Below are 115,343 nucleotides of genomic sequence, written 5' to 3' on the forward strand. Positions count from 1 at the left end.
TTATACACATTTTTTATTGTTAAATTACTTAGTATAATATATTGATTGTAATTATTACTCACATTATTTATATAATCATTTTTTTAGTGGATAATTATAGTAATTTATGTGTTTAAAGTTAGGAAACGTGATGGATATTGGATATCTAGCATTTTACACACAAAATTATCCACAAAGTTATTCTTTGTATTTTATAGGTTATTAACCTCTTGATACATAATATATATACCTAGTTACTGGTTATTTTTAATATAGATATTAAAGTATGAATAAAAAATTATCCACAAATACTAATAAGTTATGAATAAGCTAGTTATTCACTTGGTTTCAGACTCTTCAGTACAAGCAGTTAAGCATGCAGCTCATACTGCTTTGTCACAATTTAGTAAAATTGAGTCAAAATTATATCATTGGCCAATGTTAAGAAATGCAGAATTATTGAATGAGGTTTTGAGAAAAATTAAAATGAAGCCAGGCTTGGTATTATACACTATTTTAGATTATGAACTAAGAAGAAATTTAACTAAATTTTGTTATGATTTGAAAATTCCTTGTATTTCTGTCGTAGGTAGAATTGTAAAAGAAATTTCAGATTTTTTAGGTGTAGAAATAGAAGGAAGTTTAGTTTATGATTATGAATTTGATGAAAGTTATTTTGATAAAATTCATGCTATTGATTATACATTTAGACATGATGATGGTCAGATGACTAGTGAACTAGACGAAGCTGATATTATTCTGGTTGGTCCTTCTAGAACGTCAAAAACACCGACTTCTGTATATTTAGCATATAATGGATTTAAAACGGCAAATATACCTTATATACATGGTTATCCATTTTTAGATATTTTAGGAAATGTAACAAAACAACTTATAATTGGTTTAGTTATTGATCCAGCTAGATTGATTGAAATAAGAGAAACTAGAATGCATTCTTTACAAATAAGTGATAATACTAGCTATACTAATTTTAAAGTAGTCCAGGAAGAATGTATGCAAGTAAAACAAATTTGTGAACAACAAGGATGGTCAGTAATTGATGTTTCAAGAATATCTATAGAAGAAACTGCTTCTGTGATTATGAAACTTTATTATGATCGTAATAAGTCTGTTTTTAAAAAATAGATTATAATATTTTTAAGCAAATTTAAAGCAGTCATTTACAATGGGAGTTTTAATCCATATAATTTGTTAAAATAAATTTTGAATTTGAATAAGTTATATAGATAATATATGATAACTAAATAATTAAGGGACTATGACAAGTAATATAACAGATGATTCTTTTGATAAAGAAGTTTTACAATCTACTGATCCTGTATTAGTTGATTTTTGGGCTGAATGGTGTGGACCATGCAAAATGTTGACCCCTATTCTTGAAGAATTGAGTAAGGAATTGATAGGAAAGGTAAAAATTGTTAAAATGGATATAGAGCAAAATCCTAATATACCTTCAAGTTTAGGTATCCGTGCTATACCTACGATGATTCTATTCAAGGATGGCAAACAACTAGCTACTAAGACTGGATTATTTCCTAAAAATTCTATTGAAGAATGGATTGATTCTTCAATAAAAATGTAAATCATGTTTTTAGCATATGACGTCTAAACTAGTATCTATAGAAATAGTTGATGGTTTTGTCGAAGGAATCAACAATCAACAAAGAGTAGAAAGCTTAAGGCGTTTTCTTATTAAAGGGGGTAATATTTTTCCTTCGTCAATTCCTATCTTAAATAATATAAATTTTTCCTGTAAAACAGGTGAAAAAATTGCATTTATTGGTAGTAATGGTTCAGGAAAAAGTTCTTTGATTAAGGTAATTGCTGGAATTTATCCATTAAAATTTGGAACAGTTAAAGTTCATGGTGATTTTGCCGCTATCATTGAGACTGGCATAGGATTTGAGTTAGAGCAAACTGGCAGAGAAAATATTAAAATGCTTATGCTTTATAATAATATGTTAAGTAGATACAGTAAAGAATTAGAACGAGAGATTATAATTTTTTCTGAACTAGGTAGTAAGATAGATTTACCAGTAAAAAATTATAGTTCTGGTATGTTATCAAGATTAGCTTTCTCTGTATCGGTTTTTCAAGATGCAGATATTCTTTTGTTAGATGAAATTTTTGCTACTGGTGATAGTTATTTTGTTGAAAAATCTACTAATTTTATGAAAAATAAGTTACAAAATATACCAATTCTAATATTAGTAAGTCATCAGGAAAATATTATTAGGGATAATTGTAATAGATGTATCTTATTAAAAGAAGGTAGTATTATCGCGGATGGCAATCCAAGTGAAATATTAGAAATTTATAATAGTGGGAATTACTAATGTTAAAGTATTTTTTTTCCAAAAAATACTGGTTAGCAGTAATATTATTAACCCAAGCTTCTATATCTCGTCAAAATAAAGATTCTTTCTTGGGTTCGTTATGGGGTTTAGTTCAGCCTTTTGTCCATATAATAACTATTTCATTTTTTGTTGGATTTTTACTTAAACAACCAAGAGAAACAATGATTATGAATTTAGTTGGAGCTATACCATTATGGACGTTTATTGTTACTAGTTTAAATATATCATCAAATTCATTAACTAGTCGTAGTGGAATTATAAAAAAGATCATAATTTCTAGAACTATCTTTCCTATATCAGACAGTTTAGCACAAGTTTATAACCTAATTTACTCGTTTGTAGCTATGTATATAGCTTTTATCATTTTATATCCTGAAAGATTTAGTATAAATGTATTATTTGTACCAATTCTTGTCTTACCGTTGGTTATTTCAGTGTGCAGTAGTTCCATTGCCTTTGCATTTTTAACCCCATATATACGAGATGTTCCTCAAATTTTAAATCTAATTTTTAGTGTTGTATATTGGAGTATACCAATAGTGTATCCATATTCTATGGTACCAGAATCAAAAAGGATACTATTTGAAATTAATCCTATTTTTCTTGTTATAAGACCAGTTCAATTCTTAATAACAGAAGGAATACTGCCAGATGCATTCATGATTATCAAGTCTGTTATTGTAGCTGTTATTGTTACCTTCTTTAGTTATATTAGTTATAGGTTTTTTGCTAAAAATGTCATATATTATGTATGATATTTTAATCAAGGATCAGCTATATGACACTTGCTTTTGGATTAAATTTTGCTGATTTAAACAATTTACAAGGTCTAAAAAAATTAGATAATATTTTTTTAAATTTCCTGCGTAGTCATAATTATTCTCTCTATCAAATTATTTTATCATTAAGAGCCAGTCCTGAGCAAGTTGATCAGAAATATTACTCAGATTTTTTATTAGAAATTTCACCTATTTTAGATGATTTTTTGGCTGAATTATTTGCTATAGAGCAAGAAATAGCCAATATAAGACTTAGTCATAAAGAGTTTGATCTAATTTATGAATGTAAGAGAAAATTTGTTCAGCGTATCGCGGTAAAAAAATATCCTTATGAAAAATTACAGGAGATTGATTTTACTAATGTGTCAAATTCTCTAAAAAAACTCCTGGGAATAGAATGTTATCCTTGCGGTCATCCTTGTGGTATGTGCCATCCCTGCGATGTATGTCATCCCTGCGAAAGCAGGGATCCAGATTCCCGCCTACGCGGGAATGACAGGAGAGCAGACGGGAATGACAAAGGAGTGTATGAGGATGACAGAGGAACGGACGAGGATGACAAAAGTGATTTTACGAATAAGTTTGCTCGTCAAGTAATGGAATGGCAATTAGATGCTGAAAAATATGCTTTTGAGTTAGATATAGCAGCAAAATATGCGGCTTTTATGGTTTATAATAACGTTGAAAATCAACTATTTTCCCTACCCCAAAAAATAGATAAAGATAATCTAATAGACCATGACAAGGTAGCTAAGTATAGAAACAATGCAAGAATAGGATTTGATTATTTAGATTCTACGTCCAATCTAGATGTGGTTTTAAATAATACTCATTATTGTATCTATTGTCATAAACAGGAAAAAGACTCCTGTTCTAAAGGTTTATTATCAGCAATATACTCAAATCAGAAGAGTATGCTGTCAAAGTCGGGATGTCCGCTGAAGCAAAAAATCTCTGAGATGAATTATGTAAAATCAAAGGGATTTAATCTAGCTGCCCTTGCTATTATTATCATTGATAATCCAATGGTAGCTGCTACTGGTCACAGAATTTGTAATGATTGTTCCAATGCTTGCATCTATCAAAAGCAACAAGCTGTGGATATTCCTCTTGTTGAATCTAATATCTTAGAGACTACTCTGCTTCTGCCTTATGGGGTAGAAATATATTTAGTACTTACCAATTGGAATCCGCTTAACATTTTTGCTCCTTTACCAAATCTTCCAACTAATTATAAGGTTTTAGTAGTTGGTCAAGGACCAGCTGGCTTTAGTTTAAGTCATTATTTATTACGGGATGGGCATGATGTAATAGCCATAGATGGTTTAAAAATCACCCCATTGCCTTTTGATGTTAACAAATCTATTAAATATTGGTCTGATTATAAAAAAAACTTATCAGAGAGAATACCAGGAGGTTTTGGCGGAGTGGCTGAATATGGTATTACTCCAAGATGGGATAAAAATAATTTGACGATATTACGTCTGATGTTACAAAGAAATAGTCGGTTTAAACTTTTTGGTGGTGTAAGTCTGGATAGCAATATAACTATGGAGCAGGTATACCATTTGGGATTTGATCATGTTGCCTTGTGTACTGGGGCTGGTAAGCCCCAAATCGTTGAGATGAGAAATTTTCTTGCAAAAGGTGTTAGAACAGCTTCCGACTTTCTAATGACCTTGCAATCAGGAGGAGCTTTTTTAGAGCAATCTATCACTAATTTACTTATTAAGATGCCTATTATCATTATTGGTGGTGGATTGACCGCTATTGATGCAGCAACTGAAAGCTTAAATTATTATAAATTACAAGTAGAAAAGTTTCTAAAGAACTATCAGTTATCAGTTGTAAAGAATGGTAAAAAGCACACAGAGCAACATTGGACAAATGAGGATAGATTAATAGCTGAAGAATTTATTTTGCATGCAAAATTATTTAAGCAAGCACAAACTAGACAATCTATCAAGCAAATCCTAGACGAATTAGGCGGAGTAACAATTTGTTATAGGGGTAAATTAAAAGATTCTCCTGCATATAAGTTAAACCCTGAGGAAGTGATGTATGCTCTGGGGGATGGTGTAAAATTTGTTGAGGATATGATACCTTTAGGTATTGATGTTGATCAGTACAACTATACCCAATCGATAGAATTTGATAATTTAGGTGTAAGAAAAAAATTTAAGGCACGAACTGTACTGATGGCAATAGGTATCGATAAAGAGGTAGTAAATAATCATTTAGAAGATAATGTAACATATTTTGGTGATTGTGATCCTTTATACTCTGGAAGTGTGGTTAAAGCCATAGCAAGTAGTAAAGAAGGGTACAAAAATATCGGAGAAAAACTTACCCAAAATAGCCCAATTTTTCCTGGTAGTTATATAGATTTCTTTGCTAAATTAGATTATCTATTAATGAGTCGTATTGAAGAGGTTAATATTCTATCTGACAAGATAGTAGAGCTTGTAATACATTCTCCTCTTGCTGCTAAGAATTTTCAACCAGGGCAATTTTTCCGTTTGCAAAATTATTCTAGTGATATTGCAAAAATTATTGAACCTTTGGCTATTGCTGGAGCTTATGTTGATTCAAAAAATGGGTTAATTCATTTGATAGTTTGGCAAGGTGGTAAATCAAGTAATTTATGTAGATATTTATCGAAAAATGAGCAGGTAGTACTAATGGGGCCTAATGGTAAGCCAACTGAGATATTGAAAGATAGCAATATAGTTCTTATTGGAGGAGGGGTTGGAAATGCTGTTTTATGCTCAATAGCCAAGGCTCTTAAAAATAATAATTGTAAAATTATATATTTTGCTGGTTATAAAAATTTACAAGATAGATTTTATCAAGAAAAAATTGAAGAATCAGCTGATATAGTAGTTTGGTGTTGTGAAGAGGGGATTTTATCAAAAAATCGGTCAAAAGATATTAGTGTTAAGGGTAATTTGCTGTATGCTATAATGGGGTATTGTTCTCTCTGGGAGAATTTGGCTATAGATAGGATAATAGCCACCGGTGTTTCAGAAATGATGCAAGCTATAAGAGATATAAAAGATAATTTTTTTGGTAAAAAACCCCAACTAATAGTAAGCATTAATTCTCCTATGCAGTGCATGATGAAAGGCATTTGTGGGCAATGTATTCAAAAAATTACAGACAAAAATAGATATATTTTTACTTGTGCCTGCCAGGAGCAAGATGCAAAAATAGTCGATTTCACAGGGCTTAAGAGTCGTTTAGAACAAAATTCTCTGCAGGAAAAACTATGATTAATTCCTCCACGGTATATATATTGTAGTTTTTATGCTATGTATAGCTTTAAAACCTAGATAAACTGAAATACGTTCAATGATTATCTGTTGATAGTATGATATTTCTAAGGCGATGCTTGAATTTTCTGCTTGTACGTGTAAAATATTTATTAACTGTCCTTTCTCTTTAGCTTTAACTATTTTTAGAGGAATAGTTTTGCTACTAAATTTTGATCCAACAATCTTACTCCAATTAATCATAATTTCTGCAAGCAATGGGTGCTGCTTGCCAAAAATTCGTCTAATAATTATGTTGATGTCATGTCTGAGTGGTTTCATGGGCAAAATTAATGATTGTAACCATTACTACTAATATAGCAAAAATAATTGATACTAAAGGAAAATATAGAGAACTGATTGATAATATCATAAGTAATATATTGCATATTATAATTCTATACACTACTTCTCTATGACTTTTACCATTTTTCACTGCCTTTTGAAAAAAATGCTTTAAATGAGGTTGCCAAATCTTTTCCTTATTAAGTAGTCTAATTAATATGGTTAGTCCTCCATCGGTCATGTAATATAAGCTAGCAATAGATGAAGCAATAAATAAATGAATACTAGAAGCTGAAATAAGTATTAAACATAAACCTAATAAAAATCCTAAACTTATGCTACCTACGTCTCCTATAAAAATTTTAGCAGGATGCCAGTTAAATATCAAAAAACCTATAGAACATCCCAATATAATGATGTTAAGTACAATTATAAAATTTATATTTATTATTGTATCATACTTTAAATAACAGAGTATCAATATAGTGATAGATAAATGAATAGATTCGGCACCACTAATACCATCTATCCCATCAAGAAAATTGTAAATATTTAAAAAGGTAGTCAAATATATTATAGATAACACAAAATCAATATATAACGGTAATTCATAATGAAATAATAATGCCGGAGATAAAAATAATACAATGCTTATTGTAGAACAAATTATATGAATAATTAGTCTTATAAATACGGGAACGGAGATAAGATCATCTAAAAATGAAATTGTAGAAATGATCAGCAATAAAGGTAAAATTTTAATCGAATTTATTAGTGCTTTTGTTGTAAAATATTCGTAAGAGATAAGACCAATTATTACCACTATTACTATAGCAAGCCCACCTCCTCTTGGTGTAATTTTATTGTGTGCTCTACGTGGATCCGGTATATCCACCATTCCAAAAGAAGGAAGATTGAAAATCAATATCCAAGTAAAAAAGCTTGTTGCTATAAAAGATAACAAAAATAAAAAACTATAATTAATAAAATCACTCATAACAACATATTAGATTTAAAACTGAAATATTCATTAGCTGCAATAATCACGTGGTCATGAACAGATATATTCACATTAGCACAAGTTTCTACTATTTTGTGTGTTAGTTTTATATCAGTATTTGAAGGTTTGCTAACACCACTTGGATGATTATGTACTAATATAATTGCACCAGCTTCATTAAATAAAGCTCTTTTAATTATTTCTCTTGGATATATTGTTGCCTGATCTATGGTGCCTTGGCTTAAAACTTCATCAGCAATCAGGACATTCTTTTTATTTAGAAATAAGATACGAAACTGTTCTGTCTTCATATTACCCATCGTTGCTTTCAGATAATCTATTAGAATACTCCAAGAACTAATGACATTTTGATTTATTACTTTTTGTTTTAGCATTCTGTTAGTTAATTCACGCATAGTAACAAAATTTATGTATAAATTATCATTAGTCCCCTTAATATTAAGTAGTTTTTCTTTATCTGTATTTATTAAATCAGCCAGACTACCAAATCGCGTTAGTAATTCCTTCGCTAATGGTTTTACATCTTTTCTAGGTATTACAGAAAATAATATCATTTCAAGTAATTCATAATCCGCAAGATTCTCTGCAGACATAACAATACGTTGCCTTAGACGTTGTCTATGTCCAATATAATGAGGAGTATCATCTTTCATATTGTTCTATTATAAATCTATTTTATAAGGTGGATATGTCAAGTGTTTTGGTGACAAAGTAAAAATGTCAAAACCATCTTTGGTTACCCCCAAACTATGCTCAAATTGTGCTGATAATGATTTATCACTTGTGGTAACTGTCCAATCGTCTAATTTACTTAGATGGGTAGAGTGATGTCCAGCATTTACCATTGGTTCAATAGTAAAAAACATACCTTCTTCTAATACCAAGCCAGTGCCAGCTTTACCGTAATGTAGAACATCCGGTTTTGTATGGAATATACGCCCTATCCCGTGACCAGTATAATTTCTAACAACTGAATAATTATGCTTTTCAACATAAGTTTGTATAGCATTTCCGATAGTTCCTAAATGTACTCCTGGTTTCACTAGTTCAATTCCTGTCATCATAGCATCATAAGTAACTTGCACTAAGCGTTTTGCTTTAATTCCGACATCACCAACGTAAAACATTCTACTAGTGTCACCGTACCATCCATCAACAATTACAGTAACGTCAATGTTTATGATATCACCATTCTTAAGGAGTTTATCATTTGGGATACCATGGCATACTACATGGTTAACAGAAGTGCAAATTGATTTTGGGAAGCCATTATAGTTTAAAGGTGCAGGGATTGAATTATTGGATACAATAAAGTCATGGCAAAGATCATTTAAATAAATGGTACTTACCCCTGGTTTTACATAATTAGTAATGAAATCTAAGGTTTCTGCAGCAAGTTTACCTGCAATATGCATTTTTTTAAAGTCTTCGGCTGTATGAATGGTTATAGTCATAAAATAATTAACTTTTTTTATTAAAATTATCTGTTGAAAGTAGAAATATATACTAAATTTTCACTTTTTTAAATTATTATTTGAATTTCATTGGATCTTTTTCAACAACCCTGACTTTATAGAAGCTATAAGATAGGGTTATTGTCTCAACATCATTCATTTCTTTATCTTCCTCAAAATCAGAGTCTATAAAAAATGTTACGGGCATTAACATTTTCTCTCTTGCTTTTAATAACTGTTCTTCAAAACAAAAACAATGTATTTTAACAAAATATTTACCGGCTTTATTGGGTGTAACATTATAAACGGAAGTTCCTATTATATCATCGTTGCTTAGATTTTCAGACTCGTAAAAAATTAGTGTATTTTGTCCTGGAATAACTGTAGCCCTTCTTTGTTTAGGAATAAATCGCCAAGGTAAATTACTATCAACATTAGAGTCAAATTCTATAGTTATCACTCTAGTTCCCTTTTTAGGGGAATATATATTAAATTCCTGTCTTACGGTGGTACCGCCATAACCAGTGACTTTACAAAATAAATTATAAATTGGTATCGATGCAAAGCTTAAAAAAACCATACTAAATGCTAAGCTAACTAAGGCTAAGGCAAATTTCCTATTGGAACGTCTATTAGGATCTGTGAACATTTCTCTTTAATGGGCTCCGTCCATTATACCTATTTGGATTAGCTCTATTGTAAAAAATCAAATTTTAACTTTTTACGAAAAGTCTATTTAAAATATCTTAAACTTATGATATTATATACTCGTTTTAATAAAACAACCTATTTTAAGGTATTATATGACTAACAAAATCAGTGTGCCAGTAATTTCTGCAGAATCAGGATTTTATCAATATTTGCAAAAAATTAATAAAGTTCCATCACTCTCACAAGAGGAGGAATTTTTACTTGCCAAAGCCTATCTTGAACAAAACGATCTAGAAGCTGCACATAAGTTAGTAACTAGCCACTTGAAATTAGTAGCAAAAATTGCCATTAGATATAGAAATTATGGACTACCTCTAAATGAGCTTGTATCAGAAGGGAATTTAGGTCTTATGCAGGCAGTAAAGAAATATAATCCTGATTTAGGTTTTCGTTTGTCTACTTATGCTTTGTGGTGGGTTAAAGCTTCAATCCATGAATATGTCTTAAGATCTTGGTCTTTGGTTAAAATGGGTACTACAGCAGCACAAAAAAAATTATTCTTTAGTCTTGGTAAAATTAAGCATAAAATTGCTAACCTATATTCAAGGGCTGTCACAGATCAAGATTTTGTTCAAATTGCTCAAGAACTTGGAGTGACTACCAATGAAGTTAGTGAAATGAATGCTAGATTATCTGGTCCAGACTTATCGCTGAACAATTTGGTAAATGGTGATGATAATAGTAGTAGCGAATTAATTGAATTTTTACCAGAAACTCGTCCAAGTCAAGAGCTAAGATTAATTAGCCAAGAGGATTCTGCTAATAAGCATAACTTGTTAACCCAAGCGATGAAGATCTTAAATGATCGCGAATTACATATTCTTACTGAGCGTAAATTAACAGATTCTCCAAAAACTCTGGATATTCTTAGTATAGAATATAAAATTTCTAAGGAAAGAATTAGGCAGATTGAAAACACCGCATTTGAGAAAGTGAAAAACTTTATACTTCAGCAAATGCCAAAACCTGTTTAAAAGTCTATTTAGATATATCAGTTGTCATTGCGAGGAGACCACGTAGTGGTCGTGGCAACCCATTTTTCTGTCATGCCTGCTTGGCTTAGTGTAATCTTTGCTTGCCTTAACTGTCATCCCTGTGAAAGCAGGGATATAAAGATTCCCGCCTACGTGCATATGCGTCAATTTAAGAAGGTAATAATTGGAAAACCGTCATTGCGAGAAGGCGTTAGCCGACGAAGCAATCCATAAAAGTAACCAAAAATGGATTGCCACGCCACATATTGTAGCTCGCTAATAGACAACTTTTTCTTAAACTGATGCTTATGAGCATTGAGCGACGACGTCCCCAACTTCTCATCAGTTGACTATATAAACATGAAAGAACCATTATCGATATATATACACTGGCCATTCTGTCTATCAAAATGTCCGTATTGTGACTTTAATTCTCATGTTTCAGATAAAGTAGACCATAATGATTGGCTGAAATGTTATGAGTTAGAACTGAATCATTTCAAGGATACTATAGGTCATAAATATATAAAATCTATTTTCTTTGGTGGTGGCACCCCATCTTTAATGAAGCCATTTGTTGTTGAAGGAATCATTAGCAAAATAGCAAATCTAGCAATAATAGATGAGTACACAGAAATTACTTTAGAAACAAATCCTACTTCATTTGAGACCGAGAAATTTAAAGACTTTAGATTAGCTGGAATAAATAGGGTGTCAATTGGCGTTCAGTCTTTAGTGGAAACTGACTTAAAGAGTTTAGGGCGACAACATGATGTGGGGCAAGCAATCAAAACTATTGAGATAGCTCGCCGCATTTTTCCCAGAATATCTTTTGACCTAATTTATGCAAGAAGTAACCAAACTCTAAAAAGTTGGCAAGACGAACTGACCAATGCTATGCAACTTGCCTCAGGTCATATCTCATTATATCAACTATTCATCGAAAAAGGTACGTTATTTTATAAATTGTTTAACGATGGGAATCTGACTATACCAAGCTCAGATCAAGCGGCTGATCAGTATGAGTGGACTAATTTATACTTAAAGTCACAAGGATATTTTAGGTATGAAATATCAAATTATGCTATGTTAGGTCATGAATGTAAGCATAATTTGACATATTGGCAATATAATAATTATTTAGGTATAGGTCCTGGTGCTCATAGTAGAGTTAATATGTACGATAGTGATTTTACATCTAATCTCTATAGTATCATGATGTGGCATAAGCCAGAAAAATGGTTGCAAACTGTTAAGAGCTTGGGCTGTGGCATTCAACATATCAATAAACTTTCTATGCAAGAAATAACCGAAGAAATGTTGATGATGGGACTACGTCTTGAAAATGGTCTAAATATTGACCTTATACAAAAAAGAACAGGTAAGCAATTATTTGACATTTTGGACATACAAAAGGCAATATACTATAAAAAGTTGGATCTACTTCAGTGGAATGAGGGATCAGGCGATAAAGGTCATATTAATCTTACAGATAAAGGTCTAATGTTACACAGCTATATAGTACCAAGGTTGTTTTCACAATAGAACTTATATAAAAAATTATTGACTCAGCATATTTTATATGTTACCATAGTAGAGTGCTTTATGTACATTTTTAGACAAGTCTTTTTTATAAACTTATATAAGAGGTAAATTTTCAATAAGAATTTTTTAAAACTTATAATCTCAGATTTACGGATATGGATTCATCTTGGATGTAGTGATCAAGAAAAATTTCATTCGCAATTAGTTAGTTTTAATATTGAATTAAAATTTACAACTCCACCAAAAGGCACAATTACCGACAAACTTGAAGATACAATTTGTTATCTTGAGCTTGTTCAAAGTATTAAATTTCTTTGCCAAACTAAACAATTTAATCTAATAGAACATTTAACTATAGAAGTTTATCATGTTATTGATAAATCTTTATTGAGATATCGTGATATTGTTCAATCTGTCAGTGTAACAACACGTAAAATGTCACCGCCTATCCAAGATGTTCATGGAGATATTGCTTTTACTTACTGCTCTGCTTTATGTAGTAAAGGAGGGGACAATGATTTACATTAGTCTTGGTTCTAATTTAGGAAATCGTATTAATAACTTAAATATGGCTGTGAATTTATTAACACAAAGTTGTTTACGCAATTCTAAGTCTTCAATTATACTTGAAACCGAAGCGATTTTGCCAGATAATACCCCTCCATCTTGGAATAAACCATTCTTAAACATGATCGTTGCGGGAGAGACGGATTTATCACCCGATGCACTACTTATAACCATGAAATCGATAGAATCTGATATGGGACGATTGGCTATTTATGAAAAATGGGCACCTCGTATTATTGATCTAGATATTTTACTTTGGGATGAACTTGAGATCAATACTCCTCAGCTTACAATACCGCATCCAGAATTAAGTACTCGACCATTTTTACAACATCTTTTAGCCCTCATGGAAGTACAGCCATGGACAAAGATGCCTTTAACAAATTCTTTTTCTAAAAGTTTTGTTCTACATCCTGCAATTGTGGGGATTGTTAACGTTACAAATGATTCCTTTTCAGATGGAGGGCAATTTAACAATCCAGATAAAGCAATTGAGCAAATTCAAGAATTAGCTAGTGATGGTGCTAGTATTATTGAAATTGGGGCTCAATCCACAAGACCAGGTGCTGTAATTCATACACCAGAGGAGGAATATAATAAATTAAAGCCTGTTCTAGATGGGATTACAACATTAATAAATAAAGGAATGCTTAAAGTTAGCATAGATAGTTTTTGGTCATCTACTGTTAAACGGCTTCTTGAAAACTATCAGATTAGTTGGATTAATGATGTCAAAGGTGATTTTGATAATAGAACTTTGAAGAGCATTGCTGAGAAAGGTTGTAAACTATGTTTCATGCATTCATTGAGTATTCCACCTAATCAAGAATTAATTCTATCTTTAGAGCATAGACCTATTAGTTTGATAAAAGAATGGGGAAAGCAATCCATTGAGCGTCTCTTAAATATCGGCTTTTCTCAAGAAAATATTATCATTGATCCAGGTATTGGCTTTGGAAAATCGTCATATCAAAACATAGAGATTTTACGATATGTTCAAGAACTCAGGAGCTTAGATGTTCAAATTATGGTTGGACACTCCAGAAAATCCTATATTCAGGCATTTTCTACAGTTGATGCTAAGAATCGGGATATTGAAACTATTGCTACTTCCCTTGCATTAAAAGATAAGGTAGATTTTTTGCGTGTTCATAATGTAAGGAACCATATGCGATTTTTTACAACCTATCAAAACTTTCATCAATAGGGTGTCATATGAAGATAATAGGTATCATGGCAGCAACGCAACAAGGAGTTATTGGTGATAGAAACTCTTTACCTTGGAGTTATCCGGAAGAACTTGAGCATTTTAGAGCTACAACTAGTGGACATATTATGATTATGGGACGAAAGACTTATAACATAATACCCAAAACTTCGCTAACTATAGTCAATTCAGGAGAATTTGGGGCTAGGAGCGATGGAGCGACGCCTATAAGTAATAGGCGAGCGACGAGTGACGACGTCACCAACTTCTCATCAATTGATTATAATAGAGATATTATTGTTTTTTCTCGTAATCATCATTGTATTTCTAACGATGCAAAGATAGTAAGTTCATTGAATGAGTTTCTAAAATATATTCAATCTTTAAACTTAGTAAAGAAGCTTTTTATGATTGGAGGAGCTGAGATTGCTCATTTATTTTTAGAACATAATCTGATTTCTTATTTTATACTAACAAAAATACACCACTTATATTCTGGTGATACATCCATTGATTTAAGATATTTTAAAGGATGGGATGAAAAAATTTTAAAAGAACACCCTAATTATACTATTTGTAAGCTTACAAATATAAAGGAGATATCATGATATTTTGCACAAACCTTAATACATCTCTTGAGGTATTTCATTTACTTAAACATCCGTTTTATAAGTTATGGAATGAAGGATTGTTGAAACATGAAATATTACAAATCTATGTAAAAGAATACTATCATCATGTTTCTGCTTTTCCTAGATATATAAGTCAAATCCATGCTCTTTGTGATAAGATTCAAGAAAGACAAATTTTGCTAGAGAATTTGATTGATGAGGAGAAAGGTGATGATAATCATCCTGAATTATGGTTACGTTTTGCTGAAGGAATAGGCGTATCAAGGGAGTCAATCCCAAATTTTCCAGAATTAGTTTCAACTTGCAAACTAGTTGAAGGATATTTGGAACTAGTGAGAACAGATTATCCGACAGGATTAGGGGCTTTATATGCCTATGAAAGGCAAACACCAGAAGTTGCTGCTTCTAAGATGGATGGTTTAAAAAAGCATTATGGAATTCAAGATAATAAAACATTGCAATTTTTTTCTGTTCATCAAGAAGCTGATAAATGGCATACAGAACAATTGGTTAGTCTGATAAAGTCTCTTAACAAAAACGATCAGCAGAAAGTTTTTTATGGAGCAAAAGAAGGAGCTAAATTACTATGGTTCTTTCTTGATGGGATGATGAAAATGGTAGAATGTCATGCTTGTTAAAGGTATAAAAACTCATAGGATTGAGGTTAATGATTGTTTGGAACAAATTTTAGATCAATATACCCAAGAGCTTGTAGATGAAGATATTGTTGCTATAACATCCAAGATAATTAGCATCATACAAGGACGTTTAGTTTCAAAGGATAGTATATGTAAGAATTTATTGATTAAGCAAGAAGCAGATTTAGTGTTGGAGACAGACCGTAATCCTTATGATCTTTATTTAACTATCAAGAATGGTATACTTATACCTTCTGCAGGTATAGATGAATCAAACGTACATGGAGTATATGTTTTGTATCCTGAGAATATTCAAAAAACAGTTATTTGGATATGGGAATATTTAAAAAAGAGACATAATCTTAAAAAGATTGGTGTTGTGATTACGGACAGCCATACAACAATCATGAGACTAGGTGTAACAGGTATCGCTCTTGGTTGGTGTGGTTTTATACCCATTTATTCATATATTGATAAACCTGATCTTTACAATAGTCCATTAAGGGTTACACAAGTGAATATTTTAGATGCTTTGGCGACTTCAGCAGTTTTTGTTATGGGTGAAGGTAATGAACAAACTCCTCTTGCTATCATTAAAGATGCACCTAAAATTTACTTTCTTGATAGACCTCCCACAATAGAAGAAGAGAAAAATATCTTGATTCCTATGGATGAAGATTTATATTCTCCGCTACTACGGGCTGCCAAATGGCATATTGTCTAATGGCATGTTATCTCCGACAGTTTCTTAGTAAATTTGCTGCAACTTCGTTGATAATTTCTCCTCCTGTTATTGACAAGCCAATTATTTTTTGATAAAATCGATGTGTTATAATTAGCTATTTGCTTATCTAATATTTTTAACAAGTTCACTACATGATTTACTAGAGTATCAATTATGCAAGATACAAATACTAACGATTTACGTAATATCATAGGTACTATCAGTGCTAAATTGTATGAAAATGACATAGTAGCTGAAATATATTACAGATTAAAAGACCCTTATTCTACTGTAAAGAAGATATTACGAAAGACTATTGCTTTGAAAGAATTAACTGACTAAGGTGGTCCCCTTTGTCTAGACAAAAATTTAGATAAATAGAGATATAATTCACAAAAATTAAATTGTTGTTTTTATACAATATTTTTTTCAAAATATACACATTCTGGATTTTTATAATCCAAAGCTTGATGTATCCTTTGTCTATTATAAAAGTCCATATATTCGTTAATTGCTGTCTTTGCCTCCTTTACTGTTGTTAAAATAATCCGATAAATTTTTTCCTGTTTTAATGATCGCCAAAAACGTTCAATAAAAATATTATCTAAGGCTCGTCCCTTACCATCCATACTAATCAAGATATTATGTAGCTTTAGCATACTAATAAAATTCTCCGAGGTAAATTGTACTCCTTGATCAGTATTAAATATTTTTGGCATACCATATTTTTCTATAGCGTCTTCAAGGGCTGTTACACAAAATTCACTTTCCAAACTAATGGAGATTCGCCAACTTAGAATATAACGACTATACCAGTCAATAATAGCTACTAAATATACGAACCCTTGGCTCAGTCTTATATACGTTATATCTGCACTCCAAACCTGGTTTGGCAATACTATTTCTAATCCTTTTAGTAAATAAGGATATATTTTATGCACTTGATTCCTCTTGCTTAAATTTATTTTAGGATAAACAGCTTCAAGACCCATTATCTTGTAGTAACGTCTAACAGCTTTACGACCTACCGAAAAACCTTGGGCTTGTAAATATTTAGCCATCCGCCGCATACCATAATATGGATGCATAGTATAGGTCTCATCAATTATTGCCATAATCTTGATATCTTGTTCACTAATACCAGTAGGTTGATAGTAATAGGTTGACCTGCTAATATCCAATAACTTACACTGTTGTACAATTGTTAACTTATTATGATTAGGCTCTATCATATTACACCTAACCTTTAATTCCAAACAATGCAGATTTTTTTTTGAGCCAGTCACACTCAACGCTTAACTGACCAATTTGCTCATATAGATTCTTGATTAACCCCTGCTGATTTGGATCAGCACTCTGTGTTTTATTCTTAAAACCTTGTACTAACAACTCAAGACCTTGTTTTTTCCAGTTACTGATCTGTGTTGCATGAACACCATACTTACTGGTTATCTGGGCTATTGTTAGCTCTCCCTTAATTGCTTCTATGACAATTTTGACTTTCTCCTCAGCACTATATTGCCTTACTTGTTTTTTCATCTCTAGCTCTCCTTGTTTGCTAAAGAATTCTATCTCATTTTTCTTATTTTTCTGTCCAAAATATTGGAACCATTATAGTAAATATAGAAGGGAAAAAGGAGTTACTTGGCATTTGGATAGGCAAAAATGAAGGTGCTAAATTTTGGATGCAAGTAGTTACTGAGTTAAAGAATCGAGGAATTGAACAAATTTATGTTGCTTGTGTGGGGTTTAAAGGGCTTTCCAGAAGCTATAAGCAGTGTATTCCCGAGTACTATAGTACAATTATGTATTGTACATATGGTTCGCAATTCAGTAAAGTATGTGTCATATAAAGATTTAAAAGAGGTCACATCAGATCTAAAACAAATTTATACAGCTAATAATGACGAAATGGCACGTTTAAAACTTCAGCAATTTGGTGTAAAATGGGATAAAAAATATCCGGTAATTTCTGATATTTGGCAACGTAATTGGTCTGGGATAATACCGTTTTTTGCCTTTCCTGAAGAGAACAGAAAGGTAATTTATACTACTAACACTATAGAATCTGTAAATCGTCAAATTAGAAAAATTATCAAAAATAAGGGGGTGTTTCCAGATGATAAGTCAATTCAAAAAATAATATTTTTATCCCTACAAAATGCAGCCAAAAAATGGACCATGCCTATTAAAGATTGGTCTTTAGCTTTAAATCAATTTGAAATACTTTGTGGAGATTTTAAATATGATTTATTGGAAAATAAAAAATGAACTTACACAAATTAAATGATTGACTCACTAGACAATAAGAAGGATGATGTTATTGCTGATTCTTGAGAGAGTTTCCTATAGTCAATTGATGGGAAGTTGGTGACGTCGTCACTCAATGCTTGCCTATTACTTATAGGCTTTGCTCCATCGCTCCTGCTACCTAATTCTCCTGAATTGACTATATAATCATACCTATTTTTAGTTAGTAACTGTAAAATTATTATTGACCAAAGCTAATTTTAGCACTTCATCTACAGTTGATACTGATAAAATTTCTAAACTCTTTTTTATATTCGGTGGAATATCTTCTAAGTCTTTAACGTTATCTTGAGGTATTATCACCGTTTGTATACCACCTCGGCTAGCGGCTAATAATTTTTCTTTTAGTCCCCCAATTGGTAATACTGTCCCCCTTAGGGTGATTTCTCCAGTCATTGCTACAGTTCTGTTTACCGGTATTTTGGTCATAAGTGAAACAATAGTGGTAAATATTGCACATCCAGCAGATGGACCATCTTTTGGAATCGCTCCAGCCGGTACGTGCAAATGGATATCAAGATCTTTATAATCTTCATATTTTAATCCAAAACTACTAGCTCTAGAACGAAAACAGCTATAGGCTGCTTGAGCAGATTCTTTCATTACATCCCCAAGTTTACCAGTAGTTTTAATATCTCCTTTGCCATGGAATGACAAGGCTTCAATGGTAAGTAATTCTCCGCCAACTTCTGTATAAGCAAGTCCCGTAGTACTACCTATTTGATCTTCTTTTTCAGCTAGACCAAAATTATATTTCCTAACTCCTAAATATTTTTCAAGATTGGTAGATGATATTGATATGCTTTTTATTTTTTTGTTACTCAAAATTCTTTGCAATACTTTTCTTGTAACAGAGCCAATTTCTCTCTCAAGCGATCTTACTCCTGATTCTTTGGTGTAATATCTAATTAATTCTAAAATTGCTCCATCATCAATAGTGAGTTCATTTTTCTTTATTTCATGCATTTTCAATTGCTTTGGTATTAAGTAGTTTTTGGCAATTTGTAATTTTTCTTCTTCAACATAACCAGAAATATTAATGATCTCCATACGATCAAGTAGAGCTCTGGGCAGATTATAAGAATTAGCTGTTGCAATAAACATTATCTCTGACAGATCATATTCTACTTCTAAATAATGATCAACGAAATTACTGTTTTGTTCAGGGTCTAAGACTTCAAGTAAAGCAGAAGCCGGATCACCTCGAAAATCAGAACCCATTTTATCAATTTCATCTAATAACATAACGGGGTTATTAGTTTTAACTTTTTTTATTAAATTCATAATTTTTCCTGGCATAGAACCAAGATATGTTTTTCGATGTCCCCTAATCTCCGATTCATCTCTAATACCGCCAAGAGCAAATTTAGTATATTTCCTACCTATTGCTTCAGCAATGGATTTGACCAATGAGGTTTTCCCAACTCCTGGTGGACCGATTAAGCATAATATAGGTCCTTTAATTTTTTTAGAACGTTGTAACACTGCTAAATATTCAATAACACGCTCTTTGACTTTCTCAAGACCAAAGTGATCACGATCCAAAATTTCTCTAGTTTTATTTATATCAGTTTTATTATTATCAAATTTCCCCCATGGCATGGCTAATAATGTATCAAGGTAATTACGGACAACTGATGATTCACCTGACATTTGATTCATAAGCTTTAGCTTTTTCAGTTCTGCTTCAGCTTTTTCTTTTGCTTCTTTTGAAAGTTTTAAGGTTTTAATCTTTTTTTCTATATCAGAGAAATCAGATTTATCATGTTCGAGTTCTTTTTGTATAGCTTTCATTTGTTCGTGCAAGTAATAATCACGCTGAGTTTTCTCAATTTGTTTTTTTACTCGCAATTGTAAAGCTTGCTCTGCATCTATTTGAGCCATACTAGATGTTAATGTATCTATTATAGTTTTAATTCGTGATTGAGGTTTGGTCTCCTCTAACAAAGTTTGTTTTATTATTAATGGTACAGTCAAATAAGAAGCTAGTACATTAGTGACATAACTAAAATCTGTTGGATTTTTTGCTATTTCACCAGTTATCGTTTCTATTATTTCTGGATTAATTTTTTTATGAGTCTTAGTATATTTTGTGAATAACTCGATAACATTTGCTGTGGAAACTTTTAAAGATTCTACATCAATTACCTCTTCATCATGTAGTATGCTATATTCAGCTTCAAATATTTCTTTATTAGTGATGTTATGTAGGGTAACCTTATCGATTGCCTCAACTAGAATTTTGGCATTATTCTGTAACCTTACTGTTTGTATAATTTTAGCAATTACTCCTGTAGAATGAAGATCTTGAATATCTGGAGTATCTTGATCTTGTTGTTTTTGTAATACTAATAATATATATCTATTATTATCTATAATTTTAGTATTAAACAAAGCTTTTAGAGACTTTGACCTACCGACAAATACAGGAGCGATCATACCTGGAAATATCACCATGTCTTTTAATGCGAGTAAGGGTAATTTTTCTTTATTTGTCATATTAAAAACCTTAAGAAATTTATATACTAAAGAGGATGGTAGCTATATAATACCGTCTTACTATGATTTCAAGCTACATTTAGTTTTATATATGCCTTCATCGCCTCAATCTTCCAATATCATATCAATAGCAAGCAATAGGGTAAAACAATATCTTCATTTGACCCCAATAGTTCAATCTGAAATTTTAGATAAAATGCTCGGGCATAAAATTTTCTTTAAAATAGACTCGTTACAAAAAACCGGAGCATTCAAGGTTAGAGGGGTATTAAACCACTTATTAGAGTTGCAAGAACAAAATTGTTTACCAAATAAAGTTGTTGCATATAGTACAGGTAATCATGGAATTGGTCTTGCTTGGGTAGCAAAAACCCTTAACCTTAAGGCAAGAATTTATTTACCAGAAAATACCTCTCCAATTAAACAACAAACAGCAAAATATTATGGAGCAGAGGTTATACTAACTAAAACTAGACAGATGGCAGAAGATAAAGCAAAGAGTGACATAGAAAATGATTTTTACTATTTGCATCCTTCCGATAGTGATTCTAGTATAGCTGGGGCTGGTACGATGTGTTATGAAGCATTGCAACAACTAGGATTCAGCCCAGATGCCATTTTTGCTTCTTGTGGAGGTGGGGGGGTGCTTTCTGGATCATATTTAGCGAAAGAATTGCTATCTCCATCCAGCTTGCTGATAGGTTCAGAGCCGCTTAATGCCAACGATGCTTTCTTATCGATTAAGCAAGGTTCGATATATAGGTTTACTGATTCACCAAGTACTGTAGCAGATGGTTTGCGTACTTTAGCAGTTTCACCACGTACATTTAATTATCTAAATAAACTTGATGATTTCTTTCTTGCTGATGAACATTCTATATATTATTGGACCGCTTGGTTGATTCATTTGCTACGAATTGCCTGTGAACCATCATGTGCTTTAAATATGGTTGGAGTAGTAAATTGGTTAAAGAAACAGTCAAAACCTAAGAAAGTTTTAGTGCTTATATCAGGTGGGAACATTGATCCTATTATTTATCAGGAGCTTTGGAAGGGAGAATATCTTGCTAATTTGCCTAAGTCTTAGTACTATAGTTGTAAATTAACTCACCTTACGCATAAACCCCATGACAATTTAAAAATTCTGGAAAAGTACAAAACGTCATTGCGAGCGAACGTACGTGAGCGTGGCAATCCACATATAGATTGCTTCGTCGCCCACTATAGTCAATTGATGAGAAGTTGGTGACGTCGTCGCTATAGTACCCTACAATTTTGAGAAGATGAAGAAGAATGGTTGATTTAGAGTGGTGTGAAGTAGTATAAGGTAGGTATTTTTATAACAAAATGCATAATATAATACTTCAAGAATTGATTTTATATATAGACGGAAATAAATCAAGATTAAAATGTTTGGTTGGTATGGTAATTAGTTTGCTGACGGGCAGCTCAATTTATCAAAAAGGTTTAGCACTTGGTATTTTAGGTGATGCTAAAGCGACGTCAAAAACTCATAGAATTTATCGTTTTTTAAAAGATTTTAATTTTGATTATATGAAGGTTGGCTATTTGCTATTAAGCTTTTTTGCTTCAAAAAATTATGTCGTAGCAATGGATAGGACAAGTTGGAAATTTGGTAAATCCGATATTAATATTTTATTGTCCCAAAATTTGGTTAAAACCTCCGGCTTCAGCCGGAAAAGACTTCAGTCCTTGTTCTAAAATATTTCAATTTACTAATGTTATCATATATATTATTCTCTGAATAGAGAATAATATATATGACTGATTATAGTAAGTCTAGCCACACCGTATTTTACCACCGCTTCCATATCGTTTGGATTACTAAGTATCGATACAAAGTACTCACAGGTAACCTCAGGATTAGAATTAGAGAAATTATTGCTCAGGTAGCAGAATATCTTGGTATCAAAATCATCAATGGAATATTATCTGCCGATCATGTCCATATTATGGCTGAAATTCCACCTCATATATCCATTAGTCAGTTTGTTAAAGCAGCTAAAGGACGTTCATCATATAAAATTCAGCAAGAATTTCCTGAAATTAGAAAAACTTACTGGGGACGCCACTTTTGGGCTAGGGGCTTCTTTAGCTCAACCAGTGGTAATGTCACTGATGATATAATCAATAACTACATTAACAATCATTCAGATGCACATCAGCCTAATAATGTAATGAATATCTCTTTAGAGTAAATCCGTGACTTCTAGTCGCAACTTCAACCTACCAGCTTCAGCTGGTTAGTTATTGAGTTTTAGTAATGGTAATTGGTAAAATATCGGTGCCAATATTCTGGAAGACTTTGTCGCATGGTGGCGGGTGTTCTGCAGAATTTATGAAGGAATTTTTACAGAAATTTATTAATAATTTTGGCGTTGAAAGAATAAAATATTTGCTTGCTGATAGAGAATTTATGAATAAAGAATGGTTAGACTTTCTGATAAATAACCATCTAAAGTTTGTTATTCCATTAAAAATGGATCATAAAATTCGTCTTACAAAAGGTTTAAGAACTTTAACCATTGAAAGAATATTTAGTGATGTTAAAGCCTTAGAGTATAGGGCTTGTAGTGGTATATTATGGAATAGAAAGGTTAATTTTACCGCATATAGAAATGATAAGAGCGAGCTGATGGTTCTGGTGTCTTCAATTGAAATAGAGCAAGATATTTTTGCTTTATATAAATTTCGTTGGAGTGTTGAACGACTATTTTTGCACCTAAAAAGCGGTGGTTTTGATATTGAAAAAAGTCACATTGTAAAATTGGATAGATTTGAAAAATTATTAGTGATAACTGCTATTGCTTCAGCTTTAATAGTCAAAAATGGAATAATACAAAATGCCTTAAATCCCATCCGAATAAAACGGTACAAAACCATTGAAAGACAATTGTTTTCATTATTTACCTATGGCTTTGATCATATCAAAAATGCTTTTTATCAATCTACAACAGCCATAACGCAGCTAATATCCACATTATTAATACCTCCCAAACAAAAACTTTTTTCTATCCTAATACCATCTTTACAAAAATTATAATGGTCCCAATATTTTGGACAGAAAAATAAGAAAAATGAGATAGAATTCTTTAGCAAACAAGGAGAGCTAGAGATGAAAAAACAAGTAAGGCAATATAGTGCTGAGGAGAAAGCCAAAATTGTCATAGAAGCAATTAAGGGAGAGCTAACAATAGCCCAGATAACTAGTAAGTATGGTGTTCATGCAACACAGATAAGTAACTGGAAAAAACAAGGTCTTGAGTTGTTAGTACAAGGTTTTAAGAATAAAACACAGAGTGCTGATCCAAATCAGCAGGGGTTAATCAAGAATCTATATGAGCAAATTGGTCAGTTAAGCGTTGAGTGTGACTGGCTCAAAAAAAAATCTGCATTGTTTGGAATTAAAGGTTAGGTGTAATATGATAGAGCCTAATCATAATAAGTTAACAATTGTACAACAGTGTAAGTTATTGGATATTAGCAGGTCAACCTATTACTATCAACCTACTGGTATTAGTGAACAAGATATCAAGATTATGGCAATAATTGATGAGACCTATACTATGCATCCATATTATGGTATGCGGCGGATGGCTAAATATTTACAAGCCCAAGGTTTTTCGGTAGGTCGTAAAGCTGTTAGACGTTACTACAAGATAATGGGTCTTGAAGCTGTTTATCCTAAAATAAATTTAAGCAAGAGGAATCAAGTGCATAAAATATATCCTTATTTACTAAAAGGATTAGAAATAGTATTGCCAAACCAGGTTTGGAGTGCAGATATAACGTATATAAGACTGAGCCAAGGGTTCGTATATTTAGTAGCTATTATTGACTGGTATAGTCGTTATATTCTAAGTTGGCGAATCTCCATTAGTTTGGAAAGTGAATTTTGTGTAACAGCCCTTGAAGACGCTATAGAAAAATATGGTATGCCAAAAATATTTAATACTGATCAAGGAGTACAATTTACCTCGGAGAATTTTATTAGTATGCTAAAGCTACATAATATCTTGATTAGTATGGATGGTAAGGGACGAGCCTTAGATAATATTTTTATTGAACGTTTTTGGCGATCATTAAAACAGGAAAAAATTTATCGGATTATTTTAACAACAGTAAAGGAGGCAAAGACAGCAATTAACGAATATATGGACTTTTATAATAGACAAAGGATGCATCAAGCTTTGGATTATAAAACTCCAGAATGTGTATATTTTGAAAAAAATATTGTATAAAAACAACAATTTAATTTTTGTGAATTATATCTCTATTTATCTAAATTTTTGTCTAGACAAAGGGGACCACCTTATTAGCTGCGTTATGGCTGTTGTAGATTGATAAAAAGCATTTTTGATATGATCAAAGCCATAGGTAAATAATGAAAACAATTGTCTTTCAATGGTTTTGTACCGTTTTATTCGGATGGGATTTAAGGCATTTTGTATTATTCCATTTTTGACTATTAAAGCTGAAGCAATAGCAGTTATCACTAATAATTTTTCAAATCTATCCAATTTTACAATGTGACTTTTTTCAATATCAAAACCACCGCTTTTTAGGTGCAAAAATAGTCGTTCAACACTCCAACGAAATTTATATAAAGCAAAAATATCTTGCTCTATTTCAATTGAAGACACCAGAACCATCAGCTCGCTCTTATCATTTCTATATGCGGTAAAATTAACCTTTCTATTCCATAATATACCACTACAAGCCCTATACTCTAAGGCTTTAACATCACTAAATATTCTTTCAATGGTTAAAGTTCTTAAACCTTTTGTAAGACGAATTTTATGATCCATTTTTAATGGAATAACAAACTTTAGATGGTTATTTATCAGAAAGTCTAACCATTCTTTATTCATAAATTCTCTATCAGCAAGCAAATATTTTATTCTTTCAACGCCAAAATTATTAATAAATTTCTGTAAAAATTCCTTCATAAATTCTGCAGAACACCCGCCACCATGCGACAAAGTCTTCCAGAATATTGGCACCGATATTTTACCAATTACCATTACTAAAAATAAAATATTAATATCGGATTTACCAAATTTCCAACTTGTCCTATCCATTGCTACGACATAATTTTTTGAAGCAAAAAAGCTTAATAGCAAATAGCCAACCTTCATATAATCAAAATTAAAATCTTTTAAAAAACGATAAATTCTATGAGTTTTTGACGTCGCTTTAGCATCACCTAAAATACCAAGTGCTAAACCTTTTTGATAAATTGAGCTGCCCGTCAGCAAACTAATTACCATACCAACCAAACATTTTAATCTTGATTTATTTCCGTCTATATATAAAATCAATTCTTGAAGTATTATATTATGCATTTTGTTATAAAAATACCTACCTTATACTACTTCACACCACTCTAAATCAACCATTCTTCTTCATCTTCTCAAAATTGTAGGGTACTATAATTACTTATAGGCGTCGCTCCATCGCTCCTAGCCCCAAATTCTCCTGAATTGACTATAAAGTGGCTTCTCGCAATGACGCCAAGCTATTTTCTATATGACTTTTAAATGCCATGCGTAAGCTGAGAATTTAATTTATCGTTCAAGATGCCGATCTGAAGAATGGCTTCTTTGCAAATTTTTCTGATGAACATTATTTTCTTTTTGCAATAAATCTGATGTAGATTTACTTTTTCGTAATTGTTCTATAACTGCAGGAGTTACGATTTCTTCAGCAGATTTCTTGGCAGCACTCATAGATTTGGTTAATGAATTGTTACCTTTAACTTCAGGTTGTTCATAAAAAGGATCATTTGCCCTACCTAAATCTTTTAAAAAGCTTAGCGTGCCTTTTGCCGCTGATATTAGTCTGTTACTACTTTTTTTCTTTTCTTTATTTTCAGTTTCTTGTTCATTAGATTTTCCTTCAAGCTTATTTACTGTTGCATGAAGTATATCTCGTTTTTGCTCATCGGTTAATTTTCTATAATTTTTGTCGAGCCTTATTTCATTTAAAGCTTCTTGATACACATCAAATTTATTTTGTTTTTGCTCATCGGTTAACTTGAAATAATCTTTCTCTCGCATCAACTCAGTTAGAGCAGTAGTTTGAATATGTTGTTTTTGTACAATCTTACGCAACTCTTGTAAATTATGATAATCTGCAACATCACTCTTATGTAGTTCGTTATTAATATTAATTTTAAATGCTGTAACAAGATCAGCTGATTGTTTTTCAGTTAAACCTGAGGTAATCAAAGTAATCGCTGAAGCTGTACCAGATTTAACCGCCGCAGCAATCTTAGCAGGATTACCAGTGCTAGCTGCAATTATATTAGATGCTAAAATCGTTGCGTCCTGAATATTCTCCATAAAAAACTTACTTGTATTAAATGCCAGTTCTGCTTTGGAAGATATGTAGTGATAATGTTTATTTTCTTCACCTGGGGCAGATGTTGGGACGTGTAATTTATTGCCCAATAACCGGGCTAACTTGGGATCCAGTGCTAATAAATATTGTTGTTTACTTATATCTCCTCGATTTTGCATTAATAGGTCATTTTCTTGGGCAAGTTTACGAATCTTTCTTGTTTTAATAGCATCAGCTACCATACCTCCAGCTACTCCAGCTAATGTTATTGCTGCCATGGCTAAGGCTGTAGGGGGGGGTATCCCAGTTAATGCTACTATTGCAAGCGTTGCCGTAATAGTTCGGCTTACAGCACTACCGAGTGCAATTTTGGCTAATTTTGTATTTAACAGCCAATCTATAGCCTTGAAAGCCTTGGTCTTTTTTGTCCACTCCCAAGCAGAAACTATGTAAGAGATAGCTCTTTTTATGTTTGATTCTGTCTTTATTTCTTTATTTTCTTGTTCTAAAGATTTTAGAAATTCATTTGAAATTCTAATCTCATTTGTTTTAATCGACTTTAATTTCTCATTTTGTTCTTGCTCAATTATCGACAAATCATCCTTACTTCTTACCGATTTTGCAGCAGAAGTAGTTTTTAACTTATTGATACGTCCAAGCTCCATATCGTCAAGGCTTTTGATAATTCTTGCTTTTCTTTCTTTTGGTTGAATTATTTGATTATCCACCGAATTACTTAGAGTTTCATCTAGAGGAGATACTTTTAATTCATTCGGCTTCTCTTTAACGCTAGGAGTATCAATAGTAGATTCGTCAATTGTAGCACTATTTGTTTCGGAATCTTTAAGGTTCTCAAACGACGTAGATTCTTTTTCATTATGTATCATATATATCACACTCTAAATATAACATAAAATTAAAGACTGATTCTATAGCTAAATTTCCAATTCACAAACGTCTATAATCAATTGATGAGTTGGTAACGTCTTCACTCGTCTACATATAGGCGTTTCTCCATCGTTCCTATGAGGCAAGTTAGGTTTTTTCGTATCAATTGATAAGGCGTGTAATCCACTAGTTAGCTCATCTGCTAAAAGATTGTTAATCATTTTATGTTGTTCTAGCAAGCTTTTTCCTATAAAAGCTGCTGAAAAAATTTTAACCCTAAAATGGCTCTCAGTAGTTCCACCAGTATGGCTAGCATGTTTGGAACTTTCATCAACTATTTCACAATAATGTGGTTTTAACACATCTAATTTGCTTTTTATTCTATTTATTTTGCTCATAATTTTATAATATAAAACTTTTACTTGTATCATTCTACTAGGATTTTAGTATTTAGTAAATTTATATTATTTGAGTTATGGTGAAATTAGATACGAAAATTAGAAATTTACAGTTTGAGCTTGATAAAGTAGAGCGTGGATATTGCATCTCTTTTAAGCTATTAAATTATGACGAATTAAATGCTATGATGGCAAAAGACATTCACATAATTGACAAACTTAATAAAATTATTTCTGAAATTTGCAATGAATTAATTAGCAATTCTGTCACATCAATTTATAAACACATTGAACATGATCGAATATTATTAGTTCTACCGATATTAGATCCAAATCTAGTTAAAGAAATTGCCCTAAAAGCACATTTATTATCCCAGCTTTATGTTGATGATCTATTACCTACAGTTTATATGAATTGTAGTATTGCTAGCATAGAATTTCCCAAATTTAGCAATAAAGCTGAAGAAATTTATAATTTATTGAACTGGCTAATTTCTTATCCAGGTGACCAAAATTATTATCGTGAGTATGACTCTAAATATTATAATATAGAATACATTAAAGAGTCCAATAAACAGCTTAATCTCTTAAGAAAGTCCCTATTAAACAAAACAATGGTTTTTGCTTATCAGCCAGTTATTGACCGTAAAACAATGAAAGCTCATTACTATGAATGTTTATTAAGGATTCCTGATACAAATAACTATCTATGTTCTATAGGAGCAATAATCCCAGAGGCTGAAAAGAAAGGTTTAATTTTTATAGTAGATCAAGTAGTGCTAGAAATGGCAATCAAAGAATTAGATGCTAACCCAGACTTGATGCTATCAGTTAATATTTCAAATATTGGCACATTAGATTCTCCTTTGCTAGTAATAGCAGAAAAATTATTACAAACATATGATGTTTCAGGAAGATTAATTATCGAAATTACTGAGACTAGCCTTAATCAGCATTATCAACAAATAACGTATTTTATGCACAGATTAAGAAAATACGGTTGCAAATTTGCTTTAGATGATTTCGGCTCTGGGTTTACTTCATTTAAGCAATTACAAAATTTGCCAATAGATATTCTTAAAATTGATGGTAGCTACGTACGTAACATCACCAGCGATCTGCAAAGTCAAGACTTCATTAAAAGATTAATTAACCTCTCTGAGGATTTGGGTATTCAAACTGTAGCAGAATTTGTTGAGAATGGTAAGATTGCCAAATTCTTAATCAATCTAAAAATAGATGCTATGCAAGGCGATTTCTTCTCACCTGCCTCAGTTAATAGAATAAAATAATCAGATATTAGTAAAGCAATTGAATTAGGTGGTAATATATGAGTGAACGTTCACGCATCATTGCGAGGAAGCGTGAGCCGACAAAGCAATCCATAAAAGTGATTAAAAATAGATTGCTTCACGCTACTAAAGTATCTCCTCGCAATCTGATGTATCCCCACGAAATTAAGCACGACAAAGCTCCGTCTTTATAATAGATGCCAGGGGTTCTACCAATGGTTTTATGGCATGCAAATAATTAAATTCAATAATAAATTTCCCAAGGGTAAAATACGAATAAATCTTTTTATCTTTTACTGTGTTAGGTTGGAAAATTCTTTGCATACCTTGGCTATAGCCTACCACACCTATAACCCAATATGTTATAATAACAATGGCAGATAGTAACATTAAAACTCCCCATCTATTCACATCTAAAGTTCGAATATATCTTCCAGCAAGACCAAATTTATGACTTTTTATCACTCGAAACGTCTCCTCTATTTGCATACGTTTGCTATATAACCTCACTATTTCCGCTCCCTTATATTCATCAGAACTTAAGTTAGTTACCAATATCCAAGGTTCTTTTGCAGCTTTGTTATATGAACCATTTGCTGTTTTACTGCTAGTACGATTCCTGCTAACCTTCTGCACTCGACCCTTAGGGACTTTGCAAGTTGTAACCATTTTGCAGGAATATTTATGAGCTTTGGTTAGCAGAATCGTACCACATTCCATCGTTTTTGAACCAATTGATGGCATGAAATTTTCAACTGATATCCAATCCTCATTCTTAGCTAATTTTAAATCTTTTCCTTGTCGTACCCGACACACCCAACTCCACCCTTGTTTTTCTATTTCCTTAAACCATTCAATATGAAAGCCAGCGTCCATAATCACAATAACCCTTTTTCCATCAGGTATTATACTCTTTAATTTATTTAAAAATTCTACCGTTCTGCCCTTTAATTCACCTTCTTCAAACACATCTTGATACAAAGGTAAACTCATCCCTCTTGTACAAAATTGAGCACTTAGCATTTGTACCATGCGATCATCTTTAAGATAACATAAATCAATCACAACACTGTCATCATTAGAATGCTTGATAAACTCAAATATGAAATATGATAAAGCACTATAGAGATTATCAACCTCGTTATATAAATGTTTGTTACCTATACATCTATCAACTTTTTTTATTTTATGTTTTACTTTACTATCACCACTCAAGTTCCTGCCAATTGCACTCAAAGACAAATTCTGACTATATCGCAAGCCTTCTGCAACATCAAGTAACGCATTTAAACGATTATTTGTATAAAAGGACAATGTTCTTTTATTACTTCATTTAATACTGTTTTTACATCCATAACCTACTATCTCCATCATCATTAAATAATGAAGATATTCTATCAATTCTTGCTATTTTGCAACAATTTCGTGGGGATACATCAGCTCGCAATGACGCTTGAATGATTTTTTATACAGCAACCAATGGATAATAAAAAATATTAAACTAGTAATTACCCAAGTAGTATTGCTAATTAGATTAAATATTGTATCTTTTTCTACTTTTTGCATATAATTTGTTTTTTCAAGATTTATCTTTTTGTCTATTTCTATTTTACTTAATAATCTAATCTTTTCCGCTTCCTGTGGATTCTTCGAATCAATAAAGTTTTCGACAGAGTTAAATTTAGCTATATCATGATTATACTTATATTCTGGTAATACTAGACTTGCAATATTTTGCATAACTTGCACCAATGTGAACATAAGAGTTAGGCTAGCAAAAAGACAAATTATCATGCTGTAAAGTTGTAATAAATTTTTAAACATATTGCGTCACAATTATAAAATGATACTATTTTTTAGTTAGCTCAGATAAATGAGTTTTTCTTTAAACGCATCAATCGTTCTCATTAACTCATCTTTTACCGAACCAGTCACTTTTACTAGTTTAATTTACTTAAATGATTAATGCAACAGAATCTATCTACTTTGTTCACAGAGCCTAGCCTTTTGCAAAATCTGCTTTATTTTTTTTGCCTTTAATTCGTGTTTTCTTAATTCTTGTACCTTTTTATTTGCCAATAGATATTCTTAAAATTGATGGTAGCTACGTACGTAACATCACCAGCGATCTGCAAAGTCAAGACTTCATTAAAAGATTAATTAACCTCTCTGAGGATTTGGGTATTCAAACTGTAGCAGAATTTGTTGAGAATGGTAAGATTGCCAAATTCTTAATCAATAGACCTCTTGCATAACACGTTAATTCGGGATAAGGATTAGTAAAAATGCTTTAGCTATAACTAATACAAGATTTTGGATATGTATAAATTGCATTTCTGTGAATTCATACATTAATTGCTCTTCGTAGTGTATATATGTCTGCTATTTTTACTAATCCTTATCCCGAATTAACGTAAGTTGGAAATTTGGTAAATCCGATATTAATATTTTATTTTTAGTAATGGTAATTGGTAAAATATCGGTGCCAATATTCTGGAAGACTTTGTCGCATGGTGGCGGGTGTTCTGCAGAATTTATGAAGGAATTTTTACAGAAATTTATTAATAATTTTGGCGTTGAAAGAATAAAATATTTGCTTGCTGATAGAGAATTTATGAATAAAGAATGGTTAGACTTTCTGATAAATAACCATCTAAAGTTTGTTATTCCATTAAAAATGGATCATAAAATTCGTCTTACAAAAGGTTTAAGAACTTTAACCATTGAAAGAATATTTAGTGATGTTAAAGCCTTAGAGTATAGGGCTTGTAGTGGTATATTATGGAATAGAAAGGTTAATTTTACCGCATATAGAAATGATAAGAGCGAGCTGATGGTTCTGGTGTCTTCAATTGAAATAGAGCAAGATATTTTTGCTTTATATAAATTTCGTTGGAGTGTTGAACGACTATTTTTGCACCTAAAAAGCGGTGGTTTTGATATTGAAAAAAGTCACATTGTAAAATTGGATAGATTTGAAAAATTATTAGTGATAACTGCTATTGCTTCAGCTTTAATAGTCAAAAATGGAATAATACAAAATGCCTTAAATCCCATCCGAATAAAACGGTACAAAACCATTGAAAGACAATTGTTTTCATTATTTACCTATGGCTTTGATCATATCAAAAATGCTTTTTATCAATCTACAACAGCCATAACGCAGCTAATATCCACATTATTAATACCTCCCAAACAAAAACTTTTTTCTATCCTAATACCATCTTTACAAAAATTGTAGGGTACTATGGATTTTTTCTCACCTGCCTTGGTCGATAGAATATTATAATCAGATATAAGGTCTATTGATTTTTTACAATATTTTTCTAATAACACGTCAGTTCGGGATAAGATATAGATGAAATAGTAATAGATAAAAGGATTGTCAAAAAGGAGTGCCTGCAGTATTTATATTTTTAAACAAAAAAACAAACTACAGGCATGAAAAAAGATATCACAGAATTATATAGTTTTATAGATGATTTTTGTAAAATTTATTTGGAGTATGAACAGAGAAAGTTATTACCATCAAATAAGCAAAGAAATCGCTGTTGTAGCATGAGTCTAAGTGAAATGTTAACAATAATAATTATGTTTCATACATCCTATGCTAAGAATTTTAAATTTTTCTATAAAAGTTATATAGAGTGCATGCATAAGGATGATTTTCCCAAAGCCTTGAGTTATAATAGATTTGTTGAATTAATGGCACGATTATTCATACCGCTAAATATGTTGATTCATTTGTTGTTTGGTGAGGAAACAGGTATTTATTTTATTGACTCTACAACGATTAAAGCTTGTCACAATAAAAGGCGTTATAGCAATAAAGTTTTTAAAGGATTAGCCAAACATAGTAAATCCTCTATGGGGTATTTTTATGGTTTTAAATTACATGTAATAATCAATAATAAAGGGGAGTTTATGGCATTAAAAGTGACCAAAGGCAATGTAGATGATAGGGTTCCAGTACCGGAGTTAACAAAAAGATTAACTGGAATTATAGCAGCTGATAAAGGTTATATTAAGCAAAATTTGTTCTTAAATTTATATGAAAGAGGCTTAAAAATGATTCATGGAATTAAGAAGAATATGGAAAATAAATTAATGGATTTGAAAGAAAAAATCTTACTTCGAAAGCGTAACTTAATTGAAACAGTTTTTGATTATCTAAAAAATAAAATGAACCTTGAACATACTAGACATAGATCACCAATAAATGCCTTTGTCCATATATTATCTACTCTTGTTGCTTACTCATTAAAGAAAAATAAACCTTCAACAAAATTTGATTTTAATCTACATGTTCACAATATCCTTATCCCGAATTGACGTAATAACGCTTAGTGTACACTATAATTGTTGTATACTCATCATTAGAGCTTGACCTTTAGTTAAAAACTGATTATGCAAGAGATAAACAATTAATTATTAGATACATGTTTCTATTAGAGTTAAAAAAAATAAATGGGACTCTTGATACTATGCATTTTATCGGCATTGGGGGAATTGGTATGAGTGGCATTGCCGAAATACTACATAATCTCGGATATAAAGTGCAAGGTTCTGACATAGCCGAAAATTATAATACTAAAAGACTAGAGAATAATGGTATTAAGGTTTTCCTTGGTCATCAAGCTCAGAATATTACTGATGTTTCATATGTAGTGGTCTCGTCGGCTATTAATAAAGATAATCCTGAAATTCAGGAAGCTATACGTAAAAAAATACCAATAATTAGGCGAGCTGAAATGCTAGCTGAATTAATGAGGCTAAAATGTTCCATAGCAATTTCTGGTTCGCATGGCAAAACTACGACTACATCACTCGTTGCCTGTTTATTTGAAGCGGCTGGGCTTTGCCCAACGTTAATTAATGGTGGTATTATTAATAATATATCCACCAATGCATATCTTGGGTCTGGGAATTATCTAATAGCTGAAGCTGATGAATCTGATGCAACTTTCATTCACATACCATCAACAATCGCAGTAATAACTAATATCGATCCAGAACATCTAGATTTTTATCAGGATTTTGATAGTTTAATTAAAGCTTTTAAGAGTTTTGTAACTAATTTACCATTTTATGGTTTTGCCGTGGCTTGTATTGATCATCAAATTGTTAGAAAACTAGTAAATGACATATTTGAGCGTAGAATCATAACTTATGGAATAGACTCAAATGATGCCAACATACAAGCCTTTAATTTAAACTCTGATATTGAATCATCAACTTTTGATGTGCGAATTAGTCTACCTAACGTAAATGGGGTAACAACTATCGAGCACATCACCTTACCTACTCCGGGAAGGCATAATATCCTTAATGCTCTTGCGGCTATCGCGATAGCCGTAGAGCTTGATTTTGGTATTAAAATTATTAAAAATGGATTTAATAGCTTTAAAGGGATAAAACGCAGATTCACTAAAGTAGCTGAATATAATAACGCTACGATAATTGATGATTATGCTCACCATCCGGAAGAAGTAAAAGCTACACTTGCTACGGCAAGAAATATTGCTAATAAGCAAAATAGTAAAGTTATAGCAATCTTCCAACCACATAGATACTCAAGGGTTAAATATTTGTTTGATGATTTTATAACTTGCTTTTTTGATGCTGATCGGCTGTATATCACAGATATATATGCTGCCGGTGAACAGCCAATAGATGGTATAACGGGAAGAAATTTAGTAGACAAAATCAAGGATACTAAATCTCATTCGATGGTATCATTTATCGAGAATCACCAGGATATAGCTGGTCTTATTGCCAAGGAAGCTATGCCAAATGATATAATAATTATGATGGGTGCTGGGAGTATTTCTGCTTGGGCAAATAATTTGCATCAGCAATTTACCCAAGAACATCATTGCGAGAAGCCGCTTTAGTGAAAGCGGAGTAATTGTTGTTGTCTAGTTTAGTGAACAATGGATTGCCACGACCACTATGTGGTCTCGCAATGACTTATATGCATCTCAAGCGTCATTGCGAGGAGCCACTTTAGTGGCGACGTGGCAATCCACATTTGTTGCTTCGTCAGTTCACGTCTCCTTGCAATGACGTTATTTCAACAAATCTGTAAAGTAGATATTTTATAATTATGCAAATAGCTGGTGAATATAAAAATAATTACAATTTAAGTCATTTAACTTGGTTTAAAGTTGGTGGACCTGCGGAGATATTTTTTAAACCATTAGATTCCTCAAGCTTAGCAGATTTTGTCGCACAAAACCAACAACAGAAAGCAATAACTGTTTTAGGGGCTGGATCAAATATTATTATTAGAGATGGTGGTATAGAGGGGGTTGTGATAAAACTTGGTCAGAATTTTACTAATATAGAATTAATGCCAGAACACCAATTATCGGCAGGGCAATTATCGGTAGGAAGTAGTTGTCTTAATTTTAATCTTGCTAAATTTTGTCAAATACATTCAATTACTGGTTTTGAGTTTCTAAGCGGTATACCAGGTACTATAGGTGGTGGAGTGGTAATGAACGCCGGTGCCTATAACTCGGAATTTAAAGATATTATCCTAGCAATTGAAGCAATAGACTCTAGAGGTAATGTTATTACCATCCCTAACGAAGAAATAGGTTTTAAATATCGAGGTAATAATTTACCACAAGATTTGATTATAACCAAAGCTATATTTAAGATAACGATGGGGGACAGTAATATGATCCTAGAAAAAATGAATGAAATAAGTAAAAACAGACTAGCAAGCCAACCAATTAAAGAACGTACTGGTGGTAGTACATTTGCTAATCCAGAAAATCATAAAGCATGGCAACTAATCGATAAAGCTGGCATGAGGGGATACAAAATTGGTGGGGCTTCCATCTCACAACTACATTGTAACTTTATGATAAACCATGGCAATGCCTCTGCTGGTGATTTAGAAAATCTTGGTGATCTTGTTAAAAAAAGAGTATTTGAAAATAGTGGGATTGATCTAAAATGGGAAATTAAAAGAATAGGGAAATATGCATAAATATCAAACAAGTTTTATTGCTAATTCTAAGGTTACAATATTGAGTGATAAAGGAAAAAAACATGTGGCGGTAGTAGGTGGCGGTATGTCGGCTGAACGAGAAGTTTCTTTAGTATCATCTTCGGGAGTTAACAAAGCTTTGGTAGATAGTGGATATAAAGTCACTTTTATAGATATGGGAGTAGACATTGCTTCGGTACTTTTACAGATAAAACCTGATATAGTTTATAATTGTTTACATGGTACTTATGGCGAAGATGGTTGTTTGCCTGGGTTACTCAATATCTTGCGAATTCCTTATACTCACAGTGGGGTTCTCGCTTCTTCTTTAGCATTTAGTAAAATACATGCAAAAGCATGGTTTGTTGCTAATGATATTAAGGTAGCCAAGAATATTGTCGTTAATAAATCTGATAACATTAAGGTTGATCCTATGCCAAGACCCTATGTTATAAAACCCCTTACCCAAGGCTCAAGTATAGGCGTTGAAGTAATATTTGCTGAGGATGATTTTAACTTTGCTAATTATAATTTTCCTTATGGTGATCAGGTAATGATTGAAGAATATATTAAGGGGCGAGAAATGCAAGTAGCCGTTTTAAACGGCGAAGCCTTAGGGGTATTGGAAATAAAACTCCTGAAACAGCGTTTTTATGATTATGAGACTAAATACACTGATGGATTTGCCCAGCATTTATGTCCAGCTCCATTACCGCAAAATATATATAATGAGTTACTAGAAGAGTCGGAAAGAATATATCAAACCATGAATTGCAGAGGTGTGGCTAGAGCAGAGTTTATTTTTGATGAAAGTAAGAATGAAATTTTTACTCTAGAAATTAATACTCATCCTGGTATGACTCCCTTATCGATTATACCAGAAATAGCTGCCTTACAGGGGATAAATTTTTGCTCGTTAGTGGAAAGAATCTTAGAAACAGCATGTATTGACACATGAAGAGGAATAAAGCGTCTAATAAGAAGAAAAAAGCCAATATACCTTTACGACGAAAGTTGGCAATGGTGTATATTAGAGCGGTATTTTTTATTAAAATTACCCTAGTAGTTTTGTTGTCTTCATTTTTCTTTACCAGCTATTTTGCTCCTGTAAGACAAGAAATTATCCAAAATATTTATGAATTGACTTCTGATATTAGCTTTAGACTTGAAAATGTTTTAATAGAAGGGCAATATAATACTAAGGAAGAAGATATATTGGCAACTTTAAATGCTGATAAGGGTACGCCTATTCTTTCTTTAGACCTGGGAGCAATAAAGAGTAATTTGCAACGCAATCCTTGGATTAAAAATGTTGTAATTATTGAGAGAAGATTACCTAATACTATTTACATAAGATTAACTGAGAGAGTGCCAATTGCTATCTGGCAATTTAACGAGAAGGTTTTCCTTATTGATGAAGAAGGATATAAAATTACTACTGATATAGGTACTTTCACTAATCTTCCTCATGTTGTAGGATCGGACGCTAATATTTATACTAACAAATTAATTCAAGATTTAGCAAAATACCCTGAACTAGCTAAGAAAATTATCTCTTCGGTACTTTATGGGAAAAGACGATGGAATTTAAATCTAGAGCAAGGTATAACTGTTAAAATGCCAGATTCTGGGTTTGATCGTGCTTTAGATTACCTTGCAGGATTGGATATGAAAAATCTATTATTTAATCAAAATTATAAAACTATAGATTTACGAGATTTGAGTAAGTTTTATATAGAAAAATATTAAGAATTATGAAAGCCAGATTGTCTAACTTTTTAACTCTTGACCTTGGTAGTAGTAAAATAGCTTGTATTGCAGCATATATTGACAAAAGAGAAGATGCAAAAATAGTAAGCCAAGTTCTGCATCACTCAAAAGGTATTAAATCAGGAGTCATATTAGATTTAAAAGATGCGGAAAATAGCATAGTCGGAGCGATTTACGCATTAGAAAAAGATTGCGGTAAAAACATAAAAAAAATAACTATATCACTAACAGGCTATGGCACTAAGTCTTATTATGCAAATAGTAAAATAAAACTTTCTAATCAGCCAATTTCACCACAAGATATCAAAAAACTTATCAAAAAAGCCTTATTGGAATTCAAAATTAAAGACCAAGAAATTATTCATTATTTCCCTATAGAATTTACTCTTGATAATAATAATGCTATTGAAGATCCAATCGGAATGTTTGGCAAAGAATTAGGGTGTGAATTACATATTATCACAGCAAATTTTAATATGCTGATGAATATTACCAATTGTTTTGCAAAATGTCATGTGGAAATAAATAATATTATATTAGCAATTTATGCGTCAGGAATTGCTTGTCTTTCAGAAGATGAAAAAAATCTTGGCTCTATCATAATCGATATGGGGGCAAGAACCACCTCTTTTGGTGTGTTTGTCTCAGGCAAGTTAATATATACAAGCTACATAGATATAGGTAGCTTTCATATTACATCTGATATAGCAAAAGTCTTCTCAGTAAGCCTGAACGTTGCAGAGAAACTTAAGATTCTCTATGGTAATGCCATGCCATCTTCTCTTGATAAAGATAATATTATTAATTTAGAAGATTTTGAAATGGAAATTCCTGATAGTGGTAGACCAACAATTACCTCAAAATATCTTGCATGCGTTATCAGTCCAAGAGTAGAAGAAATATTATTGATGGTTCAAGCCCAGCACGATAGAGTTGTGGCAGGCAATATGATCGCCTACCGCATTGTTATTACTGGTGGAGGAGCGATGCTCCGGGGAGTAAAAGAACTAGCAAGTAAAATTTTTGAGAAACAAGTACGAATTGGTAAACCGGAAATCTTACCAGGTTTTGCTGAAGACTATAATCCCCACATATATTCCACTGCTATAGGTATGGTAAAAACCCAATCTTTAAAAATACAAAAGAATAATTTTGATATTAATGATAATAATGATGCTAGTTGGTTTAAAAAATTTCTAATTTGGCTAAAAGAAAATATCTGAAAATAATCATTACATAATTGTCACTAAACTTGATATTTCCAATAATTTTTTTCACAAAAATACTTTACATATCAAATATATTTCTATATCATATAGAATGTATCTTTTTATAAAAAGAGGCTCGGTATTGACTGTAGCTATTTGTCTCAACGAAAAGGATAACATTCATTAAATTTATAAGGCAAATATTATGACTATACTTACTGAAATTATCGACAATCTGCGTGCAGGAGAAGATATTAAGGAAATAGATTTGTGTAAGAGCGGAATAGACGATAAAAAAGTTAAGTTATTAATGCAAGCCTTAGAGAAGTATAATAACACCGTAACGGAGATAGACTTGGACAGCAACAGAATAACCAATGAGGGTGCTGGGTTGATAGCATGCTTCTTGGAAAAAAACAGTTCTGTAACGTAGCTAACCGGACTAGTGTTAAGAACAAGCTCTTTTGCCGCCACTTAGAATTAAATTGGAAAATCTTTAATCCTTTTTTCATACTCAGATTGGCAATCTCCGAGTGATAATTTTGAATACATCTCCAATGATTGACGACTCTCATGTCCTGAATATGGCTGAATTAATGCGTCATCTACGCCTTTTTTCTTCATCCAAGTAAAAAGAAAATGTCTTAATGTATGAGGAGATATTGAATGCTCAATACCCGCTTCTTTTGTATAGTTCATTAATATTTTTCTAATGCCTCGATCAGAATATGCCATCTTCAAACTTGATTCAAATAAATATTTTGAATCATTTCTTTTCATATTTTCTAGATGAACAGCTAATATTTCCTTAAAACTATCAGGAAACGGAACTATTCTGTCCTTCTTTCCCTTACCTTGCACAACTTTTATCTGACAATTATCTAAATCTATGTCAGATATTTTTATATTTACTAACTCAGAAACTCTCACCCCGGTATAAAGCAATGTTTTAATCATTACTATATGCTTCATATTTCTAGATTTCCATACCGTGTTGTAATATTTATTTATTTCCTCTTCCGTAGGCACATACGGCAACTTCCTTTCCTTACCACTCTTTACTTCTACATCAAGATTTTTTCTTATATGCCTGAATAATTCTCTTAAGTAATTATAATCAGGCTTTTCTTTTTTCAGATGTTTGCAAAAATATTTAGCTTTTTCTCTAACTGGCGTACGTTCTAATATCATAATAAGCAATTAAATAGTTATCCCGATTAACAAGCGTTTATTAAAATCTAACGGAAAAAGACCATAAGGATTTATATGACCTGAGAATAACGGTGTTAATGCTCTATAGTCTTCAGGCATAAACCTGTTCTGCCAATGTGGCTGTGATAATATTTGTTGAATAATCAAGGTATTGATATAAACCATACATACCTGCAACAGATGTAAACATAATACCGATAATTCCTGATCTTCAATATTGTTCGTTGCAATGTGACCTAGTTTACCGTAAAAAATAAAATCCATTACATTATTAAGGCGTTCAACAATATTTAGTCCTTCATTAACTCAATGATAGGTAAGCCACTAGTTTGACTAGTGAGACCATCAAGGCTTGGCCTTTAGATTTAGTATAAAATAAAAAGTTATCATATATAACTTCTTTGGCTTGACGGTCAAAGGAGAAAATATATGACAACATACGAAAGTTTAAATCATTCTAAATGGGATTGCAAATATCATATTGTGTTTATTCCAAAGTGTCGTAAAAAAGAATTGTACGGGAAGGTTAGAAAATATCTTGGGAACGTATTCCATGAGTTAGCTTTTCAACGTGGGAGCAAGATCATAGAGGGGCATATGGTACAAGATCATGTGCATATGCTCATCAAGATTCCTCCTAAATATTCTGTAGCTGAAGTAATAGGCTATATCAAGGGGAAAAGTGCTATAGCCGTTGCTAGGCAGTTTGGTGGACGAAAACGTAATTTTAATGGAGAAAAGTTGTGGGCTAGAGGTTATGCGGTCTCAACTGTAGGATTTGAAGAGAATCAGATCAAACACTACATTAAGAATCAAGAGCAACTTGATAGTTTAGGCTCTGACGAATCAGGAGAATTTTAATTAACAATGGCAGCCCTTTGGGCTGCTCATAACCGTCAAGCCCCTCGCTTTGCGAGGGCGTTCTGACTTCAATACGTAATTCTTCCGAGGATAAATATTTACACAAAAATATGGTTTTATTGGCTTTGCCTAGTTCTACCAGTGCCTTATATACCGGATGAGCGTAATTATTATTACTAAATCTTTTGATTAATACGGATGGTGTAACTATTCCTAGTTTTAGGGCAACCATATGTTTGACAGTCTCATCGTAATTATCTTCTAATAACTCCCAATTTATACTTCCCTTTAGGATCTCTGAAATATTTTTATATTTATTTCTATCTCTAGAATCAACGTAATACAATTTTTGCTTATTGATTGCCTTTAGTCTCGGGCATAAGGAGAAATCTAGTAAATAACTCACGGCAAAACCTATTACACTTTGTCCATGGGTATCGACAAATACACGATTCATGTCCATGTCCGTATCATGGTCAATAATGCCTTTTATCATGCTACCTACCTCTGATGAGGTGCAATCCTTTAACTGCGAGTAAATACATAATGATTTCTTGTCAACATGCCAATAAATCATTACTCCTTTCTTACCATAACGAAAATGCCATTCGCTCATTAGATTTTGATCCCAAGCAAACAGATGAGTTGAGTCACAGGCCACTGTTGTAGTAGCCTCTCCCCAAACATCAGGATTTCGTGTTTTTAAAACGTTATTAACCATTGTACGAATAGCATTTCTAATGTTTGTAGCATTAATATGGCGTTTTTTTACATAACGTAAATCACTATAATTAACATTATCATTAGCAATGCTGATTCTTTTTAATCCGGTGTTGCTACCAATGCCAAATATACATAGTAATAGTCTTCTTTGTAGATCAGAACTATTGATATTGCTGCTTTTACCAACAGTTTCAAGTTCCTTAGTAAAATTGATTCTTAGATCGCACTCTTTTAAAATATCAATTAAGTGTATACTTGACCACTTATTATTGATTTCTTGCTGTAACTTAATAATATTATCAGGTTCATCCTGTGAGTCTAAGGGAGTAAGCTTTATATTGTTACCAACTTTACTTTGTTGGATCTTTACAAACTGATTATTAGGAATATTTGCATTTAATGCATCTAAGCTGTTAGTAAGTGAAGTCTTTAATTTTTCTACGAACTCCTCGAATTTTAGCGGTAACCCAAGTAACTCATAATATGATTCTCGTTTCTCAATAAAGTCCTTCGGTAAGTCCTTATTCGGATCTCTATAACGGTAACTTTTATTAACCCAAATAGCTTTAAAACCAAGAAGTTCTTTAATCTGTTCTAATATGGCTAGTTCATAATTATATTTATTTATTCGCAATTGACCTTTTTCTATTTTAAAGATCATGCTATACCAGTTCTGTGGGATAGCTCTATTGATTGGTGGGATATTAATATAGTAAGCTAAATCTGATTCATTCCAGTATTGGTTGATAAAACGAATTGCCTTTAAGATAGGTTGATAATCAATATGATCTTCAGAAATTTGTAATATTCTTATTATCGCAAGTAGACTACCTCTATTGCCATAAGCATAGGTGGTATGCATTTTTTCTCGCACCTGAGCCTGATACCACTTACTACCACGATGTTGTAGATCTTCAATTACTTCTTCCAGCTTCTCCTGAGGCACTACCGGATAAACTTTGTCCTCAATAATGCTTTTAGGATTTTTTGCATTTAGTATAGCCAACTTTTCTAGAATATCAAACTTTCCGTCAACACGCTTAACTTCCTGAAGAATATGACGGTCTACATGCTTCTCTGCTCCGGCTCGCATCTTTTTAATTAGTTTAATCATGGTATCTATTAAGGCATCCAACAATAGCTCCAGTCTTACACTACAGAATATTGCCATGGTGGCATATTTTATAGTCGGGGCAAAATCTAGAATATTGCTAGGTGCAAAAACCATCACACGTTCATAATATTTTAATAATAATTTTCTGTCTACTGACTCTATTATGCAGTCAGATAATTTGATTTGACCTAGTAAATTGATTTTATTTATGGCACATTGAATATTCTTAATTTTAGCTCCAGAGATATCTTTTTTAAGTTCTGATAATTCTATAATGTTATTATCCTCATCACTATTTTTACTAAGAATGCGATCTATTAAAAGAAGATTTCCTTGACTTAAATTATCAAATATTTTTCTAAAAAATTGTTGTTCAAATTTTTGTTTAGCTAACGAAATGTAATTTTCTAATTGTTTGGTATTAACAATTTCTATTCTATCTTTGATGAAATATGTACGTATTTGTTCAAGTAGCACTGAATCTGAGAAATGACGCGGTATCAAGTCATCTACAAGATAATTCATTATTAATGTAATATCCTTGGCATTTGCTACACGATATCCTAAATACTGTCTGATATCCTGACGATACCTTTCTCCAGTACGTGTATCCCAGTCAAATGTAATAATTTGTGTTGGATCAATATCTAAATGTTTGGCAACCTGTAACAATAATTGCATCGAAACTGTGTTAGCTTTATTAGAGGGAAATTGTATGTATTTTTTGAAATACACTAACATTATTGCAAAAGTTAACTGATTTGATTGACCTTTCTTTTTCTTGCATAAATTTAAATCCTCTAATGATAAATTATATTGCATTTTTATCTGTTCCTAGAAATCACAGTGTCGGTATTGATTTACTCGATTTTATTCATATTACAATTATTTTGCAATATATTTTTTGCTCTAACAATAAAAAAGTGTAAACATTATTTTTTTAGGAACTGTAAGTGGCGGCAAAAGAGCTTGTTCTTAACACTGCTCCTTATTCCATGCCACAACAAAGAAAAACCTCTTATGAGGTGATTATTACAAATTATTAGTTTTTAATTAATAATATTGTAATTATCATTCCAGCTAATTAATTCAAAGCTACAATTTTGAGCTTGAAAAGCAGTTTTTAGGTCTTGCATGTGACGATTTCTAATGTAATAATCTAAAAGGCGGAAGTAGATTTGAGAGTTACTTTTTTATTGATGTCATCTTCTTGTACTACTATTAATTTACTAAAGGTAGCGATATCAATATATTTATTGTGTCGTTCAATTAAAAACTTTCTAGCTTTATACCATAATGAATCAGGATTTAATTGCTTAGCTAGTTCAAGCAAATAAGCATTATTTTCATCTTTAGTATTATTTCCTTGTGTTGCTGATATAGATTGCTTGCATGGTGTAATTTGTAACTCTGTTATGTTATTACCATACACCATTTGTACTTGCTGTAATATTTTAGTTTTAATATGTTCTGATAAGGCAATATCTTTTAACAATTTGAACTGAAATTGATCCCCTAAAACTTTACCAAATGTACAAGAAGTTAACAACTGATAAGCTGTATCAGTATCAAAAGCACCAGAAATTTTACATTTTAACTGAGCCTGGCGGCTAGTATCAGTACTATATTCTATCTTTTGTAAGTACTACTCTTTCGCTTTATTTTCATCACTAGATTTAAACTGGAAATTGCTAGAATTAGCTTGAGTAGTTTCTCGTAGTTCATTGCTTAAAGCTTTAGCCATATAATTCAATAGCACTTTCTTATGACCAAAATGATGATTTGAATATTCCCCAGCTAACTTTAATAACAACATACGTCAATTCGGGATAAGGATATTGTGAACATGTAGATTAAAATCAAATTTTGTTGAAGGTTTATTTTTCTTTAATGAGTAAGCAACAAGAGTAGATAATATATGGACAAAGGCATTTATTGGTGATCTATGTCTAGTATGTTCAAGGTTCATTTTATTTTTTAGATAATCAAAAACTGTTTCAATTAAGTTACGCTTTCGAAGTAAGATTTTTTCTTTCAAATCCATTAATTTATTTTCCATATTCTTCTTAATTCCATGAATCATTTTTAAGCCTCTTTCATATAAATTTAAGAACAAATTTTGCTTAATATAACCTTTATCAGCTGCTATAATTCCAGTTAATCTTTTTGTTAACTCCGGTACTGGAACCCTATCATCTACATTGCCTTTGGTCACTTTTAATGCCATAAACTCCCCTTTATTATTGATTATTACATGTAATTTAAAACCATAAAAATACCCCATAGAGGATTTACTATGTTTGGCTAATCCTTTAAAAACTTTATTGCTATAACGCCTTTTATTGTGACAAGCTTTAATCGTTGTAGAGTCAATAAAATAAATACCTGTTTCCTCACCAAACAACAAATGAATCAACATATTTAGCGGTATGAATAATCGTGCCATTAATTCAACAAATCTATTATAACTCAAGGCTTTGGGAAAATCATCCTTATGCATGCACTCTATATAACTTTTATAGAAAAATTTAAAATTCTTAGCATAGGATGTATGAAACATAATTATTATTGTTAACATTTCACTTAGACTCATGCTACAACAGCGATTTCTTTGCTTATTTGATGGTAATAACTTTCTCTGTTCATACTCCAAATAAATTTTACAAAAATCATCTATAAAACTATATAATTCTGTGATATCTTTTTTCATGCCTGTAGTTTGTTTTTTTGTTTAAAAATATAAATACTGCAGGCACTCCTTTTTGACAATCCTTTTATCTATTACTATTTCATCTATATCTTATCCCGAACTGACGTAACTTATTAATAAAGTCTAAGTTAAATTCTCGATTTGATTTAATCTGCAATAAATCAGCATCTTCTTGAGTTAGAGGATAAAAATCAGCTAATCTTTTTCTTCTGAACCAGCTATTTTTATGGTTTACAACTGGAATGCCTGAACTATTGGAGCAATTTGACTCTACTACTGGCTGACATTTCTGTGAGACTTGCTGAACAACTTTTTGTAATGTCGTACTGAGTGGCAAGGCATCTCTCATAGGGTTTTCAGTAGATGTATTAGTATTATCAACTTGTGCTTCATCTGATAATTCTTGTTCAAATTGTAAAATTTGCTCAATCTTTTGCTGTGGTAATTGCTGGTTATTATCAATTTCATTCGCATCAACTTGATTTTTTTCATTTTGAAAAATTTCAGATTTGGTAGATCTAGATTTATTAGATATATTTTTATTATTATCTATATATATAGAGTGGTCCAAACTTTTTTGGGGTTGAGGCAAAAATTCTTTGGGGTTAGCCCCAAAAGTTTTTTGGGTTGAGTGTAAAATTTTTTCATTTTCAGTAGAAAGTGATTGAGAATGAGGTTGGAAATTTCTTGCCAGTTTAATACAAGGGACATTACGACACTTAATGCCATATTTGACTATGGTTGCTTTACGAAGATCAATAAAGCTAGCTTTCTGCAACTCCAGCAAACATTGTCTAACCCGTTCTTGGCAAACTCCTAGAGATTGTTCAAAGAAGTTATAAGTTTCCTGGAGTTCATCTAAGCTATTATTATGATAGATTTGCAAGCGAAATACGATCAGTGATAGGAGTTGTCTAGCAGTTTTACTTAAAACTTTACCAGTGTTGGAAGAAAGGTCACGCCATTCAGGTGGCACAAAATTACCAACGAAGTTGTAAAATATTACGGAATTACTACTGCTTTTAGTAGCAGATTTAGATAAGTTACAGCATATATGCAGCATATAGATTCCTTCTAAACATCATTATAGAAGGACTTTCAGGACAATTATACTACTATTTTTACAGCATATATACAGCATAAAAATTTTTCATAAAAAAGCAGATTATTGCAATATAATGAAAAAGCTTTGAGGTAGGTGGTGCCGCTAGGAGGGATTGAACCTCCGACCTCATCATTACCAATGATGTGCTCTACCTCTGAGCTATAGCGGCCTAGAAAGAAGTTCTAGGAAGCTGCTGGAGATAATCATTTATATTTATGTGCAGCTATAATCTTTTTTATCAATTCATATCTGATTTTCAGTTGGTTATTGATTCTATACCATAATAACCAACTGAAACTATAGTGGTAGGATTTTCGTTACTGCTAATTTGATTTTTAATGGTTTCCAATTGAGATTCGTCATATTCCTCAACATTTAGCATAGCCAATTTATTTGTGAAATATTCCTCACTTTCTCTTACCACTCTTAACAATTAACTACGATCCTCAACAAGAATTTATCACTTATGATATACAGGTTAGTACTCTTTAATCTCAGTAGACCTCTTGCATAACCTAACCTAATTGGTAATTTTGTTGTCAAAACTCGTCTCCGTTCCTCACGTACATCTCAGTACGCTGCGGTACTCGACTTCGTTTTTCCTAAAAATTCCACAATTATCTTTAGGTTATGCAAGAGGTCTAGTTGTGTGGCTGGGCATTATACAGGATTAGAATTATGCCATCAACACAACATTAACTATTTTATGCCCGCCCTTACTAGAGAATTTTACTTTACCTTTAACCAAGGCAAATAACGTATGATCTCTTCCAAGCCCAACATTTTCACCTGGGTAAATTTTAGTACCCCGTTGTCTAACAATTATATTACCTGATATGACATATTGTCCATCAGATTTTTTAGTACCTAATCTACGACCGGCTGAGTCTCTACCATTCCTGGAACTACCACCAGCTTTTTTAGTTGCCATCTATATATCCTTATAAATCCAGTTATAATTTAGTAATGTCTAATATTTTCAGTTCGGTTAACTCCTGCCTATGACCATTCTTTCGACGATAATTCTGGCGACGTTTTTTCTTAAAGACAATAATCTTATTATCTTTAAAATGGTTAGTAATTTCAGCTGTAACAAGAGCCCCTTGAACTATTGGTGTACCGATAAAAGATGGTTTCGAATCTTCACCAATCATCAACACCTGATCAAGTTGAACTTTTGCCCCTCTATCACCGTCAATTCTTTCTATTTTGATGACACTGTTTTTGCCGACTTTATACTGTTTTCCGCCTGCTTTGACGATTGCGAACATGAGAAATATCCTAAACTAAAATTTAAACAAACTAAGTCCTTAAACAAAACTAAGTCGGCATTATATTACCACCATCTATTTTAGTCAATGGGAAATCGCAAATAAAATCGATAACACCCTAAATTAGATTGTATTAATGTTGTTGTAATAATGTTAATTAATCTTTCTTAAGATTTTAATTATAATTAAATAATTTTCACACCTCTTGTTGACATAGGTTAATCACTATGATACACCAGATGTTGCACAATCAAGCTGATATACTCAAAAATTTGTATTAATTACGTCAAATTCACAGGCGTTATTGTAAAGAAATACTTTAGCCTGAATATTGCATGAAAGAATAGAGACAAAACCCTTGTAATACTATATAATATCAGTGTTAAAAGAAGATTACATAGAGGGTTTTGCCATGACAAATTGTACAGGATTAATTTACCAATCGAAAGTAAAAAATCGTCAAATAGAAATAAATTTCACAGGAGGTAATATTAGTAGCGATGGAGGTGTATTATTGCTAAGAGAAGCAGATAAAAGACTTGGTCTAACTAATGAACTGGCTAAGATTTTTCCTGATAAGCGAGATTCTGATAAAATTACTCATACTATTTTAACAATGCTCAAACAGCGTATTTATGGTATTGCTCTTGGTTATGAAGATTTAAATGATCACGATAATTTAAGAAAATGTCCAGCTTTGCAAACAAGTATAGACACACTGGACGATATGGCTAGTAGCTCTACTTTATGCCGTTTAGAAAATAAAGCAGATCGTGGATTTGCTCTTAAAGCTCATAAGGTGATGATTGACAAGTTTGTCGAATCTCATAAAACCGTGCCGAAACAATTAATACTTGATTTTGATGCCACTGATGATGAAATTTATGGCAATCAAGAGGGGAAGTTTTATCATGGATATTATCGTCATAATTGCTTTCTACCTTTATACGTCAGTTCGGGATAAGATATAGATGAAATAGTAATAGATAAAAGGATTGTCAAAAAGGAGTGCCTGCAGTATTTATATTTTTAAACAAAAAAACAAACTACAGGCATGAAAAAAGATATCACAGAATTATATAGTTTTATAGATGATTTTTGTAAAATTTATTTGGAGTATGAACAGAGAAAGTTATTACCATCAAATAAGCAAAGAAATCGCTGTTGTAGCATGAGTCTAAGTGAAATGTTAACAATAATAATTATGTTTCATACATCCTATGCTAAGAATTTTAAATTTTTCTATAAAAGTTATATAGAGTGCATGCATAAGGATGATTTTCCCAAAGCCTTGAGTTATAATAGATTTGTTGAATTAATGGCACGATTATTCATACCGCTAAATATGTTGATTCATTTGTTGTTTGGTGAGGAAACAGGTATTTATTTTATTGACTCTACAACGATTAAAGCTTGTCACAATAAAAGGCGTTATAGCAATAAAGTTTTTAAAGGATTAGCCAAACATAGTAAATCCTCTATGGGGTATTTTTATGGTTTTAAATTACATGTAATAATCAATAATAAAGGGGAGTTTATGGCATTAAAAGTGACCAAAGGCAATGTAGATGATAGGGTTCCAGTACCGGAGTTAACAAAAAGATTAACTGGAATTATAGCAGCTGATAAAGGTTATATTAAGCAAAATTTGTTCTTAAATTTATATGAAAGAGGCTTAAAAATGATTCATGGAATTAAGAAGAATATGGAAAATAAATTAATGGATTTGAAAGAAAAAATCTTACTTCGAAAGCGTAACTTAATTGAAACAGTTTTTGATTATCTAAAAAATAAAATGAACCTTGAACATACTAGACATAGATCACCAATAAATGCCTTTGTCCATATATTATCTACTCTTGTTGCTTACTCATTAAAGAAAAATAAACCTTCAACAAAATTTGATTTTAATCTACATGTTCACAATATCCTTATCCCGAATTGACGTTATTCCTATTATAGTATTTTTTATGCTATTATTTATCATGGTATGGACCTATTAATTAAATTATTATTTAATTTGGAGCAGCTGAAAACTATTTTTCAGCTGACTCCGTACAAGTAAAGCATATTTCGCTTCACTCGTCCATACCATCATTCCCGCTTCGGTGCGGAATCTATAATACCTCAGGGCATTTTTAGATCCCGCACTGAAGCAGGGATGACAACCATTGTCCTATATTTTATTCAAATCTGCAAAAAAACTTGATTATAGTCAATTCAGGAGAATTTGGGGCTAGGAGCGATGGAGCGACGCCTATAAGTAATAGGCGAGCGACGAGTGACAACGTCCCCAACTTCTCATCAATTGACTATAGGAGTATCATAGGAGGGATTATATCACCTTCGAGTTTAGGCGTAACCAGGAAATTACTTAGCTATAGAAGTTATTTTTGCAAAATTGAAAAATTTAGATTAGTGAGTAGTATATAATATGGTATACTTCAAATAATTTGAATTCTATAGTCAATTCAGGAAATTTTGGGGCTAAGATCGATGACGTCACCAACTTCTTATAGTCAATTGATGAGAAGTTGGTGACGTCGTCGCTCGCCTATTACTTATAGGCGTCGCTCCATCGTTCCTAGCACCAAATTCCCCTGAATTGACTATAGAAGAATATATAATTTCGACGTAATATAACCTGAGTTTGACGTAAGCACCAAACAAAATGCTAAGCATTATGTAATAACATAAACAAACTGTTGGTGGTGAGCTATGGTAAAAATAAAACCTTCTTTCAAACCAGTTTGTTAGAAAGAATATTTGAAAAGTAAGAAGGGAGGGGTTATAAAGTTCTCGAATAATAACAACAAAATTGGAGAATATATTATGATCCCTATTACGGAGATTTTCTGCTTAATTGATGATTTTTGCAAGCATTTTGATACGGAGCAAAATAAATATATATTACCAAATCCTAACCGTAAGCGTAAAGTAGTTTGCAGTATAGGACTCTCAGAGATTATTACTATTATAGTAATGTTTCACTTGAGTCACTACCGTACCTTTAAAGATTTTTATTTATGCTGCCTATGTCAAAGTTATAGAAAGGAATTTCCAAAACTTGTGAGCTATAGTCGTTTTGTTCAGTTAATGCCAATGAGCTTCATGCCCATGGTATTACTGCTAAAAAGCCTATCAGGAAAACAAACTGGTCAATATTATATCGACTCTACTAAACTTCCTGCTTGCCATAATTTAAGAATTAATAGACATAAAGTATTCAAAGACATAGCAAAAAGAGGTAAGACTTCCACTGGGTGGTTCTTTGGTTGTAAGCTACATATTGTCATTAACAGTTGCGGAGAGATTATGAGTTTTTCTTTAACTCCAGGAAATGTTGATGATAGAGCAGTGGTAGAAAATTTAGTAGATAAATTACAAGGCTGGCTTTTTGGTGATCGTGGGTATATCAGTAAAAAACTCACTCAATCCCTTGCTAATCAAGCTTTAGAACTAATAACAAAAATTAAAAGTAATATGAAAGAAAGAATAATAGATCCTATTAAAAAGCGGTTTTTAAATAAAAGGTATATTATTGAAACCATTAACGATCAACTAAAAAACCTTTGTCATATAGACCATACAAGGCACAGATCTGTTATAAATTTTCAAACTAACGTATTAGCTGGACTGCTTGCCTATGTTTTTAAGCCTAATAAAATTTCTGTAGCTTTTGGAAAATTAAACAATCTCAACCTTCCTCTTACATCAAACTGAGGTTAATATAAAACTATAATATGAACATCAATGATAAAACTTACTATAGATGATATTGAAATTGAAGTAGAAGAGGGTACAACCGTATTTCGTGCCTGCAGCAAGCTTGGTATAGAAATCCCCCATTTCTGCTTTCATGAACGTTTGAAAATTGCTGGTAATTGTCGTATGTGCTTGGTAGAGATGGAAAAATCTCCCAAACCTATCGCCTCTTGTGCTACGCCTGTTGCCCCAGGTATGGTGATCCATACTAATACTATTGGCGTTAAAAAGGCTCGTGAAGGGGTAATGGAGTTTCTATTGATCAATCATCCTCTAGATTGTCCTATTTGTGACCAAGGAGGTGAGTGTGATCTACAGGATCAAGCATTTAAATATGGTGGAGCACGTTCTAGATTTTTGGAGAATAAAAGGACAGTCAAAGATAAATATATGGGACCTTTGATTAAAACCCAAATGACTAGATGCATACAATGTACAAGATGTATAAGGTTTGCCACTGATATTGCTGGAATTGAGGAAATAGGAGCTCTTTATAGAGGAGAGCATATGGAAGTTACCTCTTACCTTGAGCGTAGTCTTGCTTCAGAGTTGTCAGGCAATATTATCGATGTTTGTCCAGTTGGAGCATTAAATTCAAAGCCTTATTCTTTTAAAGCCCGTAGTTGGGAACTAAAGAAAACCGAATCAATAGATGTATTTGATGCCCAAGGTTGTAATATCAGGATAGATAGTAGGGGGGAGGAAGTAATGAGGATATTACCTAGGGTTAATGATGACATTAATGATGAGTGGATATCCGATAAAGCACGATTTGCTTATGATGGTTTGAAATATCAAAGGTTAGATTCTCCGTATATCAGACAAAATGGTAAATTAGTTGAAGCCTCTTGGAGTGATGCCATTGCTCTAGTAGCACAAAAATTACAATCGCTTGCCGGTGATCAAATGGCGGCAATCGCTGGAACACTCGCCTGTACCGAATCAATGTTTTTATTAAAAACATTGTTACAGAAGCTAGGATGTAATAATTTTGATAGTAATCAATTTAATTATAAAATAGACCGATCTAGTAGAGGAAACTATCTATTTAACACAACGATTTCTGGACTTAAAAAAGCTGATCTTGCTTTGCTAATTGGTGCAAATATTAGGCAAATAGCACCTGTTCTTAATGCTTGTATTGGCGTGTTGCAAAGAGAAGGTAAGCTAAAAGTAGCTCGAATTGGTAATGTTAGTGACCAAACTTATTCTATCAATGAATTAGGGGCTAGCCCTGAAATAATTAAGGCAATAATATCAGGAGAACATCAATTTTCTAAGGAGTTGGCAGCTGCAAAAAATCCAATAATAATCATTGGTGATGGAGTATATTCTCGGGAGGATGGTTATGCTATTTTGGCACTCATTCATCAGATGGTGGATAAATATAAGATAGTTAGAGAGAATTGGAATGGTTTTAATATATTGCATAATCATGCGTCAATGGTCGGTAGTTTAGATATAGGTTTTAGCCCTAAAAATTCTAGTGCTAAGGGTGGTGGTAATGGGGTTTATGAAATTTTACAAAAGGCAGAAATAGGTGATATCAAATTTGTCTATTTACTAGGTAGTGATGAGATTGATATGAGTAAAATAAAATCATCTTTTGTCGTATATCAAGGGCATCACGGTGATAATGGAGCAAATGCAGCAAATGTCATTTTTCCTGCTAGTAGCTATACAGAGAAAGATGCTATTTACCTAAATTTTGAAGGAAGACCACAATATGCTAGGGCGGCAACTAGTCCAGTAGGACAAGCAAAAGAAGATTGGCTTATTATAAATAACCTAGCCAGTAATTTAGGGCTAAATCTTGGTATGAATAATTTAGTTGAAATAAGAAATAAGTTGGCAGCAGAGTTTCCAGTATTTGCCAATATTTCTGAAATAATGAGTGGTGACTTTATAAAATTTACCTCTACAGATAAATTACTTAACTATTATATAGTTACTAAACCGATAAATTATTACATGACAGATTCAATTAGTAGGGCATCTATTACTATGGCAAAGTGTTTGGAATCAAAACAAGAAAGGGAAAAAGTTGCATGATATCGTTATTTCAACAATATCTATTACCGTTAATTATTGTGGCATTGAAAGTCCTATCTATCACTATTCCTCTTTTGCTGTGTGTAGCATATCTTACCTATGCTGAGCGAAGAGTAATAGGTTTAATGCAGTTAAGAAAAGGTCCAAATGTCGTTGGATATTTTGGTTTGTTGCAACCAATTGCTGATGCAGTTAAACTATTATTTAAAGAAACAATTATACCAAGACAAGCTGATAAAATATTATTCACCTTGGCTCCTATGGTTACCTTTGTGCTTAGTTTAATTGGTTGGGCAGTGATACCTTTTGATAAAAAGTTGGTGTTAGCTGACATTAATGTTGGTGTTTTATATATTATGGCAATCTCATCGTTGGGGGTTTATGGTATAATCATAGCTGGTTGGGCAAGTAATTCGAAATATGCTTTCCTTGGGGCTATTCGCTCGTCAGCTCAGATGATTTCATACGAAGTATCTATAGGGTTGGTGATTGTTACTGTACTTTTAACGACTGGAACTCTTAATCTTTCAGAAATCATAGAAAGGCAACAAGTATTGCCTTGGTGGGTTGATTTGATGTTGTTACCTATGGCAGTAATATTCTTCATATCAGTACTTGTAGAAACTAATAGATTGCCTTTTGATTTATCAGAAGCTGAATCTGAGCTGGTTGCTGGTTATAATGTTGAATATTCTTCGATGGGTTTTGCCTTATTTTTTCTTGGTGAATATGCTAATATGATTTTAGCTAGCGGTATGACCACAACATTTTTCTTAGGTGGTTATTTTCCGCCTTTTGGCATTAAATTCTTGAATTTTATACCAGGCTTTATTTGGTTTATAGTAAAAGTTGGGTTGTTCTTATTTTGTTTCTTATGGATAAGAGCGACATTACCTAGATATCGTTACGACCAGTTAATGCGTTTAGGTTGGAAAGTATTTTTACCTTTTACTTTATTTTGGGTGGTGTTAGTATCAAGTGTTTTAATGTTTACTGGTAATTTACCAAACTACCTAAAATAATTCACCCTGCAATTTTTTAATTGCCCCGGGGTTTATGCGTAAGGTGAGTAAGTAATGAATAGCTTTATTAGTTAATTTATAAATGAATTTTATAGGAGAATTTTATGGGAACATATTTAACCGTTGGCATAGTGCAAAATATTGCAGTCGATAAAAAACGCATAAAGTATCCAGATATAACAGTTGATCATATTACCAGGCGATTAAACGATGAACTAAATCTTGATTATTATAATTATAGTGAAGATAATGACGGATATTACTGGGAAATTAAACCGCAAACTCTTGAAGGAAACCTAGTGGATTTTCTAGATGCTCAATTCCAAATGTACACAAGTAAAAAATATAGCAATATGCAAGAGGTTATTGAAAAATTAACAAAAATCAAGAATGGCGAAGAAATAATAAAATTAGCTGCAGATGAACATTTTGTTAATTTTCAGTTAGTTGAGCAAATAATTGAATATGTAGATATAATCCGTGACAACGGCTTTAGCGAGCAGATCAGCCTATATTACAGTTTAATTTCATATTTTATGGATGGAAAAATCATCATGGAAGGTTACGGTGGGATGTTCAGATATTTTGAGCATAATATACGCTTGCAAAGAGAAAAATATCCTGTAGCAGATTGTATAAAAGTCATGATTACTAGTTAATAATATAGATTTATGTATTAGTCAATTGATGAGAAGTTGGGGACGTTGTCGCTCAATGCTCGCCTATTACTTATTATAGTACCCTACAATTTTGAGAAGATGAAGAAGAATGGTTGATTTAGAGTGGTGTGAAGTAGTATAAGGTAGGTATTTTTATAACAAAATGCATAATATAATACTTCAAGAATTGATTTTATATATAGACGGAAATAAATCAAGATTAAAATGTTTGGTTGGTATGGTAATTAGTTTGCTGACGGGCAGCTCAATTTATCAAAAAGGTTTAGCACTTGGTATTTTAGGTGATGCTAAAGCGACGTCAAAAACTCATAGAATTTATCGTTTTTTACGTCAGTTCGGGATAAGATATAGATGAAATAGTAATAGATAAAAGGATTGTCAAAAAGGAGTGCCTGCAGTATTTATATTTTTAAACAAAAAAACAAACTACAGGCATGAAAAAAGATATCACAGAATTATATAGTTTTATAGATGATTTTTGTAAAATTTATTTGGAGTATGAACAGAGAAAGTTATTACCATCAAATAAGCAAAGAAATCGCTGTTGTAGCATGAGTCTAAGTGAAATGTTAACAATAATAATTATGTTTCATACATCCTATGCTAAGAATTTTAAATTTTTCTATAAAAGTTATATAGAGTGCATGCATAAGGATGATTTTCCCAAAGCCTTGAGTTATAATAGATTTGTTGAATTAATGGCACGATTATTCATACCGCTAAATATGTTGATTCATTTGTTGTTTGGTGAGGAAACAGGTATTTATTTTATTGACTCTACAACGATTAAAGCTTGTCACAATAAAAGGCGTTATAGCAATAAAGTTTTTAAAGGATTAGCCAAACATAGTAAATCCTCTATGGGGTATTTTTATGGTTTTAAATTACATGTAATAATCAATAATAAAGGGGAGTTTATGGCATTAAAAGTGACCAAAGGCAATGTAGATGATAGGGTTCCAGTACCGGAGTTAACAAAAAGATTAACTGGAATTATAGCAGCTGATAAAGGTTATATTAAGCAAAATTTGTTCTTAAATTTATATGAAAGAGGCTTAAAAATGATTCATGGAATTAAGAAGAATATGGAAAATAAATTAATGGATTTGAAAGAAAAAATCTTACTTCGAAAGCGTAACTTAATTGAAACAGTTTTTGATTATCTAAAAAATAAAATGAACCTTGAACATACTAGACATAGATCACCAATAAATGCCTTTGTCCATATATTATCTACTCTTGTTGCTTACTCATTAAAGAAAAATAAACCTTCAACAAAATTTGATTTTAATCTACATGTTCACAATATCCTTATCCCGAATTGACGTGTTTTTTAAAAGATTTTAATTTTGATTATATGAAGGTTGGCTATTTGCTATTAAGCTTTTTTGCTTCAAAAAATTATGTCGTAGCAATGGATAGGACAAGTTGGAAATTTGGTAAATCCGATATTAATATTTTATTTTTAGTAATGGTAATTGGTAAAATATCGGTGCCAATATTCTGGAAGACTTTGTCGCATGGTGGCGGGTGTTCTGCAGAATTTATGAAGGAATTTTTACAGAAATTTATTAATAATTTTGGCGTTGAAAGAATAAAATATTTGCTTGCTGATAGAGAATTTATGAATAAAGAATGGTTAGACTTTCTGATAAATAACCATCTAATACCAAGTGCAATAATTAACGCAGTGGTGTAAAATGGGTTTTTAACTGATAAAGGTACTCAAATGGCTAGGTTAATATTACCACAAGGTTTTCATGGTCATGATTTTATAAAAATGATGAAACATGAGCCGCATGGTCGAAATCGTATACGTTTATTGGCGATGTATCACCTTCAATTAGGCAAATCTTTAAAAGCCATATCTGAAATAGTGAAGTCACACTGGAAAACTGTGCAATCATGGCTCAGAAGATTTAGGAATCATGGTTTTGAAGGATTATTTGAATCACAAAGAAGCGGCGCCCCTAGGAAGATTAACACTATACAAGAGTCTGCTCTTTTTGATAAAATCAATACGCTCAGTGAAAGTAAAACTGGTGGGTATATAACTGGAAAGGAGCTACATATCATGTTACTTGAGGAATATGGTGCTAAATGCGCTTTAAAAACAGTCTACAATACTATGCACCGCCTTGGTTTTAGCTGGATTACTTCTCGTTCAATGCATCCAAAGTCAAATCAAGAGACTCAAAATACATATAAAAAAACTTCCCAGACATGTTAACAAAATTATTACCAAAAAATATCGATAGATGTAAAGTTGATATATGGTCTCAGGATGAAACTCGAGTTGGGCAACAAGGTAGCTTAACTCGTATATGGGCTAAGCGTGGCACTAGACCCCGTAAAGTTCGGCAACAGCAATTCATTTCAACATATATTTATGGAGCTGCTTGCCATGATACAGGAGAAGCTTTTGCATTAATTTTACCATATGCAAACACACAGGCAATGAATAAATTCTTAGAAGAGCTTTCTCGCAGTATTCAAGGCAACCGACATATAGCTTTACTAACGGATAATGCAGGTTGGCACACAGCCAAAAAACTAACTGTGCCAAGCAATATCACTTTGATACCGCTTCCGCCCTATGCACCGGAACTTAATGCAATGGAACAAGTTTGGGAATGGATCAAAAATCATTTCTTGTCTAACCAATGTTATGGTGTATATGAAGATATCGTCACTATGGCTTGTTACGCTTGGAATCAATTTGCTCATAATGTAGATTTAGTAAAATCAATTATGTATAGAGACTGGATAAACACACCGTGTTAATTATTGCAATTGGTATTAAACCTAAGAAAGTTGCGATAGTTGCTTGTATGCGTAAGCTACTTGAAGTTTGCCATAAACTTATTCAACAAAAACGTTGTTTTATTATTTAGATAAATATTTTTTTGAAAATTTAGATAAAAGATAATTGCTATGGGCTATAAGTCTCGTTTAGAATTATACAAACTACTCTCCATGTATGGCTAAAACAGCACATAAGCCCTTATTCCTCAGTAATTCTTTAATTAGATATTCTGCTTTATATTAAATCCTTGAATTTTAAAAGGCTACAGTATAGAATCAGCTGCATGTTTAAATAATTCATTGACGAGGTAAAATATGAATATTTATAGACCATATTTGGAACAATTTGATAGGAACTTCGTCTGGCGTTTGCTGTTTGTTCTTTGCAGCGTTGCTCTGATTATTGCAGCATCAGATGCTTTTGCGAATTCTACTGCCGATCCGGTAGGTACAGTGTTGTGTAATATGATTAAAGTATTTCGTGGAAATACGGCTCGTGGTATAGCAGTTATTGGTATAGTTGTACTAGGAATTCAAACTCTCAGAGGACAATTAAAATGGGAAGTTGCACTGGTTATTGTGACTGGGGTTATAATATTGTTTAAAGCTCCTGACATTATAAATATGGTAGCTGGGTCAACTGATGCAACATGTGGTATCACAGAGATTGCTAAATAGATAAAAAAGCGTTTCCACATTTAAAGGACAATATCGTTGTAGCTAGCGGCTCTCCAACAATCTTATTAGCGGGGAGCCGCTTTTGCTGACCTAAAGCAATACAGGGAAACTTATAGTATTGACATAGCTATAGTTAATTTTCACTTTCTCGCATTTTCTTGTGATATAAAGCACCAAAATCAATCGGATCAATCATCAATGGCCGGAACCCTCCATCCTGCGTTACATCCGAAATAATTTTTCTGGCAAATGGGAAAATCATTGCTGGACAGTGGATTGCTAATATCATCTGGTGTTGATCTTCCGCTATATTAATCAGGTTAAAAACCCCCGCATATTTTAGGTCTACTATAAATAGCTTATGCTTTTCGCTCATTGCTTTAGCTTCTATACTTAATTCTACCTCATAAAAATTTTCTTCAGGTAAATTAGAAATATTAAGGTCTAGGAATAAATCAATTTGTGGATTACGTTCCAAAGATACTAAAGATTTTGGAGCATCTGGATTTTCAAAAGATAAATCCTTTATATATTGAGCATTAATAGCGATATGTGGCATCTCTTGTTGATTAGAGTCTTTCATAACAAATAGTCCTTTTATATTAAAATTTTTAAGTTATCGGCAAGGTAACACCTTGCTGTTTCATATATTTCCCATGACGATCAGCATAAGATCTATTACAAATTTGATCGCCTTTTAAAAATAAAAATTGACACGCTCCCTCATTAGCATAAATTTTTGCCGGCAATGGAGTAGTATTAGAAAATTCTAATGTTACATGTCCTTCCCATTCAGGTTCTAATGGTGTTACGTTAACAATTATACCGCATCTTGCATAGGTTGATTTACCAACACAAATAACTAATACATCTCTTGGAATCTTAAAATATTCAATTGTTCTTGCTAAGGCAAAACTGTTTGGTGGAATAATACAAACATCAACCTCTCTATCTACCAAGCTGCATTCAGTGAAATTTTTGGGATCAACTATTGCCGAATTGATATTAGTAAATATTTTGAATTCCTTTGAGACTCTTGCATCATAACCATAGGACGATAAACCATAAGAAATGATTCTCTCTGAGTTATTTAATTTAACTTGCGTATCAGTAAAAGGTGTAATCATATCATGGTTTACACACATTTTTCTTATCCAATTATCAGACATAATGGTCATATATAATTACACATAATTATGGTTAAATTTCCGAATAAATCTAAATAATATAGTAAAAAATTAGAAGCACTAAGTGTTTTTAGAATATTTTTTTAAAAAAATTCCAGCCATAGTAAATTAGCAAGACCAGTACTCAGACTCAAGATCATTTACATATAGGTTATCATTTCTCTTTAAATGCTCTGAACATAGTGTCAGTAATAGGATCAAGTAGATATCTTAGGAGAGTTCTTGTACCAGTGACAATTTGAACTTCCACCTGCATGCCAGGATGGAGTTCTAACTTTCTAGCTTTTGCAATCTTATTAAATTCCTCCATATCAATCTCAATTATAGCAACGTAAAAAGTTTCTGGAGTTTGTTGTGCTTGAGTTCTGTCTTGGACAGTATCAGGAGATATTCTAACTACTTTACCAGTAAATAGTGGTGTTGTTCTAGATTTAAAAGCACTAAAGCGAATCTTTGCTAACAAACCTTCATGTACTGAATCTATGTTTTTTTGTGGAACTTTTGCCTCTATTATCAAAGTATCATTAGTTGGAGAAATTTCTACAATCGGAGTAGTGTTGTTAGGAATTACTCCGCCTATTGTATGAAAGTGCAATACATTGACAATACCATCAACAGGAGACGTAATAACTGTACGACTCAATGAGTCCTTATAAGCAGTAAACTGCTCTTTTAGATGAGATACTTGCCCTTGAGCATCTTTTAATTCAGTCAGAGTATCCTTTGTATATTTATTCTGTAGGTTAATAATACTAATCTCACACTCTATAATAGTATGTTTAGTAGCTGCAATGTCACTTTCTGTCATAGCTATTTCACTTTTAAAGTTGGCTTCCTTAGCTTCAACTTCCAATAAAGCAGCTTTATTAGAAAAACCTTTATCATGTAATGTATGTATTGCTTTTAAACGATCCCTAATAACTTCTAGACTTTTGACATTGGCAGTCTTTCTAGCTTGCATACCTTCAATTTTTTTATTTAATTGCTCGATCCTTTGATACAAAGCATTTTTCTCACTTTTATACATTTCTTTTTTGGAGTAAAATAAGCTTTCTTGAGTATGTATAACCCTTGCTACTTCAGGTAAATTTATGGCTTCTGTTAATAATTCTGGAAACTCAATTTTGTCTTGATTATCTCTCTCAGCCATTAAGCGACTTTCTGCTGCTAAAGCGTGCCTATATTGGCTTAAAGTAATTTCGTACTGCGATTTAATTTTTGTATCTTCCAACTTTATTAATTTATCACCCGCCTTAACTTTATCGCCTTGTTTAACAAAAATATTAGCTATAATTCCCCCCTCCTGGTGGTTAATTATTTGCTTATTACTATATGTTACCACAACGCCCGATGCCCCAGCCGCACTATCAAGAGGAGCAAAACTTCCCCATATTCCTCCAACTAATACAAAGCAGATTATTATAGCTACTCCAAAAAGAATTGGAGCTCTAGCAGTTTGTACTACATCATTGCGATCAACATCATTATTTTTGGTAACAAAATTAACAAAACGATCAAGATAATATAATGTATTCTGAATTGTCTTAGAAATACCTACTACTATCTTTTGTGATAGAACACCCCCCTTTGTTTTTTTCGAGTGTATCAAATCATTTTGTAGCGATAAGAGCTGTTTAAGTTGCTCTGCTGTAAATGTCGGCTTATTAGTTGGCTTTTCTTCCATAATACTTAAAACTTTATTCGTTAATGTGAATTGCACCGTTTTGTAACAGTTTAACTCGATTTTGCAGCTCTTCTTGAGTACCATAAAGAGCTACGGCTCCATCTTGTAATACCAATATCTTATCTACCACTGATAATACAGAAGGTCTATGAGAGATAACAACTACAGCAATACCCCTAGCTTTTGCTTGCTTTAAAGAATTTGATAAGGCTATTTCACCCGCCTCATCAAGATTAGCATTGGGTTCATCTAAAATAATTAATTTAGGATTACCATAAAATGCTCTAGCAAGACCAACACGTTGTTTTTGTCCCCCAGAGAGATTAGAGCCAGCTGTTCCAATATCCGAATCATAACCATCTGGTAATCTTAAGACCATTTCATGAGCTCCAGCAATTTTAGCTGCCTCAATTACTTTTTCTGGATCAGCATTTTCAGCCATCCTAGCTATATTCTGTTTTATGCTACCACTAAATAATTCTATCCCTTGTGGCAAATATCCTACATGCTTACCAAAATCTTCTCTATTCCAGCGATAAATTTCCCCGCTATCAAGTCTAACAGTTCCTGATGCAGCTTTCCATACCCCAACTAGAACTTTAGCTAAAGTTGACTTACCTGCAGCAGAAGGTCCGATAACTGCTAATATTTCTCCAGGCTGAACGGCAAAAGATACATCTTTTAAAATATATCTTGGTACTGGAGGTTGTGGCATATATGGAGGGACTGGAAATGAATAATAAATATTTTCTACAGTTAAATGTCCTTCGACATTCGGAATTGGCATTGCTTCTTCTCTTGATTTATACGAAGCAAATAACTGATTGATATTTTTATAAGATTTTATGGCACTACTCATACTTTTCCATAACTCAATAGCATTATCGAAAGGAGCTAGAGCCCTGCCAACTATAATAGAACTCATAATCATACCACCAGTAGTCATATCTCTTCCTGAAGTACTAACAACCACATAAGCACCAATACCAGTTACAAGCATTTGCATAATATTACGAATAAATCTGGAAAAATTAGAGATAGCACCATTACGATAACTAGCAATGGATTGTTTCTCCAAAGCAGCAATATTAAATTGATGCCAATTTGCCGTGACATTTTTCATCATCCCCATAGCTTCTACAACTTCTGAATTCCTATTAGCAATATCAGCTTGGGTCATACCCTTTATCGAGAATTCAGTAGCCTCACCAAGAGTTCTATTAGTTGCGGCAGCATTAAAGAAAGCCGTAGATACGATAATAATAGCACCAACTAATGTTAAAATCCCAATATATGGGTGAATTAAGAAAATTACTACTATATAGACAACACTCCAAGGGGCATCAAATAAAGTATTAATACCAGTACTAGTTACAAAAGTTTTTATTGTTTGAAAATCACGAAGTAATTGGCTAGCACCAGTATTAGTACGGGTTGCAGCAGCTGAAATAGAGTGACCAAAAATTACAGAAGCAACTGTTTTGTCCAACCATTCACCAACTTTAATTAAAGTGAATGATCTAGCAATTTGTAATAACCCATAAATAAAATAGATTGTACCAATAATAATGGACAACCACATTAATGTCCATGTGTTACCACTTCCTATAACTCGATCAAGAACTTGTAATGAATAAAGAGGGGTTATCAACATTAATAAGTTAATAACAAACGCGAAACCAAAAATTATCCAAAAAGCAATTTTGCACTTTTCAAGAGCACTATTTAGAGGGTTTGCTACTTGAGTTGCTAATGCACTATTATTTTTCATATTACCATTATTATATCATATTATTTTACTATATAGTTAGTAAAAATTATATTATTTGCAATATTTATTAAACTCAAATTATATATGCAATAAATAATATATACAACTTCTTTATTAAACTTAGGCTCTGTCAAAAAAATTTAGATGACTTATTTCTATCTAACAAATCTTTATCTTGACAATTAAAACAGCCCCATACTTTACCAAATAAAGTAATGTTGAATAGTTAATATATCAATTTTTTTAAAGATTTCAACTATCTCAGTACATAAATTAAAAATTACCTGAAAATCTAGGAGGTTGTTCGAAGGAAATTTGAATATATCCATCTTTAAACGTAAAATTGTCATATATGGACGAGTGAATTTGTCAACAAAGAAAATAAAAAAATAGAGCCACAAAGGAAGCAGTCATACCAATTGCAATAATTAACGCAGTGGTGTAAAATGGGTTTTTAACTGATAAAGGTACTCAAATGGCTAGGTTAATATTACCACAAGGTTTTCATGGTCATGATTTTATAAAAATGATGAAACATGAGCCGCATGGTCGAAATCGTATACGTTTATTGGCGATGTATCACCTTCAATTAGGCAAATCTTTAAAAGCCATATCTGAAATAGTGAAGTCACACTGGAAAACTGTGCAATCATGGCTCAGAAGATTTAGGAATCATGGTTTTGAAGGATTATTTGAATCACAAAGAAGCGGCGCCCCTAGGAAGATTAACACTATACAAGAGTCTGCTCTTTTTGATAAAATCAATACGCTCAGTGAAAGTAAAACTGGTGGGTATATAACTGGAAAGGAGCTACATATCATGTTACTTGAGGAATATGGTGCTAAATGCGCTTTAAAAACAGTCTACAATACTATGCACCGCCTTGGTTTTAGCTGGATTACTTCTCGTTCAATGCATCCAAAGTCAAATCAAGAGACTCAAAATACATATAAAAAAACTTCCCAGACATGTTAACAAAATTATTACCAAAAAATATCGATAGATGTAAAGTTGATATATGGTCTCAGGATGAAACTCGAGTTGGGCAACAAGGTAGCTTAACTCGTATATGGGCTAAGCGTGGCACTAGACCCCGTAAAGTTCGGCAACAGCAATTCATTTCAACATATATTTATGGAGCTGCTTGCCATGATACAGGAGAAGCTTTTGCATTAATTTTACCATATGCAAACACACAGGCAATGAATAAATTCTTAGAAGAGCTTTCTCGCAGTATTCAAGGCAACCGACATATAGCTTTACTAACGGATAATGCAGGTTGGCACACAGCCAAAAAACTAACTGTGCCAAGCAATATCACTTTGATACCGCTTCCGCCCTATGCACCGGAACTTAATGCAATGGAACAAGTTTGGGAATGGATCAAAAATCATTTCTTGTCTAACCAATGTTATGGTGTATATGAAGATATCGTCACTATGGCTTGTTACGCTTGGAATCAATTTGCTCATAATGTAGATTTAGTAAAATCAATTATGTATAGAGACTGGATAAACACACCGTGTTAATTATTGCAATTGGTATTAATTGCTTCTATGACAATTTTGGCTTTCTCCTCAGCACTATATTGCCTTACTTGTTTTTTCATCTCTAGCTCTCCTTGTTTGCTAAAGAATTCTATCTCATTTTTCTTATTTTTCTGTCCAAAATATTGGAACCATTATAATCTCTCCGCAACTGTTAATGACAATATGTAGCTTACAACCAAAGAACCACCCAGTGGAAGTCTTACCTCTTTTTGCTATGTCTTTGAATACTTTATGTCTATTAATTCTTAAATTATGGCAAGCAGGAAGTTTAGTAGAGTCGATATAATATTGACCAGTTTGTTTTCCTGATAGGCTTTTTAGCAGTAATACCATGGGCATGAAGCTCATTGGCATTAACTGAACAAAACGACTATAGCTCACAAGTTTTGGAAATTCCTTTCTATAACTTTGACATAGGCAGCATAAATAAAAATCTTTAAAGGTACGGTAGTGACTCAAGTGAAACATTACTATAATAGTAATAATCTCTGAGAGTCCTATACTGCAAACTACTTTACGCTTACGGTTAGGATTTGGTAATATATATTTATTTTGCTCCGTATCAAAATGCTTGCAAAAATCATCAATTAAGCAGAAAATCTCCGTAAGAGGGATCATAATATATTCTCCAATTTTGTTGTTATTATTCGAGAACTTTATAATCCCTCCCTTCTTACTTTTCAAATATTCTTTCTCCTAACACACTAGTTTGAAAGAAGGTTTTATTTTTACCATAGCTCACCACCAACAGTTTGTTTATGTTATTACATAATGCTTAGCATTTTGTTTGGTGCTTACGTCAAACTCAGGTTAATTATTAGAAATACTAGGAGCATTAAATTCTTGTTGTCTTCATCTTATCCTTACCAACATATATGGGATAGTGTTATGAAAAAATTAGCTATAGAATAAGCTAATATGGTACTGTCCCCGGTACAATAAAAAATGGGGGTAAGGGGGGATTCTATCTTAAATCAGGAAGAATTGCATATCTAGACATAATTTAAGTGAAAATTAACATATCCATTACCACTTATAAGCGATATTGCCATTTTATTTTTATAAATACCACCTTCATGCAATATCCAGGCTAAGGTAAGCAGGGGTGACAACTACACTTCTTTGTCATTCCAGCTTCGGTGCGGAATCTATAATACCTCAGGGCATTTTTAGATACCTACTTTCGCAGGGATGACAACCATTGTCCTATATTTTATTCAAATCTGCAAAAAACTTGATTATTGACTATAACCCGTTCAACAATAATAATTTATTTAGTCTAGACATCTGATGAAACTTAGTCTAATCTCCTTTAATTTAATACTTGATATTATTACTTAAATTAACTTATTATGGATAATCTAAACCAAATATTAGAATCTGCTCAAAGCAGTATAGAGGCAACTCAAACTTTATCAGGATTACAACAAATTAGGGTAGAGTTTCTTGGCAAAAAAAGCTTACTCACTCAAGAAATGAAAAAACTGGGCGATCTTGAACCAAATGATCGCAAAAAGTTAGGTGAGATAGTTAATCTGCTTAAAGAACAGATTAGTAATTTGCTACAATCAAAACAAACTATTTTGGAAGAATTTGAATTAAATAAGCAATTTGCTGAAGAAAAGACAGATTTAACCATTCCAGCTAGACAGCACAAGAAGGGGAGTATTCACCCCATTACCCAAGCTACCGAAGAATTAATTCAAATATTTGCAAAATTTGGGCTAACCATTAAGGATGGTCCAAATATCGAAAATGACTGGTATAATTTTACTGCCCTCAATTTTTATGAAGACCACCCTGCCAGGCAGATGCATGACACTTTCTACCTAAAAGCAAAAGAAGGAGCCGATCCTCTGTTACTACGTACCCACACTTCAACAATACAAATTAGAACCATGCAAAATAATAAACCGCCTTTTAGGTTTATTGCTCCTGGTAGAACTTATAGATCAGATTCCGATATGACGCATACACCAATGTTCCACCAGATTGAAGGTCTAGTACTCGATGAAAATATTAATATGGGGCATTTAAAATACCTTATCACGGAATTTATCAAAGACTTTTTTGAACAAACAAATATTGAAATACGTTTTAGACCAAGTTTTTTCCCATTTACTGAACCATCTGCCGAAGTGGATATTAAGATGCCAGATAGCAATAAATGGCTTGAGGTACTTGGTTGCGGTATGGTTCATCCAAACGTTCTGAAAAATGTTAATATAGATAGTGATCATTATCAAGGGTTTGCTTTTGGGCTAGGTGTTGAACGTTTTGCTATGTTAAAATACGGGATCAAAGATCTTAGACAATTTTTTGAAGGAGATATAAGATGGTTAAAACACTATAATTTCTCTGCTTTTGATATACCAACTCTAGCTGGGGGGTTAACAAGATGAAATTTACTCTATCATGGTTAAAAAAATTCTTAGATACAGATGTTTCTGTTACAGATATTGCCGAGTGCTTGACTATGCTCGGTCTAGAAGTAGAAGAAATCGTAGATAGAAGGGAGGAGCTAAAAGATTTTGAAGTAGCTCACATACTAACTACTAAACCCCATCCTTCGGCGGATAAACTTAAGATATGTCAAGTCCAAACTAATGAAGGAATTTTACAGATAGTTTGCGGAGCAAGTAATGCTAGGGAGAATATTAAAGTAGTATTGGCAAAAATTGGTTGTGAAATTCCAAATGGTAAATTTAAAATTAAAGAATCGGTAATTCGTGGAGAAAAAAGTTGTGGTATGCTATGTTCGGAAGAGGAATTATTACTTGGTACTAATTCAGAAGGTATCATAGAACTGCCGCAAGAGGCTAAAGTAGGCGAGTCACTTATACAATATTATGGGTATAATGATCCTGTCTTTGATATTAATGTTACCCCCAATCGTGGCGATGCTCTTGGCGTCTATGGTATAGCTAGAGATCTTGCTGCTAGTGGTATTGGTACATTTAAAGAACTAGAGATAGCGGAAATTGCCGGAGAATTTAAATCTAGCTTGAGTTTACAAGTAGAAAATAAAGAGGCGTGTCCTTTATTCGGATTTCGAGAAATAAGAAATTTACAAAATAAGCTAAGCCCTGATTGGTTAAAACAATTATTGCAAAATATTGGCGTAAAACCAGTTTCGGCTATAGTAGACGTTACTAACTACATATCATATAGCTTCGGGCAACCAATGCATGCCTATGATAGAAGTAAATTATCAGATAATATCCAAGTTGCAACTCTTAAGGAAAAAACTAAATTTGCAGCTTTAAATGGCAAAGAATATGATTTAGATGCAGGAGATTTGGTAGTTCAAGATGATGGACAAGTACTTGCTCTTGCTGGTATTATAGGAGGAGATAGTAGTAGTTGTGGGCTTGAAACGCAAAATATTCTGCTAGAAGCGGCATGTTTTTCTGCTAAATATATTACTAAAACTGGTAGGCGTCTGCAGATTGATACTGATTCGCGTTATCGTTTTGAACGTAATATTGATCAAAAATTTACCTTAAAAGCCTTAAATATTGCAAGTAAAATGATTTTAGCTATTTGTGGAGGTGAAATTTCTGATATAGTGTATAATGGGGAACTCAACCTTGAGCAAAAATCCCTAAACTTCCCTATCAATTGCCTAGCTAAAATAACCGGTCTAAACCTAAGCAAAACCGAGATTTGTGATATTCTAAAGAAGCTTGGTTTTATTGTAGATATAGTCAATTCAGGAGAATTTGGGGCTAGGAACGATGGAGCGACGCCTATAAGTAATAGGCGAGCGACGAGTGACAACGTCCCCAACTTTTCATCAATTGACTATGTAGGTGATAGTCTCAAACTTACCATACCCTCCTGGCGGCATGACATCACAATTAAAGAAGATATTGTTGAAGAGATTGTTCGTATTTACGGTTATGACAAGTTACAGCCGGTTAAATTACCAGAGATGCAACTAGCAAGGATTGTCCCTAAAGAACAACGAAGAGTTTCTGATATTAAAAGAATTTTAGCTAGTTGCGGGTATGATGAGGTAGTAACAAACTCATTCATGGATAGTGAAATAGCAAAATTATTTGCTCCAATAAAAGAGGAGCTATTTTTGCTAAATCCTATTAATGTTGATAATAATTATATGCGACCTAGCATCATTGCCAAATTACTTAAATTAGTGCAAAAGAATCTAACAAGATCCATTAAAGATATTGCTTTGATGGAATTGGGGCCAATCTTTAACTCTTGCACATCCGATGGCGAATTGATTTTTGCTTCGGCGGTAAGATGTGGACTATATAACGAAAAAGATTGCCATTCTACAGCTCGCCCCGTAGATGTTTTTGACATTAAATCTTACTTAGAAAATGTTTTAAATTATGCAGGTTTACCTATTGATAAGTGCCAATTTGCTCCTGTTGATTTACCTTATTACCATCCGACAAACTCAAACATTATAAAACTTGGTAAGAATGTCATAGCATATTTTGGACAAATTCATCCCTCTATATTAAAATATTTTGATATTGACTGCCAGATATTTGCCTTTGAGATAAATATTGCCAATATACCATTTGCTAAAGCAAAATTTGCTAAAAGAGACGAGTTTATTGTTTCCGACTTCCAACCAACCTTTAGAGACTATGCTTTTGTAGTTGATCTAGAGCAACCGGTTGGCAAGATAATTGCTTATATCAAAAATTCTAATAAAAAAATGATAAAATCAGTTGATCTATTTGATGTTTATTCAGGAGACAAACTACCTTCCGGTAAAAAATCGGTGGCAATTAAAGTGCAATTTCAAGCAGATGATCGGACGTTAAATGAAGCAGACTTAAATTTATTAAATCAGGAAGTTATTGCAACTGCTTACGAGAAATTCCAAGGTAAATTAAGAGAATAAATAAAATTTTTGGTAAAGTAACTTTTTTTAGCCGAATACTTGACTTAGTTGGATTAATAAGGTTATATTGTATAATTGGGTATAAGAGTATAAATTAATTTATGAGCATTGTATGAAAAGTGGTAATGAAGATAATAACGAAGGCTTAGCTGTTGCCAATGAAGCTGTGGATAAGGTGGCTGAAGCTGTAATTGCAGTAAATAATGATTTATCAGCTCTTTCTCCTGCGAAACAAGATTTAGAGCATATAGCTGGAGTTCTAGTTGAGGTGGTGAATATTTTGGAAAAAAGGAACTCACTGCAAAATATAACAGATAACGATATAAAGGGGTTAGAGGAAAAAGCTGAGAGTATTAAAAGTCGTTCATCAATTGGAGCTCAGATAAAGGCATGGTTTGACTCATGGCTTACTCCTCTCATTAACTTTTTAAAATCTCCATTTAGTAAAAAACACCAAGAAAAATTACAGCAAGCAACAGAAGAGTTTGTTAAAGGAGCTGAGGTTATACAAGAACAAGTTGCCAAGGAGCAAGTTGTAGAAAAGCAAATAGCCACAACTATTGCAGCACAAGAAGTCCCGGAACAATCTTCTGTGAGACCAATTCCTAAACCTCGAGCTAAAACAGCCCCGTTAGCAGTACCAGAAGTAACTCACTCTATACAAGATGTTGTGCCAGCACAAGCTGTAGTGAGTAATACTCCAGCTATGCCGCCAACACAGGTAACAACTAGTACTCCAACAGTTATGCCACCACCAGTGCAGGTAACAGTTAATAATGTTCTAGCTGTTCCACCGCCCCCACCGCCACCGCCACCGCCACCACCACCGCCTAATCTTAATACAAAAGTGACACCGGTAGCAAATGTCGATATGGCAAATCATTTGGCAGCCATAAGAGAAGGGATTAAGTTAAAGAGTGCAGCAGATCGACCATTAGAGGAAATAGCTGTAGGTTCAACAAGCAATAGTTTGATGGGTGAATTGGGAAAAAGGCTTGCAGCACGGAGAGGAGCTGGTGAAGTTCAAGGTGGCAAAGAACTACCTAAAGCATGGCTTGCAGACCAAGCTAGATTTGAAGAGGCTAGAAAAGAAGAAGCAGTACGCCAGGCTAAACAAGATGTAATAGATGCTCCAAGAATAGCAGCGGCACTAAAAGCCGAAGCAGAAAAGCAAGCAGCAAGTGCAAAACCTGCTCCTCCTAAAGTTGAGTTTAATGATGTTGGAGTTCCAATACCACCACCTCCTCCCCCTCCCCCACCTATACCTGGACTTCCTGGTATTCAGTCGCCTAAACCAGTAGTAAAATCCCCAACCGTAGAACCAAAGGGACAAGCAAAGCCTATTCAATTTGCTGTTGATAAGGATGACATCATGAAAGCGGGACAAGGGTTAAGGAAAGTTACAATTAAGGAAGATTCTACCCATAAAAAACCAATAGAAACCCCTGTGATAAATTTTAAAACAAACCTTAAACCAAGAGGACCCAGCGGCGGTAGGGGGTAAGTATAGTTAATTGATGAGAAGTTGGGGACGTCGTCGCTCGTCGTTCCTAGCCCCAAATTCTAATTGACTATATAAGTAATGGGTAAGCATTGAGTGACGACATCACCAACTTCTCATCAATTGACTATATAAGGTAGGACTATCTTATTAGGAGCTTTATTACTATAACTAATTCCATAACCTTTTTGGCACCACTCTTTAACCAGATTAAACTTATGATTAAAAATTTTATCTATCTTTGATAATAGTTGATATCTTCCATCATAATATACTGTAGGGTCTATACCTCTAAATTTTGGTTTAATGTTTATTTGCCCTTTGCCAAATTCCACTATTGAAAATGTTCTAACTTTATGAGAATATTCCTTAAATAATTTTCGTAACTTAACATCTTTACTCATTTGAAGCTTTGTTAAAACTTGCTTATCTATACCAAAATGTAATTCATCTTTAGTGATAAGATTTATATCTACAGCACGTTTTAATATCTTAACGAAGCAGTCATATACTACAGCATTCCATTCGCCACCCCAAAATTCCCAAGTAAAATCTAAAGAAAGCATAGCAAATTGTTTAGCAAGCACAGGATCTGTAAAGAACCATGTATTATGTTTAAATTGTAAATTTTCGACCATTTCCTTTGCTTCAATTTCTGAAATTTTTTTAAGAATAACTCCTGTGTGAATATTATATTGTATTCGATCTGCACAAAGTGAAGGCAAGGGGGATTCTAATTCTACGTATTTGGGATTATCAGGGTCTAGTTCACTAATAGAAATGTTATATTTACTGATAATTTTTTCAATATCCATTTTCTTTAGAAACCATAAATGGATAGTATCCTGATAAGAACGTCTGCTGTTTGGTTGATAAAATAAATTATCTCCTAAATGAGAAAAAACAGTATGAGAAACATCATGTAACAAGCCGGCTATTTGTTCAATTTTTGGCACTCCTGCTTTTTGTAATAAAACAAATACTCCTATACTGTGATCATAGCGACTAAAAAATGGCATTAATTCCAAATAAGGGGGTGGACCAGATTGATCAATTTCTTTTATTCTTTGCATAGCTTTGCTTTGTATTAATTCCTCTATTATCGGATCATTAACTATAAAATCACCCCATACTGTATGAAGAACTTGTTCAGCATAGGAAGATAAACAAATAATATAATTTATTATAATAACCTCAGTTTGATGTAAGAGGAAGGTTGAGATTGTTTAATTTTCCAAAAGCTACAGAAATTTTATTAGGCTTAAAAACATAGGCAAGCAGTCCAGATAATACGTTAGTTTGAAAATTCATAACAGATCTATGCCTTGTATGGTCTATATGACAAAGGTTTTTTAGTTGATCGTTAATGGTTTCAATAATATACCTTTTATTTAAAAACCGCTTTTTAATAGGATCTATTATTCTTTCTTTCATATTACTTTTAATTTTTGTTATTAGTTCTAAACCTTGATTAGCAAGGGATTGAGTGAGTTTTTTACTGATATACCCACGATCACCAAAAAGCCAGCCTTATAATTTATCTACTAAATTTTCCACCACTGCTCTATCATCAACATTTCCTGGAGTTAAAGAAAAACTCATAATCTCTCCGCAACTGTTAATGACAATATGTAGCTTACAACCAAAGAACCACCCAGTGGAAGTCTTACCTCTTTTTGCTCATAGCAATTATCTTTTATCTAAATTTTCAAAAAAATATTTATCTAAATAATAAAACAACGTTTTTGTTGAATAAGTTTATGGCAAACTTCAAGTAGCTTACGCATACAAGCAACTATCGCAACTTTCTTAGGTTTAAAATTATTAACAAGCCTATTGTATAAAGTTTTTAAATATTGAAAACCATTTTTGCCAGTTAATACCGCCATGTATAAAGCATCCCGTGGTATTTTTCTGCCTCCCCTAATAAATCTTCGTCCTTGCTTATTACCACTATCACGGGCGTACGGAGCTATCCCCACAATTGCTGACAATTCATTACTACTATAATTTTTATCCCCTAATTCAGGTACAAAACTAATTAGTTTTGTAGCCAAACATTTACCAATACCAGGTACAGTCTCTAATATTTTTACCTTCTCTTTTAACTCTTCTGACTCATCTATTGTTTTGTTTAACTTCTTATCAAGCTCAGCCATTTCATTTTGTAAGAATTTAATGTGTTTTTCTATACTATCTTTATCAATACCATCAATACTATGATGTAGTCTTTTCTTTTCATTGCTAAGCATTAATACTAAATCTTCTCGTCTTTGCTTATATCTCTTCAAATTCTCTGATTCAACTTGATATATATAATTCGCTGAAAGCTGCATCTTATCACCATAATATGCTAATTTAAATGCATCCTTCCTATCAGTTTTACACAAATTTACCGATTTACTAAAAGAATTAAAACTATATGTATTGACCTTATGTATTTGTTGCTTATTATTATACAGCTTTTGACAAATCTCAGCTTCGTATCCTCCAGTGGGTTCACATATTATTAGCTTAATCTCTTGCTCTTTTGCTAATTTAATCACCTCTTCATGACCAGCTGCATCATTGGCAAAACGATGATATTTAGGTTTATCGCTTGTATTATATACACATATATCAAGCCATTGTTTACTTACATCTAGACCTATTATTTTACTCATGATATAATCTCCTTCGTCTTATTGTGCAAGGCTGCTACTTCCAACACCTTCTGCAATTTGTTCAAAGCAAACTTTGTAAGAGGGTACTTATTCTATGCTCGATTATCTCAATCAAGTACCCCTCAAATCACCCTCTTACCATTACTTATATCATAATTTAAAGATATAAGTATCCCACAGATTTTACAGGAGGGTTAAAATAATAAATTGAATAAGTGACTGAGAGTATAGTACCCTACAATTTTGAGAAGATGAAGAAGAATGGTTGATTTAGAGTGGTGTGAAGTAGTATAAGGTAGGTATTTTTATAACAAAATGCATAATATAATACTTCAAGAATTGATTTTATATATAGACGGAAATAAATCAAGATTAAAATGTTTGGTTGGTATGGTAATTAGTTTGCTGACGGGCAGCTCAATTTATCAAAAAGGTTTAGCACTTGGTATTTTAGGTGATGCTAAAGCGACGTCAAAAACTCATAGAATTTATCGTTTTTTAAAAGATTTTAATTTTGATTATATGAAGGTTGGCTATTTGCTATTAAGCTTTTTTGCTTCAAAAAATTATGTCGTAGCAATGGATAGGACAAGTTGGAAATTTGGTAAATCCGATATTAATATTTTATTTTTAGTAATGGTAATTGGTAAAATATCGGTGCCAATATTCTGGAAGACTTTGTCGCATGGTGGCGGGTGTTCTGCAGAATTTATGAAGGAATTTTTACAGAAATTTATTAATAATTTTGGCGTTGAAAGACTCAATAACTAACCAGCTGAAGCTGGTAGGTTGAAGTTGCGACTAGAAGTCACGGATTTACTCTAAAGAGATATTCATTACATTATTAGGCTGATGTGCATCTGAATGATTGTTAATGTAGTTATTGATTATATCATCAGTGACATTACCACTGGTTGAGCTAAAGAAGCCCCTAGCCCAAAAGTGGCGTCCCCAGTAAGTTTTTCTAATTTCAGGAAATTCTTGCTGAATTTTATATGATGAACGTCCTTTAGCTGCTTTAACAAACTGACTAATGGATATATGAGGTGGAATTTCAGCCATAATATGGACATGATCGGCAGATAATATTCCATTGATGATTTTGATACCAAGATATTCTGCTACCTGAGCAATAATTTCTCTAATTCTAATCCTGAGGTTACCTGTGAGTACTTTGTATCGATACTTAGTAATCCAAACGATATGGAAGCGGTGGTAAAATACGGTGTGGCTAGACTTACTATAATCAGTCATATATATTATTCTCTATTCAGAGAATAATATATATGATAACATTAGTAAATTGAAATATTTTAGAACAAGGACTGAAGTCTTTTCCGGCTGAAGCCGGAGGTTTTAACCAAATTTTGGGACAATAAAATATTTGCTTGCTGATAGAGAATTTATGAATAAAGAATGGTTAGACTTTCTGATAAATAACCATCTAAAGTTTGTTATTCCATTAAAAATGGATCATAAAATTCGTCTTACAAAAGGTTTAAGAACTTTAACCATTGAAAGAATATTTAGTGATGTTAAAGCCTTAGAGTATAGGGCTTGTAGTGGTATATTATGGAATAGAAAGGTTAATTTTACCGCATATAGAAATGATAAGAGCGAGCTGATGGTTCTGGTGTCTTCAATTGAAATAGAGCAAGATATTTTTGCTTTATATAAATTTCGTTGGAGTGTTGAACGACTATTTTTGCACCTAAAAAGCGGTGGTTTTGATATTGAAAAAAGTCACATTGTAAAATTGGATAGATTTGAAAAATTATTAGTGATAACTGCTATTGCTTCAGCTTTAATAGTCAAAAATGGAATAATACAAAATGCCTTAAATCCCATCCGAATAAAACGGTACAAAACCATTGAAAGACAATTGTTTTCATTATTTACCTATGGCTTTGATCATATCAAAAATGCTTTTTATCAATCTACAACAGCCATAACGCAGCTAATATCCACATTATTAATACCTCCCAAACAAAAACTTTTTTCTATCCTAATACCATCTTTACAAAAATTGTAGGGTACTTATATCTTTAAATTATGATATAAGTAATGGTAAGAGGGTGATTTGAGGGGTACTTGATTGAGATAATCGAGCATAGAATAAGTACCCTCTTACAAAGTTTGCTTTGAACAAATTGCAGAAGGTGTTGGAAGTAGCAGCCTTGCACAATAAGACGAAGGAGATTATATCATGAGTAAAATAATAGGTCTAGATGTAAGTAAACAATGGCTTGATATATGTGTATATAATACAAGCGATAAACCTAAATATCATCGTTTTGCCAATGATGCAGCTGGTCATGAAGAGGTGATTAAATTAGCAAAAGAGCAAGAGATTAAGCTAATAATATGTGAACCCACTGGAGGATACGAAGCTGAGATTTGTCAAAAGCTGTATAATAATAAGCAACAAATACATAAGGTCAATACATATAGTTTTAATTCTTTTAGTAAATCGGTAAATTTGTGTAAAACTGATAGGAAGGATGCATTTAAATTAGCATATTATAGTGATAAGATGCAGCTTTCAGCGAATTATATATATCAAGTTGAATCAGAGAATTTGAAGAGATATCAGCAAAGACGAGAAGATTTAGTATTAATGCTTAGCAATGAAAAGAAAAGACTACATCATAGTATTGATGGTATTGATAAAGATAGTATAGAAAAACACATTAAATTCTTACAAAATGAAATAGCTGAGCTTGATAAGAAGTTAAACAAAACAATAGATGAGTCAGAAGAGTTAAAAGAGAAGGTAAAAATATTAGAGACTGTACCTGGTATTGGTAAATGTTTGGCTACAAAACTAATTAGTTTTGTACCTGAATTAGGGGATAAAAATTATAGTAGTAATGAATTGTCAGCAATTGTGGGGATAGCTCCGTACGCCCGTGATAGTGGTAATAAGCAAGGACGAAGATTTATTAGGGGAGGCAGAAAAATACCACGGGATGCTTTATACATGGCGGTATTAACTGGCAAAAATGGTTTTCAATATTTAAAAACTTTATACAATAGGCTTGTTAATAATTTTAAACCTAAGAAAGTTGCGATAGTTGCTTGTATGCGTAAGCTACTTGAAGTTTGCCATAAACTTATTCAACAAAAACGTTGTTTTATTATTTAGATAAATATTTTTTTGAAAATTTAGATAAAAGATAATTGCTATGAAAAAACTCACTCAATCCCTTGCTAATCAAGGTTTAGAACTAATAACAAAAATTAAAAGTAATATGAAAGAAAGAATAATAGATCCTATTAAAAAGCGGTTTTTAAATAAAAGGTATATTATTGAAACCATTAACGATCAACTAAAAAACCTTTGTCATATAGACCATACAAGGCATAGATCTGTTATGAATTTTCAAACTAACGTATTATCTGGACTGCTTGCCTATGTTTTTAAGCCTAATAAAATTTCTGTAGCTTTTGGAAAATTAAACAATCTCAACCTTCCTCTTACATCAAACTGAGGTTATAATAGTAATAATCTCTGAGAGTCCTATACTGCAAACTACTTTACGCTTACGGTTAGGATTTGGTAATATATATTTATTTTGCTCCGTATCAAAATGCTTGCAAAAATCATCAATTAAGCAGAAAATCTCCGTAAGAGGGATCATAATATATTCTCCAATTTTGTTGTTATTATTCGAGAACTTTATAATCCCTCCCTTCTTACTTTTCAAATATTCTTTCTCCTAACACACTAGTTTGAAAGAAGGTTTTATTTTTACCATAGCTCACCACCAACAGTTTGTTTATGTTATTACATAATGCTTAGCATTTTGTTTGGTGCTTACGTCAAACTCAGGTTATAATAGCAAAAATTATTCTGTGTATCACAATTTACCTTTTATAATTATAAAAGGAGTCATTATCAAAATAATATCATTACTTGTCAAGATTCTTACCATAAGCATAAACAGCTTCTATGAAAAATTTTGTTGACAAAATTGAGGAAGGTAGTACTATTGCTGTTTTTAATTTAAGATAGCAGAAATTTGAAAGTTGATTTACCACTTTTAAAGTTTTTGTTAAATAATATCAAAGGATAAATTTTATATGAAAGTTGTAAGTTCGTTAAAATCTCTAAAGAAAAGAGATAAAGATTGCCAGGTTGTAAAAAGAAAAGGTAAAATTCTTGTAATAAACAAGAAAATTAAAAGGTTTAAAGCTAAGCAAGGTTAGAGGTTTTATAGTTGCTGATTAAGGTTTTTGGCAATCTAGCTTCACAAAAAATTCTGTATATGGAGATTAAGGTAATTATGAAAAATATTATGGTTTTAATTATGACAATAATGCTATCATCTTGTGGTAGTACGTCAAGTTTACGCAGCACTAAAGAATCAGCTAAATTACCTGATTTTAGTAGATATAACTACGTAATTGTTAAGGATTTTAAGGATGGTAGTAGTAAGTCCTCGGATGATCCGCATATCATATCAGAAGGTAAGAAGTTTGCTGATATTATAGCAAGCTCAATTAAATCTACTAAGCTATTCGATAAAGTTGAACGGAATACTGATTCTACAGATACTGCTATAGTTATTGAGGGAAAAATTACCAAATATAATGAAGGTAATGTTGTTGCTCGTACATTAGTCGGATTCGCTGGAAGATCTTATTTTGATGCAGAAATTAATATAAGGGATAATGAAACAAACCAATTATTAGGTAATATAGATGTTAATAAAAGGAGTTGGGCATTAGCCTGAATATTGCATGAAAGAATAGAGACAAAACCCTTGTAATACTATATAATATCAGTGTTAAAAGAAGATTACATAGAGGGTTTTGCCATGACAAATTGTACAGGATTAATTTACCAATCGAAAGTAAAAAATCGTCAAATAGAAATAAATTTCACAGGAGGTAATATTAGTAGCGATGGAGGTGTATTATTGCTAAGAGAAGCAGATAAAAGACTTGGTCTAACTAATGAACTGGCTAAGATTTTTCCTGATAAGCGAGATTCTGATAAAATTACTCATACTATTTTAACAATGCTCAAACAGCGTATTTATGGTATTGCTCTTGGTTATGAAGATTTAAATGATCACGATAATTTAAGAAAATGTCCAGCTTTGCAAACAAGTATAGACACACTGGACGATATGGCTAGTAGCTCTACTTTATGCCGTTTAGAAAATAAAGCAGATCGTGGATTTGCTCTTAAAGCTCATAAGGTGATGATTGACAAGTTTGTCGAATCTCATAAAACCGTGCCGAAACAATTAATACTTGATTTTGATGCCACTGATGATGAAATTTATGGCAATCAAGAGGGGAAGTTTTATCATGGATATTATCGTCATAATTGCTTTCTACCTTTATATGTTTTTTGTGGAAAAAAGCTGTTAGTAAGCAATCTTCGCAGCTCAAAGCTAGAACAAGCAAAGCATAGCTGGGCAATATTATCTCTATTAGTCAAGCGTTTTTGTCAATCGTGGCCTGAAGTAGAGATTATTTTTCGTGGTGATGGTGGATTTTGTCGTCATCAGATGCTGGATTGGTGTGATGAAAATAATGTAAAATATATAGTCGGAATAGCCCAAAATACTAGACTCAACAAGCTGCTTGAGCCATTGATGCAACAATCTAACGAAGCCTTCACAATTAGCAAAGAGAAGCAACGCTTTTTTAGTGAATTTAAATATAAAGCTGATAGCTGGAGTCGTCATCGTAAGATAGTTGGTAAAGCAGAAGTAACTAGCCTTGGTGAGAATCCAAGATATATAGTAACTAATTTAGCAGGTAAGCCAGAAGATTTATATGATAAAAATTACTGTGCACGTGGAGATATGGAAAATCGTATAAAAGAGCAACAGTTAGAGCTATTTGCCGATCGCACTTCATGCCATAAATGGTGGGCTAATCAACTCAGACTAATTTTGTCAAGCCTTGCCTATACATTAGTAGAATATATACATGATAAGTTTTTACAAGGTACTGAATTAGCTAAAGCCTTGGTAGGAACGGTGCGTTTAAAATTGTTCAAAATTGGAGCAGTAATTATTAGAAATACTAGGAGCATTAAATTCTTGTTGTCTTCATCTTATCCTTACCAACATATATGGGATAGTGTTATGAAAAAATTAGCTATAGAATAAGCTAATATGGTACTGTCCCCGGTACAATAAAAAATGGGGGTAAGGGGGGATTCTATCTTAAATCAGGAAGAATTGCATATCTAGACATAATTTAAGTGAAAATTAACATATCCATGACCACTTATAAGCGATATTGCCATTTTATTTTTATAAATACCACCTTCATGCAATATCCAGGTTAGGCGGAATAATTGCAGGTACGCAAGATGTTAACTCCCATATGAATGATGCTGCTTCTAAAATTGCTAATGAGTGTGCAATTGCTACAAAAAGGAAAAACAAATCTTAGGTTGCTATGCATTACTCTTTAATGTGGAAATTTATAGGAGTTGTTATCACAACTGTCGAAAGTTAGAAGAGGAAGCGGTTTTATAGGTCATCACGGCAGTTTAACAAGTTGTAAAAAAATAACCGGCGTCATTGCGAAGAGGCGTGAGACGACGAAGCAATCCATTTTTGATTGCTTTTATGGATTGCTTCGTCGACCTACAGTTTTACTCAAAATGACGTTAACCATATATGGTTTACGGGTTTCGAGGACAAAAACAACAACAAAATTGCCCTTTAATTTAATTTTAGATGGAGGATCTTATGCAAAATACTAATTTGATAATCGTTGCAGTAGGTCTACTTGTAGTATTTATTATATTCTTTGTTTATAAGAAGAGCAAGAATGCGTCTGTTAGTATGTTTATCAAGGATACTAATAATGCACAAGAGCTTAATGCACCATTTAATAAAGCAGATAATACCAAAAAGCTAACTCTAAAAGAAAAGGTTGAGCTATCGTGGAAGTTCTTATATGAAATTACAGAATCAATTGTTAATAAATTTTCTAAAGAGGATGTAGAATTAGTAAATCATCTTGGTCACACATTGTTAAATAACGGTATGAAGTATGAGCATGTAGTAGACCTTGGTATTAAGCAACAAGTTACATCAAGAGCTGCAAATATTGAACAACAAGCCCATTCTCAGTCTCAGAAATCTTTGGGTAAATAAGCACTAATAACGGTATTTTTGACAGCAAGATTAATTGTGAGCGTTCAGGGAAAAAAAGTTAAAGTACAAGATGTTTATTAGCGAGAAGGCGTAAGCCTAGAAGCAATTTAACCTCACAACCGTCATTGCGAGGAGACCGTAAGGTAGACGAAGCAATCCAAGAATAATAGATTGCCACGACCACTACGTGGTCTCGCAATGACGCTTGGCGATCAGATTTTTTATTCATCATAAGAAAAAACCGTGAACACTCAGATAGTTAAGTCTAACGAACCTAAGAGCAAAATCAAACCGACATAATTGTTATTTTTAAATCTAGTAAGACAGTTTTGTGAGTCTGAAATTTCTAATGTTATTACCTGCCAAATCAGCATCATATAAGCACAAAGGATAGCTATATAGTTAAGGTGATGAGATGCTATAATTTTAGCAATTATGAATAATATTATGAAAATGGTATAATAAACATATAGATGCAGTTTATAGTTTTTCTTTTCTAAAAATAATGGCATTGATTTGAGATTAATCTTTTTATCGTACTCTATGTCCATAAAGCCATAAATAATGTCATAACCAATAGTCCAAAAACAGCAGGCAATATACATAATAACAGCTTCTAGTGATATTTTATCAATTACTGCACTATTACCAATCAAGACTCCATTAAATGTTAGCCCTAGAAATATTTGTGGGAAAAAAGTAATTCTCTTCATTAGTGGATATAAAATGATCATGATGCAGGAGAAAAACCCTAAGTAAATGGCTGTTTTATTTAATGATAATAAAATGGCTAAGGAAATAATTGATAATATAATTAACAAAATCATCGCGTCACTTACTTTCAATGAGCCATTAGCCAAAGGTCTATTTTTTGTTCGTAACACATATTTATCAAAATCTTTGTCAAAAATATCGTTAAGAACGCTACCAGCTCCTCTGGTAACGACACTTCCGATAAAGAATAATAGTAATAATTTTACTAAATTATATATTGTAATATTGGTAAGAAGTACCCCAAAGCATGCTGAGAAAAATACTAATAGATAGCCAGTAGGATTTTGCAGCCTCATTAAACTGAGACTTAGGAAAAATTTATTTGGCATTACTATTAATTATGATATATCTTGGTTTAATTTAATTATAATAGTCTTATTATGACAGAATTTCCAAAAGATTATAGCTTTAGTGAAAGCGAAAGAAAATGGCAAAAATTTTGGCAAGAACAAAAAATTTATCTTTGGGATAAAAATGAAACAAGGGAAAATAGTTTTGTAGTAGATACTCCACCACCAACAGTCTCAGGGCAACTGCATATAGGACATGTTTATAGTTATACCCAGGCTGATTTTATAGTTCGTTTCAAACGGATGTTAGGTAAAAATATTTTTTATCCAATCGGTTTTGATGATAATGGTTTACCTACCGAACGTTTAGTTGAAAAACAAAAGCAGATAAAAGCAGCAAGTATGGCAAGAGAGCAATTTATTGAAATATGTAAAGAAGTTGTTATTTCTGAAGAAGAAAAATTTCGCTCATTATTTAATCAAATGGCTTTATCGGTTGATTGGAATTTGGAATATCAGACAATTAATCCATTATCACAAAAAATATCACAAATGTCATTTTTAGACTTAGTCAATAAAGGGGAAGTTTACCGCAATAATCAACCAATATTGTGGGATCCAGTTGATCAAACGGCTTTAGCACAAGCTGATATCGAAGACCAAGAAAAAACTTCAATGATGAATGATGTAATTTTTCAGACCAGTAAGGGTGAGAGGATTATTATTGCTACTACTAGACCAGAATTGTTAGCAGCTTGCGTTGCGGTATTTTATAACCCAAATGATGATAGATACAAACATTTGCAAGGTCAATTTGCCCTAACACCGCTATTTGATGTTAAAGTACCTATTTTAGCAGATGATTTAGTTCAAATAGATAAAGGAACCGGGCTTGTTATGTGTTGTACTTTTGGTGACGTAACCGATATAACTTGGTGGAGAGTTCATAATTTACCTATAAAAATTATTATAGATAAAAAAGGTATCATAGATTTATCAGACGAATTATCAAATTCATCTTCTTATAATCAGATAAATGGCTTAAAAATAAAAGATGCTAGAAGTAAAATTATAGAAATCTTAAAAGAGAAAAATTTATTAGTTAAACAAGTAGAAATTACTCAGACAGTAAAATGTGCTGAACGTTCAGGGGCTCCACTAGAGATACTTACCATACCGCAATGGTTTGTTCACACGATAAAACATAAAGATGTTTTAATGCAACGAGCGAATGAAATTAACTGGCACCCCAAAAATATGAAAATTAGGCTTGAGAACTGGATAAATGGTCTATCATGGGATTGGTGTATAAGTCGTCAACGCTATTTTGGCGTGCCATTCCCTGTTTGGTATTCTAAACGAGTTGGAGAAGTAGGCAAAGCTATATTTCCAGATATAACACAACTGCCAGTAGACCCAACCAAAGATTTACCAATTGGCTATTCGCGAGAAGAGGTAGAGCCAGATTATGATGTTATGGATACTTGGGCTACTAGTGCAATCTCACCGCAATTAAGTAGTTACGGTATATCTGAAAAGTTTAACGTAGATGCTGAGCGTCACCACAAATTATTTCCAGCTGATTTGCGTCCGCAAGCTCATGAAATTATTAGAACATGGGCTTTTTACACAATACTTAAAGCCCAATTGCATGAAAATACCCTACCTTGGAAAAACATTATGATTAGTGGGTGGTGCCTTGCATTTGATCGTAGCAAAATGTCAAAATCTAAAGGGAATATTATTGTACCACAAAAATTACTTGAGCAATATGGGGCTGATGTAATGCGTTATTGGACTTCTAAATCTAGGCTTGGAGCGGATACTGTTTACTCTGAAGAGGTAATGAAAAATGGGAAGAGACTTGTTAATAAATTATGGAATGCTTGCAAATTTGCGGCTATTCATTTTGACAAATTAGATACATTAGATAAAAATGTCCAAATTCCTGATATAGAAAGCAAAATTTGTCACAAGTTTGACCAATGGTTAATAGTAAAACTAGTTGAGTTAGTAGATAAAGTTGAATCAGATATGCACAATTATGAATATACCGATGCTATGGAGTTAATAGAAAAGTTTTTTTGGTCAGTATTTTGTGATAATTATCTTGAAATCACTAAGACCCGAGCTTATAACATGGATGGCTCAGATAATAGAGGGCAGTATAGTGCTATAATCACTTTATATTATTCGATAAAAATTTTACTCAAATTATTAGCTCCTTTCTTACCGCATATAACAGAAGAAATTTGGCAAATATTATATAGTACAAAATCTATCCATAGTCGAGGTAATTGGTCTCAAATCAAAAATTTCTCTTTCCCGGTAGATCAAATTCAGCCTGATAGGCTTATTAAAGTACTAGATTTGGTTAGAAAAGCTAAAGCAGAAAAGAATTTGTCAGTTAAATCTGATATTAAGGTACTAGAAATTATAGGAGAAAAACTTCCTAATGACTTAACGATAGACCTTAAAAATGTTACATCTTCTCATAAAATAGAATTTGTTGAGGAATTTTCATCAACAAATCAAGTTTTAAAGAATGATGAAGTTGTAGTTAATATAATATACTGACAATAAATCATCGATGAAGAAGGTAATAAAAATAGGTACAAGAAGAAGTACTCTGGCTTTGATTCAGACAGGTTTAGTAATTGACCAAATTAAAATTCATTATCCACAGATAAATTATGAAATAGTTCCAATAGTTACATCTGGCGATTTGATTAAGGATAAAAATTTGTATTATATAGGTGGGAAGGCTTTATTCTTAAAAGAAATAGAAGCTGCTCTTATAAATGAAGAAATTGATTTAGCTGTACATTCCTTTAAAGATGTACCTTGTAAATTACCGTCAGAATTGATGATATGTGCTGTACTTGAGAGAGAAGATGCACGAGATGTATTTGTCTGCTTGAACTATAAATCAATAGAAGAATTGCCTTTTGCCAGCATAGTTGGTACATCCTCAGTACGTAGAAAAATCCTAATACAAAGAAAAAGACCTGATTTACAAATTGTTACTTTTAGAGGAAATGTTGATTCAAGAATAAAAAAATTAATGCAAGGTGATGTTGATGCGACCATTCTCGCTTATAGTGGTTTGAAAAGATTGGGGCTATTTGATGAAAAATATTGCCACTTAATAGATATAAAAGAGATGTTGCCATCTGTAGGGCAGGGAGTTATAGCGGTAGAGATAAGAAAAAATGATAACAAAATGCAGGAGATATGTAATAAAATTAACCATCTTGAAACATGGGAACTAATGAAGGCGGGAAGAGCATTTTTAGAATATTTAGATGCAGATTGTAAAACCCCTATAGCTGCTTATTCAACATATGTATACTCAAATGATTTGAGTATACGTGATAAGGTTATTCATACGGAGTTTATGCTTGCCAATTTTGATGGTAGTAAAATAGTTTTTCATAGCGAAACTTCCGATTCAAAAGATGCTAAAAATTCTGGCATAAAAGCTGCCAAGAATATGATACACTGTTTTGATCTTAAAAACTAATCGGGTTAGCAGCTATAACTCGATAATCAAGTTTTTTTGCAGATTTGAATAAAATATAGGATCATGGTTGTCATCCCTGCTTACCTTAGTGTCACCCCTGCGTAAGCAGGGGCATAGTACCCTACAATTTTTGTAAAGATGGTATTAGGATAGAAAAAAGTTTTTGTTTGGGAGGTATTAATAATGTGGATATTAGCTGCGTTATGGCTGTTGTAGATTGATAAAAAGCATTTTTGATATGATCAAAGCCATAGGTAAATAATGAAAACAATTGTCTTTCAATGGTTTTGTACCGTTTTATTCGGATGGGATTTAAGGCATTTTGTATTATTCCATTTTTGACTATTAAAGCTGAAGCAATAGCAGTTATCACTAATAATTTTTCAAATCTATCCAATTTTACAATGTGACTTTTTTCAATATCAAAACCACCGCTTTTTAGGTGCAAAAATAGTCGTTCAACTAAGGTGGTCCCCTTTGTCTAGACAAAAATTTAGATAAATAGAGATATAATTCACAAAAATTAAATTGTTGTTTTTATACAATATTTTTTTCAAAATATACACATTCTGGAGTTTTATAATCCAAAGCTTGATGCATCCTTTGTCTATTATAAAAGTCCATATATTCGTTAATTGCTGTCTTTGCCTCCTTTACTGTTGTTAAAATAATCCGATAAATTTTTTCCTGTTTTAATGATCGCCAAAAACGTTCAATAAAAATATTATCTAAGGCTCGTCCCTTACCATCCATACTAATCAAGATATTATGTAGCTTTAGCATACTAATAAAATTCTCCGAGGTAAATTGTACTCCTTGATCAGTATTAAATATTTTTGGCATACCATATTTTTCTATAGCGTCTTCAAGGGCTGTTACACAAAATTCACTTTCCAAACTAATGGAGATTCGCCAACTTAGAATATAACGACTATACCAGTCAATAATAGCTACTAAATATACGAACCCTTGGCTCAGTCTTATATACGTTATATCTGCACTCCAAACCTGGTTTGGCAATACTATTTCTAATCCTTTTAGTAAATAAGGATATATTTTATGCACTTGATTCCTCTTGCTTAAATTTATTTTAGGATAAACAGCTTCAAGACCCATTATCTTGTAGTAACGTCTAACAGCTTTACGACCTACCGAAAAACCTTGGGCTTGTAAATATTTAGCCATCCGCCGCATACCATAATATGGATGCATAGTATAGGTCTCATCAATTATTGCCATAATCTTGATATCTTGTTCACTAATACCAGTAGGTTGATAGTAATAGGTTGACCTGCTAATATCCAATAACTTACACTGTTGTACAATTGTTAACTTATTATGATTAGGCTCTATCATATTACACCTAACCTTTAATTCCAAACAATGCAGATTTTTTTTTGAGCCAGTCACACTCAACGCTTAACTGACCAATTTGCTCATATAGATTCTTGATTAACCCCTGCTGATTTGGATCAGCACTCTGTGTTTTATTCTTAAAACCTTGTACTAACAACTATAGTACCCTACAATTTTGAGAAGATGAAGAAGAATGGTTGATTTAGAGTGGTGTGAAGTAGTATAAGGTAGGTATTTTTATAACAAAATGCATAATATAATACTTCAAGAATTGATTTTATATATAGACGGAAATAAATCAAGATTAAAATGTTTGGTTGGTATGGTAATTAGTTTGCTGACGGGCAGCTCAATTTATCAAAAAGGTTTAGCACTTGGTATTTTAGGTGATGCTAAAGCGACGTCAAAAACTCATAGAATTTATCGTTTTTTAAAAGATTTTAATTTTGATTATATGAAGGTTGGCTATTTGCTATTAAGCTTTTTTGCTTCAAAAAATTATGTCGTAGCAATGGATAGGACAAGTTGGAAATTTGGTAAATCCGATATTAATATTTTATTTTTAGTAATGGTAATTGGTAAAATATCGGTGCCAATATTCTGGAAGACTTTGTCGCATGGTGGCGGGTGTTCTGCAGAATTTATGAAGGAATTTTTACAGAAATTTATTAATAATTTTGGCGTTGAAAGAATAAAATATTTGCTTGCTGATAGAGAATTTATGAATAAAGAATGGTTAGACTTTCTGATAAATAACCATCTAAAGTTTGTTATTCCATTAAAAATGGATCATAAAATTCGTCTTACAAAAGGTTTAAGAACTTTAACCATTGAAAGAATATTTAGTGATGTTAAAGCCTTAGAGTATAGGGCTTGTAGTGGTATATTATGGAATAGAAAGGTTAATTTTACCGCATATAGAAATGATAAGAGCGAGCTGATGGTTCTGGTGTCTTCAATTGAAATAGAGCAAGATATTTTTGCTTTATATAAATTTCGTTGGAGTGTTAACGACTATTTTTGCACCTAAAAAGCGGTGGTTTTGATATTGAAAAAAGTCACATTGTAAAATTGGATAGATTTGAAAAATTATTAGTGATAACTGCTATTGCTTCAGCTTTAATAGTCAAAATGGAATAATAGAGCCTTTCTAATTAAGTGTGTAAATTTTTCATAGGGCTTAAATTCTACCTTCAAATTTTATCAAAAAGTGAGCCATAGCTGCGTTCCAGTTCGGAATCGGCATAACCCATTTCTTGGTCATATAATCAATTGCCAAATATAAGGTCTTAAAAACGGCATTATCATTTGGAAAAACCCTTTTATTCTTAGTAACCTTACGTAATTGGCTATTGACAGATTCTATACTATTAGTTGTGTATATTACTTTCCTTATCGCCTCAGGGTATTCTAGAAAAACCATTAAATTTTCCCAATGAACATACCAAGATTTAGCAATTTGTGGATACTGTTTACTCCATTTAGCTTCAAAAGATTCTAAAGCAAGATGTGCTTCTTCCTCTGTGCTAGCAGTATATATAGGCTTTAAATCAGCCGCTAATTCTTTTCGGTCTTTATATGATACATATTTTAAACTATTTCTAATCTGATGTACAATACATAATTGATGTTCGGTTTTCGGAAAAACTGCTTCTATTGCCTCAGACATACCGGTTAAATTATCACTGCAAGCAATAAGCATGTCTTGCATACCTCTGTTCTTCATCTCAGTAAAATTACCAAGCCAAAATTTAGCTCCTTCATTTTCACTGTTCCACAATCCTAAAATATCCTTCCTTCCAGATAAATCAATACCTAATGCTACATATACAGACTTATTGATAATTCGTTTATCTTGACGTACTTTTACTACTAAACAGTCAAAAAATACTATAGCATATACTCGATCCAATGGTCGGCTTTGCCATATCTTGACATCCTCAATTACATCATCAGTAATTTGACTTATCAAACTTTCGCTAACGTCAGCTCCATACAATTCTTGCATTTGAATCTTAATATCAGATAAGCTCATTCCTTTAGCGTATAACGATATTATTTTATCATCAAATCCTTCAATACGTCTTTGACGCTTCGGAATTAATGCAGGTTCAAATGTACTACTTCTATCCCTTGGAACCTCAATCTCTACAACTCCATTATTTGTTACTAGATTCTTTACTTTACTACCATTACGAACATTATTGCTATCAGTATGACAATATTTATCATATCCTAAGTGATTATTCATCTCTGACTGCAATGCCTTCTCTACAAGCCTTTTGGTTAATTGTTTTAATAAACCATCCTCTTTAAATAAAGTTGATATATCTGTATCATTATTTATTAATAAATCTATTGCTTGATTCATTGCTTCATTTTGTTTGTGACGCATTATAATTTCTCCTTTTGTTATATTATATTTTTATATAACCTTTGAAAAATTTACACACTTATTTGTACAGAGCCGAATAATACAAAATGCCTTAAATCCCATCCGAATAAAACGGTACAAAACCATTGAAAGACAATTGTTTTCATTATTTACCTATGGCTTTGATCATATCAAAAATGCTTTTTATCAATCTACAACAGCCATAACGCAGCTAATATCCACATTATTAATACCTCCCAAACAAAAACTTTTTTCTATCCTAATACCATCTTTACAAAAATTGTAGGGTACTATGACTAACAACTCAAGACCTTGTTTTTTCCAGTTACTGATCTGTATTGCATGAACACCATACTTACTGGTTATCTGGGCTATTGTTAGCTCTCCCTTAATTGCTTCTATGACAATTTTGGCTTTCTCCTCAGCACTATATTGCCTTACTTGTTTTTTCATCTCTAGCTCTCCTTGTTTGCTAAAGAATTCTATCTCATTTTTCTTATTTTTCTGTCCAAAATATTGGAACCATTATAATTCTAAGTTGGCGAATCTCCATTAGTTTGGAAAGTGAATTTTGTGTAACAGCCCTTGAAGACGCTATAGAAAAATATGGTATGCCAAAAATATTTAATACTGATCAAGGAGTACAATTTACCTCGGAGAATTTTATTAGTATGCTAAAGCTACATAATATCTTGATTAGTATGGATGGTAAGGGACGAGCCTTAGATAATATTTTTATTGAACGTTTTTGGCGATCATTAAAACAGGAAAAAATTTATCGGATTATTTTAACAACAGTAAAGGAGGCAAAGACAGCAATTAACGAATATATGGACTTTTATAATAGACAAAGGATACATCAAGCTTTGGATTATAAAACTCCAGAATGTGTATATTTTGAAAAAAATATTGTATAAAAACAACAATTTAATTTTTGTGAATTATATCTCTATTTATCTAAATTTTTGTCTAGACAAAGGGGACCACCTTAGTTGAGTCAATCATTTAATTTGTGTGTGCGTCAAGATAAGGTGCATTAATCTTACGGGTGAAAGTCCTGTTATGGAAGGAGTAGCTAGCTCCACCATATAGCGAGTCTTGTGCTGCTGAAGGTAACGACAGTAGTAAAGCGTAGACAGCGAAACATCCGAGCCGAAACCAAATGGTGAACGTGATAGCCCTGAAATGATATTGGTAGTGGAAGTCGATGTGCTACACAACGCAGTAGACAAGAGAAAACTAGAGGTCAAACTAGCGAAAATCCGAAAGTTTTCAACCATCGGGGTCTCAGGCGTCAGCGAGTTTGTAGAGATTAATGACACAACTTGAGAAGTCCTTATAACTCAATGATAGGTAAGCCACTAGTTTGACTAGTGAGACCATCAAGGCTTGGCCTTTAGATTTAGTATAAAATAAAAAGTTATCATATATAACTTCTTTGGCTTGACGGTCAAAGGAGAAAATATATGACAACATACGAAAGTTTAAATCATTCTAAATGGGATTGCAAATATCATATTGTGTTTATTCCAAAGTGTCGTAAAAAAGAATTGTACGGGAAGGTTAGAAAATATCTTGGGAACGTATTCCATGAGTTAGCTTTTCAACGTGGGAGCAAGATCATAGAGGGGCATATGGTACAAGATCATGTGCATATGCTCATCAAGATTCCTCCTAAATATTCTGTAGCTGAAGTAATAGGCTATATCAAGGGGAAAAGTGCTATAGCCGTTGCTAGGCAGTTTGGTGGACGAAAACGTAATTTTAATGGAGAAAAGTTGTGGGCTAGAGGTTATGCGGTCTCAACTGTAGGATTTGAAGAGAATCAGATCAAACACTACATTAAGAATCAAGAGCAACTTGATAGTTTAGGCTCTGACGAATCAGGAGAATTTTAATTAACAATGGCAGCCCTTTGGGCTGCTCATAACCGTCAAGCCCCTCGCTTTGCGAGGGCGTTCTGACTCTTACTGAGTTAAGTAAGTATTCAAAGTACAAGTGCCGAAACATAAGGCTTTGGAGATGGTGTTAAGGATGGCTGAGTCAGTTGTAGTAGTGATGAAGCTTCGTAATGGGAGTGGAGCGAAGGGCTGACAGAAAGGTAAGAACGTAAGAGGGAAACAATGACCGTACACAGCATAGACGGAAATACATGGTCAACGAAACTTGAGCGTATAAAGTTGCTATCATCACAAAATCAAGACATAAAGTTTAATAATCTTGGACATATTATTGATTTAAAGATGTTAGAAGAACAATATAAGGAACTTGATAGCAAGAAAGCTGTAGGAATAGATGGTATAACCAAAGCGGTTTATGGTAAGAAGTTGGAAGCAAATTTGCTCTCGCTCCTTACTAAAATTCGCAAGGGGCAATATCAAGCTAAACCTGCACGAATTACATTGATTCCAAAAGAAGATGGAGGCAAAAGACCTTTGGTAATATCATGCTTTGAAGACAAGATAATCGAGTCGGCAGTAAGCAAGATATTAAACTCAGTGTTCGAGCCAATATTCTTAAAATGTTCTTACGGGTTTCGACCTAAATTAAACGCCCATGATGCACTTAAGGAGTTGAATAGACTTACGTATAACTTCAATAAAGGAGCTGTAGTTGAAATTGATATAACTAAGTGCTTCAATTCAATCAAACATTCTGAGTTGATGGGATTCCTAAGAAAGAGAATATCTGACAAAAGATTCCTAAGACTAGTTATGAAACTGATGGAAACACCAATTATAGAAAACGGCATTACAGTTACTAACAAGGAAGGATGCCGCCAAGGGTCTAAAACATCACCAATTTTGGCAAATGTCTTCCTACATTATGTTATTGACTGTTGGTTTGCTAAAATCAGCAAGGAAAACATAAGAGGGCAAACTGGAATGGTGAGGTATTGTGACGATATGGTGTTCGTCTTTGAGAATGAAGAAGACGCGAGGAAGTTTTATGAGGTTTTGCCCAAAAGATTAAACAAGTATGGCTTGAACATCAATGAAGCTAAATCGCAGATGATTCAGTCCGGTAGATACCATGCTGAGGACTTAGCTAAGCAAGGTAAGAAGATCAAGAGTTATAATTTTCTTGGCTTTACTTGCTATTGGGGTAAATCAAGGTTTGGTAACATATGGAGATTAAAATATACCACAAGGAAAGATCGATTTACCGAGAAGCTTAAAGGGCTAAGAGAATATCTACGAAGTCACCTTAATGAGAGGGGCAAAGAACAGATATTATTGCAAGTCATTAGAGCTACAAAGGGGTGGATCAATTATCATGGTATATCAGATAATCAAAGACGAGTAAGTTCATTTATTCACCAAACTAGGCGAGCAATATATGGGTGGTTTAATAGAATGGGTGGGAAGCGTAAGATGAATTGGCAAAGATTAGCTGAAATACTCAAAAGGGTCGACTTTCCAAATAAGTGGAAGACCATTTCAATGTTCTAAAACCAACAAAAAAAAATAGGGTACAAGCCTATCTTACCTTTCGGGAGCCGGATGCGGTAGCTCTGCATGTCCGGTTCTGAGGAGGGGCTTAACCAAGCAATTGGTTAGGTCTACTCACAAAGTTCATTTTTTATTTTCCAATAAATCATATTTAAAATCTCCACAAAGTATTTCAAATTGATTTAAAGCTAAAGACCAATCTTTAATAGGCATGGTCCATTTTTTGGCTGCATTTTGTAGGGATAAAAATATTATTTTTTGAATTGACTTATCATCTGGAAACACCCCCTTATTTTTGATAATTTTTCTAATTTGACGATTTACAGATTCTATAGTGTTAGTAGTATAAATTACCTTTCTGTTCTCTTCAGGAAAGGCAAAAAACGGTATTATCCCAGACCAATTACGTTGCCAAATATCAGAAATTACCGGATATTTTTTATCCCATTTTACACCAAATTGCTGAAGTTTTAAACGTGCCATTTCGTCATTATTAGCTGTATAAATTTGTTTTAGATCTGATGTGACCTCTTTTAAATCTTTATATGACACATACTTTACTGAATTGCGAACCATATGTACAATACATAATTGTACTATAGTACTCGGGAATACACTGCTTATAGCTTCTGGAAAGCCCTTTAAACCCCACACAAGCAACATAAATTTGTTCAATTCCTCGATTCTTTAACTCAGTAACTACTTGCATCCAAAATTTAGCACCTTCATTTTTGCCTATCCAAATGCCAAGTAACTCCTTTTTCCCTTCTATATTTACAGCAAGTGCTAAATATACTGCTTTATTTATTACTATGTGATTGTCTCTAGATTTTACATAGATACAGTCCAAGTATAATATTGGATACACCCTATCTAAACAACGATTTTGCCACCTAGTTACTTCTTCTATTACCCCATCTGTTATGGTGGATATCAAGTCACCAGATACATCAGTTTGATATATTTCTTCTAAATGCCCTCGGATCTCGCTGACTGTCATACCGCGACCATAAAGGGATATCACTTTCTCATCAAATCCATTAAATCTCCTCAGCCCTTTTGGTATTAATTGAGGATTATACTCTCCTTCCCGATCTCTTGGTACTTCTACTGTCAGCTTACGACCATCCCCATCAATTACTGTCTTCTCATAGCTACCATTACGACTATTATTATCTACTTTTGCCATCTTGCTATGTTTTGAATATCCTAATTCATGATCCAACTCACTTGCTAATATTTTATCAACTATTTGCTTCTTTAGCTGTTGAAATAAACCATCTCGACCAAATAACTCCGATGGATCTGCTTTTGATAATAATTCTTCTACTAGCTGATTACTGATGTTTAATGTATCTTTATCTGTATCTAATTTTTTAGCCATAATTCCTCCTTGCTTGCTTAAGTTACTTTTTTTACAGTAATCTCTTACTGCTTTCTTTGCAACTTACACAAACTATAGGACAGACTCTTGTGGCTCTATTTTTTTATTTTCTTTGTTGACAAATTCACTCGTCCATATATGACAAATTTTGCGTTTAAAGATAGATGTTGTGACTCGGATATATTCAAATTTCCTTCAAACAACCTACTATTTATAAGCTCTGCAAAAAACTTGATTATCGAGTAATAGACAGCATGATGGGTGCTTATTCGGCACTAATTCAGGTTAATTGACTGTAACTTAACTTGTATAGAAAAGTTATTATTGTATTATAGTTTTTTCCTATTAGATATTTATATGTTAACTCCTTCAAAATTGTTCATTATTTGGTTGTTTGGTTTAACTAGCGGATTTACCTTAATGATTACAGGCAACACCTTAAACTATTGGCTTGCTAAAGAAAATATTGATTTACAATCTATTGGAATGTTTGCTGTTATCGTAATACCTTATTCTATCAATTTTTTATGGGCTCCTATTTTTGATACTGTAAAGTTAGGTTGGTTAAGTAAGCTACTTGGTCATAGATTATCTTGGATTTGTCTGATTCAAATTTTGTTGGCATTTGCTATTTTTCTTTTAAGTACCATGGATCCTCATCATAGTCTAATATTGTTTGCACTGGTAGGATTGATAATATCATTTTTAAGTTCAGCTAAAGATACTGTCCTAGGAGCATTTAGAACTGAAATTATTGCCAAAGAATCTCAAGGAGCAGCTTCTGGAATTTATATTTTTGGCTATCGTATCGGTATGCTAATATCAGGTTCCGGGGCTATTTATCTATCAAGCTACTTGGGATGGAATAATATATATAAAATCTTTGCCATTTCTGTACTTATTTGCTCTGCTATTTTAGTTGTGAGTATCTTACGATTAAAGCATGACTTAATTTCCCAAACTTATCAGGATTATAAGGTAAATAGTTCAAACTTTATACAAAATATCCTGAGACCTGTAGGATCTTTTTATTTAATCTTTTTAATAATAATCTTCCTTATTTTATATAGATTACCAGATGATTTTATTTGTATGATGATTAATCCTTTTCTGATACATATTGGTTATAACGAATTTGAAATAGCTAGTGCAGGGAAATTTTTCGGCATAATATCTGCAATAATTGGTGGGCTAATAGCTATCTCAGTGATGAGAAAAAAGAATATCTTGGATAGCTTGCTGATATTTGGAGTAATTCATGCCATAGCACATACCTTATTTATTCTGCAAGAGATTTATGGTAAAAATCTACCCTTATTCTTTATTACGACAGGTTTTGAGAGTATAACTGGTGGAATGACTATGACAGCCTACATTGCTTTTATTGCTTCAATTTGTCAAGGTAAATTTCGGGCTACACAATATTCGTTTTTCACTTCTATGATGGGATTTTCACGATCGATTTTTCCAGCTCTTTCAGGATATATTGTTGTACAATTCGGATGGCAAAACTTTTTTACATTTATTATTATCACAACGATCCCTTCCCTCCTTCTGCTACTAAAAATCAGCTCATTACTAAAAGTAAAAATGAAGTGAATGATGTAAAGTACCACATGAAAACTCCGCAAGGATTTGCGGAGTCAATTTTAAAACAAGATAATTACTATTTTAAAGCTTTTAAACCTTTTTCAAGACCTTTCGTGGAAAATGGCAAATTTACCTGTTGACCGGCTGAATTCATAAAACCAACAATAGGATTACCATCGCTTGATAAAATGGTTTTAAGATCAGTGTCTGATATATCAGCAATAGCCTGGCAAGAATCTTTTGTGCAATTAACGTACTTACCTGGAGCAACTAATTTTTTGGAACTGATAATAGACGTACCTGGAGCAACAGAAACGTCAGTAGGAATTATTTGTATCATTTTTAAATTTCTTTCCTTACCGCTACCAAAATAGCCTATTTGATATATAGCCAACACCTGTTGTTTATCATCTTTAGTAGAATTAAGAGCCTGATTTAAAAAACAAATCCGTTTTTTATCAGCACTTGTGGTGCATTTAACTACCCAATCTGAAAAGGCTTGCCCTTCTTTAACCGCAGCATCAACTCTGATAGGATTACCAAAAAATAACCCTAAACCTATTACAGCAAGACCGGCTGTAACAAATAATGATTTTTTAACACATTTTGTCATAAATTCTACTAATTTATTATTGGTATTTAAGAGCAAAATATATCTGAATTTAATATACTTGTCAATCATCCGTGATAAGAAATGTCAAAACTGAGGTTACAATTTGGACTAACAAGCAAAATAATAATTGAGAAACCGTCATTGCGAGCTGATGTATCCCCACGAAATTAAGCACGACAAAGCTCCGTCTTTATAATAGATGCCAGGGGTTCTACCAATGGTTTTATGGCATGCAAATAATTAAATTCAATAATAAATTTCCCAAGGGTAAAATACGAATAAATCTTTTTATCTTTTACTGTGTTAGGTTGGAAAATTCTTTGCATACCTTGGCTATAGCCTACCACACCTATAACCCAATATGTTATAATAACAATGGCAGATAGTAACATTAAAACTCCCCATCTATTCACATCTAAAGTTCGAATATATCTTCCAGCAAGACCAAATTGATGACTTTTTATCACTCGAAACGTCTCCTCTATTTGCATACGTTTGCTATATAACCTCACTATTTCCGCTCCCTTATATTCATCAGAACTTAAGTTAACCTGAGTTTGACGTAAGCACCAAACAAAATGCTAAGCATTATGTAATAACATAAACAAACTGTTGGTGGTGAGCTATGGTAAAAATAAAACCTTCTTTCAAACTAGTGTGTTAGGAGAAAGAATATTTGAAAAGTAAGAAGGGAGGGATTATAAAGTTCTCTAATAATAACAACAAAATTGGAGAATATATAAGGTGGTCCCCTTTGTCTAGACAAAAATTTAGATAAATAGAGATATAATTCACAAAAATTAAATTGTTGTTTTTATACAATATTTTTTTCAAAATATACACATTTGGCTCTGTACAAATAAGTGTGTAAATTTTTCAAAGGTTATATAAAAATATAATATAACAAAAGGAGAAATTATAATGCGTCACAAACAAAATGAAGCAATGAATCAAGCAATAGATTTATTAATAAATAATGATACAGATATATCAACTTTATTTAAAGAGGATGGTTTATTAAAACAATTAACCAAAAGGCTTGTAGAGAAGGCATTGCAGTCAGAGATGAATAATCACTTAGGATATGATAAATATTGTCATACTGATAGCAATAATGTTCGTAATGGTAGTAAAGTAAAGAATCTAGTAACAAATAATGGAGTTGTAGAGATTGAGGTTCCAAGGGATAGAAGTAGTACATTTGAACCTGCATTAATTCCGAAGCGTCAAAGACGTATTGAAGGATTTGATGATAAAATAATATCGTTATACGCTAAAGGAATGAGCTTATCTGATATTAAGATTCAAATGCAAGAATTGTATGGAGCTGACGTTAGCGAAAGTTTGATAAGTCAAATTACTGATGATGTAATTGAGGATGTCAAGATATGGCAAAGCCGACCATTGGATCGAGTATATGCTATAGTATTTTTTGACTGTTTAGTAGTAAAAGTACGTCAAGATAAACGAATTATCAATAAGTCTGTATATGTAGCATTAGGTATTGATTTATCTGGAAGGAAGGATATTTTAGGATTGTGGAACAGTGAAAATGAAGGAGCTAAATTTTGGCTTGGTAATTTTACTGAGATGAAGAACAGAGGTATGCAAGACATGCTTATTGCTTGCAGTGATAATTTAACCGGTATGTCTGAGGCAATAGAAGCAGTTTTTCCGAAAACCGAACATCAATTATGTATTGTACATCAGATTAGAAATAGTTTAAAATATGTATCATATAAAGACCGAAAAGAATTAGCGGCTGATTTAAAGCCTATATATACTGCTAGCACAGAGGAAGAAGCACATCTTGCTTTAGAATCTTTTGAAGCTAAATGGAGTAAACAGTATCCACAAATTGCTAAATCTTGGTATGTTCATTGGGAAAATTTAATGGTTTTTCTAGAATACCCTGAGGCGATAAGGAAAGTAATATACACAACTAATAGTATAGAATCTGTCAATAGCCAATTACGTAAGGTTACTAAGAATAAAAGGGTTTTTCCAAATGATAATGCCGTTTTTAAGACCTTATATTTGGCAATTGATTATATGACCAAGAAATGGGTTATGCCGATTCCGAACTGGAACGCAGCTATGGCTCACTTTTTGATAAAATTTGAAGGTAGAATTTAAGCCCTATGAAAAATTTACACACTTAATTAGAAAGGCTCACACATTCTGGAGTTTTATAATCCAAAGCTTGATGCATCCTTTGTCTATTATAAAAGTCCATATATTCGTTAATTGCTGTCTTTGCCTCCTTTACTGTTGTTAAAATAATCCGATAAATTTTTTCCTGTTTTAATGATCGCCAAAAACGTTCAATAAAAATATTATCTAAGGCTCGTCCCTTACCATCCATACTAATCAAGATATTATGTAGCTTTAGCATACTAATAAAATTCTCCGAGGTAAATTGTACTCCTTGATCAGTATTAAATATTTTTGGCATACCATATTTTTCTATAGCGTCTTCAAGGGCTGTTACACAAAATTCACTTTCCAAACTAATGGAGATTCGCCAACTTAGAATATAACGACTATACCAGTCAATAATAGCTACTAAATATACGAACCCTTGGCTCAGTCTTATATACGTTATATCTGCACTCCAAACCTGGTTTGGCAATACTATTTACGTCAATTCGGGATAAGGATATTTGTGAACATGTAGATTAAAATCAAATTTTGTTGAAGGTTTATTTTTCTTTAATGAGTAAGCAACAAGAGTAGATAATATATGGACAAAGGCATTTATTGGTGATCTATGTCTAGTATGTTCAAGGTTCATTTTATTTTTTAGATAATCAAAAACTGTTTCAATTAAGTTACGCTTTCGAAGTAAGATTTTTTCTTTCAAATCCATTAATTTATTTTCCATATTCTTCTTAATTCCATGAATCATTTTTAAGCCTCTTTCATATAAATTTAAGAACAAATTTTGCTTAATATAACCTTTATCAGCTGCTATAATTCCAGTTAATCTTTTTGTTAACTCCGGTACTGGAACCCTATCATCTACATTGCCTTTGGTCACTTTTAATGCCATAAACTCCCCTTTATTATTGATTATTACATGTAATTTAAAACCATAAAAATACCCCATAGAGGATTTACTATGTTTGGCTAATCCTTTAAAAACTTTATTGCTATAACGCCTTTTATTGTGACAAGCTTTAATCGTTGTAGAGTCAATAAAATAAATACCTGTTTCCTCACCAAACAACAAATGAATCAACATATTTAGCGGTATGAATAATCGTGCCATTAATTCAACAAATCTATTATAACTCAAGGCTTTGGGAAAATCATCCTTATGCATGCACTCTATATAACTTTTATAGAAAAATTTAAAATTCTTAGCATAGGATGTATGAAACATAATTATTATTGTTAACATTTCACTTAGACTCATGCTACAACAGCGATTTCTTTGCTTATTTGATGGTAATAACTTTCTCTGTTCATACTCCAAATAAATTTTACAAAAATCATCTATAAAACTATATAATTCTGTGATATCTTTTTTCATGCCTGTAGTTTGTTTTTTTGTTTAAAAATATAAATACTGCAGGCACTCCTTTTTGACAATCCTTTTATCTATTACTATTTCATCTATATCTTATCCCGAACTGACGTAAATCCATTAATTTATTTTCCATATTCTTCTTAATTCCATGAATCATTTTTAAGCCTCTTTCATATAAATTTAAGAACAAATTTTGCTTAATATAACCTTTATCAGCTGCTATAATTCCAGTTAATCTTTTTGTTAACTCCGGTACTGGAACCCTATCATCTACATTGCCTTTGGTCACTTTTAATGCCATAAACTCCCCTTTATTATTGATTATTACATGTAATTTAAAACCATAAAAATACCCCATAGAGGATTTACTATGTTTGGCTAATCCTTTAAAAACTTTATTGCTATAACGCCTTTTATTGTGACAAGCTTTAATCGTTGTAGAGTCAATAAAATAAATACCTGTTTCCTCACCAAACAACAAATGAATCAACATATTTAGCGGTATGAATAATCGTGCCATTAATTCAACAAATCTATTATAACTCAAGGCTTTGGGAAAATCATCCTTATGCATGCACTCTATATAACTTTTATAGAAAAATTTAAAATTCTTAGCATAGGATGTATGAAACATAATTATTATTGTTAACATTTCACTTAGACTCATGCTACAACAGCGATTTCTTTGCTTATTTGATGGTAATAACTTTCTCTGTTCATACTCCAAATAAATTTTACAAAAATCATCTATAAAACTATATAATTCTGTGATATCTTTTTTCATGCCTGTAGTTTGTTTTTTTGTTTAAAAATATAAATACTGCAGGCACTCCTTTTTGACAATCCTTTTATCTATTACTATTTCATCTATATCTTATCCCGAACTGACGTATTTTAGATAATCTAACTCTAGGTTCGGGTAATAGTGTATAACACTCACCAACGCTTAAGTTAGCTAAATCTTCTACAGCAATAATATCTTGTTTATGATACTGTTCGTTATAACTGACTCCATCTCTAAATTCATGAGCACCGAAGCTAGTATTCTTCTGCTGACGCATTAAAGTTTGGCTACCACACATAGAACTAATCATTTTAGCAATTGCTGGCTCAAGATTTCTAAAGAAGAAGGATGTGCCAAACTGCCCGAAGATTGCAGATCCATCATAATGACCATATTGGGAGTAAAGTTGATTTAGAGATTGCATACCAGCTAGGACGCAAGCTCCATATTTTCTACCTTCTGCCATCATAGGTGATAAAGCAGGAAGTTTACCAAGGGCTGGCAGCTCATCGATAACAATCCATACTCTGCGTTTACTATCTATGCCTATTTCCATAAGCTGCGTTAATGCAAGTTCAGTTAAACAAGATATTAGTGGTAAGGTTAATGCACGACTGCTGGGTTTGGTTGCTAGAAATAACCATGCTTTGTTTCCTGTCTGAAGATTAGCAAAGTATTGTTTAATTGAAAATGCTCCATTATCATCGGCAGGCTGTAGGTACATAAGTGGTTTGCTATTTGCTGCCAGTACTGCTACAATAGAGCCAGCCGTTTGCTTGGAGTCACTTGTAAGATATCTAGCGGCTTCAGTGCCTCCTAGTACGATTTTTAGATATTCTATATCTGCATGACATGCCATATTTGCTACATCTTGTACGGAGGCATTTTTTCCTCTCAAAAACTCAACGCAGCTATTGAGGACAGTTTCGGCAGCTGTTTCCCAAAAAGGATCAGAGTGACTGTTGGATTGCTTTCTGTTAAAACCTATTAATATCTTGGAAAATCGCTCTAAATCCTCACGAGATTCACAATCTTTCCAAAAGTCCCAAGCTTTGCCTCGTTGATCGAAAGGATTATACCAATTGCAATAATTAACACGGTGTGTTTATCCAGTCTCTATACATAATTGATTTTACTAAATCTACATTATGAGCAAATTGATTCCAAGCGTAACAAGCCATAGTGACGATATCTTCATATACACCATAACATTGGTTAGACAAGAAATGATTTTTGATCCATTCCCAAACTTGTTCCATTGCATTAAGTTCCGGTGCATAGGGCGGAAGCGGTATCAAAGTGATATTGCTTGGCACAGTTAGTTTTTTGGCTGTGTGCCAACCTGCATTATCCGTTAGTAAAGCTATATGTCGGTTGCCTTGAATACTGCGAGAAAGCTCTTCTAAGAATTTATTCATTGCCTGTGTGTTTGCATATGGTAAAATTAATGCAAAAGCTTCTCCTGTATCATGGCAAGCAGCTCCATAAATATATGTTGAAATGAATTGCTGTTGCCGAACTTTACGGGGTCTAGTGCCACGCTTAGCCCATATACGAGTTAAGCTACCTTGTTGCCCAACTCGAGTTTCATCCTGAGACCATATATCAACTTTACATCTATCGATATTTTTTGGTAATAATTTTGTTAACATGTCTGGGAAGTTTTTTTATATGTATTTTGAGTCTCTTGATTTGACTTTGGATGCATTGAACGAGAAGTAATCCAGCTAAAACCAAGGCGGTGCATAGTATTGTAGACTGTTTTTAAAGCGCATTTAGCACCATATTCCTCAAGTAACATGATATGTAGCTCCTTTCCAGTTATATACCCACCAGTTTTACTTTCACTGAGCGTATTGATTTTATCAAAAAGAGCAGACTCTTGTATAGTGTTAATCTTCCTAGGGGCACCGCTTCTTTGTGATTCAAATAATCCTTCAAAACCATGATTCCTAAATCTTCTGAGCCATGATTGCACAGTTTTCCAGTGTGACTTCACTATTTCAGATATGGCTTTTAAAGATTTGCCTAATTGAAGGTGATACATCGCCAATAAACGTATACGATTTCGACCATGCGGCTCATGTTTCATCATTTTTATAAAATCATGACCATGAAAACCTTGTGGTAATATTAACCTAGCCATTTGAGTACCTTTATCAGTTAAAAACCCATTTTACACCACTGCGTTAATTATTGCAATTGGTATAAAGATAATATCTCCGCGGTGTGGATTGTAGTACTTGGCAATCATCTCCCCAGTTTGATCAATAATAATAGCCGGTTGCTCTTTTGCTTCTACCTGAATCAGTAAATTATTCATGAGATTAGTTTTACCAGCACCTGTTGCACCAGTAATTAACACATGCCTAGTTTCCATATCTTTCACTAGAGGCATATCACCAATAGTTAGATCGCTGGCTTTACCAATTTTACGCAAGCACTTTCTAACTTCTTTGCTAGTCAATACTTTATTGCTACCATCTTTCTGCTTTTCTACTTTTATATCTTTGCCAAATCTTGACCATAGCAGATAGATTAAAACAAAGATGCCAAACATGACTAGCACAGTAAGAGCTAATTGTATTTTAACAAACTCCCATACTGAAAGGTAAGATGCTCTATAGAATCGTGATTTAAGAATTTTGCGTGGATCAATATCTTTGGCATATAAACCTTTTTTGTCATAAGCATCTATTTTAGTATAATAGTCCTTAGCATTGGGGTTAATCGCGTTTCTAATAAAGCTGCCAGCATCATCAAAACTATCAGCTAATAGTGCTTTCTGATAAGTCATAGCCGCCTTTAAATCTAATAGTTGTACTGGTTTGTATGAGATAACGCAGACTATTGCAACACTCACTAACAATGAACTCGTGAAAGAGCTACGTAGAACCTGAAGTAACATCCGTAGCTTATGTAGAAAAACTTGACCACCACCAATAATACCAATTGCAATAATTAACGCAGTGGTGTAAAATGGGTTTTTAACTGATAAAGGTACTCAAATGGCTAGGTTAATATTACCACAAGGTTTTCATGGTCATGATTTTATAAAAATGATGAAACATGAGCCGCATGGTCGAAATCGTATACGTTTATTGGCGATGTATCACCTTCAATTAGGCAAATCTTTAAAAGCCATATCTGAAATAGTGAAGTCACACTGGAAAACTGTGCAATCATGGCTCAGAAGATTTAGGAATCATGGTTTTGAAGGATTATTTGAATCACAAAGAAGCGGCGCCCCTAGGAAGATTAACACTATACAAGAGTCTGCTCTTTTTGATAAAATCAATACGCTCAGTGAAAGTAAAACTGGTGGGTATATAACTGGAAAGGAGCTACATATCATGTTACTTGAGGAATATGGTGCTAAATGCGCTTTAAAAACAGTCTACAATACTATGCACCGCCTTGGTTTTAGCTGGATTACTTCTCGTTCAATGCATCCAAAGTCAAATCAAGAGACTCAAAATACATATAAAAAAACTTCCCAGACATGTTAACAAAATTATTACCAAAAAATATCGATAGATGTAAAGTTGATATATGGTCTCAGGATGAAACTCGAGTTGGGCAACAAGGTAGCTTAACTCGTATATGGGCTAAGCGTGGCACTAGACCCCGTAAAGTTCGGCAACAGCAATTCATTTCAACATATATTTATGGAGCTGCTTGCCATGATACAGGAGAAGCTTTTGCATTAATTTTACCATATGCAAACACACAGGCAATGAATAAATTCTTAGAAGAGCTTTCTCGCAGTATTCAAGGCAACCGACATATAGCTTTACTAACGGATAATGCAGGTTGGCACACAGCCAAAAAACTAACTGTGCCAAGCAATATCACTTTGATACCGCTTCCGCCCTATGCACCGGAACTTAATGCAATGGAACAAGTTTGGGAATGGATCAAAAATCATTTCTTGTCTAACCAATGTTATGGTGTATATGAAGATATCGTCACTATGGCTTGTTACGCTTGGAATCAATTTGCTCATAATGTAGATTTAGTAAAATCAATTATGTATAGAGACTGGATAAACACACCGTGTTAATTATTGCAATTGGTATAAAATCATTTAACATATTTTACCTAATTCTTAATTTCCGTATCGCTTTTTAACCATGCCACTAACACTTTGCATGAATATTGCCTATACGTCAGTTCGGGATAAGATATAGATGAAATAGTAATAGATAAAAGGATTGTCAAAAAGGAGTGCCTGCAGTATTTATATTTTTAAACAAAAAAACAAACTACAGGCATGAAAAAAGATATCACAGAATTATATAGTTTTATAGATGATTTTTGTAAAATTTATTTGGAGTATGAACAGAGAAAGTTATTACCATCAAATAAGCAAAGAAATCGCTGTTGTAGCATGAGTCTAAGTGAAATGTTAACAATAATAATTATGTTTCATACATCCTATGCTAAGAATTTTAAATTTTTCTATAAAAGTTATATAGAGTGCATGCATAAGGATGATTTTCCCAAAGCCTTGAGTTATAATAGATTTGTTGAATTAATGGCACGATTATTCATACCGCTAAATATGTTGATTCATTTGTTGTTTGGTGAGGAAACAGGTATTTATTTTATTGACTCTACAACGATTAAAGCTTGTCACAATAAAAGGCGTTATAGCAATAAAGTTTTTAAAGGATTAGCCAAACATAGTAAATCCTCTATGGGGTATTTTTATGGTTTTAAATTACATGTAATAATCAATAATAAAGGGGAGTTTATGGCATTAAAAGTGACCAAAGGCAATGTAGATGATAGGGTTCCAGTACCGGAGTTAACAAAAAGATTAACTGGAATTATAGCAGCTGATAAAGGTTATATTAAGCAAAATTTGTTCTTAAATTTATATGAAAGAGGCTTAAAAATGATTCATGGAATTAAGAAGAATATGGAAAATAAATTAATGGATTTGAAAGAAAAAATCTTACTTCGAAAGCGTAACTTAATTGAAACAGTTTTTGATTATCTAAAAAATAAAATGAACCTTGAACATACTAGACATAGATCACCAATAAATGCCTTTGTCCATATATTATCTACTCTTGTTGCTTACTCATTAAAGAAAAATAAACCTTCAACAAAATTTGATTTTAATCTACATGTTCACAATATCCTTATCCCGAATTGACGTATATTCTACTAATGTATAGGCAAGGCTTGACAAAATTAGTCTGAGTTGATTAGCCCACCATTTATGGCATGAAGTGCGATCGGCAAATAGCTCTAACTGTTGCTCTTTTATACGATTTTCCATATCTCCACGTGCACAGTAATTTTTATCATATAAATCTTCTGGCTTACCTGCTAAATTAGTTACTATATATCTTGGATTCTCACCAAGGCTAGTTACTTCTGCTTTACCAACTATCTTACGATGACGACTCCAGCTATCAGCTTTATATTTAAATTCACTAAAAAAGCGTTGCTTCTCTTTGCTAATTGTGAAGGCTTCGTTAGATTGTTGCATCAATGGCTCAAGCAGCTTGTTGAGTCTAGTATTTTGGGCTATTCCGACTATATATTTTACATTATTTTCATCACACCAATCCAGCATCTGATGACGACAAAATCCACCATCACCACGAAAAATAATCTCTACTTCAGGCCACGATTGACGAAAACGCTTGACTAATAGAGATAATATTGCCCAGCTATGCTTTGCTTGTTCTAGCTTTGAGCTGCGAAGATTGCTTACTAACAGCTTTTTTCCACAAAAAACATATAAAGGTAGAAAGCAATTATGACGATAATATCCATGATAAAACTTCCCCTCTTGATTGCCATAAATTTCATCATCAGTGGCATCAAAATCAAGTATTAATTGTTTCGGCACGGTTTTATGAGATTCGACAAACTTGTCAATCATCACCTTATGAGCTTTAAGAGCAAATCCACGATCTGCTTTATTTTCTAAACGGCATAAAGTAGAGCTACTAGCCATATCGTCCAGTGTGTCTATACTTGTTTGCAAAGCTGGACATTTTCTTAAATTATCGTGATCATTTAAATCTTCATAACCAAGAGCAATACCATAAATACGCTGTTTGAGCATTGTTAAAATAGTATGAGTAATTTTATCAGAATCTCGCTTATCAGGAAAAATCTTAGCCAGTTCATTAGTTAGACCAAGTCTTTTATCTGCTTCTCTTAGCAATAATACACCTCCATCGCTACTAATATTACCTCCTGTGAAATTTATTTCTATTTGACGATTTTTTACTTTCGATTGGTAAATTAATCCTGTACAATTTGTCATGGCAAAACCCTCTATGTAATCTTCTTTTAACACTGATATTATATAGTATTACAAGGGTTTTGTCTCTATTCTTTCATGCAATATTCAGGCTAGCAAGTTGTAACCATTCTGCAGGAATATTTATGAGCTTTGGTTAGCAGAATCGTACCACATTCCATCGTTTTTGAACCAATTGATGGCATGAAATTTTCAACTGATATCCAATCCTCATTCTTAGCTAATTTTAAATCTTTTCCTTGTCGTACCCGACACACCCAACTCCACCCTTGTTTTTCTATTTCCTTAAACCATTCAATATGAAAGCCAGCGTCCATAATCACAATAACCCTTTTTCCATCAGGTATTATACTCTTTAATTTATTTAAAAATTCTACCGTTCTGCCCTTTAATTCACCTTCTTCAAACACATCTTGATACAAAGGTAAACTCATCCCTCTTGTACAAAATTGAGCACTTAGCATTTGTACCATGCGATCATCTTTAAGATAACATAAATCAATCACAACACTGTCATCATTAGAATGCTTGATAAACTCAAATATGAAATATGATAAAGCACTATAGAGATTATCAACCTCGTTATATAAATGTTTGTTACCTATACATCTATCAACTTTTTTTATTTTATGTTTTACTTTACTATCACCACTCAAGTTCCTGCCAATTGCACTCAAAGACAAATTCTGACTATATCGCAAGCCTTCTGCAACATCAAGTAACGCATTTAAACGATTATTATGTATAAAAGGACAATGTTCTTTTATTACTTCATTTAATACTGTTTTTACATCCATAACCTACTATCTCCATCATCATTAAATAATGAAGATATTCTATCAATTCTTGCTATTTTGCAACAATTTCGTGGGGATACATCAGATTGCGAGGAGCCACTTTAGTGGCGACAAAGCAATCCACAAAAGTGATTAAAAATGGATTGCCACGCCACCTACGGTGGCTCGCTAATAGACAACTTTTTAATTTATATATTAAAGCATAACTTGTATTGTAGAAAGATTTTTAATATGCTACAAAGACAAAGTAAAATTACGTATTTATAACACTATGTCTATTAGGTTCATATTAGTCCTATATTTGTTTTGCCTTTTTCCTTTATATTCATATGCTAATATGGATGCGGAAATTGCTGAATCACATAAATGTTCAAAGATGTTTCCTTACTTCGAAAAAACACACCAAATTCCTCCTGACACCCTATACTCAATATCTTTAAAAGAATCTGGCAAAAAACATACTGAACATAAAATCATGGTGGTTTGGCCTTGGACTGTCAATGTTGAGGGGAAAGGGTATCATTTTAACACTAAAAGAGAAGCGATATTCTTTGTAAGAAAACAAATTATTCAAGGTAAAGAAAATATTGATGTAGGATGCATGCAAATTAACCTAAAACACCATTTAAAGGCGTTTAACTCCTTAAATCAAGCTTTTGATCCTGAGCAAAACGTTGCTTATGGTGCTAAATTTCTCAAAGCTAAATATGATCAGTTAGGTAGTTGGCACAAAGCCATCGCCTATTACCATTCAGCTACTCATGATCTTGGCTATAAATATAAGCAAGATGTTATCAAGATTGCTAACAATATGGACTTGTATAAAAATTCTGTTAATATGTATAGTGGGAATTACCCTAATAATATAGCTACAACGACCCCAACAAATAAACGAAGCCCTTCATTTGTAAGTAATATTAGGAAATATAAGAGTGGTATTATGGTAGCACTACCAAAAGCTAGCTAGATTAAAATTTAGGTAACAATTATATTTGATCGTGATAAGTTAAAATTTAACCGTGAAAAAGTGATTCATAATATCGCTAAATGTTGGTTTTTTCAACATGCAGCAGAAGATATTATTGAACGTTTGAGTATTATTGATAAAAAATTTCCCAATATTCTAGATTTAGGAGGGCGTACTGGTCAATTAACAAAACTATTAGTGCAGAACTATAACTATGCTATAATTGTAGTGACTAATGCATCTAATACTATGTTACAATCCTTTGAGCATAATCCAAAATTGCTACTTGATGAAGAAATTTTACCTCTTAAAACAGCTAGTTTTGATCTAGTAACTTTTTCCTTAGGTTTACATTGGATCAATGATGTACAAAATTTTCTGTCACAAATAAAACGTATTTTAAAACCAGATGGTCTATTTATTGCTAATTTTATCGGTGGTAACAGCCTAAAGGAACTACGAATGAAATTTATCGAAGCTGAAATAGCAACAAATCGCCCTCACTTCCAACATGTTTCCCCTTTTATACATTTTGATCACGTCACACCTTTGTTACAACAGGCAGGATTTACAGAGATTATCGTTGATTATGAAAATATTCAGCTGAACTATAAAAGTCCTTTAGATTTCATTAGAGAGCTAAAGAATATAGGAGAATCTGGGGCATTATTGCAAAACCCTCACAACCTAATATCGAAGCAAATGCTTTCTATTCTAAGTAATACTACGTCGACTTTCACCGAGCAAATTAATATAATTAGTTTCATTGCCTCTCCGACTAAGAATAGCATAAAAACTTGTTATATAGTCAATTGATGAGAAGTTGGTGACGTCGTCACTCATCGCTCGCCTATTACTTATAGGCGTCGCTCCATCGCTCCTAGCACCAAATCCTCCTGAATTGACTATAGTGAATTAACTTGAATTAGCAACGTTATAAATCCGGTTAGTATTTAGCCTCAGCGTCATTGCGAGCCACCGTAGGTGGCGTGGCAATCCATTTCTAATAACTTTTGTGGATTGCTTCGTCGACCTTACGGTCTCCTCGCAATGACGGCACGATGGGTGCTTATTTGGCACTAATTCAGGTTAATTGACTATAATAGGCGAGTGACGACGCATAGTACCCTACAATTTTTGTAAAGATGGTATTAGGATAGAAAAAAGTTTTTGTTTGGGAGGTATTAATAATGTGGATATTAGCTGCGTTATGGCTGTTGTAGATTGATAAAAAGCATTTTTGATATGATCAAAGCCATAGGTAAATAATGAAAACAATTGTCTTTCAATGGTTTTGTACCGTTTTATTCGGATGGGATTTAAGGCATTTTGTATTATTCCATTTTTGACTATTAAAGCTGAAGCAATAGCAGTTATCACTAATAATTTTTCAAATCTATCCAATTTTACAATGTGACTTTTTTCAATATCAAAACCACCGCTTTTTAGGTGCAAAAATAGTCGTTCAACACTCCAACGAAATTTATATAAAGCAAAAATATCTTGCTCTATTTCAATTGAAGACACCAGAACCATCAGCTCGCTCTTATCATTTCTATATGCGGTAAAATTAACCTTTCTATTCCATAATATACCACTACAAGCCCTATACTCTAAGGCTTTAACATCACTAAATATTCTTTCAATGGTTAAAGTTCTTAAACCTTTTGTAAGACGAATTTTATGATCCATTTTTAATGGAATAACAAACTTTAGATGGTTATTTATCAGAAAGTCTAACCATTCTTTATTCATAAATTCTCTATCAGCAAGCAAATATTTTATTCTTTCAACGCCAAAATTATTAATAAATTTCTGTAAAAATTCCTTCATAAATTCTGCAGAACACCCGCCACCATGCGACAAAGTCTTCCAGAATATTGGCACCGATATTTTACCAATTACCATTACTAAAAATAAAATATTAATATCGGATTTACCAAATTTCCAACTTGTCCTATCCATTGCTACGACATAATTTTTTGAAGCAAAAAAGCTTAATAGCAAATAGCCAACCTTCATATAATCAAAATTAAAATCTTTTAAAAAACGATAAATTCTATGAGTTTTTGACGTCGCTTTAGCATCACCTAAAATACCAAGTGCTAAACCTTTTTGATAAATTGAGCTGCCCGTCAGCAAACTAATTACCATACCAACCAAACATTTTAATCTTGATTTATTTCCGTCTATATATAAAATCAATTCTTGAAGTATTATATTATGCATTTTGTTATAAAAATACCTACCTTATACTACTTCACACCACTCTAAATCAACCATTCTTCTTCATCTTCTCAAAATTGTAGGGTACTATAGTGACGACGTCCCCAACTTCTCATCAATTTATAGCTAATTAGGATAAATATTATTGCTAATAAAGCACATATATCGCCATATTGGGAGTATAAAGTTTCATATTTCAGCTTATTTGGTAATAAACTATCTATATAACCTACTTCATTGAGAGTTCGTTGTTGAATAATTCTACCTACCGGGTCTATTACAGCCGATATACCATTATTAGCCGTTCTAAGCATAGGAAGACCGTTTTCTATACTACGCATACGACTAATTTGTAAATGTTGGTATGGACCAGAGGAGTTTCCATACCATGTATCATTAGTGACGTTAATAATCACATCTGAAAGTTTATTACTCGTTTGAACGAGATTTGGAAAGATTGCTTCATAACAAATCAGAGGTTTTATGGTTATAGCAGGTTGGTCAATACTAACCAATTGTTTGCTTCCTTCAGTATAATCTAATAACCCAGGGGTTAATTTCTTCAATGGTAATATCCATTTAAGAGGCATATACTCACCAAATGGCACTAAATGAGATTTATGATATTCAAATAATTTATCCCCTTCTTTTGTTAAAGCGTATAAACTTGTATAAATTTCAAAATCATCTCCCTGTTTACCATTATTTGTTATACCACCAGTAATTAAAATTGCCTTTTTATTTTCTAGCATCTTTAATATTTTCATTTTGATTGGTTTATAGTCATATGGTACTACCATAGCGGCTTCCGACCATATAATTAGATCTACGTCACCTGGTTTTTCAGATAATGCAATATGAAGATTTAAATTTTTCCAAAATTCTTCAACGTCCCATTTAGCAATTTGTGGAATAGTTGGCTGAACTAATCGAACTTTTATATTTGAGAAATCGCTAGGATTGTTATGTAGCCTTAATAAACCGTAGGAAGTTATTATAGAAAATATTATTAATGAATTCACTAATAATATTTTTAATAGATTATATTGTTTAGTAAATAGGTGATAAAAACTAGTTGATATATATATTACAATAAAACTTAAACCATATATTCCTATAATACTAGAAGACTGGATGAGAGTATCGGAAAATGAAAAAGCGTATCCAAGTAAATTCCACGGCAATCCGGTAAATATCCATGATCTTACCCATTCAAAAAATACCCAATAAAGGCAAAATATAAACTGATATAAATTATTATTCTTCGCTAAAAATCCTAAACCGCAGGTTATAGCGATGAAACAAGCAAGAATAACTGGTAAACCAAATAACGCCAATGGTATCGCCCACCAAAATTCATCAATATAAACAGTGACCCCTATACTAATCCAGTACATATTGACTAAAAAATGCCCAAAACCAAATATAAAGCCTAATATAGAGGCTTCTTGCCAATTATTAGCAATTTGTACTTGATAACATAGTAGTGCCAAGAAAAATAACCCAGGTACGAAGAAAGTTGGAGCAAAAACTAAACCGCTAACCATACCTGAAATAAGTATAAATATTTTGGATAAAAACATTAGTGCTATCTATTATTAGTGTTATACTTTGGTTATATTCTCACCTTACGATAAATCCCATGACAATTTAAAAATTCCGGAAAAGTACAAAACGTCATTGCGAGACCACTACGTGGTCGAAGCAATCCACATTCATTAGATTGCTTCGTCGCTACTAAAGTAGCTTCTCGCAATGACGCCAAGCTATTTTCTATATGACTTTTAAATGCCATGCGTAAGGTGAGTTATATTTTAAAAGTTATTTACAAAAATATACATAATGCTATTGTTTGAGCAAGGTCTAATTATAAAGTATGGAGAATATATGCAAATTGTGGGTTTACTTGATGGTAAAAAAGGACTAATTACAGGCGTCGCTAATAATTTGTCAATATCTTGGGCTATTGCTCAAATGACCAAAGAACATGGTGCAGACTTAGCCCTTACCTATCAAGGAGAAATGCTTGAAAAACGCGTTAAGCCCCTTGCTGAGGAAATTGGTTGTAATTTTGTTGCTCCATGTGACGTAACCGATGAACAGTCACTTGATAATTTGTTTAAACTTATTGAACAAAAATGGGGAAAGCTTGATTTTTTAGTTCATTCTATAGCTTTTTCTGATCGAAATGAATTGAAAGGTAGATATATAGATACCACATTACCTAATTTTCTTAATAGCATGAATATATCATGTTATTCTCTAACTGCTATGGCAAAGCGTGCAGAACCTTTGATGAAAGATGGGGGAAGTATCCTGACTCTAACTTATTATGGCTCCCAAAAGGTGATTCGTAATTATAATGTGATGGGACTTGCTAAAGCTGCATTAGAATGCAGTGTAAAATATCTTGCAACTGATATGGGGTCAAATAACATCCGAGTGAATGCCATATCAGCTGGGCCTATTAAAACTCTAGCATCTAGTGGTATTAGTGATTTTAAAACTATGCTCGCTTCCCATGAGGCTACTTCACCGTTACGCAGAAATATTTCGCCTAGTGATGTTGCAGGGTCTGCTTTATACCTGCTGAGTAGCTTATCATCAGGAGTTACCGGTGAGATACATTATGTAGATTGTGGGTTTAACACTATAATAGGAACTGTATTAGCCGAGTAACTCATTGCTTCGTCATTGCGAGGAGGTCGCCAGACCGACGAAGCAATTCACAAAAGTAACCAAAAATGGATTGCCACGACCATTAAATGGTCTCGCAATGACAGCATGATGGGTGCTTATTCGGCACTAATTCAGGTAAATTGACTATAAACGAAAGAGTTGTAATTTCCACGTTATAAATTGTCATCCCTGCTTAACTTAGTGTCATACCTGCGTAGGCAGGTATCCAGCACAACTGTTGAAAGTTATAAGAGGAAGCGGGTTTTAGATAGGTTTTCTGTCATTGCGAGACCACGTAGTGGTCGTGGCAATCCATCTTTGGTTACTTTTATGGATTGCTTCGTCGACCTAAGGTCTTTCTCGCAATGACGTTGACCACATACGACTTT

The 115,343-nt window shown here is 32.7% G+C and carries 107 protein-coding genes, 1 tRNA gene and 15 pseudogenes; 71 read left to right on the forward strand and 52 right to left on the reverse strand.

Annotated elements, in window-relative coordinates; all coding sequences use genetic code 11:
• Nucleotides 1–300: 300 nt before the first annotated feature.
• The 5 genes from NBW66_RS00005 to NBW66_RS00025 all read left to right on the forward strand — a co-directional run bounded on the left by NBW66_RS00005 (nucleotide 301) and on the right by NBW66_RS00025 (nucleotide 6,408).
• Nucleotides 301–1,125, forward strand: a complete 825-nt coding sequence (locus NBW66_RS00005) for a pyruvate, water dikinase regulatory protein (protein WP_250311365.1) — start codon at nucleotides 301–303, stop codon at nucleotides 1,123–1,125.
• 133 nt (nucleotides 1,126–1,258) lie between these two features.
• Entirely contained in the window at nucleotides 1,259–1,582 is a 324-nt protein-coding gene (gene trxA, locus NBW66_RS00010) for a thioredoxin (RefSeq protein WP_250311366.1), read from the forward strand.
• A gap of 16 nt (nucleotides 1,583–1,598) precedes the next feature.
• Nucleotides 1,599–2,336 carry an ABC transporter ATP-binding protein gene (locus tag NBW66_RS00015; protein WP_250311367.1) on the forward strand — a complete coding sequence of 246 codons (738 nt, stop codon included), beginning with the start codon at nucleotides 1,599–1,601 and terminating at the stop codon, nucleotides 2,334–2,336.
• Nucleotides 2,336–3,112 carry an ABC transporter permease gene (locus NBW66_RS00020; RefSeq protein WP_250311368.1) on the forward strand — a complete coding sequence of 259 codons (777 nt, stop codon included), beginning with the start codon at nucleotides 2,336–2,338 and terminating at the stop codon, nucleotides 3,110–3,112. The genes NBW66_RS00015 and NBW66_RS00020 overlap by 1 nt, the downstream gene beginning before the upstream one ends.
• A 23-nt stretch (nucleotides 3,113–3,135) precedes the next feature.
• Entirely contained in the window at nucleotides 3,136–6,408 is a 3,273-nt protein-coding gene (locus tag NBW66_RS00025) for an FAD-dependent oxidoreductase (RefSeq protein WP_250311369.1), read from the forward strand.
• On the opposite strand, the gene NBW66_RS00030 is transcribed toward NBW66_RS00025, so the two are convergent.
• From NBW66_RS00030 to NBW66_RS00050, 5 genes are all read right to left on the reverse strand, one after another.
• Nucleotides 6,409–6,729 (reverse strand): DUF721 domain-containing protein, encoded by a 321-nt coding sequence (locus NBW66_RS00030; RefSeq protein WP_250311370.1) that lies wholly within the window; start codon nucleotides 6,727–6,729, stop codon nucleotides 6,409–6,411.
• Nucleotides 6,710–7,729: an MraY family glycosyltransferase gene (locus NBW66_RS00035; protein ID WP_250311371.1), complete on the reverse strand. Its 1,020-nt coding sequence runs from the start codon at nucleotides 7,727–7,729 to the stop codon at nucleotides 6,710–6,712. The genes NBW66_RS00030 and NBW66_RS00035 overlap by 20 nt, the downstream gene beginning before the upstream one ends.
• The gene (gene radC, locus NBW66_RS00040; RefSeq protein ID WP_250311372.1) at nucleotides 7,726–8,406 is read right to left on the reverse strand and encodes a RadC family protein; all 681 of its coding nucleotides are present in this window, start codon (nucleotides 8,404–8,406) and stop codon (nucleotides 7,726–7,728) included. The genes NBW66_RS00035 and radC overlap by 4 nt, the downstream gene beginning before the upstream one ends.
• Nucleotides 8,407–8,415: 9 nt before the next feature.
• On the reverse strand, nucleotides 8,416–9,207 hold the full coding sequence (gene map, locus NBW66_RS00045; RefSeq protein WP_250311373.1) for a type I methionyl aminopeptidase: 792 nt from the start codon (nucleotides 9,205–9,207) through the stop codon (nucleotides 8,416–8,418).
• A gap of 76 nt (nucleotides 9,208–9,283) precedes the next feature.
• Nucleotides 9,284–9,856 carry a cytochrome c oxidase assembly protein gene (locus tag NBW66_RS00050; RefSeq protein WP_250311374.1) on the reverse strand — a complete coding sequence of 191 codons (573 nt, stop codon included), beginning with the start codon at nucleotides 9,854–9,856 and terminating at the stop codon, nucleotides 9,284–9,286.
• A 154-nt stretch (nucleotides 9,857–10,010) separates the two neighbouring features.
• On the opposite strand from NBW66_RS00050, the gene rpoH reads away from it, so the two are divergent.
• From rpoH to NBW66_RS00090, 8 genes are all read left to right on the forward strand, one after another.
• The gene (gene rpoH, locus NBW66_RS00055; RefSeq protein ID WP_250311375.1) at nucleotides 10,011–10,892 is read left to right on the forward strand and encodes an RNA polymerase sigma factor RpoH; all 882 of its coding nucleotides are present in this window, start codon (nucleotides 10,011–10,013) and stop codon (nucleotides 10,890–10,892) included.
• 360 nt (nucleotides 10,893–11,252) lie between these two features.
• Complete coding sequence (gene hemW / locus NBW66_RS00060) at nucleotides 11,253–12,437, forward strand: radical SAM family heme chaperone HemW (RefSeq protein ID WP_250311376.1); 1,185 nt, start codon at nucleotides 11,253–11,255, stop codon at nucleotides 12,435–12,437.
• Nucleotides 12,438–12,596: 159 nt separating this feature from the next.
• Complete coding sequence (locus NBW66_RS00065) at nucleotides 12,597–12,965, forward strand: dihydroneopterin aldolase (protein ID WP_250312215.1); 369 nt, start codon at nucleotides 12,597–12,599, stop codon at nucleotides 12,963–12,965.
• Entirely contained in the window at nucleotides 12,907–14,211 is a 1,305-nt protein-coding gene (folP, locus tag NBW66_RS00070) for a dihydropteroate synthase (protein WP_250311377.1), read from the forward strand. Before NBW66_RS00065 ends, folP begins: the two co-directional genes overlap by 59 nt.
• Before the next feature lie 26 nt (nucleotides 14,212–14,237).
• Nucleotides 14,238–14,819 carry a dihydrofolate reductase gene (locus NBW66_RS00075; protein ID WP_250311378.1) on the forward strand — a complete coding sequence of 194 codons (582 nt, stop codon included), beginning with the start codon at nucleotides 14,238–14,240 and terminating at the stop codon, nucleotides 14,817–14,819.
• Nucleotides 14,816–15,481, forward strand: coding sequence for a CADD family putative folate metabolism protein (locus NBW66_RS00080; protein ID WP_250311379.1), 666 nt, complete (start codon nucleotides 14,816–14,818; stop codon nucleotides 15,479–15,481). The genes NBW66_RS00075 and NBW66_RS00080 overlap by 4 nt, the downstream gene beginning before the upstream one ends.
• Nucleotides 15,471–16,205 carry a coenzyme F420-0:L-glutamate ligase gene (locus NBW66_RS00085; protein ID WP_250311380.1) on the forward strand — a complete coding sequence of 245 codons (735 nt, stop codon included), beginning with the start codon at nucleotides 15,471–15,473 and terminating at the stop codon, nucleotides 16,203–16,205. The genes NBW66_RS00080 and NBW66_RS00085 overlap by 11 nt, the downstream gene beginning before the upstream one ends.
• Nucleotides 16,206–16,379: 174 nt before the next feature.
• Complete coding sequence (locus NBW66_RS00090; protein WP_250311381.1) at nucleotides 16,380–16,547, forward strand: hypothetical protein; 168 nt, start codon at nucleotides 16,380–16,382, stop codon at nucleotides 16,545–16,547.
• Nucleotides 16,548–16,618: 71 nt separating this feature from the next.
• Here NBW66_RS00090 and NBW66_RS00095 read toward each other — a convergent pair whose 3' ends face one another.
• Entirely contained in the window at nucleotides 16,619–17,437 is an 819-nt protein-coding gene (locus NBW66_RS00095; protein WP_250310573.1) for an IS3 family transposase, read from the reverse strand.
• 7 nt (nucleotides 17,438–17,444) lie between these two features.
• Nucleotides 17,445–17,744, reverse strand: a complete 300-nt coding sequence (locus NBW66_RS15140) for a transposase (RefSeq protein WP_250311382.1) — start codon at nucleotides 17,742–17,744, stop codon at nucleotides 17,445–17,447.
• A gap of 77 nt (nucleotides 17,745–17,821) precedes the next feature.
• Here NBW66_RS15140 and NBW66_RS00105 point away from each other — a divergent pair.
• A pseudogene (locus tag NBW66_RS00105) lies at nucleotides 17,822–18,476 on the forward strand (IS256 family transposase); the annotation flags it as partial.
• A gap of 198 nt (nucleotides 18,477–18,674) precedes the next feature.
• On the opposite strand, the gene lon reads toward NBW66_RS00105, so the two are convergent.
• Nucleotides 18,675–21,014 carry an endopeptidase La gene (gene lon / locus NBW66_RS00110; protein WP_250311383.1) on the reverse strand — a complete coding sequence of 780 codons (2,340 nt, stop codon included), beginning with the start codon at nucleotides 21,012–21,014 and terminating at the stop codon, nucleotides 18,675–18,677.
• Between the two features lie 91 nt (nucleotides 21,015–21,105).
• Between lon and NBW66_RS00115 the strand changes: the two genes are divergently transcribed.
• The 6 genes from NBW66_RS00115 (at nucleotide 21,106) to NBW66_RS00140 (ending at nucleotide 25,276) form a co-directional block, all read left to right on the forward strand.
• A complete protein-coding gene (locus NBW66_RS00115; protein ID WP_250312216.1) occupies nucleotides 21,106–22,101 on the forward strand; it encodes a serine/threonine dehydratase in 996 nt (331 codons plus the stop codon).
• A 260-nt stretch (nucleotides 22,102–22,361) separates the two neighbouring features.
• The gene (locus NBW66_RS00120) at nucleotides 22,362–22,736 is read left to right on the forward strand and encodes a hypothetical protein (protein WP_250311384.1); all 375 of its coding nucleotides are present in this window, start codon (nucleotides 22,362–22,364) and stop codon (nucleotides 22,734–22,736) included.
• 59 nt (nucleotides 22,737–22,795) lie between these two features.
• Nucleotides 22,796–23,233 (forward strand): IS200/IS605 family transposase, encoded by a 438-nt coding sequence (gene tnpA / locus NBW66_RS00125; RefSeq protein WP_250310592.1) that lies wholly within the window; start codon nucleotides 22,796–22,798, stop codon nucleotides 23,231–23,233.
• A gap of 65 nt (nucleotides 23,234–23,298) precedes the next feature.
• The gene (locus NBW66_RS00130; protein ID WP_250311232.1) at nucleotides 23,299–24,078 is read left to right on the forward strand and encodes a transposase; all 780 of its coding nucleotides are present in this window, start codon (nucleotides 23,299–23,301) and stop codon (nucleotides 24,076–24,078) included.
• Between the two features lie 72 nt (nucleotides 24,079–24,150).
• Nucleotides 24,151–24,450 (forward strand): transposase, encoded by a 300-nt coding sequence (locus NBW66_RS00135; RefSeq protein WP_094649795.1) that lies wholly within the window; start codon nucleotides 24,151–24,153, stop codon nucleotides 24,448–24,450.
• Between the two features lie 7 nt (nucleotides 24,451–24,457).
• A complete protein-coding gene (locus NBW66_RS00140) occupies nucleotides 24,458–25,276 on the forward strand; it encodes an IS3 family transposase (protein WP_250310686.1) in 819 nt (272 codons plus the stop codon).
• A gap of 36 nt (nucleotides 25,277–25,312) precedes the next feature.
• On the opposite strand, the gene NBW66_RS00145 is transcribed toward NBW66_RS00140, so the two are convergent.
• The 3 genes and pseudogenes from NBW66_RS00145 to NBW66_RS00155 all read right to left on the reverse strand — a co-directional run.
• Nucleotides 25,313–26,380: a transposase gene (locus tag NBW66_RS00145; protein WP_250311385.1), complete on the reverse strand. Its 1,068-nt coding sequence runs from the start codon at nucleotides 26,378–26,380 to the stop codon at nucleotides 25,313–25,315.
• Nucleotides 26,381–26,602: 222 nt separating this feature from the next.
• Complete coding sequence (locus NBW66_RS00150) at nucleotides 26,603–28,264, reverse strand: hypothetical protein (RefSeq protein ID WP_250311386.1); 1,662 nt, start codon at nucleotides 28,262–28,264, stop codon at nucleotides 26,603–26,605.
• 162 nt (nucleotides 28,265–28,426) lie between these two features.
• A pseudogene (locus NBW66_RS00155) lies at nucleotides 28,427–28,663 on the reverse strand (BolA family protein); the annotation flags it as partial.
• Between the two features lie 77 nt (nucleotides 28,664–28,740).
• Between NBW66_RS00155 and NBW66_RS00160 the strand changes: the two are divergent.
• The gene (locus NBW66_RS00160) at nucleotides 28,741–29,955 is read left to right on the forward strand and encodes an EAL domain-containing protein (RefSeq protein WP_250311387.1); all 1,215 of its coding nucleotides are present in this window, start codon (nucleotides 28,741–28,743) and stop codon (nucleotides 29,953–29,955) included.
• 165 nt (nucleotides 29,956–30,120) lie between these two features.
• Here NBW66_RS00160 and NBW66_RS00165 read toward each other — a convergent pair whose 3' ends face one another.
• The gene (locus NBW66_RS00165; RefSeq protein ID WP_250311388.1) at nucleotides 30,121–31,269 is read right to left on the reverse strand and encodes an IS4 family transposase; all 1,149 of its coding nucleotides are present in this window, start codon (nucleotides 31,267–31,269) and stop codon (nucleotides 30,121–30,123) included.
• A gap of 93 nt (nucleotides 31,270–31,362) precedes the next feature.
• On the reverse strand, nucleotides 31,363–31,695 hold the full coding sequence (locus NBW66_RS00170; protein WP_250311389.1) for a hypothetical protein: 333 nt from the start codon (nucleotides 31,693–31,695) through the stop codon (nucleotides 31,363–31,365).
• Between the two features lie 332 nt (nucleotides 31,696–32,027).
• Here NBW66_RS00170 and NBW66_RS00175 point away from each other — a divergent pair.
• The 9 genes and pseudogenes from NBW66_RS00175 to NBW66_RS00215 all read left to right on the forward strand — a co-directional run.
• A pseudogene (locus NBW66_RS00175) lies at nucleotides 32,028–32,210 on the forward strand (EAL domain-containing protein); the annotation flags it as partial.
• A 206-nt stretch (nucleotides 32,211–32,416) separates the two neighbouring features.
• A complete protein-coding gene (locus NBW66_RS00180; RefSeq protein WP_250311232.1) occupies nucleotides 32,417–33,196 on the forward strand; it encodes a transposase in 780 nt (259 codons plus the stop codon).
• A 200-nt stretch (nucleotides 33,197–33,396) separates the two neighbouring features.
• Nucleotides 33,397–34,287, forward strand: a complete 891-nt coding sequence (locus tag NBW66_RS00185; protein WP_250310582.1) for an IS982 family transposase — start codon at nucleotides 33,397–33,399, stop codon at nucleotides 34,285–34,287.
• 107 nt (nucleotides 34,288–34,394) lie between these two features.
• The gene (murC, locus tag NBW66_RS00190) at nucleotides 34,395–35,849 is read left to right on the forward strand and encodes a UDP-N-acetylmuramate--L-alanine ligase (RefSeq protein ID WP_250311390.1); all 1,455 of its coding nucleotides are present in this window, start codon (nucleotides 34,395–34,397) and stop codon (nucleotides 35,847–35,849) included.
• A 212-nt stretch (nucleotides 35,850–36,061) separates the two neighbouring features.
• Nucleotides 36,062–36,955, forward strand: coding sequence for a UDP-N-acetylmuramate dehydrogenase (gene murB, locus NBW66_RS00195; RefSeq protein ID WP_250311391.1), 894 nt, complete (start codon nucleotides 36,062–36,064; stop codon nucleotides 36,953–36,955).
• Nucleotides 36,948–37,913 (forward strand): D-alanine--D-alanine ligase, encoded by a 966-nt coding sequence (locus NBW66_RS00200; RefSeq protein WP_250311392.1) that lies wholly within the window; start codon nucleotides 36,948–36,950, stop codon nucleotides 37,911–37,913. The genes murB and NBW66_RS00200 overlap by 8 nt, the downstream gene beginning before the upstream one ends.
• Nucleotides 37,910–38,704 (forward strand): cell division protein FtsQ/DivIB, encoded by a 795-nt coding sequence (locus NBW66_RS00205; protein ID WP_250311393.1) that lies wholly within the window; start codon nucleotides 37,910–37,912, stop codon nucleotides 38,702–38,704. The genes NBW66_RS00200 and NBW66_RS00205 overlap by 4 nt, the downstream gene beginning before the upstream one ends.
• Before the next feature lie 5 nt (nucleotides 38,705–38,709).
• Nucleotides 38,710–39,948 (forward strand): cell division protein FtsA, encoded by a 1,239-nt coding sequence (ftsA, locus tag NBW66_RS00210; RefSeq protein ID WP_250311394.1) that lies wholly within the window; start codon nucleotides 38,710–38,712, stop codon nucleotides 39,946–39,948.
• Nucleotides 39,949–40,138: 190 nt separating this feature from the next.
• Nucleotides 40,139–40,366 (forward strand): hypothetical protein, encoded by a 228-nt coding sequence (locus NBW66_RS00215; protein WP_250311395.1) that lies wholly within the window; start codon nucleotides 40,139–40,141, stop codon nucleotides 40,364–40,366.
• A 47-nt stretch (nucleotides 40,367–40,413) separates the two neighbouring features.
• Here NBW66_RS00215 and NBW66_RS00220 read toward each other — a convergent pair whose 3' ends face one another.
• Both NBW66_RS00220 and NBW66_RS00225 read right to left on the reverse strand, forming a co-directional pair.
• A complete protein-coding gene (locus tag NBW66_RS00220) occupies nucleotides 40,414–41,124 on the reverse strand; it encodes a tyrosine-type recombinase/integrase (protein ID WP_250310731.1) in 711 nt (236 codons plus the stop codon).
• A 9-nt stretch (nucleotides 41,125–41,133) separates the two neighbouring features.
• A pseudogene (locus tag NBW66_RS00225) lies at nucleotides 41,134–41,451 on the reverse strand (Tn3 family transposase); the annotation flags it as partial.
• A 123-nt stretch (nucleotides 41,452–41,574) separates the two neighbouring features.
• On the opposite strand from NBW66_RS00225, the gene tnpA (NBW66_RS00230) reads away from it, so the two are divergent.
• Complete coding sequence (tnpA, locus tag NBW66_RS00230; protein ID WP_250310729.1) at nucleotides 41,575–42,006, forward strand: IS200/IS605 family transposase; 432 nt, start codon at nucleotides 41,575–41,577, stop codon at nucleotides 42,004–42,006.
• Here the strand turns inward: tnpA (NBW66_RS00230) and NBW66_RS00235 are convergent.
• The 7 genes and pseudogenes from NBW66_RS00235 to rplU form a co-directional block, all read right to left on the reverse strand.
• Nucleotides 41,951–44,665: a Tn3 family transposase gene (locus tag NBW66_RS00235; RefSeq protein WP_250310728.1), complete on the reverse strand. Its 2,715-nt coding sequence runs from the start codon at nucleotides 44,663–44,665 to the stop codon at nucleotides 41,951–41,953. The two genes, tnpA (NBW66_RS00230) and NBW66_RS00235, sit on opposite strands and share 56 nt — an antisense overlap.
• Nucleotides 44,666–45,002: 337 nt before the next feature.
• Nucleotides 45,003–45,338 carry a hypothetical protein gene (locus tag NBW66_RS00240; protein WP_250311396.1) on the reverse strand — a complete coding sequence of 112 codons (336 nt, stop codon included), beginning with the start codon at nucleotides 45,336–45,338 and terminating at the stop codon, nucleotides 45,003–45,005.
• Nucleotides 45,339–45,662: 324 nt separating this feature from the next.
• A complete protein-coding gene (locus NBW66_RS00245) occupies nucleotides 45,663–46,553 on the reverse strand; it encodes an IS982 family transposase (protein WP_250310582.1) in 891 nt (296 codons plus the stop codon).
• A 106-nt stretch (nucleotides 46,554–46,659) separates the two neighbouring features.
• Nucleotides 46,660–47,616 (reverse strand): annotated as a pseudogene (locus NBW66_RS00250) (hypothetical protein); the annotation flags it as partial.
• A gap of 136 nt (nucleotides 47,617–47,752) precedes the next feature.
• Nucleotides 47,753–47,827 (reverse strand) — tRNA-Thr (locus NBW66_RS00255).
• 507 nt (nucleotides 47,828–48,334) lie between these two features.
• Complete coding sequence (rpmA, locus tag NBW66_RS00260) at nucleotides 48,335–48,589, reverse strand: 50S ribosomal protein L27 (protein WP_250311398.1); 255 nt, start codon at nucleotides 48,587–48,589, stop codon at nucleotides 48,335–48,337.
• Nucleotides 48,590–48,611: 22 nt separating this feature from the next.
• Nucleotides 48,612–48,929: a 50S ribosomal protein L21 gene (gene rplU / locus NBW66_RS00265; protein ID WP_250311399.1), complete on the reverse strand. Its 318-nt coding sequence runs from the start codon at nucleotides 48,927–48,929 to the stop codon at nucleotides 48,612–48,614.
• 379 nt (nucleotides 48,930–49,308) lie between these two features.
• Here rplU and NBW66_RS00270 point away from each other — a divergent pair, with 379 nt between their 5' ends.
• From NBW66_RS00270 to NBW66_RS00330, 12 genes are all read left to right on the forward strand, one after another.
• Complete coding sequence (locus tag NBW66_RS00270) at nucleotides 49,309–49,893, forward strand: transposase (protein WP_250311400.1); 585 nt, start codon at nucleotides 49,309–49,311, stop codon at nucleotides 49,891–49,893.
• 90 nt (nucleotides 49,894–49,983) lie between these two features.
• Complete coding sequence (locus tag NBW66_RS00275; protein WP_250310582.1) at nucleotides 49,984–50,874, forward strand: IS982 family transposase; 891 nt, start codon at nucleotides 49,984–49,986, stop codon at nucleotides 50,872–50,874.
• Nucleotides 50,875–51,761: 887 nt separating this feature from the next.
• Nucleotides 51,762–52,652 carry an IS982 family transposase gene (locus tag NBW66_RS00285; protein WP_250311402.1) on the forward strand — a complete coding sequence of 297 codons (891 nt, stop codon included), beginning with the start codon at nucleotides 51,762–51,764 and terminating at the stop codon, nucleotides 52,650–52,652.
• 30 nt (nucleotides 52,653–52,682) lie between these two features.
• Nucleotides 52,683–54,746, forward strand: a complete 2,064-nt coding sequence (gene nuoG / locus NBW66_RS00290; RefSeq protein WP_250311403.1) for an NADH-quinone oxidoreductase subunit NuoG — start codon at nucleotides 52,683–52,685, stop codon at nucleotides 54,744–54,746.
• On the forward strand, nucleotides 54,743–55,768 hold the full coding sequence (nuoH, locus tag NBW66_RS00295) for an NADH-quinone oxidoreductase subunit NuoH (RefSeq protein ID WP_250311404.1): 1,026 nt from the start codon (nucleotides 54,743–54,745) through the stop codon (nucleotides 55,766–55,768). The genes nuoG and nuoH overlap by 4 nt, the downstream gene beginning before the upstream one ends.
• Nucleotides 55,769–55,872: 104 nt before the next feature.
• Nucleotides 55,873–56,427 carry a hypothetical protein gene (locus NBW66_RS00300; protein WP_250311405.1) on the forward strand — a complete coding sequence of 185 codons (555 nt, stop codon included), beginning with the start codon at nucleotides 55,873–55,875 and terminating at the stop codon, nucleotides 56,425–56,427.
• A 163-nt stretch (nucleotides 56,428–56,590) separates the two neighbouring features.
• Complete coding sequence (locus tag NBW66_RS00305) at nucleotides 56,591–56,803, forward strand: hypothetical protein (protein WP_250311406.1); 213 nt, start codon at nucleotides 56,591–56,593, stop codon at nucleotides 56,801–56,803.
• A gap of 79 nt (nucleotides 56,804–56,882) precedes the next feature.
• Nucleotides 56,883–57,773, forward strand: coding sequence for an IS982 family transposase (locus NBW66_RS00310; protein ID WP_250310582.1), 891 nt, complete (start codon nucleotides 56,883–56,885; stop codon nucleotides 57,771–57,773).
• Nucleotides 57,770–58,147: a hypothetical protein gene (locus NBW66_RS00315; RefSeq protein ID WP_250311407.1), complete on the forward strand. Its 378-nt coding sequence runs from the start codon at nucleotides 57,770–57,772 to the stop codon at nucleotides 58,145–58,147. The genes NBW66_RS00310 and NBW66_RS00315 overlap by 4 nt, the downstream gene beginning before the upstream one ends.
• A gap of 30 nt (nucleotides 58,148–58,177) precedes the next feature.
• Nucleotides 58,178–58,678, forward strand: coding sequence for a helix-turn-helix domain-containing protein (locus tag NBW66_RS00320; RefSeq protein WP_250310542.1), 501 nt, complete (start codon nucleotides 58,178–58,180; stop codon nucleotides 58,676–58,678).
• Nucleotides 58,672–59,232 carry an IS630 family transposase gene (locus tag NBW66_RS00325; RefSeq protein WP_250310543.1) on the forward strand — a complete coding sequence of 187 codons (561 nt, stop codon included), beginning with the start codon at nucleotides 58,672–58,674 and terminating at the stop codon, nucleotides 59,230–59,232. Before NBW66_RS00320 ends, NBW66_RS00325 begins: the two co-directional genes overlap by 7 nt.
• A gap of 336 nt (nucleotides 59,233–59,568) precedes the next feature.
• Entirely contained in the window at nucleotides 59,569–59,931 is a 363-nt protein-coding gene (locus tag NBW66_RS00330; protein WP_250311408.1) for a TrbC/VirB2 family type IV secretion system protein, read from the forward strand.
• A 133-nt stretch (nucleotides 59,932–60,064) separates the two neighbouring features.
• Here the strand turns inward: NBW66_RS00330 and secB are convergent, their stop codons facing one another.
• The 4 genes from secB to NBW66_RS00350 form a co-directional block, all read right to left on the reverse strand.
• Nucleotides 60,065–60,514 carry a protein-export chaperone SecB gene (secB, locus tag NBW66_RS00335; RefSeq protein WP_250311409.1) on the reverse strand — a complete coding sequence of 150 codons (450 nt, stop codon included), beginning with the start codon at nucleotides 60,512–60,514 and terminating at the stop codon, nucleotides 60,065–60,067.
• Between the two features lie 28 nt (nucleotides 60,515–60,542).
• Nucleotides 60,543–61,109, reverse strand: a complete 567-nt coding sequence (gene dcd, locus NBW66_RS00340) for a dCTP deaminase (protein ID WP_250311410.1) — start codon at nucleotides 61,107–61,109, stop codon at nucleotides 60,543–60,545.
• Between the two features lie 163 nt (nucleotides 61,110–61,272).
• Nucleotides 61,273–62,802, reverse strand: a complete 1,530-nt coding sequence (locus NBW66_RS00345; RefSeq protein ID WP_250312217.1) for an HlyD family type I secretion periplasmic adaptor subunit — start codon at nucleotides 62,800–62,802, stop codon at nucleotides 61,273–61,275.
• A 13-nt stretch (nucleotides 62,803–62,815) separates the two neighbouring features.
• A complete protein-coding gene (locus tag NBW66_RS00350) occupies nucleotides 62,816–64,573 on the reverse strand; it encodes a type I secretion system permease/ATPase (protein WP_250311411.1) in 1,758 nt (585 codons plus the stop codon).
• 475 nt (nucleotides 64,574–65,048) lie between these two features.
• On the opposite strand from NBW66_RS00350, the gene NBW66_RS00355 reads away from it, so the two are divergent.
• Together NBW66_RS00355 and NBW66_RS00360 are read left to right on the forward strand one after the other, a co-directional pair.
• A complete protein-coding gene (locus NBW66_RS00355; protein WP_250310542.1) occupies nucleotides 65,049–65,549 on the forward strand; it encodes a helix-turn-helix domain-containing protein in 501 nt (166 codons plus the stop codon).
• The gene (locus NBW66_RS00360) at nucleotides 65,543–66,103 is read left to right on the forward strand and encodes an IS630 family transposase (protein ID WP_250310543.1); all 561 of its coding nucleotides are present in this window, start codon (nucleotides 65,543–65,545) and stop codon (nucleotides 66,101–66,103) included. The genes NBW66_RS00355 and NBW66_RS00360 overlap by 7 nt, the downstream gene beginning before the upstream one ends.
• A gap of 153 nt (nucleotides 66,104–66,256) precedes the next feature.
• On the opposite strand, the pseudogene NBW66_RS00365 reads toward NBW66_RS00360, so the two are convergent.
• A pseudogene (locus tag NBW66_RS00365) lies at nucleotides 66,257–66,742 on the reverse strand (transposase); the annotation flags it as partial.
• Between the two features lie 734 nt (nucleotides 66,743–67,476).
• On the opposite strand from NBW66_RS00365, the gene pheS reads away from it, so the two are divergent.
• From pheS to NBW66_RS00380, 4 genes and pseudogenes are all read left to right on the forward strand, one after another.
• Nucleotides 67,477–68,526: a phenylalanine--tRNA ligase subunit alpha gene (pheS, locus tag NBW66_RS00370; protein ID WP_250311413.1), complete on the forward strand. Its 1,050-nt coding sequence runs from the start codon at nucleotides 67,477–67,479 to the stop codon at nucleotides 68,524–68,526.
• A pseudogene (pheT, locus tag NBW66_RS14800) lies at nucleotides 68,523–69,830 on the forward strand (phenylalanine--tRNA ligase subunit beta); the annotation flags it as partial. The gene pheS and the pseudogene pheT, both read left to right, overlap by 4 nt.
• Nucleotides 69,831–69,923: 93 nt before the next feature.
• Nucleotides 69,924–71,006 (forward strand): phenylalanine--tRNA ligase subunit beta-related protein, encoded by a 1,083-nt coding sequence (locus NBW66_RS14805; protein ID WP_410525841.1) that lies wholly within the window; start codon nucleotides 69,924–69,926, stop codon nucleotides 71,004–71,006.
• Nucleotides 71,007–71,118: 112 nt separating this feature from the next.
• The gene (locus tag NBW66_RS00380) at nucleotides 71,119–72,510 is read left to right on the forward strand and encodes a hypothetical protein (RefSeq protein ID WP_250311415.1); all 1,392 of its coding nucleotides are present in this window, start codon (nucleotides 71,119–71,121) and stop codon (nucleotides 72,508–72,510) included.
• Nucleotides 72,511–72,626: 116 nt separating this feature from the next.
• Here NBW66_RS00380 and NBW66_RS00385 read toward each other — a convergent pair whose 3' ends face one another.
• The 3 genes and pseudogenes from NBW66_RS00385 to NBW66_RS00395 form a co-directional block, all read right to left on the reverse strand.
• On the reverse strand, nucleotides 72,627–73,580 hold the full coding sequence (locus tag NBW66_RS00385; RefSeq protein WP_250311416.1) for an HD domain-containing protein: 954 nt from the start codon (nucleotides 73,578–73,580) through the stop codon (nucleotides 72,627–72,629).
• 121 nt (nucleotides 73,581–73,701) lie between these two features.
• Nucleotides 73,702–74,187 (reverse strand): annotated as a pseudogene (locus tag NBW66_RS00390) (IS982 family transposase); the annotation flags it as partial.
• Nucleotides 74,188–74,231: 44 nt separating this feature from the next.
• Complete coding sequence (locus tag NBW66_RS00395) at nucleotides 74,232–75,170, reverse strand: IS110 family RNA-guided transposase (protein WP_250311417.1); 939 nt, start codon at nucleotides 75,168–75,170, stop codon at nucleotides 74,232–74,234.
• Between the two features lie 315 nt (nucleotides 75,171–75,485).
• Between NBW66_RS00395 and NBW66_RS00400 the strand changes: the two genes are divergently transcribed.
• Entirely contained in the window at nucleotides 75,486–75,941 is a 456-nt protein-coding gene (locus NBW66_RS00400; RefSeq protein WP_250311016.1) for a hypothetical protein, read from the forward strand.
• 45 nt (nucleotides 75,942–75,986) lie between these two features.
• Here NBW66_RS00400 and tnpA (NBW66_RS00405) read toward each other — a convergent pair whose 3' ends face one another.
• Complete coding sequence (gene tnpA, locus NBW66_RS00405; RefSeq protein ID WP_250310592.1) at nucleotides 75,987–76,424, reverse strand: IS200/IS605 family transposase; 438 nt, start codon at nucleotides 76,422–76,424, stop codon at nucleotides 75,987–75,989.
• A 130-nt stretch (nucleotides 76,425–76,554) separates the two neighbouring features.
• Here tnpA (NBW66_RS00405) and NBW66_RS00410 point away from each other — a divergent pair, with 130 nt between their 5' ends.
• The 3 genes and pseudogenes from NBW66_RS00410 to NBW66_RS00420 all read left to right on the forward strand — a co-directional run.
• Nucleotides 76,555–77,202: a transposase gene (locus NBW66_RS00410; protein ID WP_284346684.1), complete on the forward strand. Its 648-nt coding sequence runs from the start codon at nucleotides 76,555–76,557 to the stop codon at nucleotides 77,200–77,202.
• A gap of 174 nt (nucleotides 77,203–77,376) precedes the next feature.
• On the forward strand, nucleotides 77,377–78,315 hold the full coding sequence (locus NBW66_RS00415; RefSeq protein WP_250311418.1) for an IS110 family RNA-guided transposase: 939 nt from the start codon (nucleotides 77,377–77,379) through the stop codon (nucleotides 78,313–78,315).
• 43 nt (nucleotides 78,316–78,358) lie between these two features.
• A pseudogene (locus NBW66_RS00420) lies at nucleotides 78,359–78,661 on the forward strand (transposase); the annotation flags it as partial.
• Between the two features lie 3 nt (nucleotides 78,662–78,664).
• On the opposite strand, the pseudogene NBW66_RS00425 reads toward NBW66_RS00420, so the two are convergent.
• Nucleotides 78,665–78,811, reverse strand: a pseudogene (locus tag NBW66_RS00425) (IS982 family transposase); the annotation flags it as partial.
• Nucleotides 78,812–79,253: 442 nt separating this feature from the next.
• On the opposite strand from NBW66_RS00425, the gene ykgO reads away from it, so the two are divergent.
• The 4 genes from ykgO to NBW66_RS00445 all read left to right on the forward strand — a co-directional run bounded on the left by ykgO (nucleotide 79,254) and on the right by NBW66_RS00445 (nucleotide 82,303).
• A complete protein-coding gene (ykgO, locus tag NBW66_RS00430; protein ID WP_094648811.1) occupies nucleotides 79,254–79,379 on the forward strand; it encodes a type B 50S ribosomal protein L36 in 126 nt (41 codons plus the stop codon).
• A gap of 77 nt (nucleotides 79,380–79,456) precedes the next feature.
• On the forward strand, nucleotides 79,457–79,906 hold the full coding sequence (locus NBW66_RS00435; RefSeq protein WP_250311421.1) for a DUF4410 domain-containing protein: 450 nt from the start codon (nucleotides 79,457–79,459) through the stop codon (nucleotides 79,904–79,906).
• A gap of 84 nt (nucleotides 79,907–79,990) precedes the next feature.
• A complete protein-coding gene (locus NBW66_RS00440) occupies nucleotides 79,991–81,301 on the forward strand; it encodes an IS1380 family transposase (protein ID WP_250312218.1) in 1,311 nt (436 codons plus the stop codon).
• Between the two features lie 591 nt (nucleotides 81,302–81,892).
• A complete protein-coding gene (locus NBW66_RS00445; RefSeq protein ID WP_250311422.1) occupies nucleotides 81,893–82,303 on the forward strand; it encodes a DUF2660 domain-containing protein in 411 nt (136 codons plus the stop codon).
• 251 nt (nucleotides 82,304–82,554) lie between these two features.
• Here NBW66_RS00445 and ubiA read toward each other — a convergent pair whose 3' ends face one another.
• Nucleotides 82,555–83,412, reverse strand: a complete 858-nt coding sequence (gene ubiA / locus NBW66_RS00450) for a 4-hydroxybenzoate octaprenyltransferase (protein WP_250312219.1) — start codon at nucleotides 83,410–83,412, stop codon at nucleotides 82,555–82,557.
• A 45-nt stretch (nucleotides 83,413–83,457) separates the two neighbouring features.
• On the opposite strand from ubiA, the gene NBW66_RS00455 reads away from it, so the two are divergent.
• Together NBW66_RS00455 and hemC are read left to right on the forward strand one after the other, a co-directional pair.
• Entirely contained in the window at nucleotides 83,458–85,944 is a 2,487-nt protein-coding gene (locus NBW66_RS00455; protein WP_250311423.1) for a valine--tRNA ligase, read from the forward strand.
• A gap of 13 nt (nucleotides 85,945–85,957) precedes the next feature.
• On the forward strand, nucleotides 85,958–86,890 hold the full coding sequence (gene hemC, locus NBW66_RS00460) for a hydroxymethylbilane synthase (RefSeq protein ID WP_250311424.1): 933 nt from the start codon (nucleotides 85,958–85,960) through the stop codon (nucleotides 86,888–86,890).
• Nucleotides 86,891–87,011: 121 nt separating this feature from the next.
• On the opposite strand, the gene NBW66_RS00465 is transcribed toward hemC, so the two are convergent.
• The 3 genes from NBW66_RS00465 to NBW66_RS00475 all read right to left on the reverse strand — a co-directional run bounded on the left by NBW66_RS00465 (nucleotide 87,012) and on the right by NBW66_RS00475 (nucleotide 88,403).
• Nucleotides 87,012–87,338, reverse strand: a complete 327-nt coding sequence (locus NBW66_RS00465; RefSeq protein ID WP_250310575.1) for a hypothetical protein — start codon at nucleotides 87,336–87,338, stop codon at nucleotides 87,012–87,014.
• 89 nt (nucleotides 87,339–87,427) lie between these two features.
• Nucleotides 87,428–88,246, reverse strand: coding sequence for an IS3 family transposase (locus NBW66_RS00470; RefSeq protein WP_250310686.1), 819 nt, complete (start codon nucleotides 88,244–88,246; stop codon nucleotides 87,428–87,430).
• 7 nt (nucleotides 88,247–88,253) lie between these two features.
• Nucleotides 88,254–88,403, reverse strand: a complete 150-nt coding sequence (locus NBW66_RS00475; protein WP_250310770.1) for a hypothetical protein — start codon at nucleotides 88,401–88,403, stop codon at nucleotides 88,254–88,256.
• Between the two features lie 90 nt (nucleotides 88,404–88,493).
• On the opposite strand from NBW66_RS00475, the gene NBW66_RS00480 reads away from it, so the two are divergent.
• A complete protein-coding gene (locus NBW66_RS00480) occupies nucleotides 88,494–89,276 on the forward strand; it encodes a transposase (protein ID WP_250310771.1) in 783 nt (260 codons plus the stop codon).
• 150 nt (nucleotides 89,277–89,426) lie between these two features.
• Here the strand turns inward: NBW66_RS00480 and NBW66_RS00485 are convergent, their stop codons facing one another.
• Nucleotides 89,427–90,641, reverse strand: a complete 1,215-nt coding sequence (locus NBW66_RS00485) for an IS256 family transposase (protein ID WP_250310568.1) — start codon at nucleotides 90,639–90,641, stop codon at nucleotides 89,427–89,429.
• A gap of 186 nt (nucleotides 90,642–90,827) precedes the next feature.
• Nucleotides 90,828–91,094, reverse strand: coding sequence for a transposase (locus NBW66_RS00490; protein ID WP_250311425.1), 267 nt, complete (start codon nucleotides 91,092–91,094; stop codon nucleotides 90,828–90,830).
• A 77-nt stretch (nucleotides 91,095–91,171) separates the two neighbouring features.
• On the opposite strand from NBW66_RS00490, the gene NBW66_RS00495 reads away from it, so the two are divergent.
• The 3 genes from NBW66_RS00495 (at nucleotide 91,172) to NBW66_RS00505 (ending at nucleotide 94,093) form a co-directional block, all read left to right on the forward strand.
• Nucleotides 91,172–91,558, forward strand: coding sequence for an integrase core domain-containing protein (locus NBW66_RS00495; protein ID WP_348539296.1), 387 nt, complete (start codon nucleotides 91,172–91,174; stop codon nucleotides 91,556–91,558).
• A 549-nt stretch (nucleotides 91,559–92,107) separates the two neighbouring features.
• Nucleotides 92,108–92,539 carry an IS200/IS605 family transposase gene (gene tnpA / locus NBW66_RS00500; protein WP_250310729.1) on the forward strand — a complete coding sequence of 144 codons (432 nt, stop codon included), beginning with the start codon at nucleotides 92,108–92,110 and terminating at the stop codon, nucleotides 92,537–92,539.
• A 225-nt stretch (nucleotides 92,540–92,764) separates the two neighbouring features.
• Nucleotides 92,765–94,093, forward strand: a complete 1,329-nt coding sequence (locus NBW66_RS00505) for a reverse transcriptase domain-containing protein (RefSeq protein ID WP_250310618.1) — start codon at nucleotides 92,765–92,767, stop codon at nucleotides 94,091–94,093.
• Nucleotides 94,094–94,216: 123 nt separating this feature from the next.
• Here the strand turns inward: NBW66_RS00505 and NBW66_RS00510 are convergent.
• Nucleotides 94,217–95,477: pseudogene (locus NBW66_RS00510) on the reverse strand (IS256 family transposase).
• Between the two features lie 357 nt (nucleotides 95,478–95,834).
• On the opposite strand from NBW66_RS00510, the gene NBW66_RS00515 reads away from it, so the two are divergent.
• Nucleotides 95,835–97,076 (forward strand): AmpG family muropeptide MFS transporter, encoded by a 1,242-nt coding sequence (locus NBW66_RS00515; RefSeq protein WP_250311427.1) that lies wholly within the window; start codon nucleotides 95,835–95,837, stop codon nucleotides 97,074–97,076.
• Between the two features lie 67 nt (nucleotides 97,077–97,143).
• Here the strand turns inward: NBW66_RS00515 and NBW66_RS00520 are convergent, their stop codons facing one another.
• Together NBW66_RS00520 and NBW66_RS00525 are read right to left on the reverse strand one after the other, a co-directional pair.
• The gene (locus NBW66_RS00520; RefSeq protein WP_250311428.1) at nucleotides 97,144–97,680 is read right to left on the reverse strand and encodes an invasion associated locus B family protein; all 537 of its coding nucleotides are present in this window, start codon (nucleotides 97,678–97,680) and stop codon (nucleotides 97,144–97,146) included.
• Between the two features lie 167 nt (nucleotides 97,681–97,847).
• A pseudogene (locus NBW66_RS00525) lies at nucleotides 97,848–98,219 on the reverse strand (transposase); the annotation flags it as partial.
• Between the two features lie 382 nt (nucleotides 98,220–98,601).
• Between NBW66_RS00525 and NBW66_RS00530 the strand changes: the two are divergent.
• Entirely contained in the window at nucleotides 98,602–99,816 is a 1,215-nt protein-coding gene (locus NBW66_RS00530; RefSeq protein WP_250310568.1) for an IS256 family transposase, read from the forward strand.
• A gap of 22 nt (nucleotides 99,817–99,838) precedes the next feature.
• On the opposite strand, the pseudogene NBW66_RS00535 reads toward NBW66_RS00530, so the two are convergent.
• From NBW66_RS00535 to NBW66_RS00565, 7 genes and pseudogenes are all read right to left on the reverse strand, one after another.
• Nucleotides 99,839–100,309 (reverse strand): annotated as a pseudogene (locus tag NBW66_RS00535) (IS3 family transposase); the annotation flags it as partial.
• Nucleotides 100,310–100,318: 9 nt separating this feature from the next.
• The gene (locus NBW66_RS00540) at nucleotides 100,319–101,215 is read right to left on the reverse strand and encodes an IS982 family transposase (protein WP_250311430.1); all 897 of its coding nucleotides are present in this window, start codon (nucleotides 101,213–101,215) and stop codon (nucleotides 100,319–100,321) included.
• A 100-nt stretch (nucleotides 101,216–101,315) separates the two neighbouring features.
• Nucleotides 101,316–101,996: pseudogene (locus tag NBW66_RS00545) on the reverse strand (IS982 family transposase); the annotation flags it as partial.
• 79 nt (nucleotides 101,997–102,075) lie between these two features.
• Nucleotides 102,076–103,059, reverse strand: a pseudogene (locus NBW66_RS00550) (type IV secretion system DNA-binding domain-containing protein); the annotation flags it as partial.
• A gap of 28 nt (nucleotides 103,060–103,087) precedes the next feature.
• A complete protein-coding gene (locus tag NBW66_RS00555; protein WP_250310543.1) occupies nucleotides 103,088–103,648 on the reverse strand; it encodes an IS630 family transposase in 561 nt (186 codons plus the stop codon).
• Nucleotides 103,642–104,142, reverse strand: a complete 501-nt coding sequence (locus NBW66_RS00560; RefSeq protein WP_250310542.1) for a helix-turn-helix domain-containing protein — start codon at nucleotides 104,140–104,142, stop codon at nucleotides 103,642–103,644. Before NBW66_RS00560 ends, NBW66_RS00555 begins: the two co-directional genes overlap by 7 nt.
• A 30-nt stretch (nucleotides 104,143–104,172) precedes the next feature.
• Entirely contained in the window at nucleotides 104,173–104,859 is a 687-nt protein-coding gene (locus tag NBW66_RS00565) for a type IV secretion system DNA-binding domain-containing protein (RefSeq protein ID WP_250311431.1), read from the reverse strand.
• A gap of 145 nt (nucleotides 104,860–105,004) precedes the next feature.
• On the opposite strand from NBW66_RS00565, the gene NBW66_RS00570 reads away from it, so the two are divergent.
• The 3 genes from NBW66_RS00570 to NBW66_RS00580 all read left to right on the forward strand — a co-directional run bounded on the left by NBW66_RS00570 (nucleotide 105,005) and on the right by NBW66_RS00580 (nucleotide 107,160).
• Nucleotides 105,005–105,505: a helix-turn-helix domain-containing protein gene (locus NBW66_RS00570; RefSeq protein ID WP_250310542.1), complete on the forward strand. Its 501-nt coding sequence runs from the start codon at nucleotides 105,005–105,007 to the stop codon at nucleotides 105,503–105,505.
• A complete protein-coding gene (locus tag NBW66_RS00575; protein WP_250310543.1) occupies nucleotides 105,499–106,059 on the forward strand; it encodes an IS630 family transposase in 561 nt (186 codons plus the stop codon). The genes NBW66_RS00570 and NBW66_RS00575 overlap by 7 nt, the downstream gene beginning before the upstream one ends.
• Before the next feature lie 210 nt (nucleotides 106,060–106,269).
• Nucleotides 106,270–107,160: an IS982 family transposase gene (locus NBW66_RS00580; RefSeq protein WP_250310582.1), complete on the forward strand. Its 891-nt coding sequence runs from the start codon at nucleotides 106,270–106,272 to the stop codon at nucleotides 107,158–107,160.
• On the opposite strand, the gene NBW66_RS00585 is transcribed toward NBW66_RS00580, so the two are convergent.
• Together NBW66_RS00585 and NBW66_RS00590 are read right to left on the reverse strand one after the other, a co-directional pair.
• On the reverse strand, nucleotides 107,128–108,321 hold the full coding sequence (locus NBW66_RS00585; RefSeq protein ID WP_250311432.1) for an IS1380 family transposase: 1,194 nt from the start codon (nucleotides 108,319–108,321) through the stop codon (nucleotides 107,128–107,130). The genes NBW66_RS00580 and NBW66_RS00585 overlap by 33 nt on opposite strands.
• A gap of 56 nt (nucleotides 108,322–108,377) precedes the next feature.
• Nucleotides 108,378–109,082, reverse strand: a complete 705-nt coding sequence (locus NBW66_RS00590) for a transposase (protein WP_250311433.1) — start codon at nucleotides 109,080–109,082, stop codon at nucleotides 108,378–108,380.
• Nucleotides 109,083–109,419: 337 nt separating this feature from the next.
• On the opposite strand from NBW66_RS00590, the gene NBW66_RS00595 reads away from it, so the two are divergent.
• Both NBW66_RS00595 and NBW66_RS00600 read left to right on the forward strand, forming a co-directional pair.
• Nucleotides 109,420–110,049, forward strand: a complete 630-nt coding sequence (locus NBW66_RS00595) for a lytic transglycosylase domain-containing protein (RefSeq protein WP_250311434.1) — start codon at nucleotides 109,420–109,422, stop codon at nucleotides 110,047–110,049.
• Nucleotides 110,050–110,121: 72 nt separating this feature from the next.
• Nucleotides 110,122–110,865: a methyltransferase domain-containing protein gene (locus NBW66_RS00600; protein WP_284346783.1), complete on the forward strand. Its 744-nt coding sequence runs from the start codon at nucleotides 110,122–110,124 to the stop codon at nucleotides 110,863–110,865.
• Between the two features lie 312 nt (nucleotides 110,866–111,177).
• Here NBW66_RS00600 and NBW66_RS00605 read toward each other — a convergent pair whose 3' ends face one another.
• Nucleotides 111,178–112,278: a transposase gene (locus tag NBW66_RS00605; RefSeq protein ID WP_250310546.1), complete on the reverse strand. Its 1,101-nt coding sequence runs from the start codon at nucleotides 112,276–112,278 to the stop codon at nucleotides 111,178–111,180.
• Between the two features lie 68 nt (nucleotides 112,279–112,346).
• Nucleotides 112,347–113,858: an apolipoprotein N-acyltransferase gene (lnt, locus tag NBW66_RS00610; protein ID WP_250311435.1), complete on the reverse strand. Its 1,512-nt coding sequence runs from the start codon at nucleotides 113,856–113,858 to the stop codon at nucleotides 112,347–112,349.
• A gap of 304 nt (nucleotides 113,859–114,162) precedes the next feature.
• Between lnt and NBW66_RS00615 the strand changes: the two genes are divergently transcribed.
• Entirely contained in the window at nucleotides 114,163–114,954 is a 792-nt protein-coding gene (locus NBW66_RS00615; protein ID WP_250311436.1) for an enoyl-ACP reductase FabI, read from the forward strand.
• The last annotated feature ends 389 nt before the right edge of the window (nucleotides 114,955–115,343 follow it).

Origin of the sequence: Rickettsia endosymbiont of Oedothorax gibbosus, from assembly GCF_936269705.1 — a bacterium.
Taxonomy (GTDB): domain Bacteria; phylum Pseudomonadota; class Alphaproteobacteria; order Rickettsiales; family Rickettsiaceae; genus Tisiphia.

Coding starts and splice junctions, on each gene's coding strand:
- NBW66_RS00505 (WP_250310618.1), top strand. CDS start 92,765: ATGACCGTACACAGCATAGACGGAAATACATGGTCAACGAAACTTGAG.
- NBW66_RS00025 (WP_250311369.1), top strand. CDS start 3,136: ATGACACTTGCTTTTGGATTAAATTTTGCTGATTTAAACAATTTACAA.
- nuoH (WP_250311404.1), top strand. CDS start 54,743: ATGATATCGTTATTTCAACAATATCTATTACCGTTAATTATTGTGGCA.
- NBW66_RS00080 (WP_250311379.1), top strand. CDS start 14,816: ATGATATTTTGCACAAACCTTAATACATCTCTTGAGGTATTTCATTTA.
- NBW66_RS00395 (WP_250311417.1), bottom strand. CDS start 75,170: ATGAGTAAAATAATAGGTCTAGATGTAAGTAAACAATGGCTTGATATA.
- NBW66_RS00160 (WP_250311387.1), top strand. CDS start 28,741: ATGGTGAAATTAGATACGAAAATTAGAAATTTACAGTTTGAGCTTGAT.
- NBW66_RS00220 (WP_250310731.1), bottom strand. CDS start 41,124: ATGATATTAGAACGTACGCCAGTTAGAGAAAAAGCTAAATATTTTTGC.
- NBW66_RS00205 (WP_250311393.1), top strand. CDS start 37,910: ATGAAGAGGAATAAAGCGTCTAATAAGAAGAAAAAAGCCAATATACCT.
- NBW66_RS00455 (WP_250311423.1), top strand. CDS start 83,458: ATGACAGAATTTCCAAAAGATTATAGCTTTAGTGAAAGCGAAAGAAAA.
- tnpA (WP_250310729.1), top strand. CDS start 41,575: ATGACAACATACGAAAGTTTAAATCATTCTAAATGGGATTGCAAATAT.
- murC (WP_250311390.1), top strand. CDS start 34,395: ATGTTTCTATTAGAGTTAAAAAAAATAAATGGGACTCTTGATACTATG.
- NBW66_RS00200 (WP_250311392.1), top strand. CDS start 36,948: ATGCATAAATATCAAACAAGTTTTATTGCTAATTCTAAGGTTACAATA.
- map (WP_250311373.1), bottom strand. CDS start 9,207: ATGACTATAACCATTCATACAGCCGAAGACTTTAAAAAAATGCATATT.
- NBW66_RS00170 (WP_250311389.1), bottom strand. CDS start 31,695: ATGCAAAATATTGCAAGTCTAGTATTACCAGAATATAAGTATAATCAT.
- NBW66_RS00320 (WP_250310542.1), top strand. CDS start 58,178: ATGGCTAGGTTAATATTACCACAAGGTTTTCATGGTCATGATTTTATA.
- rpoH (WP_250311375.1), top strand. CDS start 10,011: ATGACTAACAAAATCAGTGTGCCAGTAATTTCTGCAGAATCAGGATTT.
- NBW66_RS00470 (WP_250310686.1), bottom strand. CDS start 88,246: ATGATAGAGCCTAATCATAATAAGTTAACAATTGTACAACAGTGTAAG.
- hemC (WP_250311424.1), top strand. CDS start 85,958: ATGAAGAAGGTAATAAAAATAGGTACAAGAAGAAGTACTCTGGCTTTG.
- NBW66_RS00385 (WP_250311416.1), bottom strand. CDS start 73,580: ATGCAAAGAATAAAAGAAATTGATCAATCTGGTCCACCCCCTTATTTG.
- nuoG (WP_250311403.1), top strand. CDS start 52,683: ATGATAAAACTTACTATAGATGATATTGAAATTGAAGTAGAAGAGGGT.
- NBW66_RS00030 (WP_250311370.1), bottom strand. CDS start 6,729: ATGAAACCACTCAGACATGACATCAACATAATTATTAGACGAATTTTT.
- NBW66_RS00275 (WP_250310582.1), top strand. CDS start 49,984: ATGAAAAAAGATATCACAGAATTATATAGTTTTATAGATGATTTTTGT.
- NBW66_RS00050 (WP_250311374.1), bottom strand. CDS start 9,856: ATGTTCACAGATCCTAATAGACGTTCCAATAGGAAATTTGCCTTAGCC.
- ykgO (WP_094648811.1), top strand. CDS start 79,254: ATGAAAGTTGTAAGTTCGTTAAAATCTCTAAAGAAAAGAGATAAAGAT.
- NBW66_RS00285 (WP_250311402.1), top strand. CDS start 51,762: ATGATCCCTATTACGGAGATTTTCTGCTTAATTGATGATTTTTGCAAG.
- NBW66_RS00130 (WP_250311232.1), top strand. CDS start 23,299: ATGGTAATTGGTAAAATATCGGTGCCAATATTCTGGAAGACTTTGTCG.
- NBW66_RS00090 (WP_250311381.1), top strand. CDS start 16,380: ATGCAAGATACAAATACTAACGATTTACGTAATATCATAGGTACTATC.
- NBW66_RS00015 (WP_250311367.1), top strand. CDS start 1,599: ATGACGTCTAAACTAGTATCTATAGAAATAGTTGATGGTTTTGTCGAA.
- NBW66_RS00570 (WP_250310542.1), top strand. CDS start 105,005: ATGGCTAGGTTAATATTACCACAAGGTTTTCATGGTCATGATTTTATA.
- NBW66_RS00520 (WP_250311428.1), bottom strand. CDS start 97,680: ATGACAAAATGTGTTAAAAAATCATTATTTGTTACAGCCGGTCTTGCT.
- NBW66_RS00115 (WP_250312216.1), top strand. CDS start 21,106: ATGCCTTCATCGCCTCAATCTTCCAATATCATATCAATAGCAAGCAAT.
- NBW66_RS15140 (WP_250311382.1), bottom strand. CDS start 17,744: ATGAAAAAACAAGTAAGGCAATATAGTGCTGAGGAGAAAGTCAAAATT.
- tnpA (WP_250310592.1), bottom strand. CDS start 76,424: ATGACTGATTATAGTAAGTCTAGCCACACCGTATTTTACCACCGCTTC.
- NBW66_RS00415 (WP_250311418.1), top strand. CDS start 77,377: ATGAGTAAAATAATAGGTCTAGATGTAAGTAAACAATGGCTTGATATA.
- NBW66_RS00355 (WP_250310542.1), top strand. CDS start 65,049: ATGGCTAGGTTAATATTACCACAAGGTTTTCATGGTCATGATTTTATA.
- NBW66_RS00085 (WP_250311380.1), top strand. CDS start 15,471: ATGCTTGTTAAAGGTATAAAAACTCATAGGATTGAGGTTAATGATTGT.
- NBW66_RS00185 (WP_250310582.1), top strand. CDS start 33,397: ATGAAAAAAGATATCACAGAATTATATAGTTTTATAGATGATTTTTGT.
- NBW66_RS00560 (WP_250310542.1), bottom strand. CDS start 104,142: ATGGCTAGGTTAATATTACCACAAGGTTTTCATGGTCATGATTTTATA.
- NBW66_RS00305 (WP_250311406.1), top strand. CDS start 56,591: ATGCATAATATAATACTTCAAGAATTGATTTTATATATAGACGGAAAT.
- NBW66_RS00555 (WP_250310543.1), bottom strand. CDS start 103,648: ATGTTAACAAAATTATTACCAAAAAATATCGATAGATGTAAAGTTGAT.
- NBW66_RS00590 (WP_250311433.1), bottom strand. CDS start 109,082: ATGGATGTAAAAACAGTATTAAATGAAGTAATAAAAGAACATTGTCCT.
- NBW66_RS00095 (WP_250310573.1), bottom strand. CDS start 17,437: ATGATAGAGCCTAATCATAATAAGTTAACAATTGTACAACAGTGTAAG.
- NBW66_RS00445 (WP_250311422.1), top strand. CDS start 81,893: ATGCAAAATACTAATTTGATAATCGTTGCAGTAGGTCTACTTGTAGTA.
- tnpA (WP_250310592.1), top strand. CDS start 22,796: ATGACTGATTATAGTAAGTCTAGCCACACCGTATTTTACCACCGCTTC.
- NBW66_RS00120 (WP_250311384.1), top strand. CDS start 22,362: ATGCATAATATAATACTTCAAGAATTGATTTTATATATAGACGGAAAT.
- NBW66_RS00035 (WP_250311371.1), bottom strand. CDS start 7,729: ATGAGTGATTTTATTAATTATAGTTTTTTATTTTTGTTATCTTTTATA.
- secB (WP_250311409.1), bottom strand. CDS start 60,514: ATGAAAGACTCTAATCAACAAGAGATGCCACATATCGCTATTAATGCT.
- trxA (WP_250311366.1), top strand. CDS start 1,259: ATGACAAGTAATATAACAGATGATTCTTTTGATAAAGAAGTTTTACAA.
- NBW66_RS00350 (WP_250311411.1), bottom strand. CDS start 64,573: ATGAAAAATAATAGTGCATTAGCAACTCAAGTAGCAAACCCTCTAAAT.
- tnpA (WP_250310729.1), top strand. CDS start 92,108: ATGACAACATACGAAAGTTTAAATCATTCTAAATGGGATTGCAAATAT.
- NBW66_RS00575 (WP_250310543.1), top strand. CDS start 105,499: ATGTTAACAAAATTATTACCAAAAAATATCGATAGATGTAAAGTTGAT.
- NBW66_RS00440 (WP_250312218.1), top strand. CDS start 79,991: ATGACAAATTGTACAGGATTAATTTACCAATCGAAAGTAAAAAATCGT.
- rplU (WP_250311399.1), bottom strand. CDS start 48,929: ATGTTCGCAATCGTCAAAGCAGGCGGAAAACAGTATAAAGTCGGCAAA.
- NBW66_RS00020 (WP_250311368.1), top strand. CDS start 2,336: ATGTTAAAGTATTTTTTTTCCAAAAAATACTGGTTAGCAGTAATATTA.
- murB (WP_250311391.1), top strand. CDS start 36,062: ATGCAAATAGCTGGTGAATATAAAAATAATTACAATTTAAGTCATTTA.
- NBW66_RS00300 (WP_250311405.1), top strand. CDS start 55,873: ATGGGAACATATTTAACCGTTGGCATAGTGCAAAATATTGCAGTCGAT.
- NBW66_RS00245 (WP_250310582.1), bottom strand. CDS start 46,553: ATGAAAAAAGATATCACAGAATTATATAGTTTTATAGATGATTTTTGT.
- NBW66_RS00150 (WP_250311386.1), bottom strand. CDS start 28,264: ATGATACATAATGAAAAAGAATCTACGTCGTTTGAGAACCTTAAAGAT.
- NBW66_RS00400 (WP_250311016.1), top strand. CDS start 75,486: ATGCATAATATAATACTTCAAGAATTGATTTTATATATAGACGGAAAT.
- NBW66_RS00310 (WP_250310582.1), top strand. CDS start 56,883: ATGAAAAAAGATATCACAGAATTATATAGTTTTATAGATGATTTTTGT.
- NBW66_RS00380 (WP_250311415.1), top strand. CDS start 71,119: ATGAAAAGTGGTAATGAAGATAATAACGAAGGCTTAGCTGTTGCCAAT.
- NBW66_RS00145 (WP_250311385.1), bottom strand. CDS start 26,380: ATGCATAATATAATACTTCAAGAATTGATTTTATATATAGACGGAAAT.
- NBW66_RS00540 (WP_250311430.1), bottom strand. CDS start 101,215: ATGAAAAAAGATATCACAGAATTATATAGTTTTATAGATGATTTTTGT.
- NBW66_RS00075 (WP_250311378.1), top strand. CDS start 14,238: ATGGCAGCAACGCAACAAGGAGTTATTGGTGATAGAAACTCTTTACCT.
- NBW66_RS00580 (WP_250310582.1), top strand. CDS start 106,270: ATGAAAAAAGATATCACAGAATTATATAGTTTTATAGATGATTTTTGT.
- NBW66_RS00490 (WP_250311425.1), bottom strand. CDS start 91,094: ATGAAAAAACAAGTAAGGCAATATAGTGCTGAGGAGAAAGCCAAAATT.
- NBW66_RS00135 (WP_094649795.1), top strand. CDS start 24,151: ATGAAAAAACAAGTAAGGCAATATAGTGCTGAGGAGAAAGCCAAAATT.
- dcd (WP_250311410.1), bottom strand. CDS start 61,109: ATGACCATTATGTCTGATAATTGGATAAGAAAAATGTGTGTAAACCAT.
- NBW66_RS00005 (WP_250311365.1), top strand. CDS start 301: ATGAATAAGCTAGTTATTCACTTGGTTTCAGACTCTTCAGTACAAGCA.
- NBW66_RS00485 (WP_250310568.1), bottom strand. CDS start 90,641: ATGCGTCACAAACAAAATGAAGCAATGAATCAAGCAATAGATTTATTA.
- NBW66_RS00595 (WP_250311434.1), top strand. CDS start 109,420: ATGGATGCGGAAATTGCTGAATCACATAAATGTTCAAAGATGTTTCCT.
- NBW66_RS00615 (WP_250311436.1), top strand. CDS start 114,163: ATGCAAATTGTGGGTTTACTTGATGGTAAAAAAGGACTAATTACAGGC.
- NBW66_RS00435 (WP_250311421.1), top strand. CDS start 79,457: ATGAAAAATATTATGGTTTTAATTATGACAATAATGCTATCATCTTGT.
- NBW66_RS00330 (WP_250311408.1), top strand. CDS start 59,569: ATGAATATTTATAGACCATATTTGGAACAATTTGATAGGAACTTCGTC.
- lnt (WP_250311435.1), bottom strand. CDS start 113,858: ATGTTTTTATCCAAAATATTTATACTTATTTCAGGTATGGTTAGCGGT.
- radC (WP_250311372.1), bottom strand. CDS start 8,406: ATGAAAGATGATACTCCTCATTATATTGGACATAGACAACGTCTAAGG.
- hemW (WP_250311376.1), top strand. CDS start 11,253: ATGAAAGAACCATTATCGATATATATACACTGGCCATTCTGTCTATCA.
- rpmA (WP_250311398.1), bottom strand. CDS start 48,589: ATGGCAACTAAAAAAGCTGGTGGTAGTTCCAGGAATGGTAGAGACTCA.
- NBW66_RS00180 (WP_250311232.1), top strand. CDS start 32,417: ATGGTAATTGGTAAAATATCGGTGCCAATATTCTGGAAGACTTTGTCG.
- NBW66_RS00605 (WP_250310546.1), bottom strand. CDS start 112,278: ATGCATAATATAATACTTCAAGAATTGATTTTATATATAGACGGAAAT.
- NBW66_RS00515 (WP_250311427.1), top strand. CDS start 95,835: ATGTTAACTCCTTCAAAATTGTTCATTATTTGGTTGTTTGGTTTAACT.
- ftsA (WP_250311394.1), top strand. CDS start 38,710: ATGAAAGCCAGATTGTCTAACTTTTTAACTCTTGACCTTGGTAGTAGT.
- NBW66_RS00325 (WP_250310543.1), top strand. CDS start 58,672: ATGTTAACAAAATTATTACCAAAAAATATCGATAGATGTAAAGTTGAT.
- pheS (WP_250311413.1), top strand. CDS start 67,477: ATGGATAATCTAAACCAAATATTAGAATCTGCTCAAAGCAGTATAGAG.
- NBW66_RS00140 (WP_250310686.1), top strand. CDS start 24,458: ATGATAGAGCCTAATCATAATAAGTTAACAATTGTACAACAGTGTAAG.
- NBW66_RS00215 (WP_250311395.1), top strand. CDS start 40,139: ATGACTATACTTACTGAAATTATCGACAATCTGCGTGCAGGAGAAGAT.
- NBW66_RS00235 (WP_250310728.1), bottom strand. CDS start 44,665: ATGCAATATAATTTATCATTAGAGGATTTAAATTTATGCAAGAAAAAG.
- NBW66_RS00530 (WP_250310568.1), top strand. CDS start 98,602: ATGCGTCACAAACAAAATGAAGCAATGAATCAAGCAATAGATTTATTA.
- lon (WP_250311383.1), bottom strand. CDS start 21,014: ATGACAAATAAAGAAAAATTACCCTTACTCGCATTAAAAGACATGGTG.
- NBW66_RS00480 (WP_250310771.1), top strand. CDS start 88,494: ATGCATAATATAATACTTCAAGAATTGATTTTATATATAGACGGAAAT.
- NBW66_RS00360 (WP_250310543.1), top strand. CDS start 65,543: ATGTTAACAAAATTATTACCAAAAAATATCGATAGATGTAAAGTTGAT.
- NBW66_RS00345 (WP_250312217.1), bottom strand. CDS start 62,802: ATGGAAGAAAAGCCAACTAATAAGCCGACATTTACAGCAGAGCAACTT.